This is a genomic window from Bradyrhizobium sp. UFLA06-24, from assembly GCF_054967145.1.
This window is the reverse complement of record NZ_JADFUE010000020.1, coordinates 1-110,998: the sequence shown is the minus strand read 5'-3', so window position 1 is coordinate 110,998 and position 110,998 is coordinate 1. Positions and strand designations below refer to the sequence as shown.

Genomic DNA, 110,998 nt, shown 5'->3' with positions numbered 1-110,998 from the left:
TCGGGAAAGCGGCTCCTGCACCAAGGGCACGCGCTACTACATCGAGAAAATCGAGGCACTTGTTCTGACGCGGCTGAAAGCCCAAATCGACAACCCCAAGCAAACGGGCAAGTTCGTTGAAGCTTATCTAGCCGAGAGGCGGGCACTATCAGCGAACGCGCGCCGCGACAAGGCGAAGATCGAGGCACAGATTGCAGGCTGTCAGAAGGCAATCGACAACCTCATTCTAGCGGTCGAGAGAGGACAATTCGAACCCGAAGAGATAGCTTCCCGGCTGCAGCACCAACGCGCGGAGAAGGCGCGGCTCCGAAGGGAATTGGCAAGCGCAAACGAGACCGTTGTGTCTGTCGACCTTCACCCGACTGCGGTGAGCCGTCTTGGGCTGAACTTGGAGCAAATCGCCGGTGCCGGGGATCGCGTAGACCCTCAGATCGCAGTCAGCTTTCGCGAACTGGCCGAAAGCGTCGTGGTGCTGCCTAGAAAGCCCGGTGAGCCGTACTCGGTGGAGACTCGTGGCCGGCTTGCAGCATTGATCGGGGTGCCCATTGGGCGCCCCGAGGCCTTTCAAGCGGCCTTATCTATGGGGGCGAATTCTGCCTGCATAATTAAGGCCGCATCGTCGGCTAAACTAATGGTGCCGGCTGAGGGGATTGAACCCCCGACCTTCGGTTTACAAAACCGCTGCTCTACCGCTGAGCTAAGCCGGCGATGCCCAAGGGAAACGGGGCAGGGGCCGGCACGCACAGGGCTGCCCGCCCGCGCGTCGCAATACCAGACTTGGTTGGAAAGTGCCAGAACCTGCGTGGGCAGAACAGGCGGCCCTGATGGCCGCCTGTTGCCGCGTACGCCACCTGAATCGGTTTACTGGCAGATATGCCGGCGGCCGTCCTCGCCCTTGAACCAGGTACCGGGCGTACAAACGAAGCCGTTGCGCTGGGCGTAGCTGCGGGTGTCCCAACCGCGATTGTCCCAGCCACGGTTATCGTAGGCGTAGCTGTTGTCCATGGCGCGGAACGGCGCGGTTGCGATCGCACCCGCCGTCCCGATCGCAGCGCCTGCGACGCCCGCGGCAACATCGGTCGGCCAGAAGCCGGTGCGGCTATTGTTCCAATCGCCATCGGCATGTCGATAGGCGATGCGGCGGTGGCGATAGCCACTATCTGTGTACGGGTTGCCCGGTCCGACATTCGTGCAGTTTGCGTTCGGGAATTGCGCCGCGCACCGGCCGGGATTGGTGACGACAGCCTGCGCCATGGCGGAGCCTGCCAACATGGTTGCTGCGATCGCCGTGGCTCCAAGGAGTTTGACGTTCATGGTGTTTGTCTCCCGTCTTTTGCTTTGACCGGGGCTTAAATGCTGACGGCGTTGGACGTTCCGGCGAAACCGTTTCTTTTTCGCGCGTCGAAGGTCACACGGATGTGAGCTGGTGGACTGGGCTCAGGCAGCGAGTCTCTGCGCTGTTAACGTTTCGCTAGTGAGCGTTGCAGCATTTGAGCGAGGCGCGATCCTTACGCGTTAGGCTTACCGGAATTTGGTGAGCTGTCCTTAACCCTCTCTGCGTCGGTATCGGTTAGGTTGTGTTCCGGATAACCGGAACCCTTCCATGCGCGCATCCGCGCTTGCCGCATTTCTGATCGGACTGCCCGCGACGGCCTTTGCCGGCGGCGGCTTCGACATCGTCGTGCCCGGCCGTCCCGGCGTGCCCATCATCATCAACAATATCGATGCGTCCTACAGCGTGGTCGAAAGTGTCTGGGGCCTCGGCAAGAACGTCCAGGTGCAGCCCACCATCTACGGCGGACGCTACGTGGTCGAACGGCAGCCCAGCGAGGTCGGCCATTATTACCCCAGCATGGGCCTGCAGCCCGGCTATGGCCGCCTCGAGGTCGAGCCGCCGGCGCACCGCAAATTGCCGCAGCCGGCCGAGAGCTATCAGCGGAGCTGGGGCGCATCGTCCGCGCCGCTGCCGCCGCAAATGGATGTGCCGGTCAATCCGCCGCCGGTGATCCTTGCGCCCGAGATCAACGACTATCCGCGGCGCCCGCGACCGCACACGGAAACGCCCGGCAGGCCGCCGGGATAAGAAACGTCAAAACTCAACAAGACGGAAATCAACAGGAGAGAGTAATGCGTCAGATGATTTCGGGACTGGTCGCGGCGGCTGCCGTGATGTTCGTGGGTAGCGCCCCGGCCATAGCCTGCGGCTTCAATCCGTGCCAGCCGGTTGCGCCGGTCTTCTCCGGCTGCGACACCGGCTGCGGCGGTTATGGCTACGGCGCCGGCTATGGTTATGGCTATGAGCGCCTGGCCGAGCCGACCACGCAGTACTACTACGTCAACCAGGGGCCGACCTACACCGGTCCCGGCGCTTTCGCGCCGTATCCGACCTACCAGGAGGACGCGGTCGTCGCGCCCGCGAATTACGGCTACGGCTACGGTTATCGCGCGGCTGCGCCGTACGCCTATCATCACCGCCCTTACTACCGTCCGTATCGCTATGGCTACGGCCCGCGCTACGGCTATCTGCCGCGCACGCATTACGGCTATGGCCCGCGCTACGGCTACAGCCATCGCTATCAGCCGTATTATGGCGGCCATCGCGTGCTGCGCCGCTATTACTGATCTCTGCTCGGTTGAGCTGACGAAGCGCCCGTCCGCGTGCTGCGGGCGGGCGCTTCACTTTTCTTCGAAACAACCCCATGCACAGTAGCCGGGGACAGCGAAATCAAGGACTTGAAGCGCAATGACATCGAGATGAGGAATCATCGCGCATGGCATCATGGTTCGAGCTTGGCCACTTCTGAAAATCCGCAATAGCCTTGACCCGTCGGGCAAAACAGGTGCATGATGGCATCGTCGGGAATGCGTGGCGCGCTCAGCGCTTCATCAGCCCCAGCCTGACAGCACCGACATAGAGCGACAGCACGGCGGCATTCGATACGTTGAGGCTCTTGATCTCGCCGGGCATGTCGAGCCGCGCCACCACGCTGCAGGTCTCGCGGGTCAATTGCCGCAGACCCTTGCCTTCGGCTCCGAGCACCAGCGCGAGCGGTTCGCGCAGCGCGACGTCGGAGAGATCCTCGCTGCCCTCGCTGTCGAGGCCGACGGTCTGGAAGCCGCGCTCATTCAAGGCCGTCAGGGCACGCGCGAGGTTTTGCACCGATACCATCGGCACCAGCTCCAGCGCGCCGGAGGCGGCCTTGGCGAGCACGCCCGTTGCCTCGGGGCTGTGACGCGCGGTGGTGACGATCGCCTTGACCGCGAAGGCGGCGGCGGAGCGCAGGATCGCGCCGACATTGTGCGGGTCGGTGATCTGGTCGAGCACCAGCACCATGCCCTCCTGCTTCAAGGTCTCGATGTCGGGCGAGGGCAGGGGATCGGCCTCGGCCAGCAGGCCCTGATGCACGGCGTCCGGCGAGAGCAGGCGGTCGATCTCCTGGGGCCGGACGATCTCGGGCGCAATCCGGGTCGCGATGTTCTCGTCCGCCAGCCGCCGTGCGGCGTTCTCGGTCAGCGTCAGCTTGCGGATCCGGCGCTGCGGGTTGGCGAGCGCCATGGTGACCGTGTGCCAGCCATAGAGGATGACGGGTCCGTCGGGGTGCGAATCGCGGTCGCGCCAGGCCGGCCGGCCGGCCGATTTCCCGGGCTTCTTAAAGGGCTTAGACCCGCCGCGGGGCCCCTTGGGGACAAATTTTCGATCCTTCATGGGCTCGCTTGTGTCACGGGTCCCGGAATATGGCAATTTGGGCGGGGTCGGGGGCGATTTTAGCTGTCAGCCTCGGTTGACTTTGCCCCACCGCTTCGCCCATAAACGCGCCCGGTCGCGCCCCCATCCGGGCTGTCGCGGCCTTCACGTTCCATGGCCGACTTCGGTCCGCCGGCAAGGTCCGGCCCGATTGTGCTGCCGTCGAGCGGGGGAGTGTCCCGAGTGGCAAAGGGAGCTGACTGTAAATCAGCCGCCTCATGGCTTCGCAGGTTCGAGTCCTGCCTCCCCCACCATCCTCATTTTGCAGCACAATCTTGGTCGTCAAGTTGACTGAAAGTCGGCCGAGACCCCGGATTCGTCTTGTGGGTCACTGCCGAGGGGGGCCTGCGTGATCACTCTTGGACGGCTCCGGCCAGAGTGCATGAACAGCCCGCGAAGAAATCGACCAGCCTTAAGTCGGGGACAGGTAGCGGAACAGGATGTAAACGGCGACCGCGAATATCAGTCCCGCGAAGACGAAGGTCAAAGCACCCCGATAGGAGTCGAGCGACTTCGCCAACCGCGCCCCGATCAACCCGCCAAAGATTCCGCCTGCGATGAAGAGGACGGCGATCTGCCAGTCGATCAGCCCGGAAAGGGCGTAGTTCGTGGCAGTGGTCAGTCCGAATGCCGTCACCGAGACCAGCGACGACCCGACGGCATTGAGCATAGGCATGCCGGTCGCAAGCATGAGCGCAGGGACGATGAGAAAGCCCCCGCCGATCCCGAAGAATCCGGACAGCACACCGACCGCAACGCCCGATACGATCAGTTTCGGGAGGTTCTCCTTGGACAAGCTGACGGTCGAGTTGCCGACGTGAGCGCGATTGCGCAGCATCAGTCCGCCCACGACGATCATCAACACGGCGAAAAGGGCGAGCAGTCGTTGTCCGTCCATGATCTTGCCGAGAGTGGACCCGATGTAGGCCCCGGCAACGCCGGCGACGGCAAAAGTCGTGGCGCAGCGCCATTTCACATTGCCGCCGCGCGCATGTGTTCCGAGGTTGGCGCCGGCATTGATCGCCACGGCGATCGCGCTCGTCCCGATGGCCACGTGCGGATCGCTTACACCGACGACGTACACCAGAAGTGGAACAGCGAGGATCGAGCCGCCTCCGCCCACAAGACCGAGCGAGAAGCCAACAACAGAGCCGGAAGCCGCCGAGAGGGCGGCTTGCGTCAACAGTGATTGCATTGCGGAACTCCAAGGTCGGTCCTTGCGGGACGGCGGCCTGGCGTCGAGTACGTGCTGCAGACCCAACGAGCGTGCGGACTTCTACGGAGTCAGCAGCCTGTCAGCCGGCCGATCGCTTCCAGGCGTCCAGCCCACCGTCGACAATGTAGGCTTCGCAAGCGCCGTTCACTTTCGCGGCGAGACGGGCGGCGTTCATCGAAGTCCTCGCGCCGCTCTTGCAATGGAAGATCACGGGTTTTCCGGCTTTCACATCCAGATCCGCTTCGTCCAGTCTCGACAGCGGAAGATGGTGAGCGCCGGAAATGTTCTCGCGAGCGAACTCCTCTGCTTCGCGGATATCGACGACGATCGCGCCCTGCTTGACGAGGCGGCGCGCGGTCGCGGGATCGATTTTTGGAAGTGACATGGTCTGCTCCTGTTCAACGTCGTTTGGTCGGTTTGCAGTAGAGTTCATGCAGGGTTGCCAAGAGCCGCTCGATGCGCGCGTCGGCGATCCGGTACCAAGAGGTCTGGCTTTCTCGGCGGTAGGTCACCAGGCCTTCGTCACGCATCTTCCCCAGGTGCTGCGACAGCGCCGACTGGGACAGGCCGACGGCGTCGGCAAGGGAGTTCACGCTCACCTCTCCCAGTTCCACGAGCCTGCAAAGGATCAGCAGCCGCCGCTCGTTTGCCACGGCTCGCAACAGAGTTGCGATTTCCTGGGCGGCGTTTTCGATGCCTTGCGAGTTGAAGACGACCGCTGACACATCAGCCTCACGGGTTATTTAGATATTGCTAAATTAGGAAGCGCTAATATATCTGTCAAGAACCGAGGCATCGAAACGAGATAGGAGTGAGGCGATGGCGAAGCCGATCATCAAGGCCTTTTTCGACGAGCCGACGAATACGATCAGCTATCTGGTTGCCGATCCGGCGACCCAGGCAGCCGCCGTCATCGATCCCGTGCTCGACTACGACCACAATGCGGGCGCGGTCGATACGGGTTCCGTCAGGGCCATTCTTCACACGGCGGAAGAGGCGGGCTACCGCGTCATCTGGGTATTGGAGACACACGCTCACGCCGATCATCTGTCCGGGGCGCCGTACATCAAGGCGAAGACCGGCGCCCGGATCGGCATCGGCGAGCACATCAAGGACGTACAGCGAATCTTTCGGCCGGTCTTCAACGCAACCGATTTGGCGACCGACGGCAGTGACTTCGACCACCTCTTCAAGGACGGCGAGCATTTCCAGGTCGGCGCCCTCGATGTAGAGGTCCTGCACACGCCAGGTCATACCCCGGCGGACGTGTCCTACAAGATTGGTGATGCGGTGTTCGTCGGCGATACGATTTTCATGCCCGACTACGGAACGGCGCGGGCGGATTTCCCCGGCGGCGACGCGCAGCGCTTGTACCGTTCGATCAGGCGCCTGCTCGCGCTGGCTCCCGAGACCCGGTTGTTCATGTGCCACGACTACAAGGCCCCGGGTCGTGACGAATACGCGTGGGAGACCACGGTCGCGGAGCAGCGGAACAAAAACGTACACGTGAAGGAAGGCGTCACCGAGGACGAGTTCGTGGGCATGCGCACCAAACGCGATGCCGCGCTCGCCGCGCCGCGTCTTCTTCTGCCCTCCATCCAGGTCAACATCCGGGCGGGGAAATTTCCGCCCAAGCAGTCCAACGGTGTGCGGTATCTGGAGATTCCCGTGAAAATGAAGGGAGACGCCGAACTCGGTCTCTAAGCCCCCGCCAGCCGGATCCCCCGTGCGTGCTGCGCAGCGAACCGGTTTCGCGGCCTCAACTTGCCCGCTTCGTGCGACCTCGAGCTTCGGGGGGCTTGGTGAACTCGGGAAGGGAGTTGACGGTTCCGGAGCAGCGGCTCACTTCCTGGCTGCGCGTGCGCGCGCGTCGGCGGCCACGCGCTTGAAGCCTTCGTAGTTCAGGGCCTGTGTCACCCGGTACTCGCCGACGATATAGGCGGGCGTACCCTGCAGTCCGAGCGAATCCGCTTGGGCGAGATTACGTCGGAGGAGCTTGGTAATGTCATCTCCGTGGGCCTGTAGATCGGCGTCCAGACGGTCCATGTCGACGCCCGAGCTGATGATCGCTTCGCGCATGCGCGCTGCAGGAATCTTCGGCCCGGGAATCGCCATCATCGCGCGGTGCGCGTCGTCGTAGCGCCCCTGATACTTCGCGGCGAGCGCCCACTGCGCGCCCTTGATCGAGTCCGGCGTGAGGATCGGCCAGTCCTTGTAGACGAGGCGTATCTTGCCATCCGTCCTCACCAGCCGGGAAAGTTCCGGCTCGGATTGCTTGCAGTAGGGGCAGTTGTAGTCGAAGAACACCACGATCGTCAGATCTCCCTTCGGGTTTCCCCCGGTAGGGGCCGCGGGATCGAAGAGGATGGCCTCACGCGACACATCAGCTTCGGTGGGACCGTCATCGGCGCGCGCGGGGCCGACGAGATAGCCGACGCCAACGGCTGCGAAAATCTGGGCGAGCGTGCGTCGGGAGATATTGGGTGACATGATCGAATTCCTTCTTCGATGATTGGTGAGGGATCACTCGACCGATGGGACGGCCGACAGTTTCGCAAGCAGGGCGTTGGCATCGATCGCACCAACGATCTTGGTCATGGGATCCGTGTTCTCCGCGGCGAATAGGAGGATCGTCGGGGGGCCGACGATCTCGAAGCGCTGCATCAAGGCGCGGCTCGCATCGTCCACCGAGGTCACGTCGGCGCGGACCATGCGGAAGTCCTGCAGCCGCTCGCGCACGTCAGGCCGGCGAAGGATCGCGTCCATCGCCCTGCATTCGACACACCATTCGGCGGAGAAGTCGACCATGACCGGCTTACCATCTGTGCGTGCCGCTGCGAGTTCGTGCTCCAGAGCCGTGACAGATCGGATCGTTCGAACGGGAACTCCGGATCCGGGCTCCAGCGTCACGAACTGGTCGAGAATGCGAGTCGCGCCGAGATTGTCGTCGCCCGCCGGGCCGATCAGAAGAACCAAGCCGATCAGCAAAGCGAGGCTCGCCAAGCCCATCGATGCGATCCTCCAGGCGCTATGCGCCATCAGGAACTCGGTTCCGAAGTAGACCGACACGCCCGTCGCGAGTGCCCCCCAGAGCTGCAGCGTGATCTGCTGCGACAGCACACGTGAGAAGATGGTGATTGCTACGCCCAGGAGGATGAATCCGAAAGCGTGCCGGACGCGGACGAGCCAGCGCCCGGGCTTCGGCAGGAAACGGGGCCCGAGTGCACCGAAGACGAGAAGCGGGACGCCCATGCCGACGCCGAACAGGAAGAGCGCGGCCACGCCGCGCGCGACCTCGCCGGTGCGCACGACGTAGAGCAGGGCGGTCGCAAGCGGCGGCGTGACGCAAGGGCCGGCGATAAGAGCCGATCCGAAGCCGAGCACGGCGGCGGTCGCCAGCGGCCCGGGACGACTTCCAGAGGCGGCACCCGAAATCCTGTCGACCAATGCTGCCGGCAACTGGATCTCGAACAGACCGAACATCGAGAGCGAGAGCAAAACGAGGACCGCGCTCATGATGCCCAGCGCGATCGGCGTCTGCAGCAGGATCTGCAGATTTTCTCCAGATCCGGACCATGCGGCGAAAGCGCCTAGCATCGCGTAGGCGGACGCCGAGGCGCCCGCAAATATCGCCGCGAGAGCGAGACCGCGGCCGAACGAGAGAGGCTCCTGAGATCGTGCCATCAGGCCGAAGAAGATGGGCACCAGGGGGAAGGTGCACGGCGAGAACGACAGCAGGAGCCCGAAACCGAAAAACGACGCCAACATGCCGCCGAGCGTCACCCAGTAGGAAATGTCCAATTGCGAGGCTTGTGCGGCCGTCGTCGATCCGCCGCGGACTGGTCCGCCCGCGGCGTCTTGCGGAGGATCCACGAAGGACGATGAAAGCAAAGCGGAGCCCGCGGCGTCACGGTCCTTGACCGCCAGCGTCTGCAGGTCGATGACTTTCGAGACGGGCGGATAGCAGATCTGGTACGTCTCGGCGCAGCCTTGGTAGGTCACCGAGATCTCGCGCAGCCCTTGCAGGTCGGCCGATGCGATCTCTGCCTTCGCCGAGCCGCGGTAGACCTCCTGCGGGCCGAAGTCCGGATCGTCTTTGGAATCTCCCTGGGTCGTGCGAACCGCGATCGGCGCGCCGGGCGGCGTGGCGCTCTTGGCGCCGATCATCGCCCGGTAGAGGTAGCTCCCGGGCCCAATGGTCCAAAGCAGCGACAGCCCGGCGTCGTCGCGCGAAACCTTCAGCCGGAGGGCTTGATCGGCCGAAGGCGGCGTTCCCGCCCGGGCCGTCGCCAGCGACGACAGGAGAACGAGCATGATGATCGAGAGTCGTTGGAAGCCCGGCATCTTCTGCGGCAACCTTTCCGTCTTGTGAGCGGTTGCCGCGACTTGGATGGGCTAGCTTAAGCCAGCCTTAAGGTGGGCGAGCGAAGGGGCCCTGGAGGTAGAAATGCGTATACTCGTGGTCGAAGACGATCCGATCCTGTCCGACGGTCTGCGAGCGGGCCTGTCATTGATGGGCGCCACCGTCGACGCGGTCGAGACCTGCGAGGACGCCGATGCCGCGCTTGCGACCTCGCGGTACTCGGCTGTGGTGCTCGACATCATGCTCCCGGACGGCAGCGGCCTGGACCTGTTGCGGAAGCTGCGGGGCCGGGGCGATATCACTCCCGTTCTTCTTCTCACCGCGCGCGACAGCGTGGGCGACAAGGTGTCGGGATTGGATTCCGGAGCCGACGACTATCTGGCCAAGCCGTTCGATCTCGACGAGCTCGCGGCTCGGCTGCGCGCCATCATCCGGCGAGAGAGCGGTCGCGCGGCGCCGACGTTGACGCATGGCGCCATCGTGCTCTCGCCAGCGGATCTCTCGGCAACTCTTGCCGGCGAGCCGATCAACCTTTCGCGGCGCGAGTTCGCGATTCTTTCCGCATTGATGGAGCATCCGGAGCAAGTGCGCTCGCGCTCCGAACTGGAGGAGCGTCTCTACGGCTGGCAAGAGGACGTCGAGAGCAATGCGGTCGAGGTCCATATCCACAATCTCCGCAACAAGATCGGCAAGGATGCGATCCAGACCTTGCGAGGCATCGGCTATCGCATGGGAGCGATCCGATGAGATCTCTGAGATTAAGATTGTTCGCGACACTGATCGCGGCGACCGGCATCGTCTGGTTGGCCGCGGTGGTCTGGATCTACGCGGGAAGCCGCGACGAGGTGGAGCATGTGCTGGACACCCGTCTGCAGGAAGCGGCACGAATGGTCGCTTCGCTTGCCTCCGGCTTCGACACCCTTCCGGCCCATTCGGCATCGGCCACTGTCCCGCTGCTCGGAAGCTACGAACGTCAACTGTCGTGCCAGATATGGTCGCTCGATGGGAGGATGGTCGCGAAGTCGAGCGGCGCTCCCGATCAGCAGCTATCGACCGCTTCATCCGGATTTTCGGATCGGACGATCGATGGCGAGCCGTGGCGCGTCTTCACGGTGGAAGACGCCGACCGCAATCTGCGGGTCATGGTGGGCGACCGGGTCGGATTGCGCGAGCGCCTGGTGACCGATCTCATCAAGGGACTGATGCTGCCCGCACTCCTGATCGCGCCGCTGCTCGGCGCGGCGATCTGGGCGAGCGTCGGGCAGGGTTTGAGGCCACTGCGGCGGATGGCACAGGACCTCGGCGCGCGGGAGCCGAATGACATGCGACACGTCGAAGTCGAGCAGGCGCCGACCGAGGTGAGGCCCCTGGCGATCGCCCTCAATGGGCTCCTCACAAAGGTCGAAGCAGCCCGGCGGCACGAACGAGAGGTGACGGCGTTTGCGGCGCATGAATTGCGCACGCCGCTGGCCGGCCTGAAGACGCAGGCCCAGGTGGCTTTGGCAGCTGACGATCCGAAGGTGGTGCGCGGTGCGCTCGAGCAGATTGTCGCTGCGGTCGACAGGAGCGCGCGCCTGGTGCGTCAACTGCTGACGGTCGCGAGACTGGACTCCGAAACCGTCGACGCTCCGCTGGCGCGGGTCGCGGTGGGGCCACTCCTGGAGGAGATCGTCGCCGAGACTCCGAAACACCAGGGAACGACTGTCACGATCGATGATAGTGTTCGCGCGATGGTGCTCACCACCAACGCCGAATGCCTTCAGCTCGCATTGCGCAACCTGCATGAAAACGCGGTCCAGCACACCCGAAACGGGCGCATTCTTTGGTCGGCGGGATCGTGCGCCATCTCGGTGGAGGACGAGGGGCCCGGCATTCCCAGCGACGAGCTCGACAAACTTGGCAACCGCTTTTTCCGCGGAAGGTTGAGAAGCCCGATCGGAAGCGGACTCGGGCTGGCCATCGTGAAGCTCGCGGTGGCGAAGATCGGCGCTCAGGTCACGATCTCCAATCGGGAGGGCCGCAGCGGTACAAGGTCGGAATTGACCTTCCCTGCCTGAAGCGCAAATCCGGGAGGGCTGCCGCGCCGCAGCCCGATAGGGCGTAAGCGGGCTTGTCGCCAAACTACCTCACATCTCCCGCACCATCGGCACTACCTTCCGCCCGTAGAGCTCGATGCTCTTCATCAGCTTTTCGTGCGGCAACGGTCCTGCCGAATACTTCAACTGAAACCGCGCAATCCCGAGCGCCTTCGCGGTCTTGGCGATCTTGCGTGCGACCGTCTCCGGCGAGCCGACATAGAGCGAGCCGTGCTCGGCCTCGCTGACGAATTCATCGCGGCCCATCGGAGGCCAGCCGCGCTCGCGGCCGATGCGGTCGCGCATCGCCTTGTAGTCGGGCCATAGCTCCTCGCGCGCCTGCTCGTCGGTTTCGGCGACATAGCCGGGCGAGTGCACGCCGATCGGCTGGGCGGGGCGGCCGAACTCCTTGAAGGCGCGGTGATAGAGATCGACGTAAGGGGCAAACCGCGTCGGGTCGCCGCCGATGATCGCGAGCATCAGGGGCAGATCATAATGCGCGGCGCGCACCACCGATTGCGGGCTGCCGCCGACGCCGATCCAGGTCTTCAGCGTGCCGTGCTCGACGGGCGGATAGACCAGCTGATCCTTCAGCGCCGGACGCAGCTTGCCCTGCCACGTCACGGGCTTCTGGGACAGCAACGCGGCGAACAGGTCGAGCTTCTCCTCGAACAGCTCCTCGTATTTGCGCAGGTCGAAGCCGAACAGCGGAAAGGATTCCGTGAACGAGCCGCGGCCGAGGATCACCTCGGCGCGGCCGCCCGAGAGCGCATCCAGGGTCGCAAACCGCTGGAACACGCGAATGGGATCGTCCGAGCTCAGCACCGTCACGGCCGAGCCGAGATGGATGCGTTTGGTGCGTGCCGCGATCGCGGCCAGCACCGTCTCGGGCGAGGAGATCGCAAAATCAGAACGGTGATGTTCGCCGAGCCCGATGAAGTCGAGGCCGATCTCGTCGGCCAGCACCGCCTCGTCGACGACATTGCGGATCACCTGCGCATGCGGAAGCATGCTGCCTGAGGCGTCCTTCGTGACGTCGCCAAAAGTATCCAGTCCGAATTCGAGCGGTGCGATCATCGATCAGATCTCTGTGGGGAGGATCGACCAGATTTAATGGACCGCGCCCAAGCGACAAGGCGGCATTCGGAAATGCTCGGTTTCCGTTTGTGAGGCCTACGGCGCGATCCGCACGACCATCTTGCCGAGCGCAGAGCGCGTCTGCATCGTCCTGAACGCCTCGCGGAAATCCTCGAGCGCGAAGACGTGGCCGACCACGGGCTTCAGCCGGCCGTCGGCGAGCCAGCCCGTCAACTGCGCCATCAAGCGCTTCTGCAAATCGGGCTCGCGTGTGGGGATTTGAGCGAGATCGACGCCGAGCAGGGCGCCGCCTTTCAGCAACGGCAGATTGAACGGCAGCGCGGGGATCGCACCGCCGGCAAAGCCGACCACGAGATGGCGTCCGCGCCAGGCGATGGAGCGAAACGCCTGCAGCGAGATGTCGCCGCCGACGGGGTCGAAGATGACGTCGGCCCCGTGTCCGTCCGTCAACTGCTTGAACGTGTCGCGCCAGTCCGCTTGCGTATAATCGATCAGAGCGTCGGCGCCATGCGCCCGCGCGAATTCGCGCTTCTCCGGCGTCGATGCGGCTGCGATGACCCGAGCGCCGAGCAGCTTGCCGATCTGCACGGCCGCGGTGCCGGTGCCGCCGGCTGCTCCCAGCACGAGCAACTGCTCGCCCTCGCACAACATGGCGCGGGCGCTCAGCGCGTAGAGCGCCGTCAGATAATTGGCGCGAAACGAGGCGGCGACCTCGGCTGCGACACCGTCCGGCAAGGGATAGACCACCTCAGGATGAACGACGATTTCCTCGGCGAGCGCACCCGACCGCGTCATGCCCATCACGCGCATCCCGGCTTCATAGCCGCCCGGCCTGCCTGGCGCTTCGGCCACGATGCCTGCGAATTCGGTGCCGGGAATGAAGGGCAGGGGATCCCTGGTCTGATACCGCCCCTCGACTTTCAAACCGTCGACAAAGCCGATCCCCGCCGCCTCCACCCGGATGCGCAACTGGCCGGGCTCCAAAAGCGGAGACGGAACGTCCTTCAGCTCGATCTGATCGATAGGCGCATATTGCTCGACGACGACGGCTTTCATCTCGGACCTCTGGTGTTGCAGGCATCGTGGCAGATCCCGAGACCGGTTTCTTGCGTCTACCGCCACATCCCCCGCATCCGTGCGCCGATGTCGATCTTCGGACCCTGTGACGGAGCGCGCGGCGCGCCGGCCGCGACCTTCGGCCAGGCGGCGCGCTCGAACAGATAGACGAGCTGCTCCGGGATGAAGCGCGTGCGCGAGGCATAGACGTGGCGGTCGCCCTTGGCGGCCTGGCCGTGGACGAAGAAGCGCTGGGGAACGACGAGATGCAGGTCGTCCTTGGCACGCGTCATCGCGACATAGAGCAGGCGGCGCTCCTCCTCGATTTCGGCGCTGGTGCCGGCACCGAGATCGGAGGGCATGCAGCCGTCGACGACGTTGAGCAAGAATACCGATTTCCACTCCTGGCCCTTGGCCGAGTGGATCGTGGAGAGGATGAGATAATCCTCGTCGCGCAGCGGTGGTCCGGATTTGTCGCTGGTTGCATCCGGCGGGTCGAGCGTGAGCTCGGTCAGGAATTTCTCGCGCGAGGCATAGCCGCTCGCGATCTGCTCGAGCTGCATCAGATCGGCGCGGCGCGTCTCGGAATCCTCGTGGATGCGGTCGAGATGCGGCTCGTACCAGACCCGCACGCGCTCGAGATCCGCAGGCCATTCCGAGTAGCGCAGGTTCTCGACGGTGCGGACGAACTCCGTCCAATCGGTGCCGGTGCGCGGCGGCACGGGAAGTTGGCTCAGCGCACGGAGCGGGTTGGGACTTTCGGCCATCTGGTCGAGCACGCGCTGCGCGGTGGCGGGGCCGATGCCCGGCAACAGATGCAGGATGCGGAAGCCGGCGACGCGGTCGCGCGGGTTCTCGGCGAAACGCAGCAGCGCCAGCACGTCCTTGACGTGCGCGGCGTCGAGGAATTTCAGGCCGCCGAACTTGACGAAAGGAATGTTGCGGCGGGTCAGCTCGATTTCGAGCGGGCCGGAGTGCGAGGAGGTCCGGAACAGCACCGCCTGGTGCTTGAGCAGCGCGCCTTGCTCCCGGTTCGCCAGCACGGCCTCGACGATGTAGCGCGCCTGGTCGGCCTCGTCGTGCACGGTGACGAGCTGCGGCTTCTGTCCGGAGGTGCGATCGGTCCACAGGTTCTTGGTGAAGCGCTCGCGCGCGAGGCCGATGACGCCGTTGGCCGCTGCCAGCACCGCCTGCGTCGAGCGGTAATTGCGGTCGAGCGTGATCATCTCCGCGCGCGGCGAAAAGCTTTGCGGAAAATCCAGGATGTTGCGGACGGTGGCCGCGCGAAACGAATAGATCGACTGCGCATCGTCGCCGACGACGGTGAGCCCGCGCCCGTCGGGCTTCAGCGCTAGGAGGATCGAGGATTGCAGGCGGTTGGTGTCCTGATATTCGTCGACCAGCACGTGGTCGAAGCGGCCGCCGATCTCCTCGGCGATCAGCGGGTCGCTCATCATCTGCGACCAGTAGAGCAGCAGGTCGTCGTAATCGAGCACGTGCTGGGCCTGCTTGGCCTCGACGTAAGCGGCGAACAGCCCTTTCAGCTCGGCGGCCCAGCCGGTGCACCAGGGATAATGCGCCCCTAACACCTTCTCGATCTCCATCTCGGCGTTGACGCAGCGGGAATAGATCGACAGGCAGGTGCCCTTGGCCGGAAAGCGGCTCTCGGTCTTCGACAGGCCGCGCTCGTGCCGCACCAGGTTCATCAGGTCGGCGGAATCCTCGCGGTCGTGGATGGTGAAGGCGGGATCGACGCCGATCCGCTCGGCATATTCGCGCAGCAGCCGGGCGCCGATGCCGTGGAACGTGCCGGCCCAGGTCAGCGCATCGCGCATGATCGCGGCATTGTTCTCGCCCAGCACCTTGCGGGCGATGCGCTCGACGCGTCCGGCCATCTCGGCGGCCGCGCGGCGCGAAAAGGTCATCAGCAGGATGCGACGGGGATCCGCGCCCGCGACGATCAGGTGCGCGACGCGATGCGCGAGCGTGTTGGTCTTGCCGGAGCCCGCGCCGGCGATGACGAGCAGGGGGGCGCCCACGGTCGTGCCTTCGGCCACGCCATGCTCCACGGCGCGGCGCTGCTCCGCATTGAGCGTGTCCAGATAGGTTGCCACGAATCGCCCCGGTGAAAGACCGAGAATCGGCGATCCGCTCACGAATCGCAATGCGGCTGGACGAAACCGCTGAGAACACCTAGGGAAAAGGCGGCCCAAAGTTCCAGCCCTGGAGCACACCGGCATGACCGAGCGCAAGCCCGGGTCCAGGCCCGAACAGTTCGAAATGCGGCGGTTGGAGTCGCTCAGCAATACCATCTTTGGTGTTGCCATGACGCTTCTGGCCTACGACCTGCCCAAGGCTGCGGTGTTCGCCAGCGCGCCCGACTGGAGCGACCTTGCCAAAGTCTATTCCGGCAAGCTCGCGGGCTTTGCGCTCAGCTTCATCATCGCCGGTCTGTTCTGGATCAGCCATCACCGGCGGCTGGCGCGTCAACCCGTGGGGAGCCGCGGGGTCGTGATCCTCAATCTGCTATTCCTGCTCTCGATCGTGCTGCTGCCGGTCACAAACGGCCTGTACATCAATTATACCATGAGCAGCGCCGTTGCCGTGCTCTACGGTCTGCACCTCACTGCCATTGCCGGCCTCAATGGCTGGCTGTGGTGGACGATCCTGGGCGGCTGGGGGCGTGAGACCATTGCCTCCCTGTTTCCGCTGCTCGTGTTCATTCCGGGCACGATCGTCGCGAGCTTTGCGCCTGGGGTCGCGCCCTTCCTGTGGTTCATTGCCTTCGGCGGGCTGCTGATCCGGCGCTTCTATGGACCGTTGGGCGAACCGAATGCATAGGTTTCGTCCTACTTGTCAGCTGCTGTCGCACCGAACCCATCGGCAGGCACGTAAAGCTTGACCGGGCGGATCTCATAGACCGCACTCGGATTGACCGCACGCAGCTTCCGCGCCGCCGCGATCGCCTCTTCATCGCTGTCGTATTCGACGAGATGGAAGCCGAGAAGCTGCTCTTTGGTCTCCGCAAACGGGCCGTCCAGCACGATGCCGGCACCGGGGCCGCGTAAGGTGCGGGCCTTTCTCGTGCCATCCAGGCGGGCGGCCGGTCCGAGGTGTCCGCTGGCCCTCAGGGGCGCCTGAACCTCGATGACTTTGGCCACGACAGCGGCGTCCTCCTGCGGCGTCCACGACAACAGCTCGTCTTCCACGTGGTAGGCCAGGATCGCGTAGAGCATCTTCACCTCGCTTGTTTTGGGCGCGCAGCCCGAAGGACGTATGATCGCGGCCGATGCCGACAATCCCGAAGGACCAAAATATTGCATCGCGCCTGCGCGACGAAACCATCCTGAAACCCGATTGCCGCCTTCGCCGGTGAACGCCGTCCGGAGACGCGGCGACTGATGGCCACAACAACGGTCGAATCTCATCGGAGGCGGCAATGTCGGGTCATACCATCAAGATCATTTGCGATGCACGGCGGGCAGGGAAGTCGGAGCCAGCCGATCTGCAGGATCAGGCGGGCCATCACCGCTATTACGGCAGCTCCGCCGAGAGCGGCGGCGAGCGCATCGTCGAAAGCCGCCGCGGCAAGCGCCCGTCGGTTCTCGCCATATTCGGGTTCTGAACCGGCGTTGTCACCGCGTGCTCAGGACCTGCTTGACGAGCGCCTCGCGTAGTGCCGCGAGCTCGCCGCTGGCTTCCATCTGCGCGATCACCCGCCCAACCTTCGGCACGAGGTCGCGGTGGCGCTCGTGCAAATAATGGTAGATGCTGATGCGCTCCAGCGGCGGGGAGAGCGGATATATCCTGGTCTGAAGATTGAGCTTGCGGACCGCGGCCAGCCCGCTGAAGAGGTCGGTGACCATCACGTCGAAACGATCGGCATCGAGCATCTTGATCATGCTCTCGAGGCTCGTGGTTGCCGTGACGCGGTCCATGCCGCGCGTGCCGGCTTCCGACGAGCCGACACCGCGGACGATGCCGATGCTGTAGTTCCTGATCGAATTCCAGCCATCCACGTCGAAATGGAGCCTGGTGGTGAACACCGCGGGTTCGATGTAGTTGATGGCCGGCGTGACCTGCAGCAGCGTCGGATAGTCGCGAGACAGCGTTCCGATCCGCTGGATTTCGCCGTCGACCTCGCCGGCGCTCGACAGCGCCAGCGCCCGCTTGCCGGGAACGTCCTCGAATTCGAGCTTGATGTTCAGCTTGGCGTAGACGGCCCGCAGCATCTCGCCGCCGACATACTGATCCGGGATGTCGGCGATCCGCGCCAGGCGGATCACCGACTGCGCGGAAGACGAGCCTGCTATGCACAGCGACAGGCAGATGACGAGTATCCGCCACATGGCGCCTCTCTGGTCGGTGCGCGCTACCACTGGCTTCGGGTGTTCGCACGATCTACCGAAGATGGCAGCCGCGCGGAGTCACAAAGGCCACCGAGTCGCCCGCATGCGGGCGACTCCGGATTTTCACCGATGTCATTCTAGCACGCGAGATGGTAGTTTGCGCTGATATCCTGCTGCTGGGCGCAAGATATGACCCCGCCGACCTCAGAGCGCCCAAGGGCCGACAGGATTGCAGCGCGCATCACGCGCTGAGGGAGTATCAAACCGCCGAATTGCGCGTGGTTGACCGGCTGGCCGGAGAGGGTGTCGCCGTATTCGGGGATGGGATGCATGGGCAACGCAGGTGAGAAGAAACCCGATCGCGGCCGTGCTGTTGCGCCGGCGGCTGCGAAGCATCTGACCGGCATCGGAGCCAACTTCACGCCCACGATGCTCGCGCCGCTGCTGTCGCGGATTTTCAACTGGTCGCGCAGCGGCATCGGGCCGCGCCTGCTTGCCGCCGTACTGCTGTTCTCCTCGATCGTGACCCTGACGCTGACCGCGCTCCAGCTCTATCTGGACTACGATCGCGAAGTCGGTCTGATCGAGACGCGGCTCGAGGAGGTCGGCCGCAGCACCACCGCGAGCCTCGGCGAGAGTCTGTGGAATCTCGACCAGAACCAGCTCAAGCTCCAGCTCGACGGCATCCTGCGGTTGCCCGATATCCGCGCCGCCGAGGTCCGCGAGATTGCCGATCGCCCCAATCCCATCCGTGTCGCCGTTGGTGAGCGAAGGAGCCGCTCGGTCGTGACGCGCGACTATCCGCTGACCTATACCGTGCAAGGGAGCGCGCGTACCATCGGCGTGCTCCATGTCGAGGCGACGCTGAGCGATGTCTACCAGCAATTGCTGCACCGGGCGCTGGTCATCCTGGCAACCCAGGCGGCAAAAACGTTCGTCGTCTCGCTGTTCATCATCTACATGTTCCATTTTCTGGTGACGCGGCATCTGGTCGCCATCGCCGAGTTCGTCAGCAAATACAGCCTGGCGAGGCCGCCGCCGCCGTTGCATCTGGAGCGACGGCCGCCCCACCATCCCGACGAACTGGACAAGGTGATCGAGGCTTTCAACGCCATGTGCACGAACCTCGAGCAGGCCTATGGCGAGTTGCGCGAGGCCAATGCCAATCTCGAGCGCGACCTGACCATCCGCCGGCGCGCCGAAGCGGACGCGCGCGCGAGCGAGGAGCGTTTCCGCGATTATGCGGAGACCGCATCCGATTGGTTCTGGGAGACCGGGCCGGACCACTGCTTCACCTACCTCTCCGACCGGGTGATCGCCTTCGGCATGGATCCCCAGGTACGGATCGGCACGCGCCGCATCGATACCGCGCTCGACCGCGAGACCGAGTCCGAGAAGTGGCGCGCGCACATGGCGACCCTCGACCGTCATGAGCCGTTCCGGAAGTTCGAGTATCGTGGGCGCGACACCACCGGGCGGATGCATCATTTTAGCGTCAACGGCAAGCCTGTCTTCGACGCCGACGGCCGCTTCCTGGGCTATCGCGGCTCGGCCACCGATCTCACCGCGCAGCACGAGACCGAGGAGCGGCTTCGCCAGTCCCAGAAGATGGACGCGATCGGCCAGCTCACCGGCGGCGTCGCGCACGACTTCAACAACGTGCTGACCGTCATCACCGGGACCATCGAGATCATCAAGGAGGAGCTTGCGGACAAGCCCCAGCTCGCAGCGATCGCCCAGCTGATCGACGATGCGGCCTCGCGCGGCGCCGAGATCACCTCGCAGCTCCTGACCTTCGCGCGGCGCCAGCCGCTGGAGCCGCGCGAGATCGACGTCAATGCCCTCGTGGTCGAGACGGCGAAGCTGTTGCGGCCGATCCTCGGCGAGCACGTCGAGATCGTGACCCGGCTTGCCGACGATGCGTGGCCGGCGATGGCCGACCCGTCGCAGCTTTCGTCGGCGATCGTCAATCTCGCCGTCAATGCGCGCGATGCGATGCCGGATGGCGGCAGGCTCACGCTCGAGACCGCAAACCGGGAGCTCGGCGGCAGCGGCGACGGCGATTCCGGCTCCTACGTCATGCTGGCCATCTCCGATACCGGCCACGGCATTCCGGCCGACATTCGCGATCGCGTATTCGAGCCGTTCTTCACCACCAAGGGGGTCGGCCGCGGCACCGGGCTCGGCCTCAGCATGGTCTACGGTTTCGCCAAGCAGACCGGCGGCACCGTCGCGATCGAGAGCGAGGAGGGGCACGGCACAGTGGTGCGGTTGTTCCTGCCGCAATCGGCGGGCGGGGCGGCGGCGAGGTCCGGGCCGGTTCAGGCGCCGGCGCCGGCGCGCGGGCACGAGACCATCCTGGTGGTGGAGGACGATCCGCTGGTGCAGGGCTACGTCATCGCCCAGCTCGGCAGCCTCGGCTATCGCACGCTCACCGCCGGCGACGGCGCAGCCGCGCTTGCGCTGGTCGATCAGGGTGCGACTTTCGATCTCCTGTTCACCGACATCATCATGCCCGGCGGCATGAACGGGCGGGAATTGGCCGAGGCTGTCAGGCTCCGCCGGCCGGACGTGCGGGTGCTCTACACGTCAGGTTATACCGACAACACCATTGTCCACGAGGGACATCTCGATCCCGGCGTGGCGCTGCTTCGCAAGCCCTACAGGAAGGCGGACCTGTCGCAGAAGATCCGGGAGATGCTCGCGGGCGAGGGGCCCGCCTGAGCGGCGCGCGATACCCCGGGAGAGGCGATCGGAGCAAAGAAAAGGCGCGGCGGGAGAACCCCGTCGCGCCCGATTTCTTGCTCGCTGGTCCAGGGCTGGAACCGCCCCGATGCCAAGCCTCGATAGTGCTTAGCGGGCGATCCCAGCGAGGTGACAGCGCTTGAGATAAGACACTGGATCACCTCCTTTCGTTGGTTTCGGGACACCCAATATAGGGCCAGAGCGCCTCGCCGTTAAGGGGGGCGTGCCCGAAAGCGGGAATAAGCCCATCCGCGAGGCGGGAAAGACCGGTCCGCAGCAGTTGAGACCGCCGCCCGGCCGTGTTAGGGAGCCCCTGTCGCGGGTGTAGCTCAATGGTAGAGCAGCAGCCTTCCAAGCTGAATACGAGGGTTCGATTCCCTTCACCCGCTCCAGCCGCCTCAGTGCCTTCGCATCCCGTTGCTTGCGGCAGGGTTTTCATCACGCAATATCTGCGGTCAGCTTGCTTCACCCGGGGGGCGACTCACGGGATGAAGATGAGTGCATCGCGTCGCCGGTGCCGCTGAACCTCGGAGACTTCCGCCATGTATCTCGGCATCGATCTCGGCACCTCCGCGGTCAAGACGGTTCTCGTCGACGGCGTCCAGCGCGTGATTGCAAGCGAGAGCCGGGCATTGACGATCGACTCGCCGCGATCGGGCTATTTCGAGCAGGATCCTGCGCAGTGGATCGCGGCGACCTTTGCGACGCTCGATGCCTTGAGGGCGTCGCACGGACAAGAGCTGGCGGCGGTCGAAGGCATCGGGTTGTCCGGCCAGATGCATGGTGCGACGCTGCTCGATGCGAGCGACACGCCGCTCCGGCCTTGCATTCTCTGGAATGACGGGCGCTCCGCCGCGGAGTGCCGCCTTCTGGAGCAGCGCTGGCCTGCCTTGCGTGCGACGACCGGCAACAAGGCGATGCCCGGTTTCACGGCGCCCAAGCTGCTCTGGATCGCCACGCACGAGCCCGAGATCTTTGCGGCAACGCGACGCGTCCTGATGCCCAAGGCGTATCTCCGCCTGGTGCTGTCAGGCGAGGCGATCGAGGACGTCTCGGACGCTTCCGGATCGCTGTGGCTCGACGCTGCGCGCCGAGATTGGTCGGATGCGGCGTTGGCCGCGACCGGCCTGTCGCGCGCGCACATGCCGCGCCTGGTCGAAGGGTGCGCGCCTGCGGCCAGACTGCGCGGCGAGCTAGCGCAGCGCTGGGGCATGGTTCGGCGGCCGATGATCGCGGGCGGCGCCGGCGACAATCCCGCAGGTGCCATCGGTATCGGCGCGATCAAGCCGGGCACGGCGTTCATCTCGCTGGGGACATCTGGCGCGTTGCTGGCGCCGAGCGACCACATCGCCGCCAATCCCGACCGTGTGGTCCATACGTTCTGCCATTCCATCCCCGGCATGTGGATTGAGGCCGGTGCGATCCTCTCGGCGGCCTCCTGTCTGGCCTGGGCCGCGCGCCTGTTCGGCGTCTCTGAAGCCGAGCTGCTGGGGCCACTTGGGGCCTGCCCGCAGGCGCCGTCTCCGGTAAACTTTTTGCCTTATCTCGCGGGCGAGCGAACGCCGCACGACGATCCCATCGTGCGCGGCATGCTCGACGGCTTGAGCCACGGCACCGATCGCACGGCGATCGTGCAGGCCGTGCTGGAAGGCGTTGGCTTTGCGCTCGCGGATTGCCGGGACGCGCTTGGTGATGCCGGCATCGCGGTGACGGAAGCTGACGTCATCGGCGGCGGGTCGCGATCGCGGTTCTGGCTGGCAGTGCTTGCCAGCATCCTGAATATTCCGATCCATCGTTTCGCCGACGGGGAAACCGGCGCCGCGTTCGGTGCGGCAAGATTGGGGCGGCTTGCTGTCACCGGTGAGGCAATCGAAGCCGTCTGCACGCCACCGCGCCGCGTCGAAACTCTCGAGCCTGATCGCGCGCTGGTTAACGCGTATGCGGCGCGGCGTCCCGCCTGGCGCGAACTGTATCGGCCGCGCCACTAGCATCGCTTTGCGTCTGCATTTCTGTCTGTTCGCTGTTGCCCTGTGCTGCGGCCTTTTGTTTAATGTGCGGACCGCAAACGAACGGCGGACATGGAAATGCATTGTGCGGGGGAGGCACGATGAACGATCCGATCCTCGAGATGCGGGGAGTTTCAAAATCCTTTTTCGGCATCAAGGCGCTGCGCGCGGTCGACCTGACGGTCTATGCCGGCGAGGTTCACGCCTTAATGGGCGAGAACGGAGCCGGCAAATCGACCCTCATGAAGATCCTGTCGGGTGCCTACCGGCCGGATCCGGGTGGAGAAATCCGCATCGAGGGCAAGCCGGTGCGGATCGAAGGTCCGCTCGGCGGCCGTGCCGCCGGCATCTCGATCATCTATCAGGAACTGTCATTGGCCCCCAATCTGAGCGTTGCGGAGAATATTTATCTCGGCCGCGAGATTTCGCGTTCAGGTTTGCTGGCACGGGGCGCCATGCGCGAGGGCGTTGGTCCGATCTTGGAGCGGCTGGGGGCGGACTTCCTGCCGTCGACCTTGGTGGCCCATCTCTCGATGGGCCAGCGTCAGCTTGTCGAGATCGCGCGCGCGCTGCACGCGCGATCGAAAATCCTGATCATGGACGAGCCGACCACCGCGCTGTCAGCCGGCGAGAGCGAGCGGTTGTTTGCGCTGATCCGTCAGCTCCGCGCCGAGGGACTCGCCATCATCTACATCTCGCACCGCATGGACGAGGTCTATGCGCTCGGCGACCGCGTGACCGTGCTGCGCGACGGCCGTCTGGTCGGCTCGCTCGACAAGCAGGACATCCGCGCCGACGCCATCGTCCGCATGATGGTCGGGCGCGACGTCTCGTCTTTTTACAAGAAGGACCATGATCCCAACGCCGGGAAGGGACATCCCGTGCTCACCGCGATCGACATGGCCGACGGGCGACGCGTCAAGGGCTGCTCGCTCACGGTGCACGCGGGCGAGGTGGTGGGGCTTGCCGGCCTGATCGGGGCCGGCCGCACCGAGCTTGCGCAACTGATCATCGGCGCCGCCCCGAAGATCTCGGGCCGTCTGGAACTCGAGGGCCAGCCAATCGACATCCGCACGCCCGGCGAAGCGCTCGAGGCGGGCATTGCCTATCTGACCGAGGACCGGAAGGCGCTCGGTCTGTTTCTCGACATGTCGTGCCTGGACAACATCAATCTCGCGGTGCTGGGGCGCGATGCCAAGCTCGGCTGGTTCCTGGACCGCGACAAGGCGCGCGAGCGCGCAGACAGGGCTTTCGTAGGGCTCAGCATCCGCGCCGCCAATGTCGGCGCGCCCGCAGGTGGTCTCTCCGGCGGCAACCAGCAGAAGCTTCTGCTGTCGCGGCTTCTCGCCATTGCGCCAAAGGTCCTGATCCTGGATGAGCCGACGCGCGGCGTCGACGTCGGCGCCAAATCGGAGATCTATTCGATCATCGACAATCTCGCCAAGGTCGGCACCGCGATCCTCGTCATCTCGTCCGATCTGCCTGAAATCATCGGCATCTGCGACCGCGTCCTGGTGATGCGGTCAGGACTCATCGCGGGTGAGGTCGTACGCGGCCCGGCTTCGCCATTGACACAGGAAGACATCATGGCGCTTGCCACTGGGATGGAGCATCTCGATGCCTGACAATGCTGCCTCGAAGGCTCAGCCCGCACCTACGGCAACCAATGGTGCTGCCGCGGAGACCAAACGCCAGCGGGTGAGGGTCCTGATCAGCGCACTCGGCATGCTGCCGGTGCTGTTGATCCTCTGCATCGGTTTCCATTTTCTGTCCGAAGGCCGTTTCTTCACCGGTCAGAATCTCGGCATCGTCCTCCAGCAGGCGGCCGTCAATACCGTGCTCGCTGCCGGTATGACCTTTGTCATTCTCACCGGCGGCATCGACCTGTCGGTCGGCTCGATCCTGGCGGCCTCGGCGATGGCGGGCCTGACAATTTCGAAACTGCCGGAACTGGGCGCGCTGTGGCTGCCGGTCGCCGTCCTCACCGGCCTCGGATTCGGCGTCGTCAACGGCGCGCTGATCGCGCTCTTGCGCCTGCCACCCTTTATCGTCACGCTGGGCTCGCTCACCGCCGTGCGCGGCCTGGCGCGGCTGCTCGGCGCCGACACCACGGTTTTCAATCCGTCCATTCCCTACGCTTTCATCGGCAACGGTTCGCTGACGCTCGTGCCCGGCGTCGCATCGATCCCGTGGCTCTCGGTGATCGCTCTGCTCGTCATCTTTGTCTCGTGGCTCGTGCTGCGCCGGACCGTGCTCGGCGTGCACATCTATGCGGTCGGCGGCAATGAAAGCGCGGCGCGGCTTGCCGGCATCAAGGTCTGGGCCGTCCTGATTTTCGTCTATGGCGTGTCGGGCTTGCTGGCGGGATTAGGCGGCGCCATGCAGGCGGCGCGGCTCTATGCGGCCAACGGCTTGCAGCTCGGCCAAAGCTACGAACTCGACGCCATCACCGCAGTCATCCTCGGCGGCACGTCTTTCGTCGGCGGCATCGGTTCGATCTGGGGGACGCTGATCGGCGCGCTGATCATCGCCGTGCTCTCGAACGGCCTGATCCTCGTCGGCGTCTCCGACATCTGGCAATATGTGATCAAGGGCCTGGTGATCATCGGCGCGGTGGCGCTCGACCGCTATCGGCTGCAAGGCTCCGCCAGAACCTAAAAAAGGCTCCGCCAGAACTTGAGAGGGCTCCGCCGGAACCTGAAGGAATCAGGACGTCATGCGAAATTCCGTTGCGGCAACTGGTCTGCCGTGCCGGGTTTGAAGACAGACCAGGGAGGAAGCAAATGTTGAAGACGATCTCGCTCGCCGGCGCCGCGATGGCGCTCGCCCTGACCACCACGCCATCCTCTGCCAAGGAGCTCAAATCGATCGGCGTCTCGTTGGGGTCGATGGGCAATCCGTTCTTCGTGGCGCTATCGAAGGGCGCCGAGTTCGAGGCCAAGAAGACCAATCCCAACGTGAAGATCACCACCGTCGGCTTCGAATACGACCTCGGCAAGCAGGTGACGCAAATCGACAATTTCATCGCCGCCGGCGTCGACCTGATCCTGCTCAACCCCGGCGATCCCAAGGCGATCGGGCCTGCGATCAAGAAGGCCCAGGCGGCGGGCATCGTCGTCGTCGCGGTCGACACCGCGGCCGAGGGCGCCGATGCCACCGTGACCACCAACAACGTCCAGGCCGGCGAGATCTCCTGTCAGTACATCGTCGACAAGCTCGGCGGCAAAGGCGACGTCATCATCGAGAACGGACCGCAGGTCTCCGCGGTGATCGACCGCGTCACCGGCTGCAAGAACGTCTTTGGGAAGAATCCGGGCATCAAGGTTCTGTCCAGTGATCAGGACGGCAAGGGCTCGCGCGAAGGCGGTCTTACCGTTGCGCAAGGCTATCTGACGCGCTTTGCCAAGATCGACGCCATCTTCGCCATCAACGATCCGCAGGCGATCGGCACCGATCTTGCGGCGAAACAGCAAAACCGCAGCGGCATCATCATCACCTCGGTCGACGGCGCACCCGACATCGAGGCCTCGCTCAAGGATCCGGCATCGCCGCAGATCCAGGCGTCAGCCTCGCAGGATCCGTTCTTCATGGCGCGGCGCGCCGTGCAGATCGGCGTCGGCATCCTCAACGGGCAGAAGCCGGCCTCGACCGTCGAACTGCTGCCGTCGAAGCTCGTGACCCGCGACAATATCAAGGACTACAAAGGCTGGACCTCGGATCGTTCGCAGTAGGGCAGACTGCGAAGGGCGGCGATCCCTCTGATGGGTCGCCGCCCCCTTTGCCTGACGCTTGTTGGATCGCTCGCTTCAACGCGGGAATGCTCGGAAAGAGAATAGAGTCGTAGTGGGTTGACCCCGCCGGACGATATGTCAGAGAGGGGACAGGTTTTGCCTGGAGCTTGACACAAGCCCGCTGGGGCACTTTGGGAGCATTTGTGGATATGGCTGAGCGCGTCGCTCTCATCACCGGTGTGACCGGGCAGGACGGGGCTTATCTCGCCGAGCATTTGCTGTCGCTCGGCTATGTCGTGCACGGCATCAAGCGGCGCTCGTCCTCGTTCAACACCGCGCGCGTCGATCACCTCTACCAGGACCCGCATGTCGGCAACGTGCCGTTCCTGATGCATTACGGCGACATGACGGATTCGACCAACCTGATCCGCCTGGTGCAGCAGATCCGCCCGACAGAGATCTACAATCTCGCCGCGCAGAGCCACGTCGCCGTCAGCTTCGAGAGCCCGGAATACACCGCCAACGCCGATGCCATCGGCGTGCTGCGCCTGTTGGAGGCGATCCGCATCCTCGGCATGGAGAAGGAGACGCGGTTCTACCAGGCCTCGACCTCCGAGCTCTACGGCCTGGTGCAGGAGATCCCGCAGAAGGAGACCACGCCGTTCTATCCGCGCTCGCCTTATGGCGTCGCCAAGCTCTATGGCTACTGGATCACGGTGAACTACCGCGAAGCCTACGGCATGTTTGCGAGCAACGGCATCCTGTTCAACCATGAGAGCCCGATCCGCGGCGAGACCTTCGTCACCCGCAAGATCACCCGCGGTGTGGCCCGGATCGAGCTTGGGCTGGAGCAGACGCTCTATCTCGGCAATCTCGAGGCCAAGCGCGACTGGGGCCATGCCAAGGACTATGTCGAGGGCATGCACATGATCCTGCAGGCCGACAAGCCCGACGATTTCGTGCTCGCCACCGGCGAGACGCGCTCGGTCCGCGAGCTGGTCGAGCTGTCCTTTGCCCAGGTCGGCCGCCGCATCGAATGGCGCGGCAAGGGTGTGGACGAGACCGGCGTCGATGCCAAGAGCGGCAAGATCGTGGTGAGGATCGACCCGACCTATTTCCGCCCGACCGAGGTCGACCTCCTCGTCGGCGACGCCAGCAAGGCGCAAAAGGTGCTCGGCTGGAAACCGAAGCGGAGCTTTGCGCAGCTCGTCGAAGAGATGATGGCGGGCGACTTGGCCGAGGCCAAACGAGATATTGCGAATGGCAAGCGTACCGTTTGAGCTCGAAGGCAAGAGCGTCTACGTCGCCGGCCATCGCGGCATGGTCGGCAGCGCCATTGTGCGCCGGCTGGCGCGGGAGAACGTGAAGCTCGTCACCGTCGAGCGGCGCGAGGTCGATCTCTGCAACCAGGCGGCCGTGTTCGACTGGTTCGCAAAGATGCGGCCGCAGGTGATCTTCCTCGCCGCCGCCAAGGTCGGCGGCATCGTCGCCAACAACACGCTGCGCGCCGAGTTCATCTACGACAACATCGCGATCGCCGCCAACGTGATCCACGCCGCGCATCTGAACCGGGCCGAGAAGCTGATGTTCCTCGGCTCATCCTGCATCTATCCGAAGCTGGCGCCGCAGCCGCTGCGCGAGGATGCCGTGCTCACAGGCCCGCTGGAGCCGACCAACGAGCCTTATGCCATCGCCAAGATCGCCGGGATCAAAATGGCGGAGGCCTATCGCAGCCAATATGGCAGCGACTTCATCAGCGTGATGCCGACCAATCTCTACGGCCCCGGCGACAATTATCACCCTGAATTGAGCCATGTGGTCGCGGCGCTGATCCGGCGCTTTCATGAGGCGAAGCTATCGGGCGCCAGGACCGTCGCGGTCTGGGGCACCGGCACGCCGCGGCGCGAGTTCCTCTATGTTGACGACATGGCCGATGCCTGCGTGCACCTGATGAAGACCTACTCCGGCAGCGAGCTGATCAACATCGGCACCGGCGAGGACATCGCCATTGCCGAGTTCGCGCGCGTGGTCGCCGAGATCGTCGGCTATCGCGGCGAGATCTTCTTCGACACCTCGCGTCCCGACGGCACACCGCGCAAGCTGCTCGACATCAGCCGCCTCGACAAGCTCGGCTGGCGGGCGACGACATCGCTTCACGACGGATTAAGGCTCGCTTATGAAGCCTATCTTGCGGCCACACCGCTCCCTGCCTGATATTGAGGCCTTCAGGAAGCGGCTATCTGCTCGATCTATTCCCTGTGGTCTTCGATTTCGGCGGCGACCTGTCCGTAGTTCAACAGGGCGACGAGGGTCGTTCCGCCCAGGATGTTGCCGAGCAGGGTCGGCAGGAAGAAATCCAGAGCATATTGGGCCAGTGACGCCCGGCCGCTTTGCACCAGGAAGGCGCATTCGACCGAGCCCGCGATGATGTGCGCAAACTGGCCGAGCGCGACCACATAGGTCATCACCACGATGATGTGCGCGCGCGAGCCCTTGGTGGCTGGAAGCAGCCACGCCATCAGGGCGATCAGCCAACCGGCAAAGATCCCGCGGACCAAAGTCGTGGTGAACGTCCCCTCGATGGTGTGGCGGCTGAGATCGACGAAGGCGTCCGCGATGCGCGGCTCGAAGATGCTGGTATGGGCGAGCACGGATCCGACCGCCCAAGTGCCAGCGATGTTGGAAGCCAGAACGAGAGCCCACAGCTTGAGCACGCTGCCCAGGGTGGCGAGATCCCTGTTGTGCAGCAGCGGTAGGATCGGCGTCAATGTGTTCTCGGTGAAGAGCTGCTGCCGTCCCAGCACCACCACAAGGAAACCGACGGTGTATCCGAGCGGGGCCACCAGGCGGCGCGTCGCCTCGTCCGAGATCAGCGCGTGAAACTCGCCCTGCACGATCAGCGACAAGCCCATCGAAAGGCCAGCAGCGAGGCCGGACAACAGGATCGCCCACCATCGCCGCTCCAGCTCCTGCTCACCCTCGGCGCGGATCGTCTCATGGATCAGGGCGGCGTTCGGCCGGCTCTGGGATTCGATCTGCTCGGTCTGGCGTTGCGAGACCCCGTCGAGCTTGGAGGCTGGATTGAAAGAGGCGCCGTCGCCGGGTTGGTCCACTCTCTTGTCTCCGGAAATGGTGGCCGATCTCAAGGCGGCGAAGCTCGCTGGGTTCCTGTGTGTATCTAGTCTGTTCATGCGTTTTGCAGCGCAGGGAGGCTAGGAACCTTCGTTGCAAGCAGGAGTTGGCCGCACGGGCAGGACGAAAAGTCACACGAGGCCGTCAGTGCAAGACATCGTGCGCGTGCGCTCGACCGCGCAAATCGCGGGTCATCCCATTCATCCGATGCTGGTGCCGATCCCGATCGCGTGCTTCATCGGCGCCCTCTTGACCGACATCACCTATGTCGTGTCCGCCGAGATCATGTGGGCGGATTTCTCCGCCTGGCTCCTCCTCGTCGGAGTCATCTTCGGCGTGCTGGCTGCGATCGCCGGCCTGACCGACTTCCTTGGCAATCGCCTCGTGCGCGCGCAGGCGCCGGCTTGGCCGCATCTGATCGGCAACGTGGTGGCGATGATCCTTGCGATCATCAATGCGCTGGTTCACACGCGCGACGCCTGGACTTCGGTATGGCCATGGGGGCTCGTACTTTCGGTGCTCACCGTGCTTGTCCTGCCGGTCACCGGCTGGCTCGGCTGGGCCATGGTGTACCGGCACGGCGTGGGGGTTGCGCGATGATAACCTTTGCTACACGCGCGCTGTTGTCCGTTTCGCTCCTGGGCCTGCTCGCCGGCTGCAATGACGGCAGCGGCGATCCCAATGCCCAGATCGGCGCCAATCCGGTCCTCCCCGATATCCAGCAATATCTGTTGCCGCCGATGCACATCGCCCGCATCGTTGGCTGGAAGAAGGACGAGACGCCTGATGTCGCGCAAGGTTTGCAGGCCAAGGCGTTCGCGACCGGCCTGCAGCATCCGCGCTCGCTCTACGTGTTGCCCAACGGCGACGTGCTGGTGGTCGAGTCCAAGGCGCCGAAAGCCGCCGCGATCAAGCGGCCCAAGGAGATCGTGATGGGCTTCATCGAATCCTGGGCGACCTCCGGCGGCGACACCGGCGACAGCAATCGCATCACATTGTTGCGCGATACCAATGGCGACGGTGTGCCTGATACGCAGAGCGTATTCCTCGACCACCTCAACTCGCCGTTCGGCGTGGCGCTGGTCGGCAACGATCTCTATGTCGCCAATACCGATGCCATCGTCAAATATCCCTACACCGAAGGCGACACCAAGATCACTGCGCCGGGCACGGTGCTGACCCCGCTGCCGGGCGGGCCGATCGACCACCACTGGACCAAGAGCCTCGTGGCGAGCCCCGATGGTTCGAAGCTCTATGCGGGCGTCGGCTCCAACAGCAACATCACCGAGAACGGCATGGAGGCCGAGCACAATCGCGCCGATATCCTCGAGGTCGATCGCGCCAGCGGCCGCTGGCGAATCTTTGCCGGTGGCCTGCGCAATCCGAACGGTCTCAGCTTCGAGCCGCAGACCGGCGCGCTGTGGACCGTGGTGAACGAGCGCGACGAGCTCGGGCCCGATCTCGTGCCTGACTACATGACCTCGGTGAAGGACGGCGGCTTCTATGGCTGGCCCTACAGCTATTACGGCCAGCACGTCGATCCCCGCGTCAAGCCGCAGCGGCCGGATCTGGTCGCCAAGGCGATCGTCCCCGATTATGCGCTGAGCTCGCACGTCGCCCCGCTCGGACTTGCGTTCTCCAGCGGCAGCACTCTGCCTGATGCCTATCGGCACGGCGCCTTTGTCGGCGAGCATGGCAGCTGGAACCGGCAGGTTCTGAACGGCTACAAGGTCGTGTATGTGCCGTTCACCGACGGCAAGCCGAGCGGTCCCGCACAGGACGTCGTCACCGGTTTCCTCAACAAGGACAACCATGCGCGCGGCCGGCCTGTCGGCGTTGCCATCGACAAATCAGGCGCGCTGCTGGTGGCCGATGACAGCGGCAATACGGTGTGGCGGGTGACGGCCGCGCATCCGCAGGTCACGCAACGATAGGAGAGGGATGATGGGCCTTGCCCAATACGCGATCGTACCGGTCCAGGACGAGTGGGGCGTGCTGCACGACGGTGACGTCAAAAGCAAGTACGCCACCAAGGAAGCGGCATTTGAATCCGCGGTGGCCGCTGCCTCGCTGGCACTACGCCAGGGGCACGAGATTCATCTCAGCGTGCCCGGGCGTGAGGCCGGCGAGAACGCGCTCGGAATCTAGCCGCGTCACACGATCAGCCGGCCGCGCCGCCGGGCGATTCCAATCGTCACCTCGGCGCCGGCATTGAAGTCGAGACGGTCGGCTTCAACGCCGTCACTGAAGATCACGCCGTTCTCCGCCATCAATGAGCGGATGCGCAGCCGCTCCTCCGAGATGAGGCGGCCGCAGACGAGATTGGTCTGCGAGTAGCGGCTCGGGAAGGGCTCACGCACGGCGAAACGCAGCTCCGCGGCGTCCCAGGGCAGGGCGTCGTAGTCGCCCGGCGAGGAGGGCTGACCAAAGCTTCCGGCGATGGCCAGGGACCCGGTGACGATGCTCTTGAACCAGGCGGTCGATCCGAGCCCGGTCGAGACGATCAGCCCGCTCGAGGATTGCCGCTCCGTGGTTCCACCGGCCGCGATCTCGTAGATCGCCGAGACGTGCGTGCGGGTGCCGATGAAGAGGTCGTTGACGGCATGAAGTGCCTGCCCATCGCCAAGCCTGGCCTCCGCCATCGTCACGGCCTGGCTGTTGCGCTTGTCGGCGGCGACCTCCGGCAAAAGTTTTGCGAGATCGCGCGGCGCGAAGGGCAGCAGGATTCCGTCGTAGCGCGCTGGATCGGGATTGAGTCCGATCAACGGATGGCCATCGAGATATTTCATCGTGTTGGCCACGACGCCGTCCTGGCCGAGCGCGACGACGATGTCATCGGGCGCAAAGATGAAGTTGGGCAGGAAGCCGCGCTCGATCACCTGATAGCGCCCCCATTGCTCCAGCACTTGCAGCGTCGCGTGCCGCTGCGCCTGATAGACCTCGTGCTCGCGCTCATAGTCGGAGAAGTCGGCGCCGAGATGCTCGACGTAGAAGCGCGCCTGTGCCGCTGTCAGGTAACGCGCGACCAGGTCCTCCAGCCTGGTCTTGCGCGTCACCAGCACGATCTTGCGGTCATTGGCGGCGGACATTGGCGACCTCCGGCTTCGGCTTCTCGATCAGCTGGCTCAGCAGGTCGGGCGAGACGTTGAGCTGGCCGATCTTCTCGGCCTTCTCGGCGATGCCGGAGAAGGCTTGCGCGATCAGCTGACCCGGCTGCATGCCGGCGGCGGCGAGCGCCTGGATCACGCGGGTGTCGACGCCCTCGAAGATCTTCATCAGCGCGCCGACGCGATAGGCCTCGGCATCGGCCAGCGTGCGGGTATTCTCGGCGTTCAGGCCGACGAAGTCCTTGCGCTTGCCTTCCAGCACGATATCCGCAGCCATGCCGGCCTGGCGCAGCTCGTTGCGCTTGGCGGCAACGCTCGCCTCGGCGTCCATCTGCGTCTCGCGGATCGAGCGCTTCTTCTGCTCGACCGCAATCTCGGTGTCGAGCTCGCTTTCGCGGATGGCGCGCTCCTGTTCGACGGCGAAGTTGCGCCGCGCGAAGATCGCCTCGTCCGCGTTCTTCAGGATTGCCTCGCGCGCCTGCGCCTCCAGCGCCTTGGCGGTATCGGGCGTCGGCTTGATGCCGCGGATCGATACGCCCAGGATTTCGAGGCCGAGGGCTTCGATGTCGGCGCGTCCCTGCAAACCTCCCGCGATGATCTCGGCGATGCGGTCGGACTCCTGGAGCGCGTCCTTCAGCGTCAGCTCCTTGATCGCCTGCTGGGCGAGCACCTCGACCGTGCCGAGGATGCGTTCGGGGAGCTTCTCGGGATCGTCGGTCTCGTAGGTCTTGCCGTCGGGCTTCAGGGTGAAGTTGAGCATCGAGGCCGCCTTCCTGGGCTCGCTGACGCGATAGGTGACGTGACCCTGGACAGTCAGCGTCTGAAAGTCGCGCGCGATCTGCTGGAAGATGAAAGACGCGTCGCGGCTGCCCACGGGCACGGCGACGAGCGTGGTCACCGGGGCGTAGTACAGCGCGGAGAGGCCGGTGCCCTCGGCAACGACGGCGCCGGCGCGATACTTCATCAGATAGGTGGTGGGCTGGGCCTTGATGAATCGGATGCCCAACATGGCTGCCTCCAAATGGCTGTAAGTTGGTCTGAGCAACTAAGTAAGTTGGACTGTACAACTAACTATGCTACTGTCAAGGCCGAACAGGGGAGGCTGCCGATGGCGGGCAAGGATCTGGCCGAAGGGCCTGGAAGATCAACACAATTGGATTTCCCGCGGCCCCTGACCACGGTCGACGTCGTGATCTTTGCGATTCTCGACGACCAGCTTCAGGTGCTGTTGGTGCAACGTCCGGCGGGAGAAGGCGAACCGTTTCCACTGGGCCTGGCGCTGCCGGGTGGTTTCGTCGACGTCGCCAAAGACCGCGATCTGGCGGCCTGTGCGGTGCGCAAGCTGAAGGAGAAGACCGGGGTCACCAGCCCTTATCTCGAGCAGCTCGGCAGCTGGGGAAGCGCGACGCGCGATCCGCGCGGCTGGTCGGCGACACACGCCTATTTCGCGCTAATCCCGGCCGACGCAAGTGAGCTCACCAGCGATGCGCGCTGGTGTCCGATTCAAGGCGGAAGGCTGAAGGAGAAGCTCGCCTTCGACCACGGCGAGATCCTGGCCACCGCGATCCGGCGCCTGCGCAACAAGGTGGAGTACACCTCGCTGCCCGCTTACCTGATGCCGGTGGAATTCACGCTGCCCGATCTGCAGCGCGTCTACGAGATCGTGCTTGACCGTCCGCTGGAGAAGAGCGCCTTCCGCACCAGGATCCTGTCCGCCGACATGATCGAGCCGGTCGCGAAGATGCGGCGTGGCCCGAACCGGCCGGCGCAGCTCTATCGCCTGAAGAAGGGCAGGGAGCCCGTCTATTTCGTGCGGACGTTCAATCCACCGGAATAAGATCGCGCGGCGCCGTGACCGCCGCGGGTTTGCGGCCATGGTCGCTACACGCCCCTCCATAACATCATGTTAGGTTTATCGCATAACTGGGTAATTGTGTTAGCCCGGCGAAAGCCTATTGTCGTCTCGCTCAAGACACCGACCGGCAGTGCCAAGCGCGCGCGGAGCTCCGCGGAAGCGTCCGGGGATTGCTGTCCAATTGTTCAACGAAGCCCGCCAACGGGACGTCAACAAACAACAGATCGGGAGGAAGTTTTCTGTGGCTACGACGCGCGCGACCCATGACATGAGTCAGTCCAGGAAGGCTGCCGCAAGCGGCTGGATCGGGTCGGCTCTCGAATATTATGATTTCTTCATCTACGCGACTGCGGCATCGCTGATCTTCCCGCAGATCTTCTTCCCGTCGGACAATCCAACTGTCGCGATCGTCGCATCGCTTGCGACCTATGGCGTCGGCTATGTGGCGCGCCCGATCGGTGCCTTCGTGCTCGGACATTGGGGCGACACCCATGGCCGCAAGACCATTCTCCTCGTCTGCATGTTCCTGATGGGGCTCTCGACCATGGCCGTCGGCGTCCTGCCGACTTATCAGCAGGTCGGCATTCTTGCGCCGATCCTGCTCGTGATCCTGCGCCTGGTGCAGGGCTTTGCCGTCGCCGGCGAAATCTCCGGCGCGAGCTCGATGATCCTGGAGCATGCGCCGTTCGGTCGCCGCGGCTTCTTTGCAAGCTTTGCCCTGCAGGGCGTGCAAGCCGGGCAGATTTTGGCGGCCGCCGTGTTTCTGCCGCTGGCGGCCTATATGCCGACGGAAGCTTTCAACAGCTGGGGCTGGCGCATTCCCTTCCTGCTCAGCTTCTTCGTCATTGTCGCAGGCTACATCATTCGCCGCGAGGTCGACGAGACGCCTGCGTTTGCGCGAGAGGAGAGCCGGGGAGAAACGCCGCGGGCTCCGGTCGTCCAGGCGATCAAGCTGAGCTGGCCCGACATGCTCAGGGTCATCTGTATGGCGCTGATGAACGTCATCCCGGTGGTTGCGACCATCTTCGGTGCGGCCTACGCGGTCCAGCCGGCCTACGGCATCGGCTTTGCCAAGGACGTTTATCTGTGGATCCCGGTCCTCGGAAACATGGTGGCCGTGTTCGTCATTCCCTTCGTCGGCCATCTCTCCGACAGGATCGGTCGCAAGCCTCCGATCATCGTCGGCGCGCTGCTGTCCGGCTTGCTCGCCTTCCTCTATCTCTATGCCATCAGCGTCAGGAACGTGCCGCTGGCGATCCTGGTCTCGCTGTTGATGTGGGGCGTCGTTTATCAGGGCTATAACGCGATCTTCCCGAGCTTTTATCCGGAGCTGTTCCCGACGCGCACCCGCGTATCGGCAATGGCGATCTCGCAGAACATCGGGACGACCATCACGGCCCTGCTGCCGGCTCTGTTTGCGACCGTGGCGCCTCCCGGCTCGGCCAACATTCCAATGACGGTGGGGGCGATCGCCTTCGGCATCACTGTTATCGCGGCGCTTGCGGCGGTCACGGCCCGGGAAACCTATCGGGTCCACATCGACGATCTCGGCAATCCCGCGGCAGTTCCTATGGCACGAGCCGACTACGAGCGGCAGCGCGCAGACACGGCGAATAGTGCTGCTGCGGTTCAGACCTGACCTGTACAGGAGGAGCAGTGCCGCTGCGATGATGTTCGCAGCGGCAGCGGTTCGCTGTATAGTTTGTCTCCGGGTAGAAGTTTCGTGCGCGTCAGCGCGATCATGATGAGGTTGCAGGATGAACCCCGCTGTAGTTGCCGTCGCCATCACCGGCTCCGTGCCGCGCAAGAAGGACAATCCGGCGGTGCCGATCTCGCCGGCCGAACAGATCGAATCGACGCACCAGGCCTTCGAGGCCGGCGCCACACTCGCGCATATCCATGTGCGAAACGACGACGAGTCGCCTTCGTCCGACCCCGAGCGTTTCGCCCTGGTGCAGCAGGGGATCGTGAAGCATTGTCCTGGGATGATCGTGCAGTTCTCGACGGGGGGGCGCGGCCGTGATCCCTCGGCGCGCGGATCGTCGCTCTATCTGAAGCCCGACATGGCCTCGCTCTCCACCGGGTCGGTGAACTTTCCGACTATCGTCTACGAGAACAGCGCCGCTCTGGTCGAGACGCTCGCCACAGGCATGAAGGCAAATGGCATCCGTCCGGAGATCGAGATCTTCGATTTGTCGCATCTGCACGGCGCCCGCCGCCTGATCGAGGCGGGGCTGATCGATGCGCGTCCGCACGTGCAGTTCGTCATGGGCGTCAAGAACGCGATGCCTGCCGACGAGCATGTGCTCGACATCCTCTTGGCCGAGCTCAGGCGGTTGATCCCGAAGGCGACGTGGACCGCGGCCGGAATCGGCCCCTATCAAGCCGAGGTCATGGACTGGGCCCTGGCGCGCGGCGCCGATGCGGTTCGCACCGGGCTCGAGGACAATATCAGGATCGACAAGACGCGCCTTGCCGCGAGCAATGCCGAGCTCGTGACCATCGCCGCTGAAGCCGTCACGCGCCACGGCCGCCGCGTCGCTGCCGCGGCCGAAGCACGATCCCTGCTCGGGGTCGCCGGGTAGGGCGAACCGTCCTGCGCCTGACATCCGCCTGACATGCTCCTGGCTGCCTTCTGCCATTCGGCGCTCGGAGTTCCCGCCTGTTGAGTCCAAGGGTAAGACAGCGGCTCACAGGCGTGATCGGCGCCTGCCGGGCAGGCGACGGCTGGAATGCGGTTTTTGAAATCTGACAGCAGGCTCATCGGGGTCCTGCTGGTGCTTGCGATCACCCAACTGATTGGATGGGGTACGATCGGCCTTCCGGCCGTGATCGGCCGCGACCTCGGGGCCGATCTCGGCATGAGCCTGCCGGCGGTGTTCGCGGGCAGCTCGGTGCTCTACGTCACCATGGGCCTGTGCGCGCCCTGGCTTGCCAAGGCCTTTGCGCGGCACGGTGCGCGCAGGGTGATGATGGTGGGCACTGTCGTTTCTGCGCCGGGGTTTGTCGTCCTGTTTTTCGCACGCGAGCCGGTTCTCTATTTCGCCGGCTGGATGATTCTCGGCATGGGCGGCAGCGCCACCTTGTCGACCGGCGCCTATATCTTGCTGAACGAAGTGGTCGGACGCGGCGCCAAGAATGCCATTGGCGCCTTGATGCTGGTGACCGGCCTCTCCAGCAGCATCTTCTGGCCGACCACCTCGTTCCTCAGCGGCCTGCTCGGCTGGCGCGGCACCTGTCTGGTCTATGCGGCGATGATGCTCGCCATCAACCTTCCGCTCTATGGGTTGATAGCGCCGCGCCGGAAGATCGCGACGGACGATCATGTCGAGGCCGTCAAGGCTGCGCCGCCGCCTGCAATTCCGAGAAGCACCTTCGGTCTTGTCGTCTGCGTGATCACGATGAATGCTTTCGTGAATTTTGGCATCAGCGCCATCCTGATCGAGCTGTTGCGGGCGGAGGGCCTTGCGCCGGCGCAGGCGCTTGCATTCGGCTCGATGCTGGGCGTGATCCAGGTCAGCGCGCGCGGCCTCGACTTCCTCGGAGGCGGCCGGTGGGACGGCATCACCACAGGCCTCGTCGCCGGCGCGGCGCTTCCCATGGCCATGGTGCTGCTGATGCTGAGCGAGGGCGCGACCTGGGCGGTTGCGGCCTTCATCCTGCTCTATGGCGCCGGCAGCGGCGCGATGGCGGTGGCGCGGGCCACGATCCCGCTCGTGTTCTACGATCAGGCTGAATTCGCCAAGGCGATGTCGATGATCGCATTGCCGCTCAACCTGGCCTCGGCGATCTCGCCGCCGCTGCTCGCCGGCCTGCTCACCCAGTTCGGCAGCCGCGGCGCGCTTGGCCTCACCCTGGTGTTTTCTTGCGCGACGGTGCTGATCCTGGTCCTGCTCGGGCGGCGTCGGCCGGGAGCTGTCGCGGTGGGCGCGACGTAGGGTCATTCGCGGGGCGGAGATAGCAGCCTGGCGGCTGCTGAGATATGGCCGTATGCCCAGAGCGCAGGGCTCGGGATGCGAAAATAGTGTATCCGCAGGAAGCGCGGTCCGCGATCTCGCCGCCGCGCCAAGATCCAGTTCCCCGGAGGAAATCGATATGTCGGCCCTGCCGCTCTCAGGCATCAAGATCCTTGACCTCACGCGTGTGCTCGCGGGGCCCTTGTCGGCCCAAATGCTGGGCGATCTCGGCGCCGAGGTGATCAAGATCGAGCGGCCCGGCACCGGCGACGACGCCCGCGCCTTCGGCCCGCCTTATCTGACCGACCCCGAAGGCAAGGCGAACAACAATAATTCGTTCTATCTCTGCGCCAACCGCAACAAGAAGTCGGTCACGGTCAACATCGCCAAACCGGAGGGGCAGGCGATCATCCGCGAGCTCGCTAAGGACGTCGACGTCTTCATGGAGAACTACAAGGTCGGCGATCTCAAGCGCTACGGCCTCGACTACGAGACCATCAAGGCGATCAATCCCAAGATCATTTATTGCTCGGTGACCGGCTTCGGCCAGACCGGCCCTTACGCGCCGCGTGCCGGCTATGACGCGATCCTGCAGGCGATGGGCGGCCTGATGAGCGTCACCGGCCACATGGACGGCGAGCCGGGCGAGGGCCCGATGAAGGTCGGTCCCTCCATCGTGGACTACATGACCGGCATGAACACCTCAATCGGCATTCTGTCGGCGCTCTATCATCGCGACGCCAACGGCGGCGTAGGACAACACCTCGACGTCTGCCTGTTCGACACCGTCATCGCCTCGCTGTCGCACTGGCTGCAGATCTATCTCGTCAACGGCAAGACACCGCCGCGCCGCGGGACCTGGGGCAATGGCGGCATGCCGGCCGGCGTGTTCCGCTGCACCGACGGCGAGCTGATGCTGGTGGTCGGCAATGACGGCCAGTTCCAGCGCACCTGCGCCGTGCTCGGCGAGCCGGAGCTTGCGAGCGATCCACGTTTCATCAAGAACAACGACCGCGTCGTGCACGGCAAGGAGATCATGGCGATCTTCGCCGGCCTGTTTCTGAAGAAGCCGGTGGCCTACTGGCTGGAGAAGTTGGAGGAGGCCGGCGTGCCCTCAGGCCCGATCAACAATTTCGAGCAGGTTTTTTCCGACCCGCACGTCCAGTCGCGCGGCATGCGGGTGAAGGTGAACCATCCTTTCCAGCCCGATCTGTCGTTGATCCGCAACGCGCTGACCTTCTCGGAGACGCCGATCGAGACCTACCGCGCGCCGCCGCTGCTCGGCGAGCACACCCGGGAAGTGCTTGGCAGCAAGCTCGGCTATGACGCCGGGAAGATCGAGGAGCTGAAGCAGCAGGGGATCATCTAGCCCCCTTTGCTTCGCGCCTGCCGCCCGGCTCGCGTCGGTGAGCGGTCCAGTAGCGATGATGATTGGCGGAAGCATGACGACGGTGCGGCCTTGTGCGGGGCTTGCGCGCAATCCCCAAATAATCCCGGTCCGTAGTCGCACAGGCTTTCGCTTTGCTCGAGACTCTGATTCGATCCCTCCACTGAGTTCGGGAGGGAAATGGATGTCCTACACGATCGGGTTCCAGGCGAAAGACCAGAAGGCAATTCTGGCGACCGAGGCGGCAACGGCCAACCAGGCTGTCGCCATCATTGCCGCGCTGCGGCAAAGTGCCGAGGAGATAAAATTCATCCGCTCGCCGCAGGAAGGCGACATGGGCATCGAAATGCTGCTGCTGCTCGCCAAGGAAGAGGCCGAGGAGATGCCGCAGCGGGGCTGATCCCGCAGCCACGTTTCGAGCTCTAGCGAAGCATGCCGCCTGCGCCATCGGCTAGTCAGGCAGTTGTCTCGCTTGAACCCGAAGGTGGCCCATGAAACGCGAAGCGCTTCGCGTCGAGCCGATCTCGACCTATCTCGACCGCTGGAACGCGCCGGCCTCGCCCGTGACGCGCGCCGGCAACATGATCTTCGTCTCCGGCCTGCCGCCGTTCGACCCGAACACGGGCGAGATCGCGGCGGTTCCGATCGAACGGCAGAGCGAATTGGTCATGGAGCAGTTGAAGCTGTGCCTGCACACGGCCGGCGCCACGCTCGACAATGTCATGAAGTGCAACGTCTACTGCACCTCGGCCAAACACTTCCCCGTCTTCAACGTGATCTATGCGCGCTACTTCCCGGAGCAGCCGCCGGCGCGGATCTTCGTCTGCATCCCCGAATGGACCGGGCCCTTCGACATCGAGATCGACTGCATCGCGATGATGTAACGTGGCCGGCGGTCGCTGCACTTCGCCCCGCTCGCGGGGAGGGGGCGCACCTACCGCGCGGCGGCCTTTGCCGGCGCCTTGGCCCCGAACCTGCCTGCCGTCAGTGCCATGGTGGCGACGTTGACGACACGCGCGACCACGTCCTCGACGTCGTCGAGATCGCATTGGCCGTCCGACAGTTTCGTCAGCCGCTCGCTCTCGCGAATGGTGTGGTGCGCCATGGCGAGCGCAAAATTCAGGCCCCAATAAATATCGACGTCGCTGCGGTCGGGCAGGGCCCTTCGCATCGCGCCCGCGAATTTCCGCAAATGGTCGATCTCGCGGTTCTTGATGCGGCGGATCGGCGGCACGGATTCGATCGAGGCGCGGATCATGAAGCGCGCCGCGGTCGACCGCTGATTTTCCGGCCCGAGACAACCGCGCAGGGTCGGCCCCACCAGCGCGCGCAGGATCACCTCGATCGGCGCGCGGCCGCCGCCTTGCTCTTCCGCCGCCTTCAACTCGCGCAAACGCTCGCGGTTGGTCGCAATCGAGCGGGTGACAAATAATTCCGCGATCAGCTCGTCCTTTGAGCCGAAATGATAGTTCACCGCGGCCAGATTGACATTCGCCTCGGCGACGATGTCGCGCAGCGTGACGTCGCCGAAGCCGCGATCGGCATAGAGCCGTTCGGCGGCGGCGAGAATGGCAGACCTCGTATGATCGCTGGCCATGGATGTCTTCAGGGAGGGAGTTGCAATTCAAACAGTTGTATGAAACTATCGTTTGAAGGCCGGAGAATGTCAATCTGCAATCGCAACTGGTTCGCAATGCGAGCCGGTTCCGAGGGTTCGCAAGACGCACATGTTTGCGCTTGCGGGCCGTGCAAGGCGGGAGGACAGTCCGGCGCAAAACGAGATCGCAAAGAGAGAGACGAGGAGCGTCCCATGGACTTCGATATGTCGCCCAAGCAGAAGGAATGGCTCGACCGCGTGCGGTCGTTCATGGCCAAGCACGTGCGTCCGGCGGTGCCTGTCTATAACGAGCAGGATCAGAGCGGCGGCCGCTGGAAGGTGATCCCCATCCTCGAAGACCTCAAGAAGAAGGCGAAGGCGGAAGGCCTCTGGAACATGTTCATGCCGCCGAGCGAGCATGAGGACGACGAATTCCGCGGCGCGGGACTGACCAATCTCGAATACGCCCTGCTGTCGGAAGAGATGGGCCGCATCACCTGGGCCTCCGAAGTGTTCAACTGCTCCGCGCCGGACACCGGCAACATGGAAGTGTTCATCCGCTACGGCACCAAGGAACAGAAGCGCAAATGGCTGCGCCCGCTGATGGACGGCGAGATCCGCTCCGCCTTCCTGATGACGGAACCGGCGGTGGCCTCATCCGACGCCACCAACATCGAGACGCGGATCGAGAAGGACGGCGATCACTACGTCATCAACGGCCGCAAATGGTGGTCGTCGGGCGTCGGCGATCCCCGCTGCAAGATCGCGATCCTGATGGGCAAGACCGATTTCAATGCGGCCAAGCACCAGCAGCAGTCGCAGATCCTGGTTCCGCTCGACACCCCCGGCATCAAGGTCGAGAAGATGCTCCCTGTGTTCGGCTTCGACGACGCGCCGCACGGTCATGCCCAGGTGCTGCTCGAGAACGTCCGCGTCCCGAAGGAGAACATCCTGCTCGGCGAAGGCCGCGGCTTCGAGATCGCGCAGGGCCGCCTGGGACCTGGCCGCATCCATCACTGCATGCGTACCATCGGCAAGGCCGAGGAAGCGCTGGAGAAGATGGTGAAGCGGCTCACCTCGCGCACCGCCTTCGGCAAGAAGATCGTCGAGCATTCGGTGTGGGAGCAGCGCATCGGCGAGGCCCGCACCAACATCGAGATGACGCGGCTGCTCTGCCTCAAGGCCGCCGACATGATGGACAAGGTCGGCAACAAGACCGCGCAGGCCGAGATCGCCATGATCAAGGTCGCAGCCCCCAACATGGCGCTGAAGATCATCGACGAGGCGATCCAGGCCTTTGGCGGCGCGGGCGTCTCTGACGATGCCGGTCTTGCCAAGGACTACGCCCACATCCGTACGCTGCGTCTCGCCGACGGTCCGGACGAGGTGCACAATCGCGCCATTGCAAGGCTCGAAGTTCGGAAGTATGCCAACTCTCCCAAGCACTAAGCGAGAGAGCCGGGCTGATCGCCCGCTCTGAAGAAACGAGAAGAACATGATCCGCGCTCGGTGACCGCTTGACGCAAGTGCGTCGGCGGTTACCGAATAGGATCAGGTTCGGACTGAAGAGGGAGCGTCACCGTGGCTGACGGCGTCAGGAAAGACGAAGAGTTCTCGGGCACCAAGCCGGTCGAGGAGCGTCATCGCTTCGACGAACTGAGGCTCGAAGCGTGGATGCGCGAGCACGTCGAAGGCTTCGAGGGCCCGCTGGTCGTGCTCCAGTTCAAGGGCGGTCAGTCCAATCCAACCTACCGGCTCAACACGCCGAAGCGCTCCTATGTGATGCGCCGCAAGCCGTTCGGCAAATTGCTGCCGTCCGCGCACGCGGTCGATCGCGAATACCGCGTCATCGCAGCGCTTGGAAAGCAGGGTTTTCCGGTCGCGCACGCTTATGCGCTGTGCCAGGACGACAGCATCATCGGCGCGGCCTTCTACATCATGTCGATGGAGGAGGGCCGCGTGTTCTGGGATCCGACGCTGCCGAGCCAGGACAACGATTCCCGCCGAAAGATATTCACCAGCAAGATCGAGACGCTGGCGAAACTCCACATGTACGATCCAGTCGCGATCGGCCTTGGCGATTTCGGCAAGCCTGGCAATTATTTCGCGCGCCAGATCGACCGCTGGACCAAGCAGTATCGCGCGTCCGAAACGCAGCATATTCCCGAGTTCGAGAAGGTCGCCGAATGGCTGCCCAGGACCGTGCCGGAGCAGGCGCGCGTCTCCATCGTCCATGGCGACTATCGCCTCGACAACATGATTTTCCACGCCACGGAACCGCGCGTGCAGGCTGTGCTGGACTGGGAGCTGTCGACGCTCGGCGATCCCATGGCCGACTTCACCTATCTGTTGATGCAATGGATCATGCCGGGCCTCGAGGGCGCCGACCTCAAGGCGCTCAACATCCCGAGCCTGGAGGAGGCCGCGCAGATCTATTGCAATGTCACCAAGATGACGGTGCCTGATCTCAACTGGTATTTTGCCTACAATCTGTTTCGTCTTGCCGGCATCACCCAGGGAATCGCCGGCCGCGTTCGCGACGGCACCGCTGCGAACGCCAAGGCGCTCGAGTCCGCCAAGCGCACCGTGCCGCTGTCAAAGGCGTCCTGGGAATACGCGCAGAAGGCAGGTGCGGTGTAGGAGGAGAGGTGGGCGTGGCTGGTAGCCGCGCCTTTTGTCTGGTGCGTCGCTGTCCCAGCACACTCCGTCATTGCGAGCGTAGCGAAGCAATCCAGAATCTCGCCGCGGCGGCAGCCTGGATTGCTTCGTCGCAAGAGCTCCTCGCAATGACGAGGAGGCCACTCGCGCGCGCTCTCATCGGCGGCTCTCGCAGGAAGGGCCAAAGCGCGCAGGACGGTGCCCACCATCTTTCCGCTTCCGGTTTGACAACGCACCATTCGACCCCATCTCCCCCTCAAGGAGACGGTCATGATCCAGCAACTGCGCATCTACGAGATTTTCGAAAAGAACAAGACTGCCTTTCACGCCCGCTTCCGCGACCATGCCGCGCGTATCATGCGAACCAAATATGGTTTCAAGATCGTCGCGATGTGGGAGACGAAGTTCGGCGATCGTACCGAGTTTGCCTACCTGCTGGAGTGGCCGGACGAGGGGACGAAGACGTCGGCATGGGCTGCCTTCATGGCCGATGCTGAGTGGACCGAGATCAAGCGTGTGACCCATGCGGAGCACGGCCTTATGGTCGGCCAGATCGAGGACCGTCTGCTTGTGCCGGTGGATTATTCACCGTCGTCCAGCCTGTTACGTTGATCTCCGCTCGGGACCGCGCCCATGATCGATCACACGACTCTCATCACTTACATCCTTATCGTGCTCGGTTTCGTTTTCATTCCGGGCCCCGCAACGCTGCTCACGATGGCGCGGGCGGCAAGTTCGGGGACGCGCGTCGGCATCGCGACAGGCGCGGGGATTGCGGCCGGTGATTTGATCCACACCTCGATGGCGATTGCTGGCCTGTCGGCGATCATCGCGACCTCGGCGCTGCTCTTCAGCATCGTCAAATATGCCGGCGCTGCGTTCCTGATCTACCTCGGGATCCGCGCCATGCTCGACAGGGCGCCGATCGAGTTGAATGGCGCGCCCGCGATCGGCGCAGGCCGCGCCTTCCGGCAGGCTGTGCTGACCGAGGTGCTCAATCCCAAGACCGCGCTGTTCTTCCTCGCGTTCCTGCCGCAGTTCGTCCGGCCGGAGCACGGCTCGACCGCACTTCAGCTCGCCACTCTCGGTGCCGTCTTCGTGCTGCTCGGCCTTCTGAGTACGATCGTGTTCGCTGTCGGCGCCGGCCGCCTCGGCAATCTGTTGCGCCGCCATCCCGCTGTGGTGAAATGGCAGGGCAAGGTGGTCGGGACAATCTACTGTTCCGTCGGGGCGCGGCTCGCGTTGCAGGAGCGATGAAGCGAGCAGTTCGTGCGACGGAGCGCGGACTTCTAGGGTGGGCAAAGGCGCGTAGCGCCGTGCCCACCATCTGTCGATGATTGTCGCGAAACGGTGGGCACGCTTCCGCTTTGCCCACCCTACGGCACCTACGATGCCGCCTTCGCGCAATGCGCGATCAGCTTCTCCACGAAGCCTGCGCACTTTTCCAGCTCGGCCATTGCGATGAACTCGTCAGGCGTATGCGCCTGCGCGATTGCGCCGGGCCCGATCACCACTGAGGGGATCTCGGCCATGCTGGCAAACAGGCTCGCTTCGGTGCCGAAGGCGACCTTGGCGTGGTCGTTGCGGCCCGCAAGGCTCTTGGCCAGCGTGACGATGGCGGCATCGGCGGCGATATCGAGCGCGGGATAGTCGAGGATCTCCTCGAAATCGATGCCACACTCAGGGTTCCGGGCTTTCATCGCGGGCTCCAGCTCGGCCTTGGCCCAGGCGACGATCGCATCCGTCACTTCCCTGGACTCGGTGATGCCGATGCCGCGGCATTCGAAATCCACGGTACAGGTGTCGGGCACGATGTTCAGCGCCGCGCCGCCATGGACGATGCTGGTCAGCAACGTCGAGTGCGGCACGTCGTAGAGACTGTTGCGCTCGGCTTCGCTGGCGAGCTTCACGGCGCGACGGCGGATTTCGGTGATCATTTCGGCGGCGTATTCGATGGCGTTGACCCCGTCGGGCGCAATCGAGGAGTGGCGGGCGAGGCCGCGGAACGTCGCGCGCACGCCGTGCTTGCCCTTGTGGCCGATGATGACCTTCATCTCGGTCGGCTCGCCGATGAACGCGCCGAGCGGCCGCACCTTCTTCTTCGCGACCTCGCCAAGCATCGGGCGGACGCCGACGCAACCGATCTCCTCGTCATAGGAGATCGCAAGATGGATCGGCGTATTCAGCTTCGCTTCGAGCATCTCCGGCACCATCGCAAGGCACACCGCGACGAAGCCCTTCATGTCGGTGGTGCCGCGGCCGTAGAGCTTGCCGTCACGCTCGACCAGCTTGAAGGGATCGTGGCTCCAGTCCTGGCCCACGACCGGCACCACGTCGGTGTGGCCGGACAGCACGAAACCGGGTTTGTCCTCCGGCCCGATCGTGACCCAGAGCGAAGCCTTCTGACCGGTCTCATCGACGAAACGCTCGCTTTTGACGCCCAGAGAGGCGAGATAACTCTCGATATGGGCGATCAGGGGCAGGTTGGTGCGGTCGCTGATCGTGTCGAAAGCGACGAGGTTCGCGAGGATTTGTCGAATACGATCGGGTCTTGAGCTTGGCATTGTCACGGTCTTGTCAGGGGATTGCGAAAGCTGAGATTGCTTGCATGAACCATACCAAGGCGACGGCTGGTCAGGCAAATCAACACGGGCCCGCAGCCCGGATGGAGCGCAGCGAAATCCGGGACCGCCGTGTCCGCGCGGACAGATTCCCGGATTGCGCTACGCTCCATCCGGGCTACGAGATCTTGCGTTGCTTGACGGGCAAAACACGCCAGCAAAGCTCGGGCGAGATGAGCCGCGATAATGCGAAGGTGTGTCTGCGATGAAGATGCCAGTTGAATGAGCGGCGCCGCTACTGCGTACTCCGTCGTTGCGAGCGCAGGGAAGCAATCCATGTGGCTTTCTTGGTCCCGGCTCTGCGCAGCAGCGTAAAAACGCTGCAGCGCGTCCGGGACACGAGACTGCCTCAGACCGGTTTGCCCGTATACGGCATCGACGCCGTGAGACCGCCATCCACCGGGAAGGCCTGGCCATTCACATAAGATGCCTCGTCGCTCGCCAGGAACAATCCCATCGCGGCGAGTTCGTGCGGTTGGCCGGGGCGCTTGAGCGGATTGAGCTGGCCGATCTTGTCCTGGGTGCCGCGCTCCTTGGCGCGATCGAAAATCGGCTTGGTCATGCCTGTTTCGATCAGACCGGGACAGACCGCGTTGATGCGCACGCCGGTGCCGGTGAGCGAATAGGCGGTGGTCTGCACCAGCGAGATCACGCCGGCCTTGCTCGCGGCATAGGGATGTCCGCTGGCGCCGGCCTTGAGGCCCGCGACCGACGCTGTCAGGACGATCGCGCCGGACTGCTGCTTCACCATGTGCGGCATCGCGTGCTTCACCGCAAGGAATGGTCCGATCAGATTGACACGCAGCACTTCCTGCCAGTGTTCCACGGTCTGCTCGCCGAGTGGAACGAGGCCGCCGGAGATGCCGGCATTGGCCCAGATCACGTCGAGCCGTCCGTGCGTCTTCACCGCCTTGTCGATCATCGCCATGACGTCCTTCTCGGAGCCGGCGTCGGCGATCATCGCCTCGGCAATGCCGCCGGCCTTCTTCACCTCGTCGACGGTCTCGTTCACCGCCTCGGTGCGATCGACCGCGATCAGCTTGGCGCCTTCCCGGGTGAACAAGAGCGCTGCCGCGCGGCCGATGCCGCTGCCGGCGCCGGTGATGATGACGGATTTGCCTTGCAGGCGGCCCATGCGTTTCTCCCTTTGGTACGCGCGCGACGCTTGCCGCGCGACGGAATTTCAAACAGAATTTCAAACGGCAAAGTGTCTTGAGACACGTTCACACCTGACGTACAGCGACATCACACGGGATGGAAGAGCTTCATGGCAACCGCAGACAAGCCGAACGTGATCACGACACGCTGGTGGTGGGTTCGTCATGCGCCGGTGCGCAATGACGGCGGCAACATCTACGGGCAAAGCGATATCGCCTGCGACACCAGCGACACCTATGTGTTCAACGCCGTTGCGAAGGTGTTGCCGCGCAAGGCGGTCTGGTATTCGAGCAATCTGATGCGCACGCACCAGACCGCGGAAGCGATCTGGGAAGCGGGCTATCCACGGCCCGCATCGATGAAGCGGGAAGCGGACCTCGCCGAACAGAATCTCGGCCGTTGGCAGGGCATGAACCGCGCCGAGTTCATCGCCAGCCGCCCGGTGGGCGCGAGCTGGTTTGCTGATATCAACGAGCCCGCGCCCGGTGGCGAGAGTTTCATGGACCTCTATGTCCGCACGCGCCGCACCGTCGAGCGGATCAACAATGAGGCGGCCGGGCAGGACATCATCGCCGTGGCGCATGGTGGCACCATCAAGGCGGCGATCGGCCTCGCCCTCGACGGCCAGCTGGAGCGGGCGTTGTCGTTCGACATCGACAATGTGTCGATCACGCGGCTCGATCATTTTGCGAGTCCCGAGCGTACGGTGTGGCGGTTGCCGATGGTGAACCAGCAGCCATGGATCGCCGACGATGCGCATGCGGCGATGCACCAGCCGGCGGGACCGGAAGTGAAGAAGCTCGCGTGAGCGAGCTGACATCCAATACGAACATCAATCTGGGAGAGAAACATGACCTTGTTCGACATGAAGGGCAAAGTTGCCGTCATCACGGGATCGACGCGCGGCATCGGGCTTGCGATCGCCGAGCGCATGGCCGAGCACGGCGCCAAGGTCGTGATCTCCTCGCGCAAGGCCGACGTCTGCGAGCAGGTGGCGCAGGGCATCAACGAGAAGTTCGGCAAGGGCACCGCGGTCGCGATTGCCGCCAACATTTCCTCGAAGGAGAATCTGCAGAACCTCGTCGACGAGAGCAACCGCGCCTTCGGCAAGATCGACGTGCTGGTCTGCAATGCCGCGTCGAATCCGTATTACGGTCCGCTCGCCGGCATCTCCGACGATCAGTTCAGGAAGATCCTCGACAACAACATCGTCGCCAACAACTGGCTGATCTCGATGGTGGTGCCGCAGATGATCGAGCGCAAGGACGGCTCGGTCATCATCGTCTCCTCGATCGGCGGCCTGAAGGGCTCGACCATCCTCGGTGCCTACGCGATCTCGAAGGCCGCCGACATGCAGCTCGCACGCAATCTCGCCTGCGAATACGGCAAGCACAATATCCGCGTGAACTGCATCGCGCCCGGCCTGATCAAGACCGACTTCGCCAAGGCGCTGTGGGACAATCCCGAGAACCTGAAGGCCTCGACCGCGCGCTCGCCGCTGCTCCGCATCGGCATCCCCGACGAGATCGCGGGCGCGGCGGTGTTCCTGGGCTCGAAGGCCGGCGACTTCATGACCGGCCAGACCATGGTGATCGACGGCGGCGCAACGATCAGTTGAGACTCTTGTGTCCCGGACGCGGTGCGGCACGCAACTGACGGTGCGCTCCCTCTCCCGCTTGCGGGGGAGGGTTGGGGAGGGGGTCTCTCCACAGCGAGAACCCCCAAGAGGAAGAGCCCCCACCCGGCACTTCGTGCTGACCTCCCCCGCAAGCGGGAGAGGTTGCACCGAGTTTGCCGCTCCATCCTTCAATTCAGGAGGCGCCGCCTCACTCCACCGCCGCGTAAACCAGATCCCGCACCAGGGTCCGCGTGTAGTCACGTTGTCCCGGGCCCTGGCTCATGAACACCGCGAACAGATCTTCCTTCGGATCGATCCAGAAGAACGTGCCGGCAATGCCGCTCCAGAAGTAATTGCCGACGCTGCCGGGGAAGGGCGCGATGCCGGCCTCGCGGCGGACGGCGAAGCCGAGGCCGAAACCGTGGCCGGGCGACAGCAGGGTGCCGTTGGTCACGACGTGAGGTCCGAGATGATCGGACGCCATCAGCTCCAGCGTCTTGCGGCCGATGATCCTGACGCCCTCGAGCGTGCCGCCGTTGCGCAGCATCAGACAGAAGCGGGCGTAGTCCATCGTGGTCGAGACCAGACCGCCGCCGCCTGACTCCATCACCGGCTGCTCGAGCATGTTGAACAGCGCGACCTTGTCGCCGGTCCAGGGATCGGCGGCGAACGGTTCGGCGAGCCTGCCAGCATTGGCCGCGCTGGTCGAGAACGCGGTCTCGGTCATCTGAAGCGGGGCGAGCACGCGCTCGGTCAGGAAGGCGCCGAGCGACTTGCCGCTGACGACCTCGATGATGCGGCCGAGGATGTCTGTGGAGCGGCTGTAGTTGAACTCGTCGCCGGGATGGCAGACCAGCGGAAAGCTCGCCACCAGCGCGGCATGCTCCGCATTGGTGATCTTGCGGCTGCGGACGCGCGACTCCTGGTAGAGCTTGTGCACGGGGCCGTCGCCCTGGTGCTCATAGGTGAGCCCCGAGGTGTGGCGGAGCAGGTCCTGCACCGTCATCGGCCGCTTGGGTGCAACCAGTTCCAGCTTGCCGCCGCTGACCACGCCGACCTTCTGATTGGCGAACTCCGGGATGAATTTGGCCACGGGATCGCCGAGAAGCAGGTGGCCGTCCTCGACCAGCGCCATGATGCCGACCGAGACGATCGGCTTGGTCATCGAGAAGATCCGGAAGATCGAATCAAGCGCCATCGGCGCCGACCCCGCCGGGCTCTGCTTGCCGAGCGCCTCGAACCAGCCGACCTGGCCGCGTCGAGCCACCAGCATGGTCACGCCGGGCACGGTTCCCTTATCGATCTCGCGCCTGAAGGCGTCCGACATCGCCTGGAGGCGGGGGCGCGACAGGCCCAGCGTTTCCGGCTTCGCCTCGGGCAGAGGCGGGGTTTTCGGCGCGGTCGAGACGTGAGGGGCGGCTGTAGCGGTCATATGTTTCACTCCCGGGGGGCACATTATTGTCGGAGTTAGACTGTGACCCAGAAGCCGCGGCACTCACAAGCGAAGCCAGCGCGCCTCACCCTTGCAATCCGGCCTTGCAATCCGGCCGTCCCCTGTGCTTGAAAGCGCGCCTGATCCTGGAGCGGCGACGCGAGGGTCCGTAGGAGTGTAGCTCAATTGGTAGAGCACCGGTCTCCAAAACCGGGGGTCGCAGGTTCGAGCCCTGCCACTCCTGCCAGCGCATCTGCTGGCTAACCCCTTGATCCCGAACTAGTCCGATCTGTCTGCCGAGGACACAGGGCCGACTGACCATACCCGGTGATCCTTGACCTTTGGCCCCATCCGCAGTAGATAGCCGGCACTCGCAGCCGGCCCGTTAGACGCGGATATCCGGCGCGGCTTTGAAATCTCCCGAACATCAGAGCCCGGTTTTCCGGCTCATCCTTCGAGACAGAGGGCTGGGCCACATCAGGCTGTTCGGATCCCCGAAATCCTTATTGGCGTCTCAAACGATGGCAGTCAGCCCGTTCAAGTTCTTGCAGGAAGTGCGCTCGGAGACCGCCAAGGTCACCTGGCCGACCCGTCGCGAGACCACGATCACCACCATCATGGTGTTCGTGATGGTCGCCCTGGCCTCGATTTTCTTCTTCGCTGCCGACCAGATCATCCGTTACCTCATCACCTTCCTTCTGGGCATTCACTGATGGCAACAGCCGCCGCAACCCAATCGTCCGACAAGCGCTGGTACATCGTCCACGCCTATTCGAACTTCGAGAAGAAGGTCGCCGAATCGATCCGCGAGCAGGCCAAGCAGCGCGGGCTCGAGGACCTGTTCGAGCTGGTACTGGTTCCGACCGAGAAGGTCACGGAAGTGCGCCGCGGCCGCAAGATCGATGCCGAGCGCAAGTTCTTCCCGGGTTACGTGCTGGTGAAGATGAAGCTGACCGACGAGGCGTTTCATCTGATCAAGAACACGCCGAAGGTCACGGGCTTCCTCGGCGCCGAGAACAAGCCGATGCCGATCTCGGAGAACGAGGCCATGCGCATCCTGCACCAGGTGCAGGAGGGCGTGGAGCGTCCGAAGGCGTCGGTCTCGTTCGAGATCGGCGAGAACGTGCGCGTGGCCGACGGCCCGTTCGCCTCTTTCTCGGGTGTGGTCGAGGAAATCGACGAGGCACGCTCGCGCGTAAAGGTCGCGGTGTCGATCTTCGGCCGCGCAACGCCGGTCGAACTGGAATTCGGTCAGGTCGAGAAGGTCTGACCGGGTAGCGCGGGACGCCGGCAGGCATCCCGCAAAGAGAGGCCGTGGGAGGGAGAGGGCGGTTGCCAGCCGCATCCGACCCAGACCACGAACCTGAAACCGCCGGCGATTGCCGGCACAACAGGAGTGCTACATGGCAAAGAAAGTGACCGGATACCTGAAGCTTCAGGTCCCGGCCGGTGCGGCGAATCCTTCGCCCCCGATCGGTCCCGCGCTCGGTCAGCGCGGTCTCAACATCATGGAGTTCTGCAAGGCGTTCAACGCCCAGACCCAGAAGGAAGAGAAGAACACCCCGATCCCGGTGATCATCACCATCTATGCGGACCGTTCTTTCACCTTCGAGATGAAGACGCCTCCGATGTCCTACTTCCTCAAGCAGGCTGCCAAGATCCAGTCCGGCTCGAAGGCGCCGGGCCGTGACAAGGCCGGCAAGGTGACCCGCGCGCAGGTGCGCGAAATCGCCGAGAAGAAGATGAAGGACCTGAATTGCGACACCATCGAATCGGCCATGAAGATGGTCGAGGGCTCCGCCCGTTCGATGGGTCTGGAAGTTGCGGGGTAAGCGGTCATGGCAATCGGAAAGCGTTTGAACAAAGCCCGCGAAGGTGTTGACCGCGAAAAGCTTTACCCGCTCGCGGAAGCCATCAAGATGGTCAAGGAACGCGCGAAAGCGAAGTTCGACGAGACCATCGAGGTCGCCATCAATCTCGGCGTCGATCCGCGTCACGCCGACCAGATGGTCCGCGGTGTCGTGACCCTGCCGAACGGCACCGGCCGCACGCTCCGCGTCGGCGTGTTCGCCCGCGGCGCCAAGGCTGACGAAGCCAAGGCCGCGGGTGCCGACGTCGTCGGCGCCGAGGATCTGGTTCAGAAGGTGCAGGAAGGCACGATCGACTTCGATCGTTGTATTGCGACCCCCGACATGATGCCGCTGGTCGGCCGTCTCGGTAAGGTGCTCGGCCCGCGCGGCCTGATGCCGAACCCGAAGATTGGTACCGTGACCATGGACGTCACCGGTGCGGTGAAGGGCGCCAAGGGCGGCTCGGTCGAGTTCCGCGTCGAGAAGGCCGGCATCCTGCAGGCCGGCGTCGGCAAGGCCTCGTTCTCCGAGGAGAAGCTGGTCGAGAACATCAAGGCGCTCGCCGATGCGGTCTCGAAGGCGAAGCCGGCCGGCTCCAAGGGCACCTACATCCAGCGGGTTGCGGTGTCCTCGACGATGGGCCCGGGCGTGAAGGTCGAGCCGGGTACCATCCTCGGCTAAGTCCGGAAATTGCAAGAGGCGAGGGGCGGAATTGGGCAACCGATTCCGCCCCTCGTCGTTTGTGGGCGGCACTCACCGGAAACAAGAACAATGGCTGACAAGGTCCTGATCTACTCGCGTTTTCCGAAAACGATGATGGCGCGTTTCGCCGAGCGGTTCGAACTGCTCGACACCGGCGGCAAGCCCGCAGGCGAGGTGTTTTCGGCGAACGAGCTCGGCGGCATCCGGGCGCTGCTGACCGCCGGCGGTTCGCCGCTGGGGGCGGAGGCGATGGACCTGATGCCAAAGCTCGGCGCAATCGTCTGCTACGGCACCGGCTATGACGGCGTCGATCTGAAGGCGGCAGCTAGCCGCAATATTGCGGTCGGCCACAGCCCCGGCGCCAACGCGGCCTCGGTCGCCGACATCGCGATGACCCTGATGCTGGCGACGACGCGGCGAATGCTGGTCGCCGACCAATATGTCCGCAGCGGCGATTGGGCGGCGTCAAAGCCGTCGCCGATGATGCGGCCGCAGACCGGCATGCCTGGCCGCCGTATCGGCGTCTACGGGATGGGCGAGATCGGCCGCAAGATCGCTGCTCGCTGCGCCGCCTTCGAGAGCGAGGTCGGCTATTTCAGCCGCACCCGATACGATCTGCCGTATCAATATTTCCCGTCGCTGGAAGCACTTGCCGATTGGTGCAGCGTGCTGATGATCGCAGTGCGGGCAGGGGCCGAGACCCAGCACGTCGTCAATGCCGATATCCTGAGGCGCCTCGGCGCGGACGGCTATGTCGTCAACATCTCGCGCGGCTCGGTCATCGACCAGAAGGCCCTTGTCACCGCCTTGGCCGACAAGACCATTGCCGGCGCCGGCCTCGACGTGTTCGAGAAGGAACCGCACGCCCCCGACGCCCTCACGGCGCTGCCGAATGTGGTGTTCGCCCCCCATATCGGCGGCCACACCCTCGAATCGCATGTCGCCATGCAGAACTGCGTGCTGGCCAACCTGACCGCGTTCTTCGAGGGCAGGCCGCTGCCTCACCAGGTCAAATCGGTCTGAATCGGCCCTTGTCGGGCCGTATTAGGCCCGACCGGCAACGGATTGGAACTGGTGTGAATTTTGCTCTTGGCAATCAGGCAGAGAGCGGTTAAAGAACCGCCTCCGGACGTGCCGGCCCTGGCTGGCGCGTCCGTGCACGCATTCCGAAAACCCGACACGCAGGAGATCATTCCTTTTCAGGACGTCCGCAAGGATTTGCCCGAAAAGGAGAGAAAATCCATCGGCCGGTGGGATGCGGGCAGAGGTCGGGCGGTTCGCCGACTGGCCTTGTCCTGTCCAAGACTGCAGGCGCTCGCGGGAAATTCCGATTTCTCAACGGCTTAATCACACGGCCTGCATAGACGGGTGAAGACCGGATTTCACTTCGCGCCTACCTTAGGGGTAGCCGCGGAAGGAGTTTGGTTCGGACCTCGACACGCCGTGGGCTCTTAGGGGCTCCCGGAGGGCAGGCTTTGAATTGTCGTCTTGCCCGGCGTGTCCGATGGGTTTTGGCCCTGAGGTTCAGGTTTAGGCGGGACGATGGGTGCAACCCGGCGGTCCCGCTTTCGCGTTGACCGCCAACCGGAAAGAGCTTGCTGTGGAACGAGCGGCAAAAAAAGACGCGGTCGAACAGCTCAATGGGGTCTTCAAGACCACGAGCGTCGCGATCGTTGCTCAATATTCCGGCCTCACCGTCGCCCAGATGCAGAAGCTGCGCCAGCAGATGAAGCAGGCGGGTGCCTCGGTGAAGGTCTCGAAGAACCGTCTCGCCAAAATTGCTCTTGAAGGCACTGACGTCGTTGCCATCGGCCCCATGCTGAAGGGACCGACCGTGATCGCCACTTCGAACGATCCGGTAGCGGCGCCGAAGGTCGCCATCGAATTCGCCAAGGCGAACGAAAAGTTCGTCATCATCGGCGGCTCGATGGGAAAGACCGTCCTGAATGTCGACGGCGTGAAGGCGCTTGCCTCGCTGCCGTCGCTTGACGAACTGCGCGGCAAGATCGTCGGCCTCATCGTGGCCCCGGCGACCAAGCTTGCTCAGCTCGCCAACGCGCCCGCGGGCAAGCTCGCGCGCGTCATCCAGGCTCATGCCTCAAAGGGCGAAGCGGCCTGACGCCCTTCGCAAAACTCAAACCCGAACCAGACTTACACTCAAGGAAACTGAACAATGGCTGACTTGCAGAAGATCGTTGACGACCTCTCGAGCCTCACTGTGCTCGAGGCTGCCGAACTCGCGAAGCTCCTCGAAGAGAAGTGGGGCGTTTCGGCTGCCGCGGCTGTCGCCGTGGCCGGCCCGGCTGGTGGTGGCGCCGCTGCCGCTCCGGCGGAAGAGAAGACCGAGTTCACGGTCGTTCTCGCCAGCGCCGGCGACAAGAAGATCGAGGTCATCAAGGAAGTCCGCGCCATCACCGGTCTCGGCCTGAAGGAAGCAAAGGACCTCGTCGAGGGTGCTCCGAAGCCGCTGAAGGAAAGCGTGAACAAGGACGAAGCCGACAAGATCAAGGCCCAGCTCGAGAAGGCTGGCGCGAAGGTCGAGCTCAAGTAAGCAACGCTTACGGGCAAGGTCCCGGGTCGAGGCCCGGGACCTTGGTTCGCCCTCAGAAGGGTGGGCCGGATGCAAAAGGCGTGCGACGGATCGTCCCGACGCAGGCCAAACACGAAAATGTGTGGGGATTTGAGGGTTTGTCCCTCGAATCTGCACTATTGTCGCCCCATATCGGGTCGGCAGCACGAAAGCGCGGTGGGCAGGGCGTCGGATTTCCCTGTAAGCCGTTGGGAGAGCAGGCTATTTCGGGCTTTTGCAGTCCGTGAAGACGATCGTTGAGACGGGCGGGCGCGCACCAGCGCCCCGCGCGTCGTTTTGCGTTTTGAAGGTCTGAAGAACAGATTCAGGACATTCCCGCCTGAAACTGAGTCTCCGGCCCCCAAAGCGGGTTCGACAAATTCAACCCGGGGAGCGGTGGCAGCCGCGTTCCGGACGGTTCGCCCGGAGCGGGCGACGAAAATGAGAGGCCACGATGGCGCAGCAGACATTCACCGGTCGCAAACGCGTTCGCAAGTTCTTCGGACACATCAAGGAAGTTGCCGAGATGCCGAACCTCATCGAGGTTCAGAAGGCGTCCTATGACCAGTTCCTGATGGTCGACGAACCCCAGGGCGGGCGCCTCGACGAGGGCCTGCAGGCTGTGTTCCGGTCCGTGTTCCCGATCTCCGACTTCTCGGGCACCTCGATGCTGGAATTCGTCCGCTACGAGTTCGAGCAGCCGAAATACGACGTCGACGAGTGCCGTCAGCGCGGCATGACCTTCGCGGCCCCGCTCAAGGTGACGCTGCGCCTCATCGTGTTCGATATCGACGAGGAAACCGGCGCGAAGTCGGTCAAGGACATCAAGGAGCAGGACGTCTACATGGGCGACATCCCGCTCATGACGATGAACGGCACCTTCATCGTAAACGGCACCGAGCGCGTCATCGTCTCGCAGATGCACCGTTCGCCGGGCGTGTTCTTCGACCACGACAAGGGCAAGACCCATTCCTCGGGCAAGCTGCTGTTCGCCGCCCGCGTGATCCCGTATCGCGGCTCCTGGCTCGACATCGAGTTCGACGCCAAGGACATCGTCTATGCGCGTATCGACCGTCGCCGCAAGATTCCGGTGACGTCGCTGATGTTCGCCCTCGGCCTCGACGGCGAGGCGATCCTGTCCACGTTCTACAAGAAGATCCTCTACAAGCGGACCAAGGAAGGCTGGCGCGTTCCGTTCGACGCCAACCGCTTCCGCGGCTACTCGACCATCAACGATCTGATCGATGCCGACACCGGCAAGGTCGTGCTCGAGGCCGGCAAGAAGCTCACCGTCCGTGCCGCCCGCCAGCTCCAGGAGAAGGGGCTCAAGGCGCTGCGCCTGTCGGACGAGGAGCTCGTCGGCAACTACCTCGCCGAGGACCTCGTCAACCCGAAGACCGGTGAGATCCACGCCGAAGCCGGTGAGGAAATCACCGACAAGTCGCTCAAGGTGCTCAACGAGCACGGTTACAAGGAACTGCCGCTGCTCGACATCGACCATGTCAATGTCGGCGCCTATATCCGCAACACGCTCGCGGCCGACAAGAACATGACGCGTGAGGACGCGCTGTTCGACATCTACCGCGTGATGCGTCCGGGCGAGCCGCCGACGCTGGATTCGGCGCAGGCGATGTTCCAGTCGCTGTTCTTCGATGCCGAGCGTTACGACCTCTCCGCGGTCGGCCGCGTCAAGATGAACATGCGCCTCGACCTCGATGCGCCCGACACCCAGCGTACGCTGCGCAAGGAAGACATCCTTTGCGTCATCAAGACGCTGGTGGATCTGCGCGACGGCAAGGGCGAGATCGACGACATCGACCATCTCGGCAACCGCCGCGTGCGCTCGGTCGGCGAGCTCATGGAGAACCAATACCGCATCGGCCTCCTGCGCATGGAGCGCGCGATCAAGGAGCGCATGTCCTCGGTCGACATCGACACGGTCATGCCGCAGGACCTGATCAACGCCAAGCCGGCGGCGGCTGCCGTGCGCGAGTTCTTCGGCTCCTCGCAGCTCTCGCAGTTCATGGACCAGACCAATCCTCTGTCGGAGATCACCCACAAGCGCCGTCTCTCGGCACTTGGACCGGGCGGTCTGACCCGCGAGCGCGCCGGCTTCGAAGTGCGCGACGTGCATCCGACGCATTACGGCCGCATCTGCCCGATCGAGACGCCGGAAGGTCCGAACATCGGCCTGATCAACTCGCTCGCCACCTTCGCGCGCGTGAACAAGTACGGCTTCGTCGAGACGCCGTATCGCAAGGTCAAGGACGGTCGCGTTACCGACGAGGTCGTGTACCTCTCGGCGATGGAAGAGGGCCGCTACTCGGTCGCGCAGGCCAACGTGCCTGTCGACGCCAAGGGCCGCTTCACCGAAGACCTCGTGGTCTGCCGCGCCAGCGGCACCCGCGACGTCGTGCCGCTGACGCCCGACAAGGTCGACTACATGGACGTATCGCCGAAGCAGCTCGTTTCGGTCGCCGCAGCCCTGATCCCGTTCCTCGAGAACGACGACGCCAACCGCGCGCTGATGGGCTCGAACATGCAGCGCCAGGCGGTGCCGCTGGTTCGCGCCGAAGCGCCGTTCGTCGGCACCGGCATGGAAGGTGTAGTTGCGCGTGACTCGGGTGCTGCGATCGCGGCACGCCGTTCGGGCGTGATCGACCAGATCGACGCGACCCGCGTCGTCATCCGCGCCACCGAGGATCTCGATCCGACCAAGTCGGGCGTCGATATCTATCGGTTGATGAAGTACCAGCGCTCCAACCAGTCGACCTGCATCAACCAGCGTCCGCTGGTGAAGGTCGGCGACATCGTCAAGAAGGGCGACATCATCGCCGACGGTCCGTCGACCGATCTCGGCGAGCTCGCGCTTGGCCGCAACGTGCTCGTCGCGTTCATGCCGTGGAACGGCTACAACTTCGAAGACTCGATCCTGCTCTCCGAGCGGATCGTGAAGGAGGACGTCTTCACCTCGATCCACATCGAGGAGTTCGAGGTGATGGCCCGCGACACCAAGCTCGGCCCTGAGGAAATCACCCGCGACATCCCGAACGTTTCGGAAGAAGCGCTGAAGAACCTCGACGAAGCCGGTATCGTCTACATCGGCGCTGAAGTGCGGGCCGGCGACATCCTGGTCGGCAAGATCACGCCGAAGGGCGAAAGCCCGATGACGCCGGAAGAGAAGCTTCTGCGCGCCATCTTCGGCGAGAAGGCCTCCGACGTTCGCGACACCTCGCTGCGCGTTCCCCCGGGCGTGCAGGGCACGATCGTGGAAGTCCGCGTGTTCAACCGCCACGGCGTCGACAAGGACGAGCGTGCGCTGGCGATCGAGCGGGAAGAGATCGAGCGTCTGGCCAAGGACCGAGACGACGAACAGGCGATCCTGGACCGCAACGTCTACAACCGTCTTGCCGAGCTCCTCGAGGGGCGGCAGGGCATTGCAGGTCCCAAGGGCTTCAAGAAGGACACCAAGATCACCCGTGCGGTGCTCGAGGAGTACCCGAAGTCGCAGTGGTGGCTGTTCGCTTCGCCCAACGACAAGCTGATGGCCGAGATCGAGGCCATGCGGAAGCAGTACGACGAGTCGAAGAAGGGGCTCGAGCAGCGCTTCCTCGACAAGGTCGAGAAGCTCCAGCGTGGTGACGAGCTTCCGCCCGGCGTGATGAAGATGGTCAAGGTCTTCGTCGCGGTGAAGCGCAAGATCCAGCCCGGCGACAAGATGGCCGGCCGTCACGGCAACAAGGGCGTGGTGTCGAAGATCGTGCCGATCGAGGACATGCCGTTCCTCGAGGACGGCACGCACGCCGACATCGTGCTCAATCCGCTGGGCGTGCCCTCGCGCATGAACGTCGGACAGATCCTCGAGACCCATCTCGGCTGGGCCTGCGCCGGCCTCGGCAAGCGCATCGGCCAGACGGTCGATGCCTATTTGTCGAAGCAGGACATCAAGCCGCTGAAGGAAACCTTGAAGAAGGTCTATGGCGAGGACGAGACGATCAAGACGCTCAACGACAACGAGCTGCTTGAACTCGGCCACAACTTAAGCCGCGGCGTGCCGATCGCGACGCCGGTGTTCGATGGTGCCAAGGAGACCGACATCGAGGAGATGCTGAAGCTCGCGGGTCTCGACGCGTCCGGCCAGTCGACCGTCTATGACGGCCGCACCGGCGATGCCTTCGATCGCAAGGTGACGGTGGGCTACATCTACATGCTCAAGCTGCACCATCTGGTCGACGACAAGATCCACGCGCGTTCGATCGGTCCGTACTCGCTCGTCACCCAGCAGCCGCTGGGCGGCAAGGCGCAGTTCGGCGGCCAGCGTTTCGGCGAAATGGAGGTGTGGGCGCTCGAAGCTTACGGCGCGGCCTACACGCTCCAGGAAATGCTGACCGTGAAGTCGGACGACGTCGCCGGCCGTACCAAGGTGTACGAGGCGATCGTGCGCGGCGACGACACCTTCGAGGCCGGCATTCCGGAATCGTTCAACGTGCTGGTCAAGGAAATGCGCTCGCTCGGCCTCAACGTCGATCTGCACAATTCCAAGATGGGACCGGCGCCGACGTCGGAAGCGGCCGAGTAACACGACCTTTCATGCCCGGCCTTCGCGGCCGGGCATTGGCGCCCCTCCCGATGCCTTGAGGGCAGGGCGCCCCGCTCGAGTGATTTTCGAATTTGCGGCCGGAGGCGACCGGTACGCGAGGAGAAGACGATGAACCAAGAAATTATGAATCTCTTTAACCCGACGACGCCGGCTCAGGTCTTCGACCAGATCCGGATCTCGATCGCGTCCCCGGAGAAGATTCTGTCCTGGTCCTACGGCGAGATCAAGAAGCCGGAGACCATCAACTACCGTACCTTCAAGCCCGAGCGCGACGGCCTGTTCTGCGCCCGCATCTTCGGGCCGATCAAGGACTACGAGTGCTTGTGCGGCAAGTACAAGCGCATGAAGTACAAGGGCATCATCTGCGAGAAGTGTTCGGTCGAGGTCACGCTGTCGCGCGTCCGGCGCGAGCGCATGGGCCATATCGAGCTCGCGGCTCCCGTCGCCCACATCTGGTTCCTGAAGTCGCTGCCGTCGCGCATCGGCCTTCTGCTCGACATGACGCTGAAGGATCTCGAGCGGATCCTCTACTTCGAATACTACGTCGTGCTGGAGCCGGGCCTCACCGCGCTGAAGGACCGTCAGCTGCTGTCGGAAGACGAGTATCTGAAGGCGCAGGACGAATACGGCCAGGACAGCTTCACCGCCATGATCGGCGCGGAAGCGATCCGCGAGCTGCTCAAGGGCATGGACCTCGAGAAGCTCGAAGTGTCGCTTCGCGCCGAGATGCAGGAGACCGACTCCGACATCAAGCATAAGAAGCTCGCCAAGCGTCTGAAGATCGTCGAGGCCTTCCGCCACTCCGGCAACAAGCCGGAATGGATGATCCTGACTGTGGTTCCCGTGATCCCGCCGGACCTGCGTCCGCTGGTGCCGCTGGACGGCGGCCGCTTCGCAACCTCCGACCTCAACGACCTGTACCGCCGCGTCATCAACCGCAACAACCGCTTGAAGCGGCTGATGGAGCTGCGCGCGCCCGACATCATCATCCGCAACGAGAAGCGCATGCTTCAGGAAGCGGTCGATGCGCTGTTCGACAACGGCCGCCGCGGCCGCGTCATCACCGGTGCCAACAAGCGCCCGCTGAAGTCGCTCGCCGATATGCTCAAGGGCAAGCAGGGTCGTTTCCGTCAGAACCTGCTCGGCAAGCGCGTCGACTATTCCGGCCGTTCGGTGATCGTGGTCGGTCCCGAGCTGCGCCTGCATCAGTGCGGCCTGCCGAAGAAAATGGCTCTCGAGCTGTTCAAGCCGTTCATCTACTCGCGGCTTGACGCCAAGGGCCTGTCCACCACCGTGAAGCAGGCGAAGAAGCTGGTCGAGAAGGAGCGGCCCGAGGTCTGGGACATCCTGGACGAGGTGATCCGCGAGCATCCCGTGCTGCTCAACCGCGCGCCGACGCTGCATCGCCTGGGCATCCAGGCGTTCGAGCCGGTGCTGATCGAGGGCAAGGCGATCCAGCTTCACCCGCTGGTCTGCTCGGCGTTCAACGCCGACTTCGACGGCGACCAGATGGCCGTGCACGTTCCGCTGTCGCTCGAAGCGCAGCTGGAAGCGCGCGTGCTGATGATGTCGACCAATAACATCCTGCATCCGGCGAACGGCCAGCCGATCATCGTGCCCTCGCAGGACATCGTGCTCGGTCTCTACTACGTCTCGATCATGCGCGAAGGCCTGCCCGGCGAGGGCAAGCTGTTCGGCGACATGGCCGAGCTCGAGCACGCCCTGCACGCGAAGGTCATCCACCTCCACACCAAGATCAAGTACCGGTGGGAAGGCATGGACGAGACCGGCAAGGTCTCCAAGCGCTGGATCGAAACCACTGCGGGCCGCGTCATGCTCGGCAATCTGCTGCCGAAGAACCCGCGCATCTCGTACGAGATCATCAACAAGCTGATGACCAAGCGCGAGATCTCGGGCGTCATCGACCAGGTCTATCGTCACTGCGGCCAGAAGGAGACCGTGATCTTCTGCGACCGCATCATGGCGCTCGGCTTCTACAACGCGTTCAAGGCCGGCATCTCATTCGGCAAGGACGACATGGTCGTGCCGCACGGCAAGTGGAAGATCGTCGACACCACCCGTACGCTGGCGAAGGATTTCGAGCAGCAGTACAACGACGGTCTGATCACCCATGGCGAGAAGTACAACAAGGTCGTCGACGCCTGGTCGAAGGCCACGGAAGAAATCGCCAAGGCGATGATGAAGGAGATCTCCGCCACCAAGAAGACGGCGAGCGGAGCCGATGCCGACATCAACTCGATCTACATGATGGCTCACTCCGGTGCCCGCGGTTCGCCGGCCCAGATGCGCCAGCTCGCCGGCATGCGCGGCCTGATGGCCAAGCCGTCGGGTGAGATCATCGAGACGCCGATCATCTCGAACTTCAAGGAAGGCCTCTCGGTTCTCGAGTACTTCAACTCGACCCACGGCGCCCGTAAGGGCCTCGCGGACACCGCGTTGAAGACCGCGAACTCTGGCTACCTGACCCGTCGTCTGGTCGACGTCGCGCAGGACTGCATCATCACGCAGTCCGATTGCGGCACCAAGCTCGGCATCAAGATGCGCGCCATCGTCGATGCCGGCACCGTGGTCGCTTCGCTCGGTTCGCGCATCCTCGGACGCACGGCCTGCGAAGACGTGCGTGACAGCTCGGGCAAGGTGATCATCAAGCGCGACACGCTGATGGAAGAGAGCCATCTGGAGGCCATCCAGCAGGGTGGCGTTCAGGAGGTGAAGATCCGCTCGGCGCTGACCTGCGAACTCGTCAACGGCATCTGCGGCAAGTGCTACGGCCGCGACCTCGCCCGCGGCACGCCGGTCAACCACGGCGAAGCGGTCGGCGTCATCGCGGCGCAGTCGATCGGCGAGCCGGGCACCCAGCTCACCATGCGCACCTTCCACATCGGTGGTGCGGCGCAGCTCAACGAGCAGTCTTTTGTCGAAGCCAATTTCGACGGCAAGATCGTGATCCGGAACAAGGCCATCGCCCGCAACAGCGAAGGTCATCTGATCGCAATGGTGCGCAACATGGTGGTGGCTGTCGTCGATGCCGACGGCACCGAACGTGCGACGCACCGTGTCCAGTATGGCTCGCGCCTCCACGTCGACGAGGGCGATATGGTCAAGCGTGGCCAGCGCATCGTCGAGTGGGACCCGTACACCCGTCCGCTTCTCACCGAAGTGGAAGGCACCATCGGCTTCGAGGATCTGGTCGAAGGCCAGTCGATCTCGGAAACGCTGGACGAGGCCACCGGTATCGCCAAGCGCGTGGTCATCGACTGGCGCTCGACCCGCGGCGGCTCGGACCTGCGTCCGGCCATCGTGGTGAAGGGCAAGGACGGCAAGGTGCTCAAGCTCGCCCGTGGCGGCGACGCTCGCTACATGCTGTCGGTCGACGCCATTCTCTCGGTCGACGTCGGAGCCAAGGTCAATCCGGGCGACATCCTCGCTCGTGTCTCGACCGAAAGCGCCAAGACGCGTGACATCACCGGCGGTCTGCCGCGGGTGGCGGAACTGTTCGAGGCACGGCGTCCGAAGGATGCGGCGATCATCGCCGAGATCGCGGGCACCATCCGGTTCGGACGCGACTACAAGAACAAGCGTCGCATCTCGATCGAGCCGATGGACAAGACCGACGAGCCGCGCGAGTACCTGATCCCGAAGGGCAAGCACATCCACCTTCAGGACGGCGACGTCGTCGAAAAGGGCGACTTCATCGTGGAAGGCAACCCGGCGCCGCACGACATCCTCGCGGTCAAGGGTATCGAAGAGCTCGCAGCCTATCTGGTCAACGAAATCCAGGAGGTCTACCGGCTCCAGGGCGTGCTCATCAACGACAAGCACATCGAGGTGATTGTCCGTCAGATGCTCCAGAAGGTGGAAATCACCGACCAGGGCGACACGGACATGATCTCCGGCGAGCAGGTCGACAAGATCGAGTTCGACGCGCTGAACGAGAAGGCCAAGGAAGAGGGCAAGAAGCCCGCCACGGGTACGCCGGTTCTGCTCGGCATCACCAAGGCGAGCCTGCAGACCCGCTCCTTCTTCTCGGCGGCCTCGTTCCAGGAGACCACCCGCGTCCTCACGGAAGCGGCGGTCAACGGAAAGATCGATCCGCTCGAAGGCCTCAAGGAGAACGTCATCGTCGGCCGGCTGATCCCGGCGGGCACCGGCGCCTCCATGGCCAAGATCCGCGAGGTCGCCATGAAGCGCGACAAGCTGATTCTCGACGAGCGCGAGAAGCAGGCGACCGTCGCGCCGCCGGCGCCGGAGGCGGAGCTTCCCGCACTGCCGCCTGCGGAATAATAGCTCCTCCGTACGATTACTGAGGATAACGGAAAGGCCGGCTTTTGCCGGCCTTTTTGTTGCTTTCTGCGCTTGCTGCAATGCAGGATCAGTCTTTGTTCATCTTTCCTTCAGGCTGAAAAGAGCTTTTGCTAAGGCAACTTAGACCGGTGGTCCCGTGACGGGGGCAGGGCCGGAGACCACGGAACTCACATGCTTGATCTTGCAATTGTAGGCGGCGGCCCCGGCGGGCTGATGAGCGCCTGGTATCTGAAGCGTAAGCTCGGCGACCTCTGCCGCATCACCATCTACGAAGCGTCCTACCGGCTCGGCGGCAAGATCGTCACGCGCAAATTCGATTCCGCACCGGCGATGTACGAGGCCGGCGTTGCCGAGATCTACGACTATTCGATGACGGGTCCCGATCCGCTACGCGAGCTGATCCAGCATTTCGGACTGCAGACCATTCCGATGGACGCCGAGCAGGTGCACCTCGACGGCGAACTCTTGAACGACGTACCGGGCATGCGCCGCAAATACGGCGTCAAGACCGCGGCCGCGATCGAGGCCTTCCGCAAGCGCTGCGCTGAAGCGATGTCGCCGATCGAATATTACGAGGGCGTCGGCGCCCACGACAACGAGAACCCCTGGGCCTACAAGACCGCCGAGCAGGTGCTCGACGAGGAGGTCGAGGACGAGACCGCAAAGCGTTTCTTCAAGGTGATGGCGCGTTCGGACATCGCCACCGAAAGCCACAACACCAATGGCCTCAACGCGCTCAAGAACTATCTGATGGATGTCGACGGCTATATCGGCCTCTACTCCATCCAGAACGGCAACGAGCAGCTGATCGAATGCCTCCAGTCGGAGGTCAACGCCGACATCCAGCTCAATCATCGCGTGCTTACCGTCGGCAAGGCGCCGACCGGCCGCTATCAGCTCAAGATGATGAACGGGAAGGGGCCGGAGACGCGCGACTTCGACCTCGTGCTGGTCTGCCTTCCGCACTCCTGGCTCTCCACTGTGGGCTGGGAAGGCGAGCAGCTGCGCAAGTCGATGGTCAAGCACGTCGCCTATTTCGATCGTCCCGCGCATTATCTGCGCGTCTCGATCCTGTTCGACACCCCGTTCTGGGGCGAAAAGATTCCCGGCGCCTGGTTCATGTCGGAAGCCTTCGGCGGCTGCTGCGTCTACAACGAGGGCGCGCGCCACGACGTCGGCCGGCACGGGGTCCTGAACTGGCTGATCCCCGGCTCCGATGCGCTGGCCTTCGCCAATCTGTCGGATCAGGAGCTGATCGATGCCGCGCTGAAATCGCTGCCGGCCTCGCTCGGCGACGCCCGTGCGCATTTCATGGAAGGCAAGATCCATCGCTGGCTGTCGTCGGTGAACGCGATTCCAGGCGGTCTGCCGGTGCGTGACGTCATGACCAATCATCGGCCGGAGCCGAAGGAACATCCAGGGATCGTCGTGGTCGGCGACTATCTGTTCGACTCCACCCTGAACGGCCTGCTCGACTCCTCGGACGCGGCGACCGACATCATCCTGACCGAGATGATGCGGCTGCGGCGCGAGCGTGCGCAGGAGAATGGCGAGCCGGTCTCGGACAAGATCGACCGCGATTATTTTGAGAACTATCGCGGCCTTGGCCCCTACAGCGAGGTTTGGAGCCATTTCACGGACCCCGATTATCTGACCAGGCTGGTCGGTATCGTCTGGGGCAAGACGAAGGGCGCCAAGCTCCTGGTCGCGGGTTCCGCCAGTGGCGAGCTGGTCGGTGCGCTACGCGAGCGCGGCATCGATGCCTGGGGCATCGAGAACAATCGCGCCATCCACGCCAGGACGCCAAAGGCGCTGAAGAAGTATAACAAGCTCGGCTCGATCACCGACATGCCGTTCAAAGACGGCAGCTTCGACTACGTGTTCGAAACCAGCCTCTGCCATGTGGCTCCGAAGCAGGTGGTTCGCGCGATCCGCGAATTGAATCGCGTGGTCAAGACCGGCCTCGTGTTCGGTTCGGTGACTTCGGACATGGCGGCGGTCGTGATCGATCGCTACGACCTGCTGCGCGGGGTCAAGAAGCTGGGCACCTGGTGGGAATGGTCCGAGCTGTTCTTCGGCAACGGCTTCGATCTGTCGATGCACCGCAAGGACTGCACCGACGCGCTCTGGGAAGCGACGCTCGCCGCCAACAAGGGTCCGGGCGAGTGGTATGCCGACGCCGATTCCCTGCGCTATTCCTTCTTCGATAAGGTCGAGGACGAAGACGACGATTAGCACCACAGGATGGATGAATTTCGCCAATTGCTTTGCCGAATTGATCCTGATCGCATAGAATCGGCGACATAGCGGCCCCGCCGCTATGTCCTGCTTTCTCTGCGGTCATGCCGGCCGTCAGCATCGGTTGGTTTCATGGCGTCCAGGCCTCTCTCTCCCGACAAACAGAAGCTCGCCGCGCAAGAGGCGGCCGAGCTCGAGACCAAGCTCGCTGCCGCTGCCGCTGCCGAGCCCGAACTCGAAGACGACGAGGGCGACGAAGACGCCGACGACGAGCTTGAGCTCGACGACGATGATGACGAGGATCTCGTCGTCTTTACCGCCCGTGAGGCCGCCGGCGCGCTCGCGACCATCCTGGGCTTCGTCAAACCCTTCCTGTCCAATTACAAGCGCATCCTTGGCTATGTGGCGTTCGGCGTTCTGGTCGAGACGCTGTTCAACGTCATCATGCCGCTCAGCCTGAAATTCCTGATCGACGACGCGCTCGGCGAGGAGGACTTTCAGGCGCTGTACAAGATCCTCGGCGTGCTCGCGGCCGCCGGAATCTTCACCTCCATCGTCGCGGTCTGGTATGAGCGCTGGGACGCGCGGCTGGCCGCTTGCGTCATCTCCGACGTCCGCAAGCGCCTGTTCGAGCACGTTCAGGACCTGCCGGCGGCCTATTTCGGCCGCACCAAGCGCGGCGAGATCCTGTCGCGCTTCTCGGTCGACCTGTCGGCCTTCGAAGGCTCGGTCAAGACCTTCACCAATAGCGCCGCGCTGCCCTTCCTGGAGCTGATCGCCGGCATCATCCTGATGCTGTTCCTGAACTGGCAGCTCGCGGTGGTCGCGCTGCTGGTGTTTCCGATCACCCTGATCGGCCCGCGCATCCTGACCCCGAAGGCGGTGCAGGCCAATTACGAGCAGAAGCTCAACGAAAGCGCGCTGCTCGGCATGGTGCAGGAGAACGTGGCGGCGCAGGCCGTGATCAAGGCGTTCAGCCTGCAGCGCAAGATGTTCGGCTTCTTCACCTTCCGGAACGACGCGACCCGCGACCGGATTGCCGCCGCCGGATTCCTGTCGACGATGGTGGAACGAACGGTCACCATCTCGGTGCTGCTGTTGCACCTCGTCGTGCTCGCGATCGGCGCTTACCTTGCGACCAAGGGCCAGATCACCATCGGCACCTTCGTGACCTTCGAGAGCGCGTTCTGGGAGGTCTCCTACAACATCGCCCACGTGATGCACTTCATCCCGGTGTCGATCTCCTCGGCCGCCGCGATCCGTCATATCCAGGAGCTGCTCGACGAGCCCACGCGCGGCGCCGATCGTCCAGGTGCGCCCGACCTGCCGCGCATCACCAACGACATCACCTTCGATCACGTGACGTTCCAGTACGAGGGCACCCAGATGCCGGTGCTGGACAATCTCAGCCTCAAGCTCAATGTCGGCAAGCGCATCGCCATCGTCGGTCCGTCGGGCTCCGGCAAGAGCACGTTGCTCAACCTGATCCTGCGCCTCTACGTGCCGGACGAGGGCCGCGTCACCATCGACGGCGTCGATGTGCGCAAGGTGACCCTGGATTCGCTGCGCCGGAGCATGGCGGTGGTGTTCCAGGAGAACATGCTGTTCAACATGTCGATCCGCGAGAACATCCGGCTCGGCAAGGAGGGCGCGACCGACGAGGAGGTCGAGGAGGCCGCCAAGAAGGCCGAGATTCACCGTTACATCATGAGCCTGCCGCAGCGCTACGACACGCCGGTCGGCGAGCGCGGCGATACGCTGTCGGGCGGCCAGCGCCAGCGTATCGCGATCGCGCGCGCGATCATCCGCAATCCCTCGGTGCTGCTGCTGGACGAGGCCACTTCGGCGCTCGACCAGACCACGGAGGCGGCGATCAATCGCACGCTGCTGAAGGTCGCCAAGGGTCGCACCATGATCTGGTCGACCCACCGGCTGACGTCGGTGGTCGAGATGGACGAGATCATCGTGATTTCAGGGGGCAGGGCGATCGAACGCGGCTCGCATGCCGAGCTGCTGGCCAGGAACGGCACCTATCGCAAGCTGTGGAACGATCAGATCCATCAGCCCCACGGCGCGGCCGCTCAGGCCGACGTCGACAGCGATGACGACGAAGACGACGAGGACGACCTCGACGAGGATGATGAGGACGAGGACGACGAGGAGGAGTGACCGAGGAAGTTCGGCTCCAGATGGATCGCTCCTCCAAGCCGTCGCAACAATCCTTGGGCCGACCACGCCATGAAACGCGCCCAGCGCTGCGCAGTCCAGTAGGGGCTCGTGGCAATTGATACGGAACGGAGAAGGCTTTCGCCGTCGACCATTGGTCGCAGGTCTGCTTGAGCGGATCGGCGTAGAAGGCGGCCATCTTGGTCGCGTCCATCCCGTCGGATGCCAGCCATTGCGGGATATGGACGTTGCAGAGCCGCTCGACGTCGGTGAACACCTTGTCGCAGCCGGTGCCGGCGACCGGACACGAGGTCGCGAAAGCATCGCCCGCCAGCACCACACCCGGCTGGTGACGGGCGTCATTCACATAGAGATCGACCGGGCGGATCTTGATCTCGCCGACAATGTCGAACGGGCCGGCGACCCGCTTGAGCCGCGGCAAGGCGGCGTTCAATGTCTCGGCCGGCGCACGGCGAAATTGGGCCAACCAGGGGTCGTCGAAGCCGCAGTAGACGAACAGATTGGCCCGCATCCGTGTGCCGATCGGAAACAGCGAGATGTAGGGGATGCGGTCGCTCGGCCGCTCCGAGAAATAGGTCAGGGCCGGGAAGTCGAAGCAATTCCGCCCCGCCGGCTCCACGTCGAACCCGATCGAGATCGAATGGCAGGCGCTGATAATAGTTCGCTTGATGCCAAGCTGGTGGCGAAGGCCGACGTTGAGGCCGTTGGCGAGCACGACCAGACGGGCCGAGATCGTCTCGTCATTGGCGAGCACAATTCTCTGCCGCTCCGGACTGGTCTCGACCGATACCGCCTTGGTCCAGCTTCGTCCGACCGTTGCAGGGATCTCGTCGCGGACCGCGTTGACCAGGGAATCATAGCGGATGTTGAACTGCCGGGTCGGCGCCTTGTCGAGCAGATGGCCGAAACGCGCGATCCAGTTCTCGCCGGAGAACGTCGCGCGGCGCAGGACTGAGTCGGCGATTCCGCTCCGCTGGAATCGCTCGATCTGCCCGTGACCGCTGAGCTTTTCGACGCGAAAATCGGCCGGATAGGTCTGGTGCGGGTCGATCAGCACCGCCGAAATGCCGGCGCGTCCGAGCATCGCGGCGGCGGTTGAGCCGGCAAGTCCCCCGCCAATGATGGCAATATCAGTATACCGCATGGCGCCTGTCTCTGCCGGAGCGAGGCAGATTGACGCATCAACAGGAAAAATAGCCTTAGCATTGGTTATAAAAGTATATTTCACCCGGGTGTAATTTGCGTAGGTCTTGAGACGCAGAGCCTTCCCTCCCATATCGGGAGCCTGCGGCGAGGGCGTCGGGCGGGCAATTTCCGAAGGCGCGAGAAGCGCTTTGTCGCTGTCGTTTCGCCTTGACTTGACCGATTCTCACTTATAGAAAGCGCCTCACTTAACGACAGGCGGTGAGCATCGCCAGCGTCGGAACGGGCCACCCGTTGATCCCCAGGGATCGCTCAACGGGCACCAACCTCGACGAATGCCGCTCAAACGCTGTCGATAATAGCTAGGCAATGCCAGTGCGATTTTAGGTCTCTCGAGCCAGTTCTCTTGAGGTCGAATTCGGATGCATGACCTCAGTGCGCGGGCCGCGGCTTTGAGCTGACCGGCCTAAATACTGCGGTCCTCTGTGGCGTCGAAGCGCTTTCCGCTCGGTGATGGAGCGGTTGGCGCAATTTCGCTTTGCGCGGATTGTTCCGTGCGGAGCGGGCCTCGTCGGCGGGAAGCTCGACAAGAATTTGCGGTCCCGGCAACGGGCCGCGGCAAGACAGCGGGCCCGGAAGGGGTCGCGATAACAAAGGGTAAGGCCAGGATGCCGACGATCAACCAGCTGATCGCTCAACCGCGTGAAGTGCAGAAGTCGCGCAAGAAGGTGCCGGCGCTGCAGCAGTCGCCGCAGAAGCGTGGTGTTTGCACCCGCGTCTACACCACGACCCCGAAGAAGCCGAACTCGGCGCTTCGTAAGGTCGCCAAGGTGCGTCTGACCAACGGTTTCGAGGTGATCGGCTACATCCCGGGCGAGGGCCATAACCTTCAGGAGCACTCGGTGGTCATGATCCGCGGCGGCCGCGTCAAGGACTTGCCCGGCGTGCGCTATCACATCCTCCGCGGCGTTCTGGATACCCAGGGCGTCAAGAACCGTAAGCAGCGTCGTTCGAAGTACGGCGCGAAGCGTCCGAAGTAAGCGGGAACCAGCTCAATGTCTCGTCGCCACTCAGCGGAAAAGCGCGAAGTTCTTCCCGATCCGAAGTTCGGGAACATCATCGTCACGAAGTTCATGAACTCGGTGATGTACGCCGGCAAGAAGTCGGTCGCCGAAGGTATCGTCTACGGCGCGTTTGGTATCATCGAATCCAAGACCAAGCAGAACCCGCTCGGCGTGTTCGAGCAGGCACTTGAGAACGTCATGCCGACGATCGAAGTGCGCTCCCGCCGCGTCGGCGGCGCGACCTATCAGGTTCCGGTCGAAGTTCGCTCGACCCGTCGTCAGGCTCTCGGCATCCGCTGGCTGATCGCAGCTGCGCGCGAGCGCAACGAGAAGACGATGACGGAGCGGCTCTCGGCTGAGCTCCTCGACGCATCGAACAACCGTGGGAACGCCGTCAAGAAGCGTGAAGACGTGCATCGGATGGCGGAAGCCAACCGCGCCTTCTCGCATTATCGCTGGTAACGGCGAAACAAACGGACTCGCAAGGAACACCCCATGCCCCGCCAACATGCCATCGAGGACTACCGTAACTTCGGTATCATGGCGCATATCGACGCCGGTAAGACGACGACGACCGAGCGCATCCTCTATTACACCGGCAAGAGCCACAAGATCGGCGAAGTGCACGAAGGTGCCGCGACGATGGACTGGATGGAGCAGGAGCAGGAGCGTGGCATCACGATCACCTCGGCTGCGACCACCGCGTTCTGGGCCGGCAAGCGCCTGAACATCATCGACACTCCCGGCCACGTCGACTTCACCATTGAAGTCGAGCGCAGCTTGCGCGTGCTCGACGGCGCCGTCTGCGTGCTCGACTCGAACCAGGGCGTTGAGCCCCAGACCGAGACCGTCTGGCGCCAAGGCGACAAGTACAAGGTTCCGCGCATCGTCTTCGCCAACAAGATGGACAAGATCGGCGCCGATTTCTTCAAGTGTCTGGCCGACATCGTTGACCGTCTGGGTGCGAAGCCCGTCGCGATTCAGCTTCCGATCGGTGCCGAGAACAACTTCAAGGGTCTCGTCGACCTCGTGAAGATGAAGGGCGTCGTCTGGAACGACGAGTCGCTCGGCGCGAAGTTCGACTATGTCGACATTCCGGAAGATCTCGTCGACCAAGCCAAGGAATACCGCGAGAAGATGGTGGAAGCCGCCGTCGAGCTCGACGACGATGCCATGGCCGCCTATCTCGACGGCAAGGAGCCCGATGAGGCGACCCTGAAGCGCCTGATCCGCAAGGCGGTGCTCACCGGCGCGTTCTATCCCGTGCTGTGCGGCTCGGCCTTCAAGAACAAGGGCGTGCAGCCGCTGCTCGACGCCGTCGTCGACTATCTGCCTTCGCCGCTCGACGTGCCCGCGATCAAGGGTACCGACGACAAGGGCAACGAAGTCGTGCGCAAGGCGGACGACAAGGAGCCGCTGGCTCTGCTCGCGTTCAAGATCATGGACGACCCGTTCGTCGGCACCATCACCTTCTGTCGCATCTACTCCGGCGTTCTGCAGAGCGGCACCGGCGTCGTGAACTCGACCCGTGAGAAGAAGGAGCGCATCGGGCGCATGCTCTTGATGCATGCGAACAATCGCGAAGATATCAAGGAAGCCTATGCCGGCGATATCGTCGCGCTGGCCGGCCTGAAGGAAGCGCGCACTGGTGATACGCTGTGCGATCCCGACAAGCAGGTGATCCTCGAAAAGATGGAATTCCCCGAGCCGGTCATCGAGATCGCCATCGAGCCGAAGTCCAAGGCCGACCAGGAGAAGCTGGGCGTGGCGCTGGCCAAGCTCGCCGCGGAGGATCCGTCCTTCCGCGTGTCGACAGATCACGAGTCCGGTCAGACCATCCTCAAGGGCATGGGCGAACTCCATCTCGACATCAAGGTCGACATCCTCAAGCGCACCTACAAGGTCGACGCCAACATCGGCGCGCCGCAGGTGGCGTTCCGTGAGCGTGTCACCAAGCGCGTCGAGCACAGCTACACCCACAAGAAGCAGACGGGTGGTACGGGCCAGTTCGCCGCCGTCTCGTTCATCGTCGAGCCGAACGAGCCCGGCAAGGGCTACGAGTTCGAGTCGAAGATCGTCGGCGGCGCGGTGCCGAAGGAATACATCCCCGGCGTCGAGAAGGGCCTCGAGAGCGTGCTGTCGTCCGGCGTGGTCGCGGGCTTCCCCGTGGTCGACGTCAAGGTGCAGCTCGTCGACGGCAAGTATCACGACGTCGACTCGTCGGCGCTCGCCTTCGAAATCGCTTCGCGCGCCTGCTTCCGCGAAGCGCTGCAGATGGGCAAGTCCGTCCTGCTCGAGCCGATCATGAAGGTCGAAGTGGTGACCCCGGAAGACTACACCGGCTCGGTCATCGGCGACCTGAATTCCCGGCGCGGTCAGATCCAGGGTCAGGACATGCGCGGCAACGCCAACGTCATCAACGCGATGGTGCCGCTCATGAACATGTTCGGTTACGTGAATAACCTGCGCTCGATGAGCCAGGGTCGCGCGACCTTCACCATGCAGTTCGATCACTACGCAGAAGCGCCGGCTAACGTGTCGGCGGAAGTCCAAAAGAAGTTTGCCTGATTATCGTCGGTCTAAAGCTGACGATTGAACGGAGAGTCAAATGGCCAAAGCAAAGTTTGAACGTACCAAGCCGCACTGCAACATCGGCACCATCGGTCACGTCGACCATGGCAAGACGTCGCTGACCGCGGCGATCACCAAGGTTCTCGCCGAAGCCGGCGGTGCGACGTTCACCGCGTACGACCAGATCGACAAGGCGCCGGAAGAGAAGGCGCGCGGCATCACGATATCGACCGCGCACGTCGAGTACGAGACGCCGAACCGCCACTACGCCCACGTCGACTGCCCCGGCCACGCCGACTACGTGAAGAACATGATCACCGGCGCCGCCCAGATGGACGGTGCGATCCTGGTCGTGTCGGCCGCTGACGGCCCGATGCCGCAGACCCGCGAGCACATCCTGCTCGCCCGCCAGGTCGGCGTGCCCGCGCTCGTCGTGTTCCTCAACAAGTGCGACATGGTCGACGATCCGGAGCTGCTCGAGCTCGTCGAGCTCGAAGTCCGCGAGCTGCTCTCCAAGTACGACTTCCCGGGCGACAAGATTCCGATCATCAAGGGTTCGGCGCTCGCCGCTCTCGAAGATTCCGACAAGAAGCTCGGCCACGACGCCATCATCGAGCTGATGAAGAACGTCGACAGCTACATCCCGCAGCCGGAGCGTCCGATCGACCAGCCGTTCCTGATGCCGGTTGAAGACGTGTTCTCGATCTCGGGCCGCGGCACCGTCGTGACCGGCCGCGTCGAGCGCGGCATCGTCAAGGTTGGCGAGGAAATCGAGATCGTCGGTCTCCGTGCCACCCAGAAGACCACCGTCACCGGCGTCGAAATGTTCCGCAAGCTGCTCGATCAGGGCCAGGCCGGCGACAACATCGGTGCGCTGCTCCGCGGCACCAAGCGCGAAGACGTCGAGCGCGGCCAGGTGCTGTGCAAGCCGGGCTCGGTCAAGCCGCACACCAAGTTCAAGGCTGAGGCTTACATCCTCACCAAGGAAGAGGGCGGCCGCCACACCCCGTTCTTCACCAACTACCGTCCGCAGTTCTACTTCCGCACCACCGACGTGACCGGTGTGGTGCACCTGCCGGAAGGCACCGAGATGGTGATGCCGGGCGACAACATCGCGATGGAAGTGCACCTGATTGTGCCGATCGCGATGGAAGAGAAGCTCCGTTTCGCGATCCGCGAAGGTGGCCGCACCGTCGGCGCCGGCGTCGTCGCTTCGATCATCGAGTAATTACGAGAATAGGGATCGGCGAGTAGCGAATGGTGACATTCGCTATTCGCTATTCGCCACCCAACGAAGAGAGACACGGCAATGAACGGCCAAAATATTCGCATCCGTCTCAAAGCGTTCGACCATCGTATCCTCGATACGTCGACCCGCGAGATCGTGAACACGGCGAAGCGCACCGGTGCGCAGGTCCGCGGACCCATTCCGCTGCCCACCCGCATCGAGAAGTTCACCGTCAACCGTTCGCCCCACGTCGACAAGAAGAGCCGCGAACAGTTCGAGATGCGCACTCACAAGCGTCTGCTCGACATCGTCGATCCGACCCCGCAGACCGTCGATGCTTTGATGAAGCTCGACCTGGCCGCCGGTGTCGACGTCGAGATCAAGCTCTAAGATTTTTGGATCACGTTCGCGGTTAGCGGACAGAAAGAACAGGAAGCACGCCGATGCGCTCCGGAGTGATCGCACAAAAGGTCGGGATGACGCGGGTCTTTACAGAGGCCGGCGAACATATCCCCGTGACCGTGCTGAAGCTCGGCAATTGCCAGGTCGTAGGCCACCGCACTGAAGAGAAGAACGGCTATGTCGCGCTCCAGCTTGGTTCTGGCAGCCGCAAGACCGTGTACATGCCCAAGGCGGAGCGCGGCCAGTTCGCGGTCGCCAAGGTCGAGCCGAAGCGGCAGGTCGAGGAGTTCCGCGTGTCCGCGGATGCCATGATCCCCGTCGGCGCCGAGATTCTCGCCGATCACTTCGTCGTCGGCCAGTTCGTCGACGTCACTGGCACCTCGGTCGGTAAGGGCTTCGCCGGCGGTATGAAGCGCTGGAACTTCGGCGGTCTGCGCGCCACGCACGGTGTGTCGATCTCGCACCGTTCGATCGGTTCGACCGGCGGTCGTCAGGATCCCGGCAAGACCTGGAAGAACAAGAAGATGCCCGGCCACATGGGTGTCGATCGCATCACCACGCTCAACCTTCGCGTCGTCCAGACCGATGTCGAGCGCGGCCTGATCCTCGTCGAAGGCGCCGTTCCCGGTTCCAAGGGCGGCTGGATCCGCGTGCGCGACGCCGTCAAGAAGCCGCTGCCGAAGGAAGCTCCGAAGCCCGGCAAGTTCAAGGTTGCGGGCGGCGAAGCCGAGGCTGCGGCCCAGCAAGAGGGTGCGTGAGATGGAATTGAAGGTCACCACCCTCGAGGGTAAGGAAGCCGGCTCGGTCCAGCTGTCCGACGCCATTTTCGGGCTCGAGCCGCGCCAGGACATCATTGCACGCTGCGTGCAGTGGCAGCTCAACAAGCGTCAGGCCGGCACTCACAAGGCCAAGGGCCGCGCCGAGATCTGGCGCACCGGCAAGAAGATGTACAAGCAGAAGGGCACCGGCGGTGCTCGTCACGGCTCGGCCCGCGTGCCGCAGTTCCGCGGCGGCGGCCGTGCCTTCGGTCCGGTGGTGCGCTCGCACGCCACCGACCTGCCGAAGAAGGTCCGTGCGCTCGCTCTGAAGCATGCGCTCTCGGCCAAGGCCAAGGACGGCGACCTGCTCGTGATCGACAAGGCCGCGCTGGAAGCCGCCAAGACCAAGGCGCTGCTCGGTCACTTCTCGGGCCTCGGCTTGACCAACGCGCTGATCATCGACGGCGCCGAGCTCAACAACGGCTTTGCCGCTGCGGCCCGCAACATCCCGAACATGGACGTGCTGCCGATCCAGGGCATCAACGTCTATGACATCCTGCGCCGTCAGAAGCTCGTTCTGACCAAGGCCGCCATCGATGCGCTGGAGGCGCGCTTCAAATGACGAAGAACATCGAGGCCCGCCATTACGACGTGATCGTCGCGCCTGTCGTCACCGAAAAGGCGACGCTGGCGTCCGAGCACAACAAGGTCCTGTTCAAGGTGGCCGCCAAGGCGACCAAGCCGCAGATCAAGGAAGCGATCGAGAAGCTCTTCGACGTCAAGGTCAAGAGCGTCAACACGCTGGTCCGCAAGGGCAAGGTCAAGGTCTTCCGCGGCAATCTCGGCTCGCAGTCGAACACCAAGCGCGCGATCGTGACCCTCGAAGAGGGCCACCGGATCGACGTCACCACCGGTCTGTAAGGTCGCACGACGATGGCACTGAAGACATTCAATCCCACGACGCCCGGCCAGCGCCAGCTGGTCATGGTCGATCGTTCGGCGCTCTACAAGGGCAAGCCGGTCAAGGCGCTTACCGAAGGCAAGAAGTCCTCGGGCGGCCGCAACAACACCGGCCGCATCACCGTGCGCTTCCGCGGCGGCGGCCACAAGCAGACGCTGCGCACCGTCGACTTCAAGCGTGAGAAGATCGACGTTCCCGCGACCGTCGAGCGGCTGGAATACGATCCGAACCGCACCGGCTTCATCGCCCTGATCAAGTATCAGGACGGCGAGCAGGCTTACATCCTGGCGCCGCAGCGCCTGGCCGTGGGTGACACCATCGTTGCCGGCAACTACGTCGACGTGAAGCCGGGCAACGTCATGCCGCTCGGCAACATGCCGGTCGGCACGATCATCCACAACATCGAGGTCAAGATCGGGAAGGGCGGCCAGCTCGCTCGTTCCGCCGGCACCTACGCCCAGCTGGTCGGTCGCGACCAGGACTACGTCATCATCCGTCTGAACTCGGGTGAGCAGCGCCTGGTGCACGGCCGTTGCCGCGGCACGATCGGCGCGGTGTCGAACCCGGACCACATGAACACCTCGATCGGCAAGGCCGGTCGCAAGCGTTGGATGGGCCGTCGTCCGCACAACCGCGGTGTCGCCATGAACCCGATCGACCATCCGCACGGCGGTGGTGAAGGTCGTACCTCGGGCGGTCGCCACCCGGTCACCCCGTGGGGCAAGCCGACCAAGGGCAAGAAGACCCGCACCAACAAGTCGACCAACAAATTCATTCTCCTAAGCCGCCACAAGCGGAAGAAGTAAGGAACGACGGACATGGTTCGTTCAGTCTGGAAAGGCCCGTTCGTCGAGGGTTCTCTGCTCAAGAAGGCAGATGCCGCGCGCGCGTCCGGCCGTCACGACGTCATCAAGATCTGGAGCCGTCGCTCGACGATCCTGCCGCAATTCGTCGGCCTGACCTTCGGCGTCTACAACGGTCAGAAGCACGTGCCGGTGGCCGTCAACGAGGAAATGGTCGGTCACAAGTTCGGCGAGTTCTCGCCGACCCGGACCTTCCATGGCCACTCCGGCGACAAGAAAGCCAAGAAGGCTTGAGGATTAAACGATGAGCAAACCTAAGCGCGAACGGAGCCTCGCCGAGAACGAGGCCAAGGCGGTCGCCCGGATGCTGCGGGTGAGCCCGCAGAAGCTCAACCTGGTCGCCCAGCTCATTCGCGGCCGGAAGGCTTCCGCTGCGCTCGCCGACCTGCAGTTTTCGCGCAAGCGGATCGCGGTGGACGTGAAGAAGTGCCTGGAATCGGCTATCGCCAACGCCGAAAACAACCACGACCTGGACGTCGATGATCTCGTCGTGGCGCAGGCTTTCGTCGGCAACGGTCTGGTGATGAAGCGCTTTGCCGCCCGTGGCCGTGGTCGCTCGGGCCGTGTCTACAAACCATTTTCGCAGCTGACGATCATCGTTCGTCAGGTCGAAGCCGAAGCAGCGGCTTAAGGGACGCAGGAGAACACGATGGGTCAAAAGATCAATCCGATCGGTCTGCGCCTCGGCATCAACCGGACCTGGGATTCCCGCTGGTTCGCCGGCAAGCAGGAATACGGCAAGCTTCTGCACGAGGACGTCAAGATCCGTGAGATCCTGCACAAGGAGCTCAAGCAGGCGGCCGTCGCCCGCATCGTGATCGAGCGTCCGCACAAGAAGTGCCGCGTCACCATCCACTCGGCCCGTCCGGGCGTGGTGATCGGCAAGAAGGGCGCCGACATCGACAAGCTTCGCAAGAAGGTCGCGGACATCACCTCGTCCGACGTCGTCATCAACATCGTCGAAATCCGCAAGCCGGAGCTCGATGCGACGCTGGTGGCCGAGTCGATCGCGCAGCAGCTCGAGCGCCGCGTGGCGTTCCGCCGCGCCATGAAGCGCGCCGTTCAGTCGGCGATGCGTCTCGGCGCGGAAGGCATCCGTATCAACTGCTCGGGTCGCCTGGGCGGTGCGGAAATCGCGCGCATGGAGTGGTACCGCGAAGGTCGCGTGCCGCTGCACACGCTGCGCGCCGACATCGACTACGGCGTTGCGACCGCGTTCACGACCTTCGGCACCTGCGGCGTCAAGGTCTGGATCTTCAAGGGCGAGATCCTCGAGCACGATCCGATGGCCCAGGACAAGAGAATGGCCGAAGGCGAGACGGGTGGCAGCAGCGATCGTGGTGGCCGTCAGCGCCGCGACAATGCTGCAGCCTGAGCTGCACTGCGAATTTGAGGGCTTGAAGCCATGATGCAACCTAAGAAAACGAAGTTCCGGAAGGCGCATAAGGGCCGCATCCACGGCGTTGCGTCTTCGGGCGCGACGTTGGCGTTCGGCCAGTTCGGCCTGAAGGCGACCGAGCCTGAACGCGTCACCGCGCGCCAGATCGAAGCCGCCCGCCGCGCGCTGACCCGCCACATGAAGCGCGCCGGCCGCGTCTGGATCCGCGTGTTCCCCGACGTTCCGGTGTCGAAGAAGCCGGCCGAAGTCCGCATGGGCTCCGGCAAGGGTTCGCCGGAACTGTGGGTGGCCCGCGTCAAGCCGGGCCGGGTGCTGTTCGAGATCGACGGCGTCAACACCCAGACGGCGCGCGAGGCGCTGACGCTGGCGGCCGCCAAGCTGCCGATCAAGACGCGCTTCGTCGAGCGCATTGCGGAGTAATGGCCATGGCCCAGATGAAGATCGAAGACATCCGCGCGATGAGCCCCGACCAGCAGGACGATGCCGTCCTGAACCTGAAGAAGGAGCGCTTCAACCTGCGCTTCCAGCGTGCCACCGGGCAGCTCGAGAACACCTCGCGCCTGCGCGAGGCTCGCCGCGACATCGCCCGGATCAAGACTGTCGCTGCGCAGCAGCGCGCGAAGAAGAAGTAAGGGGCTAACGGATATGCCGAAACGTACTTTGCAAGGCGTGGTCGTCAGCGACAAGACTGCCAAGACCGTCGTGGTGCGCGTCGATCGCCGCTTCACGCATCCGATCTACAAGAAGACGATCCGCCGTTCGAAGAACTACCACGCGCACGACGAGAACAACGAGTTCAAGCCGGGCGACATGGTCTGGATCGAAGAGACCAAGCCGATTTCGAAGTTGAAGTGCTGGATCGTGATCCGGGGCGAACACAAGAAAAGCGCCTGATCTGTTGGCCTTGGCCGACTGACTTCAGGGAAATGTTGAGCGCCGGCTAGGCTGGCGCAAAGAGAAAGAGGACGAGGTGCATCAATGATTCAGATGCAGACCAACCTCGACGTGGCCGACAATTCTGGCGCACGCCGTGTCATGTGTATCAAGGTGCTCGGAGGCTCCAAGCGCCGCTACGCCACGATCGGCGACATCATTGTCGTCTCGATCAAGGAAGCCATTCCGCGTGGCAAGGTGAAGAAGGGCGATGTGATGAAGGCCGTCGTGGTGCGTGTCCGCAAGGACATCCGCCGTGCCGATGGTTCGGTCATCCGCTTCGACCGCAACGCCGCCGTTCTGATCAACAACCAGTCGGAGCCGGTCGGCACCCGTATCTTCGGGCCCGTGCCGCGCGAGCTGCGTGCGAAGAACCACATGAAGATCATCTCGCTCGCGCCGGAGGTGCTGTGATGGCTGCGAAGATCCGCAAGGGCGACAAGGTCGTCGTGCTGACCGGCCGCGACAAGGGCCGCACCGGCGAAGTGTTCGAGGTTCGCCCCGACGCCGGCACGGCGCTGGTGCGCGGCGTCAACATGGTCAAGCGTCACCAGAAGCAGACGCAGGCCCAGGAGGGCGGCATCATCTCGAAAGAGGCGCCGATCCAACTGTCCAACATCGCGTATGTCGGCAAGGACGGAAAGCCGACCCGCATCGGATTCAAGATTCTGGCGGACGGCAAGAAGGTTCGCATCGCCAAGAGCTCGGGAGCTGAGATCGATGGCTGAGGCCGCTTACACCCCGCGCCTGCGCGCGGAATACGACGCGAAGATCCGCACGGCGATGACCGAGAAGTTCGGTTATCAGAACGTGATGCAGGTTCCTCGCCTGGACAAGGTCGTGCTGAACATGGGCGTTGGCGATTCCGTCAACGACCGCAAGAAGGCCGAGACCGCCGCTGCCGAGCTGACCCAGATCGCCGGCCAGAAGGCGATCGTGACCTATTCGCGCATCGCTATCGCGACCTTCAAGCTGCGTGAGAACCAGCCGATCGGCTGCAAGGTCACGCTGCGCAAGGCTCGCATGTACGAGTTCATCGATCGCCTGGTGACGGTCGCGCTGCCGCGCGTCCGCGACTTCCGCGGTCTTAACCCGAAGAGCTTTGACGGCCGCGGCAACTATTCGCTCGGCATCAAGGAACACATCATTTTCCCCGAGATCGACTTCGACAAGGTCACGGAAGCCCGCGGTATGGACATCACCGTCTGCACCACGGCCAAGACCGACGAAGAGGCGAGGGCCTTGTTGACCGCTTTCAATTTCCCGTTCCGGCAGTGAGACGCTGACCTAAAGCCTCTCAAACGCGGATACCCAGGAGCCAAGCATGGCAAAGAAGAGTTCAGTCGAGAAGAACAACCGGCGCAAGCGGATGGTGAAGAACGCCGCCCCGAAGCGCGAGCGGTTGAAGGCGATCATCGCCGACAAGACGCTGCCGATGGAGGAGCGGTTCGCCGCCACCCTGAAGCTTGCGGAAATGCCCCGCAATTCGTCGGCCACCCGCATCCGTCTGCGTTGCGAGCTGTCGGGCCGTCCGCGCTCGAACTACCGCAAGAACAAGCTGTCCCGTATCGCGCTCCGCGACCTTGGCTCCAAGGGCATGGTCCCGGGCCTCGTGAAGTCGAGCTGGTAAGGAGGGTCGTTTAGATGTCTACGCACGATCCAATCAGCGATCTGATCACCCGCATCCGTAACGCGCAGATGCGTTCCAAGAGCAAGGTCTCCACGCCGGGCTCGAAGATGCGCGAGAACGTCCTCGAAGTGCTCAAGAGCGAGGGCTACATCCGCGGTTACGCGACGCTCGAGCATTCCTCGGGCCGCAGCGAGATCGAGATCGAGCTGAAGTATTTCGACGGCGAGCCCGTCATCCGCGAGATCGAACGTGTCTCCAAGCCCGGGCGCCGCGTTTACGCCTCGGTGAAGAACCTGCCGCGGGTCAATAACGGACTCGGTATTTCGGTGTTGTCGACGCCGAAGGGGATCATGGCCGACCACAGTGCGCGCGAAGCGAACGTGGGCGGTGAAGTCCTCTTCACGGTGTTCTGAGAAGGATTTTTCATCCATGTCACGAGTTGGCAAAAGGCCTGTGGCGGTGCCGTCCGGTGTGACCGCGACCGTCGATGGGCAGACCGTCAAGATGAAGGGGCCAAAGGGCCAGCTTCAGTTCGTCGTCCATGACGACGTCGAGGTGAAGCTCGAGAGCGGCCAGATCAAGGTCAAGCCGCGGGCCGAGACCAATCGCGCGCGCGCCCTTTACGGCACCGCTCGCGCCCAGGTCGCGAATCTGGTCGAAGGCGTCACCAAGGGCTTCGAGAAGAAGCTCGAAATCACCGGCGTCGGTTACCGCGCCGCGATGCAGGGCAAGAACCTGCAGCTCGCGCTCGGTTACAGCCACGACGTGATCTACCCGATCCCGGAAGGGATCACGATCACCGTGCCGAAGCCCACCGAGATCACGGTCACCGGCAGCGACGTCCAGCGCGTCGGCCAGGTTGCTGCCGAGATCCGCGCCTACCGTCCGCCGGAGCCCTACAAAGGCAAGGGCGTGAAGTATGTGGGCGAATTCATCTTCCGCAAGGAAGGCAAGAAGAAGTAACGGAGCCGGTCATGTCCAAAGCCAAGGTTACGAATGCCCGGCGCAAGCGGAGTGTGCGGCTGAAGCTGCGCCGCTCCGGTGGTGGTCGTCCGCGTCTGTCGGTGTTCCGCTCGTCCAAGCACATCTATGCCCAGGTCATCGACGACCTGAAGGGCGAGACGCTGGCCTCCGCCTCGTCGCTCGAGAAGGTGATGCGCGACGGCGGCAAGACCGGCGCCGACATCGATGCGGCGAAGGCGGTCGGCAAGCTGCTGGCCGAGCGCGCCGCCGAGAAGGGCGTCAAGGAAGTCGTGTTCGATCGCGGCAGCTACCTCTACCACGGGCGCGTCAAGGCTCTCGCCGACGCAGCGCGTGAGAGCGGGCTGAGCTTCTAACAGAATTTGAGGATTGAGGCGCAAGCCTCTGAAGGATTGGAAAAATGGCAGAACGCGAACAACGTGGTGGACGCGATCAACGCGGCGGCGGCGGACGTGAACGCAGGGAGCGCGAGGAGCGCGACAGCGAGTTCGTCGACAAGCTCGTGCACATCAACCGCGTCGCCAAGGTCGTCAAGGGCGGCAAGCGCTTCGGTTTCGCAGCGCTGGTCGTGATCGGCGATCAGAAGGGCCGCGCCGGCTTCGGTCACGGCAAGGCGCGCGAAGTTCCTGAGGCGATCCGCAAGGCCACCGAGTCCGCCAAGCGCAACCTGACCCGCGTGTCGCTGCGCGAGGGCCGCACCTTGCATCACGACATCGCCGGCCGTCACGGTGCGGGTCGTGTCTACCTGCGTGCAGCTCCGGCCGGTACGGGCATCATCGCCGGTGGTCCGATGCGCGCCGTGTTCGAGACGCTCGGCGTCCAGGACGTGGTGGCGAAGTCGATCGGCTCATCGAACCCGTACAACATGGTTCGCGCGACCTTCGATGCGCTCAAGCATCAGGACAGCCCGCGTTCGGTCGCGGCGCGCCGCAACATCAAGGTGTCCACCCTCCAGGGTCGTCGCGTCGGCGGCGATGCCGAGGCGGCTGCGGACTAACCAACGCTTTTCGGAGTAGACCACGATGGCCAAGGCCGTAAAGACGATCAAGCTCGAGCAGACCGGCAGCGCGATCCGCCGCCATCACTCGCAGCGTTCGACGCTGATCGGGCTCAAGCTCAACAAGATCGGCCGCACCAGCGAGCTGCCGGATACTCCGGCTGTCCGCGGCATGATCGAGAAGGTTCACCATCTCGTCCGTATCGTCGGCGAGAAGTAAGAAGCGGCGCATGATCCCGAAGACCGGATCCGGCTTTCGGTGAAGATCATGCGCAAGAAACAAGGAGCAGGGCGATGAAGCTCAGCGATATCGCCGATAACGCCGGCTCGCGCAAGAAGCGTATGCGCGTCGGCCGTGGCATCGGTTCGGGCAAGGGCAAGCAGTCCGGCCGCGGCGGCAAGGGCCAGACCGCGCGTTCGGGCGTGCGCATCAAGGGTTTTGAAGGCGGCCAGATGCCGATGCATCGCCGTCTGCCCAAGCGCGGCTTCAACAACATCTTCCGCGTCGAGTATGCCGAGATCAATCTCGACCGTCTCCAGGACGCCGTCGATGCCAAGAAGCTCGACACCGGCAGTGTCGTGAACGTCGAGGCGCTGGTGAAGGCCGGCGTGCTGCGCCGCGCCAAGGCCGGCCTGCGGCTGCTTGGCCGCGGCGAACTCAAGGCTAAGCTGAACATCGAAGTGCACGGCGCCACCAAGTCCGCGATCGAAGCGGTCGAGAAGGCCGGCGGTTCGGTGAAGATCCTCGCCCCTGCCAAGGAAGAAGGCGAGGCGGCGTAACAACTGCGTCATTGGCCCGCGCCTCGCGGGCCTTTACGCATGCGGGACGATGGACTTATCGAAGCCGAGCACCAGATAATGTCCGGCGTCCGCCCAATAGCCCGGCCGCGGGTATGACGGCGCAAAAGGCGGCGGGAGAAAGTCCAATATGGCCTCAGCAGCGGAACAACTGGCAGCCAACCTCAATTTCGGCGCGTTTGCCAAGGCCGACGAACTCAAGAAGCGCATCTGGTTCACGCTGGGTGCGCTGCTCGTCTATCGGCTCGGGACCTACATCCCGCTGCCCGGCATCGATCCCAACATCTGGGAGCAGGTGTTCAGGTCGCAGGCGGGCGGCATTCTCGGCATGTTCAACATGTTCGCCGGCGGCGGCATCCACCGCATGGCGATCTTCGCGCTGAACATCATGCCGTACATCTCGGCCTCGATCATCATCCAGCTGCTCACCACCGTCTCGCCGCAACTCGAGGCGCTGAAGAAGGAAGGTGAGGCGGGTCGCAAGACGCTGAACCAGTACACCCGCTACCTCACGGTGATCCTGGCCGCGTTCCAGTCCTACGGCATCGCCGTTGGCCTCGAAGGCGCCGGCAACGTCGTCAGCGATCCCGGCATGTTCTTCCGTCTCTCCACCGCGATCACGCTGACCGGCGGCACCATGTTCCTGATGTGGCTGGGCGAGCAGATCACCTCGCGCGGCATCGGCAACGGCATCTCGCTGATCATTCTGTCCGGCATCGTCGCTGAACTCCCCGCAGCGCTCGCCAACATGCTCGAGCTCGGCCGCCAGGGTGCGATGTCGACCGGCCTGATCTTGATCGTGATTGTGATGGCGGTCGCCGTGATCGCCTTCATCGTGTTCATGGAACGCGCCCAGCGCCGGCTGCTGATCCAGTATCCGAAGCGTCAGGTCGGCAACAAGATGTTCGAGGGCCAGTCCTCGCATCTGCCGCTCAAGCTCAACACTTCGGGCGTGATCCCGCCGATCTTCGCGTCCTCGCTCTTGCTGCTGCCGACGACGGTCGCGAACTTCAACGCCGGCAAGGGGCCGGAGTGGTTCCAGTGGATCACCACCCAGCTCGGCCATGGCCGGCCGCTGTTCCTGATCCTCTATCTCGCGCTGATCGTGTTCTTCGCCTTCTTCTACACCGCGATCGTGTTCAACCCGACCGAGACGGCGGACAATCTGAAGAAGCATGGCGGCTTCATCCCGGGCATCCGTCCAGGCGAGCGCACCGCGGAATATATCGACTACGTGCTGTCGCGGATCACCGTGCTCGGCGCAATTTACCTGGCGATCGTCTGCTTGATCCCGGAAATTCTGATTTCCTACGCCTCGGTGCCGTTCTACTTTGGCGGGACGTCGCTCCTGATCGTGGTCAGCGTGACCATGGATACGGTGGCGCAGGTTCAGGGCTATCTGCTGGCTCATCAGTACGAAGGCCTGATCCGGAAGTCGAAGCTGAGGGGCCGCCGTAGATGAATGGGGAGCTTGCGCGCCGGATCGGTTTCACGATTGGCGCGCTGCTCCTTTTCAGGCTAGGCACGCATGTTCCCGTGCCGGGCGTGCTGACCTCGACCCTGCCACTCACCGCCGGGGTCGTTGCTCGTCTCTCGCTGTTTGCGCTCGGTCTCGTTCCCTATCTCAGCGCTGCCATCTTGATCCGGCTGTTGTCGGTGGTCTGGCGCGGCTTGAACGCGCTGGAGCGATCGGGCGAGGCAGGCCGGCGAAGCATTGCCCGCCTTACGCTCGCCCTGACCTTGGTCCTCGCCGCGTTCCAAGCCTACGGCATCGCCTCGGCCCTCAAGGACGTGCCGAATCTGGTTAGCGACCCCGAGGGCTGGTTCGTGGTCACGGCGACGGCGACCATGGTCGGCGGCGTGTTCGCCCTGATCTTCCTCAGCGAGCAGATCACCCGCCACGGCATCGGTAACGGGCTGGCGCTGATGCTGAGCATCGGCTTCCTCGTGGCGCTGCCGTCTGATGTGTCAAACGTGCGGGAGCTGATTCGAAGCGGTTCGGTCTCCAGCGATCTCGTGCTGTTCCACATCGTGTTCTGGGTCGCTGCGGTCGTCCTGATCGTCGTTGTCGAAAGCGCGCGGCGAAACATCGGAATCGCCTTTGCCGAGCGTAGCGTGGGGGCAAGGATCCTGCCGGCGCGGACGGCGCTGCTCCCGGTCAAGTTGAACAACGCCGGCTTCCTGATACCGACCACGGTGGCGCCCTGGTTCATCTTCCTGCCGCTGTCGGCTGCAGGCTTCCTGCTTGGGGGCGTCCCCTGGATCGAAGCGCTCTACCAATCCCTCCAGGTCGGGCGTCCTGCCCATCTGATCGTGATCTCGGTCGCGGTGTTCGTGCTGGCGTTCGTCTACACATCCTTTGTGGTTGATCCCGAACGGGTCGCCGAACAGCTTGCCGGGCAGGGCGGCGCGATTCCCGGCATCGCGCCGGGGGAGGCCACCGCGGATCATCTCGATCGCGTCGTGTCATTGACGACCCTCGTCGGAGCCGTCTACCTGACGATGGTGCAGATGATTCCGGAAGCACTCTTGGTTTACGGAAACGGGCTGCCCTATAGTATGAATGGTGGTGCGGCGCTGATTGTGGTCTGCACCATTCTCGATCTTCAAACACAGGTGCGCGACGTATCGCTCACCAATCCGGGGGGCGTACGCCGATGAGAATTATACTTCTGGGACCGCCGGGGTCGGGCAAGGGGACCCAGGCGCAGCTGCTGGTGCAGCGCTATGGTATCGTTCAGCTCTCGACCGGCGAGATGTTGCGCGCGGCGGTCGCTGCCGGAACGCCGGTCGGGTTGAAGGCCAAGGAGATCATGGCCAGCGGCGGTCTCGTCCCTGACGACGTCGTGGTCGGAATCATCTCGGACCGGATCGACCAGCCCGACGCCAAGCACGGCTTCATCCTGGACGGCTTCCCCCGTACCGTGCCGCAGGCCGAGGCGCTCGATGAGCTGCTGAAGCACAAGCACATGAAGCTCGATGCGGTGATCGAGCTGCGTGTCAACGAGAGCGCGCTGCTGAGTCGCGTGGAGACTCGCGTCGCCCAGATGCGGGAGCGCGGGGAGGAAGTCCGGCTTGACGACACCCCGGAGGTCCTGACCAAGCGGCTTGCCAGCTACCGCAGCCAGACGGAACCGCTGATTCACTACTATTCCGAGCGGCGGAAGCTCTCGACCATCGACGGCATGATGGCGATCGACGAGGTCACCCGTGCCATCCACCGCCAGCTCCTGGCGCTGGGCGCGGTCGAGCCAAAGACCCATGGTAAGACCCACGCCCGCAGCGCGGCCAAGGCGGCGCCAGCCAAGAAGGCGGCCAAAAAGGTCAAGGCAGCCAAAAAGCCGGCAAAAGTGGCCAAAAAGGCTGCAAAACCGGCAAAATCAGCCAAAAAGGCCGTGAAGGGCCCCAAAAAGGCTGCCAAGAAAGCCGTCAAGAAGGGTGCCAAAAAGACCGCTAAGAAGGCCGTCAAGAAAGGTGCCAAGAAGGCAGCAAAAAAGGTCACGAAAAAGCGAGCTAAGCGCTAGCAGCGGTTGACGAAAGCCCCCTGAATCCCCTAATAAGCCCCGCATCCAAGTCGGATAGTTTCAAACGATGCCGGGCCCCAGGAAGACCAGGGGTGGGCGTCGTGTTCGCGTTTGTGAACACCTGCCCGAGAAACATAAGCACTTAAAGCCCGATTCCTGACGAGGGATCGGCAACAGGAGAGAAGGCCGTGGCCCGTATTGCCGGCGTGAACATTCCGACCAACAAGCGCGTGCTGATCGCGCTCCAGTACATCCATGGCATCGGCCAGAAGATTGCTGGTGAGATCCTCGAAAAGGTGAAGATCCCCGAGGATCGTCGCGTCAATCAGCTCAGCGACGCTGAAGTGCTCCAGATCCGCGAAGTCATCGACCGCGACTATCTCGTCGAGGGCGATCTGCGTCGCGAAGTCGGCATCAACATCAAGCGTCTGATGGACCTCGGCTGCTATCGTGGCCTGCGTCATCGTCGCGGTCTGCCGGTGCGCGGCCAGCGCACCCACACCAATGCGCGTACGCGCAAGGGCCCGGCCAAGGCCATCGCCGGCAAGAAGAAGTAAGTTTTCTATTCCAGTCGCGGCGTGTGGCGAAGAGGGGCAACCCGTTCGCCACGCGCTTTTCGTTCCACAGGTGTAGCCGCTGGCATTACGGCGGCGTTTGAGATCTCTAGGAAAGGTAGTCTATGGGCAAGGAAGCCACCCGCGTTCGTCGTCGTGAGCGCAAGAACATCGCCTCGGGCGTCGCGCATGTGAACTCGTCGTTCAACAACACGACCATCACCATCACCGACGCGCAGGGCAACACGATTGCCTGGTCCTCCGCCGGCACGATGGGCTTCAAGGGCTCGCGTAAGTCGACCCCGTACGCCGCGCAGGTCGCCGCCGAAGACGTTTCGAAGAAGGCGCAGGAACACGGCATGCGCACGCTGGAAGTTGAGGTCGCTGGTCCCGGTTCGGGCCGTGAGTCGGCGCTCCGCGCGCTCCAGGCCGCTGGCTTCACCGTCACCTCGATCCGCGACGTGACCACGATCCCGCACAACGGTTGCCGTCCGCGCAAGCGTCGGCGCGTCTGATACGAAGTTGCGGGCGCTGTGGTGCCCGCGATGCTTTTTTTAAGAAGCCGCGGGTTTGATCTGCGGCCTTTCTCCAACGCCAGTGTTTGAATTTTCAAATCGACTGGCCTGTATGGGTGAAACAGTGACGATCCAGAAAAATTGGCAAGAACTGATTCGGCCGAACAAGCTCCAGGTCACGCCCGGCAGCGACCCCAGCCGCTTCGCGACCATCGTTGCCGAGCCGCTCGAGCGCGGTTTCGGCCAGACCCTCGGCAATGCGCTGCGCCGCATTCTGCTCTCCTCGCTGCAGGGCGCGGCGGTGCAGTCGGTGCACATCGACGGCGTGCTGCACGAGTTCTCCTCGATCGCGGGCGTCCGTGAGGACGTCACCGACATCGTGCTGAACATCAAGGACATCTCGATCAAGATGCAGGGCGAAGGCCCCAAGCGCATGGTCGTGAAGAAGTCCGGCCCGGGCGTCGTCACCGCCGGCGACATCCAGACCGTGGGCGACGTCGTCGTGCTCAACCCTGACCTCCAGATCTGCACCCTCGACGAGGGCGCCGAGATCCGCATGGAGTTCACGGTCTCCACCGGCAAGGGCTACGTGCCCGCCGAGCGCAACCGTCCCGAGGACGCGCCGATCGGCCTTATCCCGGTCGACAGCCTGTACTCGCCGGTCCGCAAGGTCTCCTACAAGGTCGAGAACACCCGCGAGGGCCAGATCCTCGACTACGACAAGCTGACCATGACGATCGAGACCAACGGCGCGATCTCGCCGGATGACTCGGTGGCTTACGCCGCCCGCATCCTGCAGGATCAGCTCAACGTGTTCGTCAACTTCGAAGAGCCGCGCAAGGAAGTCGCCCAGGAGATCATCCCGGACCTCGCCTTCAACCCGGCCTTCCTCAAGAAGGTGGACGAGCTCGAGCTGTCGGTGCGTTCGGCCAACTGCTTGAAGAACGACAACATCGTGTACATCGGCGACCTCGTGCAGAAGAGCGAAGCGGAAATGCTCCGCACCCCGAACTTCGGCCGCAAGTCGCTGAACGAGATCAAGGAAGTGCTGGCCCAGATGGGTCTGCATCTCGGCATGGAAGTGCCGGGCTGGCCGCCGGAGAACATCGACGAGCTCGCCAAGCGCTTCGAAGATCACTACTGAGCATTTCGACCGTCGTGGCCGGAGTCATCCGGCCACGATTTTTATTGGGCGAACGCAGGCAGCCCACCTGAGCAACATGTCCGACGAACGGTCGCGGCAGTTCTAGAACAAGGAATAGTTACATGCGTCACGGCAAGGTTCATCGGAAGCTCAACCGCACGGCCGAGCACCGCCGCGCGATGTTCGCCAACATGGCGGCCGCGCTGATCAAGCACGAGCAGATCGTCACCACGCTGCCCAAGGCCAAGGAGCTTCGTCCGATCGTCGAGAAGCTCGTCACTCTCGGCAAGAAGGGCGGCCTGTCCATGCGTCGCCAGGCCATCTCCGAGATGCGCGACAAGGACCAGGTCAAGAAGCTGTTCGACGTGCTGGCGCCCCGCTACAAGGACCGTCAGGGCGGCTACACCCGCATCATCAAGGCAGGCTTCCGCTACGGCGACAACGCCGCAATGGCCGTAATCGAATTCGTCGATCGCGACGTCGATGCCAAGGGCCAGGACTCCGGCCCGGTGCAGGCGAAGGAAGCCGAGGCGGCGTAAGCCAACTCGACATCAGTATTCCGAAAGCGGCGCCTCCGGGCGCCGCTTTTTTGTTGCCGCGTGCTCGTTCGCCCCTCACGCATGAGTGAGGGCCGATTGCGGCCGTCGGTGCTGCGCCCGATATCTCCATCAGCATCAATGGAGACATCGCATGAAGATCGACCTTTCCGGAAAGACCGCGCTCGTGACCGGCTCGACCGCCGGCATCGGCCACGCCATCGCCAAGGGCCTTGCCGGCTCGGGCGCCAGCGTGGTGATCAACGGGCGCGGCCAGGACAAGGTCGATGCGGCCCTGCGCAAGCTCGAGGGAGCCGGGGCCAAGGTGCGCGGCATCGCCGCCGACGTTTCGACCGTCGCGGGCTGCAAGGCGCTGGTGGCTGATCTGCCGGAGGTCGACATCCTCATCAACAACGCCGGCATTTTCGAGCCGAAGGACTTCTTCGAGATTCCGGACGAGGACTGGAGCCGTTTCTTCGAGGTCAACGTCATGAGCGGCGTTCGGCTGTCGCGCGCCTACATGAAGGGCATGCTCAAGCGCCATTGGGGCCGCATCGTCTTCATCTCCTCGGAGTCCGGGCTCAACATTCCCGTCGAGATGATCCACTACGGCATGAGCAAGACGGCCCAGCTTGCGGTCGCGCGCGGCCTCGCGCAGCTCACCCGGGGCAGCGGCGTCACCGTCAACTCGGTGCTTCCTGGCCCGACCATGTCCGAGGGCGTCGAGACCTTCGTGAAGGATCTCGCCAGGCAGAACGGGCAATCGGTCGACGAGGCCGCGGCCAACTTCGTCAAGCAGCACCGCCCGAGCTCGCTGATCCAGCGTTTTGCCAGTGTCGACGAGATCGCCAACATGGTGGTTTACGTCGCCTCGAAAGAAGCCTCCGCAACCAACGGCGCGGCGCTGCGCGCCGAAGGCGGCATCGTCAACACGATCGCGTAGGAGCGAAGCATGACGGCCTATGTGATTTCCGAAGTCGAGATGCGCGATCCCGAGGGATTTGAAGCCTATCGCACGCTCGCCGCGCAGACGATCGCACAGTACGGCGGGCGCTATCTCGTGCGCGGCGGCAAGGCGGAAATGGCGGAGGGCAACCTCCCGCCGAAGGCCATCGTGATCGTCGAATTCCCCTCGATGGCGCGGCTGAAGGAATGGTATGCCTCGCCGGACTACGCCGAGGCGCTCAAGCTGCGGCGGACGGCGCTGGAGCGGCGGCTGCTGTTTGTCGAGGGGACGGCTCCCATCTAGCTGATCTGCCGGTTTGCCCCTTCTTTTCGGAGCGCAACCGGGTACAACAGGGCTCCATGCTCTGGCCCCTCTCCACCCGCCACAAACGTCTGTTCAGGCTCACATCCGCGCGATGGCAGCGGCGCACGATCTTCGTGCTCGGCGGCATTGGGGTCGGCGCCGCGGCGGTGGCGCTGGCACAGCTCGCCGATCTCGCGCAGCACGCCTTTGCGCTCCTGCTGACCAAGTCGCGCTATGCCGTGCTGGCGGTGACGCCGCTCGGCTTCATGCTGTCGGCCTATCTGACCATCCGCCTGTTCCCGAATGCGCAGGGCAGTGGCATTCCGCAGGCCATCGCCGCCCGGCATCTGACCGACCAGACGGCGCGCGCTAATCTGGTCTCGATCCGGATCGCGATCGGCAAGATCATCCTCACTTTGTTCGGGCTGCTGTGCGGCGGCTCGGTCGGGCGGGAAGGGCCGACCGTTCAGGTCGGTGCCTCCATCATGTTTGCGCTCGGCCGTGTCTCGCCGCGCCGCCAGCCGGGGTTGATCCTGGCCGGTGCCGCCGCGGGCGTCGCTGCGGCCTTCAATACGCCGCTGGCGGGAATCGTCTTCGGCATCGAGGAGATGAGCCGCGCGTTCGAGACCCGCACGTCGAGCCTCATCATTGCCGCCGTTATCGCGGCCGGTCTGACCTCGCTCGCACTGGCTGGCAATTACGCCTATTTCGGCAGCAGCGCGATGACGCTGGCGCGCGGTGCCGACTGGCTGGCCATTCCGCTTTGCGGCGTGGCGGGGGGACTCGCGGGTGGCCTGTTCAGCCGCGTCGTCATCGCCATGGCGCGCGGCTTCAACAATCCGCTCGGAAGGGCGATCAAGGGCCATCCGCTCTGGTTCGCCTTCGCCTGCGGCCTTGCCGTCGCGATCTGTGGCCTGGTGTCCGGCGACACGATCTACGGCACGGGTTATGCGCAGGTGAAGACCGCACTCGACCACAGCGCGCCATTGCCTCAAGACTTCGGAATCCTCAAGCTCCTCGCGACGACCTTTGCCGCGATCAGCGGTGTCCCGGGCGGCATCTTCTCGCCGTCGCTCGCCGTCGGTGCCGGCATCGGCAGCAACATCGCCTCGTTCTTCCACGATGCGCCGCTCGGCGCGATCATGCTGCTCGGCATGGTCTCCTATTTCGCCGGCGTGGTGCAGGCGCCGATCACTGCCTTCGTGATCGTGACCGAGATGACCGACAATCACGGCATGGTCGTGCCGTTGATGGCGTCTGCGTTGATTGCGCATGCAACCTCGCGAATGATCTGCGAGGAAGGCATTTATCACGCGCTCGCCAAAGGCTTCATTGAGCGGGCGAGCCGTCCGCCGGAGGATAAGACGCCGTAGGTTGGGCAAAGCGCAAGCGTGCCCCCGATCTCTTGCCGCCGTCGCGAGGTGGCGGGCACGGCGCAAGCGCGCCTTTGCCCACCGTACGAGGTCTCAGCTTACCATCCTTCCAGCACGATCTTGCCGCGCGACTTGCCGCTTTCCAGCAGCGCATGCGCGCGCTTGAGGTTGGCGGCGTTGATCGTGCCGAAAGTCTGGTCGAGCGTGGTGCGCAAAACGCCCTTGTCGATGAGGTCGGCGACGTCATTGAGCAGGTGATGTTGCGCGATCATGTCCGGCGTCTGGAACGAGGAGCGCGTGAACATGGATTCCCAATGCACGGAGATCGCCTTGCCCTTGAACGTGCCCATGTTGAATTCCGGGGGATCGTCGATCAGGCCGAAACGGCCCTGCGGTGCCATGAACTCGGCGATCGATTTGTAGTGCTGATCGGTGAAGGTGAGGCTCGCCACCAGCGCGACCGGCGGCAGCCTCAAGCTCTCGATCTGCTCCTTCATCGGCTTGCCGTGATCGATCACCGCATGGGCGCCGAGATCGAGGCACCACTTCTGCGATTCCGGCCGCGTCGCAGTCGCAACCAGTGTGAGGCCGGTGAGGCGGCGCGCGAGCTGGATCAGGATCGAACCGACACCGCCGGCGCCGCCGGTGATCAGGAGCGTGCGCGGATCGACGCTCTTGCCGGGGACTGCGCCGAGCCGGTCGAACAGCAGTTCCCACGCGGTGATGGAGGTGAGGGGCAGGGCCGCGGCCTGCGCGAACGACAGCGACTTCGGCTTGTTGCCGACGATGCGTTCGTCGACCAGGTGGAATTCGGCATTGGTGCCCTGGCGCAGGATCGAGCCGGCGTAAAACACCTCGTCGCCCGGCTTGAACAGCGTGACCTCGGGGCCGACGGCGTCGACCACGCCGGCGGCGTCATAGCCGAGAATCTTGGTCTCGCCTTCGGGCGGGGCGGCGCGCTTGCGCACCTTGTAATCGACGGGATTGGCCGAGATCGCCTTCACGGCGACGCGGATGTCGCGTCCCTTCGGCTCGGGCTTAGCGGTTTCGAAATCGATCAGCGCATCCTGATCCTCGATCGGAAGCGACTGCTTGTAGCCGACGGCCTTCATGGCTTGTCTCCATCAGATGGCGTTTCGCCTACCGCTCTAACTGTCGCCCTGGCTCCGATTTGGCAAGTACTGTAAATTCGGGGATATAGTCCCTGTTTGGATACTATTGGGAAAACACGCATGAAACGGCGCAATTTTGCCCGGCGCCCGGGCTGCTCGGTCGAGGCGACGCTGGACCTGATCGACGGCAAATGGAAGGGCGTGATCCTCTACCATCTCCAGAGCGGCACCCAGCGCTTCGGCGAATTGCGCCGCCGGATGCCCGGCATCACCCAGCGCATGCTGACGAAGCAGCTTCGCGCGCTGGAAGAGGACAAGCTCGTCATCCGCAAGGTCTACGCCGAAGTGCCGCCGCGGGTGGAGTATTGCCTTTCCGAACTCGGCGAGAGTCTCAAGCCGGTGATCGATATTCTGAAGGCCTGGGGCGAGAGCCACCAACAGCGGCTGTCCTGCGCACCGCCGCCGGTCGTCGTGAGAAAGCCGAAGCGCGCGGCGTGAGGAGCGGGAGCGGTTGCATTCCTCACCTCTCCCCAGCGGGGAGAGGTGTAGCGTCTTCGGAAAGCCACCTGCGCGCGCAGGGCAACCGCATTCAACTACGTGCTGGCGTTCACCGAAGACGGGGCCCCATTATTACCGCCGGGCGCCCTTCTATTGGGGGGCGAACACGCCTATATTCCGGCGTCTTTTCCAAGAGGTAGGAATGTTTCGATCGATCTCGACCGCCGCCGTCGTCACGGCATTGTGCATAGGCTTTTCGGCCCACTTCAATCCGGCTGCCGCGCAGGACCGTCGCGTCCCGTCCTCGCCGGCCGAACTGCGGCTGTCCTATGCGCCGATCGTGCAGCGGGTGCAGCCGGCGGTCGTCAACGTCTATGCCGCCAAGGTGGTGCAGAACCGAAATCCGCTGCTGGACGATCCGATCTTCCGTCGTTTCTTCGGCGGCGGCGGGCAGCAGGAGCAGGTGCAGCGCTCGCTGGGTTCGGGCGTGATCGTCGATTCCTCCGGGCTCGTCGTCACCAACGTCCATGTCATCGAGGGCGCCGACCAGGTGAAGGTGTCGCTGTCGGACAAGCGGGAATTTGAGGCCGAGATCGTGCTGAAGGATTCCCGCAGCGACCTCGCCGTGCTGCGTCTCAAGGACAGCCACGAGAAGTTCCCGGCGCTCGAGTTCACCAACTCCGATGAACTGATGGTCGGCGACGTCGTGCTGGCGATCGGCAATCCGTTCGGTGTCGGCCAGACCGTGACCCACGGCATCATCTCGGCGTTGGCCCGCACGCAGGTCGGCATCACCGACTATCAGTTCTTCATCCAGACGGACGCGCCGATCAACCCCGGCAATTCCGGTGGCGCGCTGGTGGACATGAATGGCCGGCTCGCCGGCATCAACACCGCGATCTATTCGCGCTCCGGCGGCTCGCAAGGCATCGGTTTTGCGATTCCGGCCAACATGGTCCGCGTGGTCGTGGCCTCCGCCAAGAGCGGCGGCAAGGCCGTGAAGCGTCCGTGGCTCGGCGCGAAGTTGCAGGCGGTGACGCCGGAGATCGCCGAAAGCCTCGGCCTCAAGACGCCGAGCGGCGCCCTGGTCGCAAGCGTCGTGCCGAACGGTCCCGCGGCGAAGGCCGGCCTGAAATCCTCCGACCTGATCACCGCGATCGATGGCCAGACCGTGGACGATCCCAACGCATTCGACTATCGCTTTGCCACCCGTCCACTCGGCGGCACCGCGCAGATCGACGTGCAGCGCGGCAGCAAGCCGCTCAAGCTGACGATCGCGCTCGAGACCGCGCCTGACACCGGCCGCAACGAACTCGTCATCACCACGCGTTCGCCGTTCCAGGGCGCCAGGATTTCCACCATCACGCCAGCGGTGGCGGACGAGCTGCATCTGGATGCCGATACCGAGGGCGTCGTCGTCACCGACATCGGCGACGGCACGGCGGCGCAGAACGTTGGCTTCCAGAAGGGCGACATCATCCTGTCCGTCAATAACCAGAAGATCGCCAAGACCAGCGACCTGGAGAAGGCCGCCAAGGAGCAGCCTCGGCTCTGGCGCATCGCGGTGGTGCGCGGCGGTCAGCAGATCAACGTCACGCTGGGCGGATGAGTCCGAAGCGACCACACGACACGCCAACTCTCTTCGCCGCGGCGGGGCTCGATCACGAGGCTCCGCATCCGCTGCCGGACCGGCTGCGGCCGCGTGCATTGTCGGAAGTCGTCGGTCAGGATCACATCCTCGGCCCCGACGGTGCGCTGACGCGCATGCTGGAGACGCGCACGCTGGGCTCGCTGGTGTTCTGGGGTCCGCCCGGCACCGGCAAGACCACGGTGGCGCGGCTGCTCGCGGACGCGACGGATCTGCATTTCGAGCAGATCTCTGCGGTGTTCTCCGGCGTTGCGGACTTGAAGAAAGCATTCGACGCCGCGCGTGCCCGCCGCGAGATGGGCAAGGGCACGCTGTTGTTCGTCGACGAGGTGCATCGCTTCAACCGTGCCCAGCAGGATTCCTTTCTGCCGGTCATGGAGGACGGCACCGTCGTGATGGTCGGCGCCACCACGGAAAATCCGTCGTTCGAGCTCAATGCGGCGTTGCTCTCCCGCGCACGCGTGCTGGTGTTTCGCTCGCTCGATGCCGCCGCCATCGAAAAACTGTTCGCGCATGCCGAGGAGGTCGAGGGCAAGAAGCTGCCGCTCGATGCGGAGGCGAGGGCGGTGCTGGTGCGGATGGCCGACGGCGATGGCCGCGCGTCACTGACGCTCGCCGAAGAGGTCTGGCGTTCGGCACGAGCGGACGAGATATTCAATGCCGCGCAGTTGCAGGACATCCTGCAACGCCGCGCGCCGATCTACGACAAATCCGCCGACGGCCATTACAACCTGATCTCGGCGCTGCATAAATCGGTGCGCGGCTCCGATCCGGACGCCGCGCTCTATTATCTCGCGCGCATGCTGGACGCCGGCGAGGACCCGCTGTTCCTGGCCCGCCGCGTCGTGCGCATGGCTGTCGAGGATATTGGGCTTGCCGATCCGCAGGCGCTCGTCATCGCCAATGCGGCGAAAGACGCCTTCGACTTCCTGGGTCATCCCGAGGGTGAGCTCGCGATCGCGCAGGCGGTGGTCTATCTCGCCACCGCACCGAAATCGAATGCGGTCTACACCGCCTTCGGCACGGCGATGCAGGTGGCAAAGCAGGCTGGCTCGCTGCTGCCGCCCAAGCACATCCTGAACTCGCCGACCAAGCTGATGAAGTCGGAGGGCTACGGCGCAGCTTACGAATACGATCACGACGCCCCCGACGCCTTCTCCGGCCAGGACTACTTTCCGGAAGCCCTGGGCCGCCAGACCTTCTACGACCCGCCCGAGCGCGGCTTCGAGCGCGAGATCAGGAAGCGACTGGATTACTGGGCCAAGCTGCGCAAGGAGCGGGGCGGCTCGCGCTAGAGTCGGCCATTTCGTCGTGACGAAAGGCCGCTTTTAGGGTAGGCAGGCAAGCATGAGCCGCCGCATCAAAAGAACCAACCAACAGCCCCGTTCGCGCGACGAGCGCAAGGAATCGCGCCCGCATCAGGCGCGGAGCGCGAAAAAGGCCGGGCCGCGGCCGGGTGGTAAACCCGGAGGCAAGCCGCCGCGCTTTGCCGGCGAGCGCGCCGAGCGGCGCCCGCCCAAAGCAAAGCTGGAGAGGGCTGAGCTGGAAAGGGCCGCGCCGGCCAAGCCGGTCGAGGCACTGCTGCCGACCAAGGTGCAGACGGTCAAGGTGACGGCGGACGAGAACAACATGCGCGTCGATCGCTTCCTCGAAGCGCGCTTTCCCGGGCTGTCGTTCTCCCACATCCAGCGCGTGGTCCGCAAAGGCGAGCTGCGCGTCGACGGCAAGCGGGTCGACAGCAAGGACCGCCTGGAGGAGGGCCAGAGCGTCCGCATTCCGCCGCTGAAGCTCGATACGCCGAAGGTCGGCGGCGAGCTCTCGGAAGCTGAGCAGAAGACGCTCAAGGCGCTGAAGGAGATGACGATCTACGAGGACGACGACGTCCTCGTCTTGAACAAGCCCGCCGGCCTTGCCGTGCAAGGCGGCTCGGGCATGACGCGGCACATCGATCAGATGCTGGAGGTGATGCGCGATGCCAAAGGTCAGAAGCCGCGGCTCGTGCACCGCATCGATCGCGAGACCTCGGGGTGCCTGCTGATCGCCAAGACGCGCTTTGCCGCCTCGCATCTGACCGGCGCCTTCCGCTCGCGCTCGGCGCGCAAGGTCTATTGGGCACTGGTGCCGGGCCTGCCGAAGCCCAAGCAGGGCCGCATCTCGACCTTTCTTGCGAAGGAAGAGAGCGAGGACGACACCATCATGCGCATCGCCCAGCACGGCGACGAGGGCGCCAGCCACGCGGTGACCTATTACGCAGTGGTCGAAACCGCCGGCAACAAGCTGACCTGGGTGTCGCTGAAGCCCGTGACCGGCCGCACCCACCAGCTTCGCGCCCACATGGCCCATATCGGCCATCCCATCGTCGGCGATCCCAAATATTTCAACATCGAGAACTGGCAGCTGCCGGGGGGCCTGCAAAACCGGCTGCATCTGCTGGCGCGCCGCATCGTCATTCCGCATCCCCGCGGCGGTGTGATCGACGCCACCGCGCCACTGCCGCCGCATATGCAGCAGTCGTGGAATCTGCTCGGGCTGGACGCCAGCCGGTTCGACCCGATCGAGAACGCGCCGGAGGAGTAGGGGCGGAGCCCCCGTTCCTAGCGTGGAGGCAGCTGTGGCTCCCTCAATTCCGGAACTGCTCCAGAAACATCCGCAGACTGTCATGCGGGCTCTCGACATCCGTGATCAGCCAGCCCTTGGGACCGTTGACCAAGACGAAGTTCAGCGTCGCCGGTCGGCCGCGATTGTCGAAGTTCACCGCGACATAGGTCTTGTCGTACTGCTTGCGGATGATGGCAATGGTGATCGGGCCGAGCTTCCAACTCGGGCTCTGCACCAGGAAGTCATAGGGCTCGCTGCGTGGCGCAGACCACGCCTTGCGCAGGGTGGGATCGAAGAATTGCCGGGCCGTGGCCTCATCCCGCGGCAGGCCCTTGGAGAGTTCCGGCGCGCCATCGCCGTAATGGGCATAGACGTTGCGGACCAGCGATTCCGGACTGCGAAAACCGGCTTCGCCGGCGGCGGGCCACAGCCCGGTCAACAGGGCCGCAATGGCCGCAAGTTCCCTCATGCCCGCCGCTCGCTTTATCGGCCACAGGTCTTATCTTAAAAGCCTAGCATCGAGCGACCGGGACCGAAAACTCACATGCGCGAATTGTTCGAAGAGGCAGCTGGCCAGCCCCCGCCGGATCCCAGGGAGTCGGCGCGGGCCTCCGCGCGCACGCCGCTGCGCAAGCGTTTCTACAAGGAAGCCGGCGTCGCGGAAGCCGAGGGCGGCTTTGCCATCACGCTCGATGGGAGGCCGATCCGCACACCGTCCAGCCGACAAGTGGTAATCCCCGCGCGGGCGCTCGCCGATGCCGTGGCTGCGGAATGGGCCGCTCAGGGCGAGGCGATCGATCCAGTCACTATGCCGCTGACGCGGATCGCCAACAGCGTGGTTGAGGGGGTGATCGACCGCGTCCAGCTTGTCACTGACGACCTCGCAAAATATTTCGAGACCGACCTGCTGTTCTATCGCGCCGGCCACCCCGAGGGGCTGGTCGCCCGCGAGGCCGCACATTGGGATCCTGTGCTGTTCTGGGCCGCGGAGAGACTGGGAGCGCATTTCATCCTGTCCGAGGGTGTCATGCATGTGAAGCAGCCGGACGAGGCGCTCAGGGCCGCCCGCGCGGCGCTGCCTGATGATCCCTGGTCGGTCGCGGCCCTCCACATGGTGACGACCCTGACCGGTTCGGCGCTGCTGGCGCTGGCGCTGGCCCACGGCATGCGCGACGCCGATCAGGTCTGGGCCGCCGCCCATGTCGACGAGGACTGGAACATCGACCAGTGGGGCGTGGACGAGGAGGCAGCCGCCCGCCGCGCCACCCGCTTGCGGGATTTCGAGGCTGCCGTGGCGGTGCTGGCGGCCGTCACTGCCGAGACGGCCAAAGGTCCTTAACGAGAGGTTTACGACGGCGGCCTTAGGGTGAAGACCAGCGTTCCCTGGGCCCTGAAAATGCCGACGCCTGTCACTTCGATCCTTCCCGTCAGTGCTCCCAGCCCCGCGGCTGATGCGGCGAGCCCGGATATCGTGCTGCAGGCCGGCAGCGTGGTCGATGCCAGGGTCGTCAGCGTGCTTGCCGATAATCTGGTGCGGATCGCGATCGCCAATCTCTCGATGGACGTGATGTCCGAGGTGTCGCTGACCCTAGGGCAAAATCTCCAGCTCGCGGTGTCGCAGAACGCCGGTACGATCCGGCTTGCCGTCGTCAACGGCGCAGGCGAGGCGAGCGCTGATCAGATCACGCTGACGCCGACGGCGGCCTCGCTGGTCGAAAGCCCGTCGCTCGCGCCATCGGCAACCGCGGCCCGCAACACCCTGACGCCTTCAGAGCAGGTCGCCGTCACCGCAGCTTCGGCCGAGGCGGTCACAATACAGGGCAGTCAGGCGCCGCTATTCGCCAATCTGGCGTCGATCGTATCAGGCAGCGATCTGCCCGAAAGCCTCAAGCAGGCCGTGCAGGCCGTGCTGGCGCAACAGACGCCGCTCAACACCGCGCTCGACGGCGGCGACATCGAATCCGCTTTCCAGAAGTCCGGCCTGTTTCTTGAGGCCTCGCTCGCGTCAGGTACGACGCCGCCGTCGGACACCGTGCCGGACCTGAAGGCGGCGCTGTTGGTGCTGCGCCAGACGCTGGCGGCAACATCGGGCGCGATCGAGCCGGCCGCGCCACAGGTCGCCGCGCCAAATAGCACGCCTACCCCAAGTGTTGTTGCGGCTCCGCAGACCGCTGCATCGGTGCCGCAAGTGGCAGGCGAGACCGCGCAAACGGCTTTGCCAACGCCTGACGCTGGAGGTGCCCAAGCCGAGCAATTGCCGCGCAACGCTGCGCTCGCGGCTGCCGTGCTGGCGGACGTGGCTGGCGCAACACCGCCGGCGGCGCTGCCGCGCATGTCGGCGAGTCTCGCCGCAACCCTGCTGCAAGAGGTCACGCAAAGCCTGCCGCGCATGACCGGCAACGTGCCGGGCTCGAATAAGCCCGTGCCTGACGGTCACGTCTTCGAAGCCGCCACGCGTACGACGACGCCACCGCCGTTCCGCGGTGCTTTGCCGTCACCGCAAGCGGTCGCCTTGCCCTCGCTCGCACCCAACGCACCGCTCGCTGCAGCCGTGCATCGCCTGCTTGGCGACACCGACGCCGCGATCGCGCGGCAGACGCTGCTGCAGGTCGCTTCACTCCCTGATCGCACCGATGCCAGCGGCCATCGCGTCGATCCGACCGTGCCGCAGTGGAATTTCGAGATTCCGTTCGCAACCCCGCAGGGCACCGCGATGGCTCAATTCGAGATTTCGCGAGATGGCGACAACGAAACACCAGATCCCGCCAAGCGTGCCTGGCGCGCGCGCTTCACCCTCAACGTCGAGCCGAGCGGTCCCGTGCATGCGTTGATCACGCTGAATGGCGACAAGACTTTTGTGCGGATGTGGGCCGAACGGCCGGCGACGGCGCAGCAGCTCCGCGCCGGCATCGGTGAGCTCAATCAGGCGCTCACCAAGGCCGAGCTTAAGCCCGGTGAGATCATCGTGCGCGAGGGCACGCCGCCGCAACCTGCGCCGGCGCGTGCCGGGCATTTCCTGGATCGCGCCACATGAGCGAGGACTCCAAGCTCGCAATTGCGCTGCATTACGAGAAGGGCAGCGGCGCGCCCGTGGTCGTCGCCAAAGGCAAAGGCACGATCGGCGCCAAGATTGTCGAGATCGCCAGAGCCCACGATATCCCGATCGAGGAGAATGAAGTGCTGGCCGGCGCACTCTCCAAGGTCGAACTCGGCGAAGAGATTCCGCCAGATCTCTACAAGGCCGTCGCTGAAGTGCTGGTGTTCGTGCTGCGGCTGTCGGGCCGGGGGCGGTAGCGCTGACGCGTCTCTCTCGCTCGCAGTGACGGAGAAGCACCTAGCCCAACTTGAACAACGCCTGCAAGAACTCCACCACCGCTTTGCGCGACTCCGCGGCCGTGGTGGGATTGCCGCCGACATGCGGGTTGAGCTCGACGCAGGAATCCTTGTAGGTGAACGGCGCGTTAGTGTCGCCGTTCATCAGCACGCCGCCGTCACCTTCCTTGATATGACAATTGCGCACGGTCTGCGCGTTGGCCGACACCGCGACCGAGGCGACGCCGAGCAGGCCGCTGTCGAAGCCGTGGGCGCTATCGGGGTATTCGGTCAGCACCACGTCGCGTCCCGCGATCTTGAGCCGTTCGACGAAGGCCTTGCAGCTCTTCACGGGATTATAATTATCAGGCGCGCCGTGGAAGATGCGGATCGGGCGCGCGGCGACGTCGGTGTCGGCCTGATAGGTCGTCGAGCAGTCCGGATAAAACGGGATGTAGGCCGCAAACTGCAAACCGGACCTGTTCCAGAGCTTGTGGAAGCGCTCGAGGCTCGCATAGAGCGTCGCCTGGCCGCCGCGAGAAAAGCCCATCAGCACGATGCGCTCAGGATCGACGCGGGGATGCTTTGCCAAAATCTCAAGCGAACGATAGACGTCGATGATGAGATTGAGCCGTCCGAGCAGCGCCTGGTTCGGTCCGACCACGGTGAGCCCGCGGCCGGTGAAGCCGTCGATGACGAAGGTCGAGATGCCCATGGCGTTGAAGGCGTGCACCCAGGCGTCCGTGGTAGGGCCGACGCCGCTCGATCCGTGCATCAGCACGACGACCGGCATCTTGCCTGACCCTTGCGCGACGCGGAATTCGCCGGCCACCGTGACCGGCTTGCCGGCTGCGGCATCGCCGCTCAGGAATTGCTGGTCGGAAAGGGTGAGTGACGGGATCGGGAATATCTCGGTCCGGGCAGGCGCGTCCTTGGGAAGCGATTGCGCGCCGGCGAGCCCGGTGGACATGCAGAGCGCGATGAGAGCCGCAGCGGCGCGGAATGGCCTCGGCATCGGATCCTCCCTCGATTTTCGGGAAGTAGATCAACGCCCGTACGCGCTGTCAATTTGCGCTGGCGCGTCTCACGCCTTGTCGACCGGCTTCTTTGCCGTCAGTGCCTGGTCGATGGCGAAGCCGCCGATCTCGCTCATCGCCTGCGAGATCACGTCGCCCTTGCGCGCAAAACCGCTGGAGAGATAGTCGAACTGCGTGCGCGCCAGCCGCAGCACCTCGATCGGCACGGAGACCGCGGTCTCGTTGAAAGCATCGACAGAGGCGCGCAGGCCATCGAGCTCGGCGGTGAGCTTGCCGATATGGCGTTCCGCATCCTGCATCAGCGTGAGCAGCTTGCTGCGCTCGCTATCGAAGCCGGCCCGTTCGGCAGCCGCAGCCGCGGTGACCTCCGCAAGCTGCGTTCGCAGCGCGGCGATCTGGTTGACCATGGCGTCGGAGGCGAGCTCGGCGGCTTCATGCCGCTCGGCGAGCCGCTTGTTCTCCTCCTGCTGCTCGTGGAACAGCCGCTCGGCCGACATCGCGCGCTGTGCCAGCGACTCGATCAGGCTGGCCGCGCGCAGCAGCATCTCGCCGTTCCGACCCGACACCATGCTGGCCATCCGCCGCAGGAAATCGGTGGTCTCGGACGCGCTGTTCGGAAGCAGGGGAACGACCGTGGCGGACATGGAAAAATATTTGCAGCCGGACGTGGTGACCGCCGCCGTACCGACTGAGCTCACGCAACGTTCGGCGCCTGATCGCAGGCGGTGAGCAAGCCTGAATCGGCTGATCAGGTCAACCGGCGACGCGCGACAAAATGACGGCGATCCTGCCGCCCAGGCACGCCGAGCTCAGGCGTCTTTCTGCCGGCCGATCCGCCCCAGATGGGTGAAGCCGAACCCGGCGGAATATTTCAGGCCGTAGCCCAGCGCACGGTCGATGCCGATATGGGCGAGCCAGATCAAGGCGATGGACAAAGTGAGCGGCGAGGCGAGGCCGAAGCCCAGCGTCAGCAGCGCCACCGGGGCCATGTAGCTGTGGGCGGCGTTATAGACCAGCGCGCCGAATCTGGCATCGACGAGGTAGGCCAGGAAACTCAGATCGGGGACGAAGAACAGCAGGGCAAAGACCCACCAGGAACCGTCCCAGGCCCAGTAGAGCACCACCATCCCCGCAAACAAGGTCAGGCCCTCCAGCCGCAGCAGGATGTTGACACCGCCCGTTGCCGCGCCGGTCTCGGCCGTTGCTTCGCTCATGCTCGTCTCCCGGGCAAAACTTTGAAATTCCTTGCGCTTTCACGCTGATTCAAGGCTGCCCTGCAAGGCCGAAAGCGGCTTCCCGCCCCGCAAAATGCCGTGTTAGAACCCCGCATCACTTAAGAACTGGCGGGAGCAAATGAAACACATCCTGGACGCCCTTGAAGACCGTCGTGCCGGCGCCAAGCTCGGCGGCGGGGAGAAGCGCATCGAGGCGCAGCACGCCCGCGGCAAGCTGACCGCGCGCGAGCGCATCGAGCTGCTGCTCGACAAGGGATCGTTCGAGGAGTTCGACATGTTCGTCGAGCACCGTTCTACCGAGTTCGGCATGGAGAAGACCAAGGTGCCGGGCGACGGCGTCGTCACCGGCTGGGGCACCGTCAACGGCCGCAAGACGTTCGTCTTCGCCAAGGACTTCACGGTGTTCGGCGGCTCGCTCTCCGAGACCCACGCGCTGAAGATCACCAAGCTCCAGGACATGGCGATGAAGGCGCGGGCGCCCATCATCGGACTCTATGACGCGGGCGGCGCGCGCATCCAGGAGGGCGTCGCCGCGCTCGCAGGTTATTCCTACGTGTTCCGCCGCAACGTGCTCGCCTCGGGCGTGATCCCGCAGATCTCGGTCATCATGGGTCCCTGCGCTGGCGGCGACGTCTATTCGCCTGCGATGACCGACTTCATCTTCATGGTGAAGAACACCAGCTACATGTTCGTCACCGGCCCCGACGTGGTGAAGACCGTGACCAACGAGGTCGTCACGGCGGAAGAGCTCGGCGGCGCCTCGGTGCACGCGACGCGCTCCTCGATTGCCGACGGCGCCTTCGAGAACGATGTCGAGACGCTGCTGCAGATGCGGCGCCTGATCGACTTCCTGCCATCCAATAACACCGACGGCGTGCCGGAATGGCCGAGCTTCGACGACACCGCCCGGATCGACATGTCGCTCGACACCCTGATCCCCGACAATCCGAACAAGCCCTACGACATGAAGGAGCTGATCCTGAAGGTCGTGGACGAGGGCGACTTCTTCGAGATCGCGGAAGCCTTCGCCAAGAACATCGTCACCGGCTTCGGCCGCATCGCGGGCCGCACCGTCGGCTTCGTCGCCAACCAGCCGATGGTGCTGGCCGGCGTGCTCGACTCTGACGCTTCGCGCAAGGCCGCGCGCTTTGTTCGCTTCTGCGACGCCTTCAACATCTCGATCGTCACCTTCGTCGACGTGCCGGGCTTCCTGCCGGGCACTGCGCAGGAATATGGCGGCCTGATCAAGCACGGCGCCAAGCTGCTGTTCGCCTATTCGCAGTGCACCGTGCCCCTGGTCACCATCATCACCCGCAAGGCCTATGGCGGCGCCTTCGACGTCATGGCCTCCAAGGAGATCGGCGCCGACATGAACTACGCCTGGCCGACCGCGCAGATCGCCGTGATGGGCGCCAAGGGCGCGGTCGAGATCATCTTCCGCAGCGACATCGGCGACCCCGACAAGATCGCCGCGCGCACCAAGGAATACGAAGACCGCTTCCTGTCACCCTTCATCGCCGCCGAGCGGGGCTACATCGACGACGTCATCATGCCGCACTCGACGCGGAAGCGGATCGCCCGGGCGCTGGCGATGCTGAAGGACAAGAAGGTGGAAGCGCCGGCGAAGAAGCACGACAATTTGCCGTTGTGATCGCGTAGCCCGGATGGAGCGCAGGCGAAATCCGGGTCACCCATCGACCGTTGCTGGTTGATACCGCATGACCTCAGACGATCCGACCGACGAAATCTCCGATATCGAGGATCGGATCGAGCGGCTCGCCGGGATCGCGGAGCGATGCCGGAAGTGCATCCTGGCGTCCAAGATCGCGATCGGCAGCGGTGCAGCGCTGCTTCTGGTCACCATCCTCGGGCTGTTCGGATTGGGTCAGACCGCCGCGCTCGGCTCGATTGCGCTGGTGCTCGGCGGCATCGTTTCGCTCGGCTCGAACGTCTCAACGTTGCGGCAGACGGACGGTGCGATCAGCGCGGCCGAGGCGCGCCGTGCTGCATTGATCGGCAGGATCGACCTGCGCGTCGTCACCGATACGCCGATGAAGCTGGTGTAATGCGCTGCCTTATGCGGCGGTCTTGAGGCTCAGCACCTGCAGCTCCGCGCGACATTCGGCGGCAAACGCCTGCAGCCGTTCCGAGGTCTGTTGGTCGAGGATCGCTTTCGCCAGACGCTCGGCACGGGCGACTTGCTCTTTGAGATAATCGATGCGGGCCATGTGTCACCTTCCGCGGAAAGAACTTAAGCCGATAATTTGAAGCAAATTGCTTCGTTCCGGCGGCCATCAGCCTATGGCTAACCCGGGGTTAACGATGTGCGGTGGGTCACATCCCGCGCGCCTTATCCGCCGCAGCGAAATGCGCCATCTGGTCCGCATGGGCCTTGGCGAAGGCCGGGCGGCCAGTCGCGCGCGCGACATAGGCGCGGCAGGCAGGGCTGTCCGCCAGCCCGTCGAAGCCATCGACGACGCGCAGCACGTCGGCCATCAAAATGTCGGCGACGGAGAAGGAGCCCGCGAGCCATTCGCGGCTCGCAAGCACCGGCTCGAGATGCTTGAGACGGAGCTTGAGGAAGTCGTCGACGAACTTCCACGCCGCGGTGTCGCTCGGATGTTTCATGAATTTCGACATTCCCCAGGGCAGGCTCGCCATCTCCACCGAATTGAGCGCGGCGAACAGCCATTCGGTCGCTTCATTCCGACCGCGGCGATCCGGGGGCATCAGCTTTGCGCTGAGCCCGCCGAGATGGAGCAGGATCGCCCCGGTCTCGAAGATCGAGAGGTCGCCGTCGGTCAGCCACGGCACCTGGCCGAACGGCTGGTGCGCCAGATGTTCGGCGCCGCGATTATCGAATGGCACGCTGGCGACGCGATAGGGCAAGGCGGCTTCCTCCAGCGCCCAGCGCACCCTGAGATCGCGTACGAAACCGCGCGGCGGCGGGGGAACCCAGTCGAAGGTGGCGAGGGTGAGGTCGGGCATGCTGTGTCTCCGTGCTGTCTGGGCCTAGGACGGACGAGGGCCGTGCGTTCCGACAGCGAGGAAACGATTTTTTCTACGTCGCGCTGCGCCGGCTTACCGGCAAGCCGGAGCGCCTGACGATCTCGCGTCCTGAGATCGAATGAAAGGCGAAGGCGTGGTTAAGACGAATGCCTTGGAGGGGTGACAATTCCCTCTCCGTTCCGAGCTCGATCTTCCGCCGCCGGCGTTATAACCGTCTATGCTCCGGCTAAACAACAGGAGGAAATCCGATGCCCGCCGCCTACTTCGTCGTCCGCGCCATCATCACTGACGCCAGCAAGCGCGCCGCCTTCGACACCTGGTACGAGACCGAGCACCTTCCCGATGCGGTCAAGACGTTCGGAGTCAGCAAGGCGTGGCGATTCTGGAGTCTGGACGATCCCTCGCTGCATCAGGCGATGTATCAATTCGACGACGAGGCCAAGCTTCAGGCGATACTGAAGGGTGATGCGCTGAAGCGGCTCGTCGCCGATTTCAACCGAGACTGGCCAGAGGTGAAACGTGCGCGCGAGACGCTGGTGCTGGCGCAGGAATTTGCGGAGTAGCGGGCTTACGCCTGCAGCCTATCTGAATTGCATTCAGCCTCAGTTCATGTCATCGCCGCGACACTTCTGGCGCATCACTCGATCGATTGGATAGAGGATATCTTCATGGAGCGCCGGAACTTTTTGAAACTTGCCTTTGGTGTCGCGGCGGGCGCCGCGGCATTGACTGCTGCCGTTCAGGCCGTGCCGTTGGCGCCGCAGCCGCTCGGTGATGTCGGCCTGCCGCAAGGCCATCCGGAAGTCCACCCTGCGGTGACCACCAGCGAGGAAGCCGCGCAGCTCAAGCCCGAGCAGGTGCATTGGCACGGCCGTCACTGGGGTTGGCACCACCGTCACTGGGGCTGGCGCCATCGCCATTGGGGCTGGCGCCATCGCTGGCATCGCCACCACTGGCGTCATTGGTAACAGCGCCTGGAATGAAAAAGGGGATCGCGATCACGATCCCCTTCTTGTTGATGGTGCTTCAGCAAAAACGGCCGCGCAGTTCTGCGCGGCCATGTCGCAAGTACGGGAGATCAGAACGGACGGCAGCGGCCGGCATACCAGCGGAAGCCATAGGGGCACACGCGCGGACGCACGACGACAACAGGGGGCGCGACCACGACGGGGCCGGGGGCCACGACGACAGGACCGCGCATCGGACGGCAGCCGCCATAGGGCCCGCGGTACCAGCCGGGTCCGCAACCACCGGCAGCGCTGGCTGCCTCGCTGAAACCGACGACCGCGCTGGCGAGCATCACGGCGGCGAAGAGATATTTCATAGGGTCTTCCTCTCGTCCTTGGGGCAAATCTTTAAGGTCGCGCGCTTGCGGCGCACAATGAATCAAGAGACACGATTCGACACGTTAAATTTGAAAGCCGTGTCGGCACGTCGCGATCCAAGCCTGCCAATCATGACCTGAATGCGGCATGAACATTTCTCGCGCACGGCCTTGCGCGACATGAATGGCGCTAGCGGCCGAGGAAGCCCAGCACCATCTCCTTGTACGTCGCCGGCGCCTCGAGGAAGACGAGGTGCCCGGTTTCCGGGATCACCTCCGCCCGCGCGTTCGGCATCTTTGCCGCAAATGCTTTTGCGAGTGCGGCGTTCTGTCCCATCTTCGCGCGCAATGCTTCCGGCGCATTCGGTCGGCCCGGTGCGTTGTGATCGTCGGCGCCCATGACGAACAGCACTGGTTCTGTGACGAGAGCAATCTCGTGCGCGACCGGCTCGCGATAGATCATCTGACCGGAAGAGACGAAGGCGCGCAACCAGCGGGGATAATCCGGGCTGCCCTTGATGTTGAAGCGGGCGTCGATGAACGGCGTGATGGAGTCGGGCGGCAGCTTGATCGCGTAGTTGGTCTGGAGCTGCTTGCGATAGCCGTCGGCGGTGAGCTTGTCTTCGGTCTCGATCATCTTCTCGGTCGGCGTCGGCGGCACGTAGAGGCGGTAGTCTTCGAGGCCGATCGGCGCTGTCAGCACCAGATGGGTGACGCGGTCCGGATAGGCGCGCGCGATACGCACGCCCAGCATGCCGCCCATTGAATGTGCGATGATGTCCGTTTTGTCGATCTTGAGATGGTCGAGCAGCGCGATGGTGTTGCGCGCCAGGGTGTCGAAATGCAATTCGCCGATGGGCTTGGACGATTTGCCGAAGCCGATCTGGTCGGGCACTACGACGCGATAGCCGGCATCGTTCAACATCTTGATGACATCAGCCCAGTAGCTCGACGGAAAATTGCGCCCGTGCAGCAGCACCACGGTGCGCCCGTTCGGTTGCGCCGGCGCGACATCCATATAGGCCATGCTGAGCTGTTCGCCGTCGTTGGTTACCGGCAGCAGGTGCACGGGATAGGGATAGGCAAAGCCTTCGAGCGCGATGCCATAGGGCTCGCGTTGCGGCGTGTCGGTGGCACGTGCTGCAAACGGGATAGTCATAAGGGCGATACCGAGCGTTGCCGGGAAGATGCGGTTCATTGCGGTCTCCGTCATGCCCGGCAAAAG

General features: G+C 63.9%; 115 protein-coding genes, 4 tRNA genes and 2 pseudogenes (1 of these 121 cut by a window edge). 91 read left to right on the top strand and 30 right to left on the bottom strand.

Going from position 1 to position 110,998, the window contains the following annotated elements:
• Positions 1–67: pseudogene (locus IF809_RS18305) on the top strand (recombinase zinc ribbon domain-containing protein); its annotated part reaches 71 nt to the left of the window's first position; the annotation flags it as partial.
• A gap of 565 nt (positions 68–632) precedes the next feature.
• On the opposite strand, the gene IF809_RS18300 reads toward IF809_RS18305, so the two are convergent.
• Positions 633–707 (bottom strand) — tRNA-Thr (locus IF809_RS18300).
• Between the two features lie 154 nt (positions 708–861).
• Positions 862–1,314 carry a hypothetical protein gene (locus IF809_RS18295; RefSeq protein WP_453997128.1) on the bottom strand — a complete coding sequence of 151 codons (453 nt, stop codon included), beginning with the start codon at positions 1,312–1,314 and terminating at the stop codon, positions 862–864.
• Positions 1,315–1,603: 289 nt separating this feature from the next.
• Here IF809_RS18295 and IF809_RS18290 point away from each other — a divergent pair, with 289 nt between their 5' ends.
• Positions 1,604–2,083, top strand: coding sequence for a hypothetical protein (locus IF809_RS18290; RefSeq protein WP_453983289.1), 480 nt, complete (start codon positions 1,604–1,606; stop codon positions 2,081–2,083).
• Between the two features lie 44 nt (positions 2,084–2,127).
• The gene (locus IF809_RS18285; RefSeq protein WP_462838123.1) at positions 2,128–2,622 is read left to right on the top strand and encodes a hypothetical protein; all 495 of its coding nucleotides are present in this window, start codon (positions 2,128–2,130) and stop codon (positions 2,620–2,622) included.
• Positions 2,623–2,875: 253 nt separating this feature from the next.
• On the opposite strand, the gene rlmB is transcribed toward IF809_RS18285, so the two are convergent.
• On the bottom strand, positions 2,876–3,706 hold the full coding sequence (gene rlmB, locus IF809_RS18280; RefSeq protein WP_453983291.1) for a 23S rRNA (guanosine(2251)-2'-O)-methyltransferase RlmB: 831 nt from the start codon (positions 3,704–3,706) through the stop codon (positions 2,876–2,878).
• 207 nt (positions 3,707–3,913) lie between these two features.
• Here rlmB and IF809_RS18275 point away from each other — a divergent pair.
• Positions 3,914–3,999: transfer RNA gene (locus tag IF809_RS18275), tRNA-Tyr, on the top strand.
• A 158-nt stretch (positions 4,000–4,157) separates the two neighbouring features.
• Here IF809_RS18275 and IF809_RS18270 read toward each other — a convergent pair.
• The 3 genes from IF809_RS18270 to IF809_RS18260 all read right to left on the bottom strand — a co-directional run bounded on the left by IF809_RS18270 (position 4,158) and on the right by IF809_RS18260 (position 5,686).
• Complete coding sequence (locus tag IF809_RS18270) at positions 4,158–4,940, bottom strand: sulfite exporter TauE/SafE family protein (protein ID WP_462838131.1); 783 nt, start codon at positions 4,938–4,940, stop codon at positions 4,158–4,160.
• 100 nt (positions 4,941–5,040) lie between these two features.
• Positions 5,041–5,346: a rhodanese-like domain-containing protein gene (locus tag IF809_RS18265; RefSeq protein ID WP_453983293.1), complete on the bottom strand. Its 306-nt coding sequence runs from the start codon at positions 5,344–5,346 to the stop codon at positions 5,041–5,043.
• A gap of 13 nt (positions 5,347–5,359) precedes the next feature.
• Positions 5,360–5,686: an ArsR/SmtB family transcription factor gene (locus IF809_RS18260; RefSeq protein WP_453983294.1), complete on the bottom strand. Its 327-nt coding sequence runs from the start codon at positions 5,684–5,686 to the stop codon at positions 5,360–5,362.
• A gap of 94 nt (positions 5,687–5,780) precedes the next feature.
• On the opposite strand from IF809_RS18260, the gene IF809_RS18255 reads away from it, so the two are divergent.
• Positions 5,781–6,665 (top strand): MBL fold metallo-hydrolase, encoded by an 885-nt coding sequence (locus IF809_RS18255; RefSeq protein WP_462838122.1) that lies wholly within the window; start codon positions 5,781–5,783, stop codon positions 6,663–6,665.
• Between the two features lie 138 nt (positions 6,666–6,803).
• On the opposite strand, the gene IF809_RS18250 is transcribed toward IF809_RS18255, so the two are convergent.
• Together IF809_RS18250 and dsbD are read right to left on the bottom strand one after the other, a co-directional pair.
• Positions 6,804–7,439, bottom strand: coding sequence for a DsbA family protein (locus tag IF809_RS18250; RefSeq protein WP_462838130.1), 636 nt, complete (start codon positions 7,437–7,439; stop codon positions 6,804–6,806).
• A 45-nt stretch (positions 7,440–7,484) separates the two neighbouring features.
• Positions 7,485–9,317 carry a protein-disulfide reductase DsbD gene (gene dsbD / locus IF809_RS18245; RefSeq protein WP_462838121.1) on the bottom strand — a complete coding sequence of 611 codons (1,833 nt, stop codon included), beginning with the start codon at positions 9,315–9,317 and terminating at the stop codon, positions 7,485–7,487.
• 91 nt (positions 9,318–9,408) lie between these two features.
• Here dsbD and IF809_RS18240 point away from each other — a divergent pair, with 91 nt between their 5' ends.
• Positions 9,409–10,071, top strand: a complete 663-nt coding sequence (locus IF809_RS18240) for a response regulator (RefSeq protein ID WP_453983297.1) — start codon at positions 9,409–9,411, stop codon at positions 10,069–10,071.
• Positions 10,068–11,381, top strand: a complete 1,314-nt coding sequence (locus tag IF809_RS18235) for an ATP-binding protein (protein ID WP_453997142.1) — start codon at positions 10,068–10,070, stop codon at positions 11,379–11,381. Before IF809_RS18240 ends, IF809_RS18235 begins: the two co-directional genes overlap by 4 nt.
• A gap of 69 nt (positions 11,382–11,450) precedes the next feature.
• Here IF809_RS18235 and IF809_RS18230 read toward each other — a convergent pair whose 3' ends face one another.
• From IF809_RS18230 to IF809_RS18220, 3 genes are all read right to left on the bottom strand, one after another.
• Entirely contained in the window at positions 11,451–12,476 is a 1,026-nt protein-coding gene (locus IF809_RS18230; protein WP_462838120.1) for an LLM class flavin-dependent oxidoreductase, read from the bottom strand.
• A 96-nt stretch (positions 12,477–12,572) separates the two neighbouring features.
• Complete coding sequence (locus IF809_RS18225) at positions 12,573–13,553, bottom strand: NADPH:quinone oxidoreductase family protein (RefSeq protein WP_453997145.1); 981 nt, start codon at positions 13,551–13,553, stop codon at positions 12,573–12,575.
• Between the two features lie 56 nt (positions 13,554–13,609).
• The gene (locus tag IF809_RS18220; protein WP_462838119.1) at positions 13,610–15,667 is read right to left on the bottom strand and encodes an ATP-dependent helicase; all 2,058 of its coding nucleotides are present in this window, start codon (positions 15,665–15,667) and stop codon (positions 13,610–13,612) included.
• A 124-nt stretch (positions 15,668–15,791) separates the two neighbouring features.
• Here IF809_RS18220 and IF809_RS18215 point away from each other — a divergent pair, with 124 nt between their 5' ends.
• Positions 15,792–16,394 (top strand): TMEM175 family protein, encoded by a 603-nt coding sequence (locus IF809_RS18215; RefSeq protein WP_453997149.1) that lies wholly within the window; start codon positions 15,792–15,794, stop codon positions 16,392–16,394.
• 8 nt (positions 16,395–16,402) lie between these two features.
• Here IF809_RS18215 and IF809_RS18210 read toward each other — a convergent pair whose 3' ends face one another.
• A complete protein-coding gene (locus tag IF809_RS18210) occupies positions 16,403–16,789 on the bottom strand; it encodes a YciI family protein (RefSeq protein ID WP_453997151.1) in 387 nt (128 codons plus the stop codon).
• 203 nt (positions 16,790–16,992) lie between these two features.
• On the opposite strand from IF809_RS18210, the gene IF809_RS18205 reads away from it, so the two are divergent.
• The gene (locus IF809_RS18205; protein ID WP_453997153.1) at positions 16,993–17,178 is read left to right on the top strand and encodes a hypothetical protein; all 186 of its coding nucleotides are present in this window, start codon (positions 16,993–16,995) and stop codon (positions 17,176–17,178) included.
• A gap of 10 nt (positions 17,179–17,188) precedes the next feature.
• Here the strand turns inward: IF809_RS18205 and IF809_RS18200 are convergent, their stop codons facing one another.
• Positions 17,189–17,902: a substrate-binding periplasmic protein gene (locus IF809_RS18200; protein WP_462838118.1), complete on the bottom strand. Its 714-nt coding sequence runs from the start codon at positions 17,900–17,902 to the stop codon at positions 17,189–17,191.
• Between the two features lie 330 nt (positions 17,903–18,232).
• Here IF809_RS18200 and IF809_RS18195 point away from each other — a divergent pair, with 330 nt between their 5' ends.
• From IF809_RS18195 to fcl, 8 genes are all read left to right on the top strand, one after another.
• Positions 18,233–20,626, top strand: a complete 2,394-nt coding sequence (locus tag IF809_RS18195) for an ATP-binding protein (RefSeq protein ID WP_462838117.1) — start codon at positions 18,233–18,235, stop codon at positions 20,624–20,626.
• A gap of 339 nt (positions 20,627–20,965) precedes the next feature.
• Positions 20,966–21,039 (top strand) — tRNA-Gly (locus IF809_RS18190).
• Between the two features lie 150 nt (positions 21,040–21,189).
• Entirely contained in the window at positions 21,190–22,635 is a 1,446-nt protein-coding gene (xylB, locus tag IF809_RS18185; protein WP_462838116.1) for a xylulokinase, read from the top strand.
• 119 nt (positions 22,636–22,754) lie between these two features.
• Positions 22,755–24,278 (top strand): sugar ABC transporter ATP-binding protein, encoded by a 1,524-nt coding sequence (locus IF809_RS18180; protein ID WP_453983357.1) that lies wholly within the window; start codon positions 22,755–22,757, stop codon positions 24,276–24,278.
• Positions 24,271–25,311, top strand: a complete 1,041-nt coding sequence (locus tag IF809_RS18175; RefSeq protein ID WP_453983359.1) for an ABC transporter permease subunit — start codon at positions 24,271–24,273, stop codon at positions 25,309–25,311. Before IF809_RS18180 ends, IF809_RS18175 begins: the two co-directional genes overlap by 8 nt.
• Before the next feature lie 125 nt (positions 25,312–25,436).
• The gene (locus IF809_RS18170; protein WP_453983360.1) at positions 25,437–26,384 is read left to right on the top strand and encodes an ABC transporter substrate-binding protein; all 948 of its coding nucleotides are present in this window, start codon (positions 25,437–25,439) and stop codon (positions 26,382–26,384) included.
• 209 nt (positions 26,385–26,593) lie between these two features.
• Complete coding sequence (gene gmd, locus IF809_RS18165; protein WP_128966864.1) at positions 26,594–27,664, top strand: GDP-mannose 4,6-dehydratase; 1,071 nt, start codon at positions 26,594–26,596, stop codon at positions 27,662–27,664.
• Positions 27,645–28,598: a GDP-L-fucose synthase gene (gene fcl / locus IF809_RS18160; protein ID WP_453983361.1), complete on the top strand. Its 954-nt coding sequence runs from the start codon at positions 27,645–27,647 to the stop codon at positions 28,596–28,598. Before gmd ends, fcl begins: the two co-directional genes overlap by 20 nt.
• A gap of 35 nt (positions 28,599–28,633) precedes the next feature.
• On the opposite strand, the gene IF809_RS18155 is transcribed toward fcl, so the two are convergent.
• Positions 28,634–29,497, bottom strand: coding sequence for a formate/nitrite transporter family protein (locus IF809_RS18155; RefSeq protein ID WP_453983362.1), 864 nt, complete (start codon positions 29,495–29,497; stop codon positions 28,634–28,636).
• Between the two features lie 166 nt (positions 29,498–29,663).
• Here IF809_RS18155 and IF809_RS18150 point away from each other — a divergent pair, with 166 nt between their 5' ends.
• From IF809_RS18150 to IF809_RS18140, 3 genes are read left to right on the top strand one after another with little or no spacing between them, the layout of a single operon-like run.
• Positions 29,664–30,116 (top strand): DUF2231 domain-containing protein, encoded by a 453-nt coding sequence (locus tag IF809_RS18150; RefSeq protein WP_128966861.1) that lies wholly within the window; start codon positions 29,664–29,666, stop codon positions 30,114–30,116.
• Complete coding sequence (locus IF809_RS18145; RefSeq protein ID WP_453983363.1) at positions 30,113–31,450, top strand: PQQ-dependent sugar dehydrogenase; 1,338 nt, start codon at positions 30,113–30,115, stop codon at positions 31,448–31,450. Before IF809_RS18150 ends, IF809_RS18145 begins: the two co-directional genes overlap by 4 nt.
• Before the next feature lie 10 nt (positions 31,451–31,460).
• On the top strand, positions 31,461–31,664 hold the full coding sequence (locus IF809_RS18140) for a hypothetical protein (RefSeq protein WP_128969370.1): 204 nt from the start codon (positions 31,461–31,463) through the stop codon (positions 31,662–31,664).
• Between the two features lie 5 nt (positions 31,665–31,669).
• Here the strand turns inward: IF809_RS18140 and IF809_RS18135 are convergent, their stop codons facing one another.
• Together IF809_RS18135 and IF809_RS18130 are read right to left on the bottom strand one after the other, a co-directional pair.
• The gene (locus IF809_RS18135; RefSeq protein WP_462838115.1) at positions 31,670–32,605 is read right to left on the bottom strand and encodes a diacylglycerol kinase catalytic domain-containing protein; all 936 of its coding nucleotides are present in this window, start codon (positions 32,603–32,605) and stop codon (positions 31,670–31,672) included.
• Positions 32,589–33,632 (bottom strand): SPFH domain-containing protein, encoded by a 1,044-nt coding sequence (locus IF809_RS18130; RefSeq protein WP_462838114.1) that lies wholly within the window; start codon positions 33,630–33,632, stop codon positions 32,589–32,591. Before IF809_RS18130 ends, IF809_RS18135 begins: the two co-directional genes overlap by 17 nt.
• Before the next feature lie 99 nt (positions 33,633–33,731).
• Here IF809_RS18130 and IF809_RS18125 point away from each other — a divergent pair, with 99 nt between their 5' ends.
• From IF809_RS18125 to IF809_RS18095, 7 genes are all read left to right on the top strand, one after another.
• Positions 33,732–34,460: an NUDIX hydrolase gene (locus IF809_RS18125; RefSeq protein ID WP_453983366.1), complete on the top strand. Its 729-nt coding sequence runs from the start codon at positions 33,732–33,734 to the stop codon at positions 34,458–34,460.
• A gap of 286 nt (positions 34,461–34,746) precedes the next feature.
• Entirely contained in the window at positions 34,747–36,117 is a 1,371-nt protein-coding gene (locus IF809_RS18120; protein ID WP_453983367.1) for an MFS transporter, read from the top strand.
• A gap of 118 nt (positions 36,118–36,235) precedes the next feature.
• Positions 36,236–37,063 carry a 3-oxoadipate:acetyl-CoA acetyltransferase gene (locus IF809_RS18115; RefSeq protein ID WP_462838113.1) on the top strand — a complete coding sequence of 276 codons (828 nt, stop codon included), beginning with the start codon at positions 36,236–36,238 and terminating at the stop codon, positions 37,061–37,063.
• Between the two features lie 147 nt (positions 37,064–37,210).
• Positions 37,211–38,416, top strand: a complete 1,206-nt coding sequence (locus IF809_RS18110) for an MFS transporter (protein ID WP_453983369.1) — start codon at positions 37,211–37,213, stop codon at positions 38,414–38,416.
• A 157-nt stretch (positions 38,417–38,573) separates the two neighbouring features.
• Complete coding sequence (locus tag IF809_RS18105) at positions 38,574–39,803, top strand: CaiB/BaiF CoA transferase family protein (RefSeq protein ID WP_128966854.1); 1,230 nt, start codon at positions 38,574–38,576, stop codon at positions 39,801–39,803.
• A gap of 202 nt (positions 39,804–40,005) precedes the next feature.
• Entirely contained in the window at positions 40,006–40,221 is a 216-nt protein-coding gene (locus IF809_RS18100) for a hypothetical protein (RefSeq protein ID WP_128966853.1), read from the top strand.
• 91 nt (positions 40,222–40,312) lie between these two features.
• Positions 40,313–40,705: a RidA family protein gene (locus IF809_RS18095; RefSeq protein ID WP_128966852.1), complete on the top strand. Its 393-nt coding sequence runs from the start codon at positions 40,313–40,315 to the stop codon at positions 40,703–40,705.
• Positions 40,706–40,755: 50 nt separating this feature from the next.
• On the opposite strand, the gene IF809_RS18090 is transcribed toward IF809_RS18095, so the two are convergent.
• Positions 40,756–41,418: a TetR/AcrR family transcriptional regulator gene (locus IF809_RS18090; protein WP_128966851.1), complete on the bottom strand. Its 663-nt coding sequence runs from the start codon at positions 41,416–41,418 to the stop codon at positions 40,756–40,758.
• A 213-nt stretch (positions 41,419–41,631) separates the two neighbouring features.
• On the opposite strand from IF809_RS18090, the gene IF809_RS18085 reads away from it, so the two are divergent.
• The 4 genes from IF809_RS18085 (at position 41,632) to IF809_RS18070 (ending at position 45,333) form a co-directional block, all read left to right on the top strand.
• Positions 41,632–42,867, top strand: coding sequence for an acyl-CoA dehydrogenase family protein (locus IF809_RS18085; RefSeq protein WP_128966850.1), 1,236 nt, complete (start codon positions 41,632–41,634; stop codon positions 42,865–42,867).
• A 132-nt stretch (positions 42,868–42,999) separates the two neighbouring features.
• Complete coding sequence (locus IF809_RS18080) at positions 43,000–44,058, top strand: phosphotransferase family protein (protein ID WP_128966849.1); 1,059 nt, start codon at positions 43,000–43,002, stop codon at positions 44,056–44,058.
• A gap of 288 nt (positions 44,059–44,346) precedes the next feature.
• Positions 44,347–44,688: an NIPSNAP family protein gene (locus IF809_RS18075; protein ID WP_453983371.1), complete on the top strand. Its 342-nt coding sequence runs from the start codon at positions 44,347–44,349 to the stop codon at positions 44,686–44,688.
• Between the two features lie 21 nt (positions 44,689–44,709).
• A complete protein-coding gene (locus tag IF809_RS18070; RefSeq protein WP_453983372.1) occupies positions 44,710–45,333 on the top strand; it encodes a LysE family translocator in 624 nt (207 codons plus the stop codon).
• Positions 45,334–45,461: 128 nt separating this feature from the next.
• On the opposite strand, the gene argE is transcribed toward IF809_RS18070, so the two are convergent.
• Both argE and IF809_RS18060 read right to left on the bottom strand, forming a co-directional pair.
• A complete protein-coding gene (gene argE, locus IF809_RS18065) occupies positions 45,462–46,640 on the bottom strand; it encodes an acetylornithine deacetylase (RefSeq protein WP_453983373.1) in 1,179 nt (392 codons plus the stop codon).
• 406 nt (positions 46,641–47,046) lie between these two features.
• The gene (locus IF809_RS18060; protein WP_128966845.1) at positions 47,047–47,832 is read right to left on the bottom strand and encodes an SDR family NAD(P)-dependent oxidoreductase; all 786 of its coding nucleotides are present in this window, start codon (positions 47,830–47,832) and stop codon (positions 47,047–47,049) included.
• Between the two features lie 132 nt (positions 47,833–47,964).
• Between IF809_RS18060 and IF809_RS18055 the strand changes: the two genes are divergently transcribed.
• Both IF809_RS18055 and IF809_RS18050 read left to right on the top strand, forming a co-directional pair.
• The gene (locus IF809_RS18055) at positions 47,965–48,663 is read left to right on the top strand and encodes a histidine phosphatase family protein (RefSeq protein WP_128966844.1); all 699 of its coding nucleotides are present in this window, start codon (positions 47,965–47,967) and stop codon (positions 48,661–48,663) included.
• 42 nt (positions 48,664–48,705) lie between these two features.
• A complete protein-coding gene (locus IF809_RS18050) occupies positions 48,706–49,473 on the top strand; it encodes an SDR family NAD(P)-dependent oxidoreductase (RefSeq protein ID WP_453983374.1) in 768 nt (255 codons plus the stop codon).
• A 208-nt stretch (positions 49,474–49,681) separates the two neighbouring features.
• On the opposite strand, the gene IF809_RS18045 is transcribed toward IF809_RS18050, so the two are convergent.
• Positions 49,682–50,905: a serine hydrolase domain-containing protein gene (locus tag IF809_RS18045; RefSeq protein ID WP_453997179.1), complete on the bottom strand. Its 1,224-nt coding sequence runs from the start codon at positions 50,903–50,905 to the stop codon at positions 49,682–49,684.
• Positions 50,906–51,076: 171 nt separating this feature from the next.
• Here IF809_RS18045 and IF809_RS18040 point away from each other — a divergent pair.
• The 12 genes from IF809_RS18040 (at position 51,077) to IF809_RS17985 (ending at position 69,359) form a co-directional block, all read left to right on the top strand.
• Positions 51,077–51,152, top strand: a tRNA-Trp gene (locus tag IF809_RS18040).
• Between the two features lie 274 nt (positions 51,153–51,426).
• Positions 51,427–51,618: a preprotein translocase subunit SecE gene (secE, locus tag IF809_RS18035; protein WP_092294122.1), complete on the top strand. Its 192-nt coding sequence runs from the start codon at positions 51,427–51,429 to the stop codon at positions 51,616–51,618.
• On the top strand, positions 51,618–52,175 hold the full coding sequence (gene nusG / locus IF809_RS18030) for a transcription termination/antitermination protein NusG (protein ID WP_128966840.1): 558 nt from the start codon (positions 51,618–51,620) through the stop codon (positions 52,173–52,175). The genes secE and nusG overlap by 1 nt, the downstream gene beginning before the upstream one ends.
• Positions 52,176–52,308: 133 nt before the next feature.
• A complete protein-coding gene (rplK, locus tag IF809_RS18025) occupies positions 52,309–52,737 on the top strand; it encodes a 50S ribosomal protein L11 (protein ID WP_057745528.1) in 429 nt (142 codons plus the stop codon).
• Positions 52,738–52,743: 6 nt separating this feature from the next.
• Positions 52,744–53,436 (top strand): 50S ribosomal protein L1, encoded by a 693-nt coding sequence (gene rplA, locus IF809_RS18020; protein ID WP_128966839.1) that lies wholly within the window; start codon positions 52,744–52,746, stop codon positions 53,434–53,436.
• A 90-nt stretch (positions 53,437–53,526) separates the two neighbouring features.
• Positions 53,527–54,480: a 2-hydroxyacid dehydrogenase gene (locus IF809_RS18015; RefSeq protein ID WP_453997181.1), complete on the top strand. Its 954-nt coding sequence runs from the start codon at positions 53,527–53,529 to the stop codon at positions 54,478–54,480.
• A 577-nt stretch (positions 54,481–55,057) separates the two neighbouring features.
• Positions 55,058–55,576 carry a 50S ribosomal protein L10 gene (gene rplJ, locus IF809_RS18010; protein WP_092294972.1) on the top strand — a complete coding sequence of 173 codons (519 nt, stop codon included), beginning with the start codon at positions 55,058–55,060 and terminating at the stop codon, positions 55,574–55,576.
• A 54-nt stretch (positions 55,577–55,630) separates the two neighbouring features.
• Complete coding sequence (rplL, locus tag IF809_RS18005) at positions 55,631–56,008, top strand: 50S ribosomal protein L7/L12 (RefSeq protein ID WP_462838112.1); 378 nt, start codon at positions 55,631–55,633, stop codon at positions 56,006–56,008.
• 472 nt (positions 56,009–56,480) lie between these two features.
• Complete coding sequence (rpoB, locus tag IF809_RS18000; protein ID WP_128966837.1) at positions 56,481–60,605, top strand: DNA-directed RNA polymerase subunit beta; 4,125 nt, start codon at positions 56,481–56,483, stop codon at positions 60,603–60,605.
• A gap of 129 nt (positions 60,606–60,734) precedes the next feature.
• Positions 60,735–64,931, top strand: coding sequence for a DNA-directed RNA polymerase subunit beta' (gene rpoC / locus IF809_RS17995; RefSeq protein WP_128966836.1), 4,197 nt, complete (start codon positions 60,735–60,737; stop codon positions 64,929–64,931).
• Positions 64,932–65,123: 192 nt separating this feature from the next.
• Entirely contained in the window at positions 65,124–67,187 is a 2,064-nt protein-coding gene (locus IF809_RS17990) for an FAD-dependent oxidoreductase (protein ID WP_462838111.1), read from the top strand.
• 135 nt (positions 67,188–67,322) lie between these two features.
• Positions 67,323–69,359, top strand: coding sequence for an ABC transporter ATP-binding protein (locus IF809_RS17985; protein WP_453997185.1), 2,037 nt, complete (start codon positions 67,323–67,325; stop codon positions 69,357–69,359).
• On the opposite strand, the pseudogene IF809_RS17980 reads toward IF809_RS17985, so the two are convergent.
• Positions 69,272–70,521 (bottom strand): annotated as a pseudogene (locus tag IF809_RS17980) (FAD-dependent oxidoreductase). The gene IF809_RS17985 and the pseudogene IF809_RS17980 sit on opposite strands and share 88 nt — an antisense overlap.
• A gap of 667 nt (positions 70,522–71,188) precedes the next feature.
• On the opposite strand from IF809_RS17980, the gene rpsL reads away from it, so the two are divergent.
• From rpsL to IF809_RS17805, 35 genes are all read left to right on the top strand, one after another.
• Positions 71,189–71,560 (top strand): 30S ribosomal protein S12, encoded by a 372-nt coding sequence (gene rpsL / locus IF809_RS17975; protein WP_007603006.1) that lies wholly within the window; start codon positions 71,189–71,191, stop codon positions 71,558–71,560.
• A 15-nt stretch (positions 71,561–71,575) separates the two neighbouring features.
• On the top strand, positions 71,576–72,046 hold the full coding sequence (gene rpsG, locus IF809_RS17970; protein ID WP_018647239.1) for a 30S ribosomal protein S7: 471 nt from the start codon (positions 71,576–71,578) through the stop codon (positions 72,044–72,046).
• Positions 72,047–72,079: 33 nt separating this feature from the next.
• A complete protein-coding gene (fusA, locus tag IF809_RS17965; protein WP_128966832.1) occupies positions 72,080–74,152 on the top strand; it encodes an elongation factor G in 2,073 nt (690 codons plus the stop codon).
• 40 nt (positions 74,153–74,192) lie between these two features.
• Positions 74,193–75,383 carry an elongation factor Tu gene (gene tuf / locus IF809_RS17960; RefSeq protein WP_128966831.1) on the top strand — a complete coding sequence of 397 codons (1,191 nt, stop codon included), beginning with the start codon at positions 74,193–74,195 and terminating at the stop codon, positions 75,381–75,383.
• An 81-nt stretch (positions 75,384–75,464) separates the two neighbouring features.
• Entirely contained in the window at positions 75,465–75,773 is a 309-nt protein-coding gene (rpsJ, locus tag IF809_RS17955; RefSeq protein WP_002712302.1) for a 30S ribosomal protein S10, read from the top strand.
• A 53-nt stretch (positions 75,774–75,826) separates the two neighbouring features.
• On the top strand, positions 75,827–76,543 hold the full coding sequence (gene rplC, locus IF809_RS17950) for a 50S ribosomal protein L3 (protein ID WP_128966830.1): 717 nt from the start codon (positions 75,827–75,829) through the stop codon (positions 76,541–76,543).
• A gap of 1 nt (position 76,544) precedes the next feature.
• Positions 76,545–77,165 carry a 50S ribosomal protein L4 gene (gene rplD, locus IF809_RS17945; RefSeq protein WP_011088150.1) on the top strand — a complete coding sequence of 207 codons (621 nt, stop codon included), beginning with the start codon at positions 76,545–76,547 and terminating at the stop codon, positions 77,163–77,165.
• Positions 77,162–77,464, top strand: a complete 303-nt coding sequence (locus tag IF809_RS17940) for a 50S ribosomal protein L23 (RefSeq protein WP_092294145.1) — start codon at positions 77,162–77,164, stop codon at positions 77,462–77,464. Before rplD ends, IF809_RS17940 begins: the two co-directional genes overlap by 4 nt.
• A 12-nt stretch (positions 77,465–77,476) precedes the next feature.
• The gene (rplB, locus tag IF809_RS17935) at positions 77,477–78,310 is read left to right on the top strand and encodes a 50S ribosomal protein L2 (RefSeq protein ID WP_092294147.1); all 834 of its coding nucleotides are present in this window, start codon (positions 77,477–77,479) and stop codon (positions 78,308–78,310) included.
• Between the two features lie 12 nt (positions 78,311–78,322).
• A complete protein-coding gene (rpsS, locus tag IF809_RS17930) occupies positions 78,323–78,601 on the top strand; it encodes a 30S ribosomal protein S19 (RefSeq protein WP_008136357.1) in 279 nt (92 codons plus the stop codon).
• A gap of 10 nt (positions 78,602–78,611) precedes the next feature.
• On the top strand, positions 78,612–78,998 hold the full coding sequence (gene rplV, locus IF809_RS17925) for a 50S ribosomal protein L22 (protein WP_024342451.1): 387 nt from the start codon (positions 78,612–78,614) through the stop codon (positions 78,996–78,998).
• Between the two features lie 18 nt (positions 78,999–79,016).
• Positions 79,017–79,742, top strand: coding sequence for a 30S ribosomal protein S3 (gene rpsC, locus IF809_RS17920; protein WP_128966829.1), 726 nt, complete (start codon positions 79,017–79,019; stop codon positions 79,740–79,742).
• Positions 79,743–79,772: 30 nt separating this feature from the next.
• Positions 79,773–80,186 carry a 50S ribosomal protein L16 gene (rplP, locus tag IF809_RS17915; RefSeq protein WP_008136349.1) on the top strand — a complete coding sequence of 138 codons (414 nt, stop codon included), beginning with the start codon at positions 79,773–79,775 and terminating at the stop codon, positions 80,184–80,186.
• A 5-nt stretch (positions 80,187–80,191) separates the two neighbouring features.
• On the top strand, positions 80,192–80,398 hold the full coding sequence (gene rpmC, locus IF809_RS17910) for a 50S ribosomal protein L29 (RefSeq protein WP_027520957.1): 207 nt from the start codon (positions 80,192–80,194) through the stop codon (positions 80,396–80,398).
• Between the two features lie 13 nt (positions 80,399–80,411).
• Positions 80,412–80,660, top strand: a complete 249-nt coding sequence (gene rpsQ, locus IF809_RS17905) for a 30S ribosomal protein S17 (protein WP_057745481.1) — start codon at positions 80,412–80,414, stop codon at positions 80,658–80,660.
• 84 nt (positions 80,661–80,744) lie between these two features.
• Positions 80,745–81,113 carry a 50S ribosomal protein L14 gene (rplN, locus tag IF809_RS17900; RefSeq protein WP_007603030.1) on the top strand — a complete coding sequence of 123 codons (369 nt, stop codon included), beginning with the start codon at positions 80,745–80,747 and terminating at the stop codon, positions 81,111–81,113.
• Positions 81,113–81,427 carry a 50S ribosomal protein L24 gene (gene rplX, locus IF809_RS17895; protein ID WP_027564400.1) on the top strand — a complete coding sequence of 105 codons (315 nt, stop codon included), beginning with the start codon at positions 81,113–81,115 and terminating at the stop codon, positions 81,425–81,427. Before rplN ends, rplX begins: the two co-directional genes overlap by 1 nt.
• On the top strand, positions 81,420–81,977 hold the full coding sequence (gene rplE, locus IF809_RS17890; RefSeq protein ID WP_128966828.1) for a 50S ribosomal protein L5: 558 nt from the start codon (positions 81,420–81,422) through the stop codon (positions 81,975–81,977). Before rplX ends, rplE begins: the two co-directional genes overlap by 8 nt.
• Positions 81,978–82,023: 46 nt before the next feature.
• On the top strand, positions 82,024–82,329 hold the full coding sequence (rpsN, locus tag IF809_RS17885) for a 30S ribosomal protein S14 (RefSeq protein WP_057745473.1): 306 nt from the start codon (positions 82,024–82,026) through the stop codon (positions 82,327–82,329).
• Positions 82,330–82,343: 14 nt separating this feature from the next.
• A complete protein-coding gene (rpsH, locus tag IF809_RS17880) occupies positions 82,344–82,742 on the top strand; it encodes a 30S ribosomal protein S8 (protein WP_015685407.1) in 399 nt (132 codons plus the stop codon).
• Between the two features lie 16 nt (positions 82,743–82,758).
• Positions 82,759–83,292 (top strand): 50S ribosomal protein L6, encoded by a 534-nt coding sequence (rplF, locus tag IF809_RS17875; RefSeq protein ID WP_283086237.1) that lies wholly within the window; start codon positions 82,759–82,761, stop codon positions 83,290–83,292.
• Positions 83,293–83,303: 11 nt separating this feature from the next.
• The gene (gene rplR, locus IF809_RS17870) at positions 83,304–83,666 is read left to right on the top strand and encodes a 50S ribosomal protein L18 (protein ID WP_128966826.1); all 363 of its coding nucleotides are present in this window, start codon (positions 83,304–83,306) and stop codon (positions 83,664–83,666) included.
• Between the two features lie 44 nt (positions 83,667–83,710).
• Positions 83,711–84,307, top strand: coding sequence for a 30S ribosomal protein S5 (gene rpsE, locus IF809_RS17865; RefSeq protein ID WP_092228454.1), 597 nt, complete (start codon positions 83,711–83,713; stop codon positions 84,305–84,307).
• A 25-nt stretch (positions 84,308–84,332) separates the two neighbouring features.
• Positions 84,333–84,527, top strand: a complete 195-nt coding sequence (gene rpmD / locus IF809_RS17860; protein WP_128966825.1) for a 50S ribosomal protein L30 — start codon at positions 84,333–84,335, stop codon at positions 84,525–84,527.
• Positions 84,528–84,601: 74 nt separating this feature from the next.
• The gene (gene rplO, locus IF809_RS17855; RefSeq protein ID WP_128951226.1) at positions 84,602–85,087 is read left to right on the top strand and encodes a 50S ribosomal protein L15; all 486 of its coding nucleotides are present in this window, start codon (positions 84,602–84,604) and stop codon (positions 85,085–85,087) included.
• Positions 85,088–85,235: 148 nt separating this feature from the next.
• Positions 85,236–86,567: a preprotein translocase subunit SecY gene (gene secY / locus IF809_RS17850; protein ID WP_128966824.1), complete on the top strand. Its 1,332-nt coding sequence runs from the start codon at positions 85,236–85,238 to the stop codon at positions 86,565–86,567.
• Entirely contained in the window at positions 86,564–87,766 is a 1,203-nt protein-coding gene (locus IF809_RS17845) for a preprotein translocase subunit SecY (RefSeq protein WP_462838110.1), read from the top strand. The genes secY and IF809_RS17845 overlap by 4 nt, the downstream gene beginning before the upstream one ends.
• Positions 87,763–88,629, top strand: coding sequence for an adenylate kinase (locus tag IF809_RS17840; RefSeq protein WP_453983381.1), 867 nt, complete (start codon positions 87,763–87,765; stop codon positions 88,627–88,629). Before IF809_RS17845 ends, IF809_RS17840 begins: the two co-directional genes overlap by 4 nt.
• 188 nt (positions 88,630–88,817) lie before the next feature.
• Positions 88,818–89,186 carry a 30S ribosomal protein S13 gene (gene rpsM, locus IF809_RS17835; protein WP_014494511.1) on the top strand — a complete coding sequence of 123 codons (369 nt, stop codon included), beginning with the start codon at positions 88,818–88,820 and terminating at the stop codon, positions 89,184–89,186.
• Positions 89,187–89,308: 122 nt separating this feature from the next.
• The gene (gene rpsK, locus IF809_RS17830; protein WP_007603045.1) at positions 89,309–89,698 is read left to right on the top strand and encodes a 30S ribosomal protein S11; all 390 of its coding nucleotides are present in this window, start codon (positions 89,309–89,311) and stop codon (positions 89,696–89,698) included.
• 112 nt (positions 89,699–89,810) lie between these two features.
• Complete coding sequence (locus tag IF809_RS17825; RefSeq protein WP_057745452.1) at positions 89,811–90,842, top strand: DNA-directed RNA polymerase subunit alpha; 1,032 nt, start codon at positions 89,811–89,813, stop codon at positions 90,840–90,842.
• A 122-nt stretch (positions 90,843–90,964) separates the two neighbouring features.
• Positions 90,965–91,381: a 50S ribosomal protein L17 gene (gene rplQ / locus IF809_RS17820; protein ID WP_057745449.1), complete on the top strand. Its 417-nt coding sequence runs from the start codon at positions 90,965–90,967 to the stop codon at positions 91,379–91,381.
• Positions 91,382–91,532: 151 nt separating this feature from the next.
• Positions 91,533–92,321 carry an SDR family NAD(P)-dependent oxidoreductase gene (locus tag IF809_RS17815; RefSeq protein ID WP_462838109.1) on the top strand — a complete coding sequence of 263 codons (789 nt, stop codon included), beginning with the start codon at positions 91,533–91,535 and terminating at the stop codon, positions 92,319–92,321.
• Positions 92,322–92,330: 9 nt separating this feature from the next.
• Complete coding sequence (locus tag IF809_RS17810) at positions 92,331–92,627, top strand: DUF1330 domain-containing protein (RefSeq protein WP_128966820.1); 297 nt, start codon at positions 92,331–92,333, stop codon at positions 92,625–92,627.
• Positions 92,628–92,683: 56 nt separating this feature from the next.
• Positions 92,684–94,000 (top strand): chloride channel protein, encoded by a 1,317-nt coding sequence (locus IF809_RS17805; RefSeq protein ID WP_453983384.1) that lies wholly within the window; start codon positions 92,684–92,686, stop codon positions 93,998–94,000.
• 98 nt (positions 94,001–94,098) lie between these two features.
• Here IF809_RS17805 and IF809_RS17800 read toward each other — a convergent pair whose 3' ends face one another.
• Positions 94,099–95,112: a zinc-binding alcohol dehydrogenase family protein gene (locus tag IF809_RS17800; protein WP_453983385.1), complete on the bottom strand. Its 1,014-nt coding sequence runs from the start codon at positions 95,110–95,112 to the stop codon at positions 94,099–94,101.
• Positions 95,113–95,232: 120 nt separating this feature from the next.
• Here IF809_RS17800 and IF809_RS17795 point away from each other — a divergent pair, with 120 nt between their 5' ends.
• From IF809_RS17795 to IF809_RS17780, 4 genes are all read left to right on the top strand, one after another.
• Entirely contained in the window at positions 95,233–95,610 is a 378-nt protein-coding gene (locus tag IF809_RS17795) for a winged helix-turn-helix transcriptional regulator (RefSeq protein WP_100176988.1), read from the top strand.
• A 202-nt stretch (positions 95,611–95,812) separates the two neighbouring features.
• Positions 95,813–97,219 carry a DegQ family serine endoprotease gene (locus tag IF809_RS17790; RefSeq protein WP_164938744.1) on the top strand — a complete coding sequence of 469 codons (1,407 nt, stop codon included), beginning with the start codon at positions 95,813–95,815 and terminating at the stop codon, positions 97,217–97,219.
• Entirely contained in the window at positions 97,216–98,553 is a 1,338-nt protein-coding gene (locus tag IF809_RS17785) for a replication-associated recombination protein A (RefSeq protein ID WP_128966817.1), read from the top strand. The genes IF809_RS17790 and IF809_RS17785 overlap by 4 nt, the downstream gene beginning before the upstream one ends.
• A gap of 52 nt (positions 98,554–98,605) precedes the next feature.
• Positions 98,606–99,835 carry an RluA family pseudouridine synthase gene (locus IF809_RS17780; RefSeq protein WP_128966816.1) on the top strand — a complete coding sequence of 410 codons (1,230 nt, stop codon included), beginning with the start codon at positions 98,606–98,608 and terminating at the stop codon, positions 99,833–99,835.
• Between the two features lie 43 nt (positions 99,836–99,878).
• On the opposite strand, the gene IF809_RS17775 is transcribed toward IF809_RS17780, so the two are convergent.
• Positions 99,879–100,325: a hypothetical protein gene (locus tag IF809_RS17775; RefSeq protein ID WP_462838108.1), complete on the bottom strand. Its 447-nt coding sequence runs from the start codon at positions 100,323–100,325 to the stop codon at positions 99,879–99,881.
• A 75-nt stretch (positions 100,326–100,400) separates the two neighbouring features.
• Between IF809_RS17775 and IF809_RS17770 the strand changes: the two genes are divergently transcribed.
• The 3 genes from IF809_RS17770 to IF809_RS17760 are packed head-to-tail and all read left to right on the top strand — an operon-like array spanning position 100,401 to position 103,150.
• Positions 100,401–101,195: an ATP12 family chaperone protein gene (locus tag IF809_RS17770; RefSeq protein ID WP_128966814.1), complete on the top strand. Its 795-nt coding sequence runs from the start codon at positions 100,401–100,403 to the stop codon at positions 101,193–101,195.
• Between the two features lie 57 nt (positions 101,196–101,252).
• Positions 101,253–102,890 carry a flagellar hook-length control protein FliK gene (gene fliK / locus IF809_RS17765; protein WP_453997642.1) on the top strand — a complete coding sequence of 546 codons (1,638 nt, stop codon included), beginning with the start codon at positions 101,253–101,255 and terminating at the stop codon, positions 102,888–102,890.
• A complete protein-coding gene (locus IF809_RS17760) occupies positions 102,887–103,150 on the top strand; it encodes an EscU/YscU/HrcU family type III secretion system export apparatus switch protein (RefSeq protein WP_128966813.1) in 264 nt (87 codons plus the stop codon). Before fliK ends, IF809_RS17760 begins: the two co-directional genes overlap by 4 nt.
• 40 nt (positions 103,151–103,190) lie before the next feature.
• Here the strand turns inward: IF809_RS17760 and IF809_RS17755 are convergent, their stop codons facing one another.
• From IF809_RS17755 to IF809_RS17745, 3 genes are all read right to left on the bottom strand, one after another.
• The gene (locus tag IF809_RS17755) at positions 103,191–104,183 is read right to left on the bottom strand and encodes a dienelactone hydrolase family protein (RefSeq protein WP_462838107.1); all 993 of its coding nucleotides are present in this window, start codon (positions 104,181–104,183) and stop codon (positions 103,191–103,193) included.
• Positions 104,184–104,252: 69 nt separating this feature from the next.
• Positions 104,253–104,849, bottom strand: a complete 597-nt coding sequence (locus tag IF809_RS17750) for a hypothetical protein (protein WP_453997644.1) — start codon at positions 104,847–104,849, stop codon at positions 104,253–104,255.
• Between the two features lie 165 nt (positions 104,850–105,014).
• On the bottom strand, positions 105,015–105,419 hold the full coding sequence (locus tag IF809_RS17745) for a DUF4260 domain-containing protein (RefSeq protein WP_453983389.1): 405 nt from the start codon (positions 105,417–105,419) through the stop codon (positions 105,015–105,017).
• 139 nt (positions 105,420–105,558) lie between these two features.
• On the opposite strand from IF809_RS17745, the gene IF809_RS17740 reads away from it, so the two are divergent.
• Positions 105,559–107,091 (top strand): acyl-CoA carboxylase subunit beta, encoded by a 1,533-nt coding sequence (locus IF809_RS17740; protein WP_462838106.1) that lies wholly within the window; start codon positions 105,559–105,561, stop codon positions 107,089–107,091.
• A gap of 67 nt (positions 107,092–107,158) precedes the next feature.
• The gene (locus IF809_RS17735; protein WP_453997219.1) at positions 107,159–107,506 is read left to right on the top strand and encodes a hypothetical protein; all 348 of its coding nucleotides are present in this window, start codon (positions 107,159–107,161) and stop codon (positions 107,504–107,506) included.
• A gap of 9 nt (positions 107,507–107,515) precedes the next feature.
• On the opposite strand, the gene IF809_RS17730 is transcribed toward IF809_RS17735, so the two are convergent.
• Both IF809_RS17730 and IF809_RS17725 read right to left on the bottom strand, forming a co-directional pair.
• On the bottom strand, positions 107,516–107,668 hold the full coding sequence (locus IF809_RS17730; RefSeq protein ID WP_453983391.1) for a hypothetical protein: 153 nt from the start codon (positions 107,666–107,668) through the stop codon (positions 107,516–107,518).
• 106 nt (positions 107,669–107,774) lie between these two features.
• Positions 107,775–108,428, bottom strand: a complete 654-nt coding sequence (locus tag IF809_RS17725) for a glutathione S-transferase family protein (protein WP_453997221.1) — start codon at positions 108,426–108,428, stop codon at positions 107,775–107,777.
• 269 nt (positions 108,429–108,697) lie between these two features.
• On the opposite strand from IF809_RS17725, the gene IF809_RS17720 reads away from it, so the two are divergent.
• The gene (locus IF809_RS17720; protein ID WP_462838105.1) at positions 108,698–109,012 is read left to right on the top strand and encodes a hypothetical protein; all 315 of its coding nucleotides are present in this window, start codon (positions 108,698–108,700) and stop codon (positions 109,010–109,012) included.
• A 105-nt stretch (positions 109,013–109,117) separates the two neighbouring features.
• The gene (locus IF809_RS17715; protein WP_453997223.1) at positions 109,118–109,417 is read left to right on the top strand and encodes a twin-arginine translocation signal domain-containing protein; all 300 of its coding nucleotides are present in this window, start codon (positions 109,118–109,120) and stop codon (positions 109,415–109,417) included.
• Between the two features lie 110 nt (positions 109,418–109,527).
• On the opposite strand, the gene IF809_RS17710 is transcribed toward IF809_RS17715, so the two are convergent.
• Both IF809_RS17710 and IF809_RS17705 read right to left on the bottom strand, forming a co-directional pair.
• Positions 109,528–109,773 carry a GCG_CRPN prefix-to-repeats domain-containing protein gene (locus tag IF809_RS17710; RefSeq protein WP_128966804.1) on the bottom strand — a complete coding sequence of 82 codons (246 nt, stop codon included), beginning with the start codon at positions 109,771–109,773 and terminating at the stop codon, positions 109,528–109,530.
• Between the two features lie 190 nt (positions 109,774–109,963).
• Positions 109,964–110,971 carry an alpha/beta fold hydrolase gene (locus tag IF809_RS17705; protein ID WP_462838129.1) on the bottom strand — a complete coding sequence of 336 codons (1,008 nt, stop codon included), beginning with the start codon at positions 110,969–110,971 and terminating at the stop codon, positions 109,964–109,966.
• Between the last annotated feature and the right edge of the window lie 27 nt (positions 110,972–110,998).

Coding starts and splice junctions, on each gene's coding strand:
- IF809_RS18295 (WP_453997128.1), bottom strand. CDS start 1,314: ATGAACGTCAAACTCCTTGGAGCCACGGCGATCGCAGCAACCATGTTG.
- IF809_RS18290 (WP_453983289.1), top strand. CDS start 1,604: ATGCGCGCATCCGCGCTTGCCGCATTTCTGATCGGACTGCCCGCGACG.
- IF809_RS18285 (WP_462838123.1), top strand. CDS start 2,128: ATGCGTCAGATGATTTCGGGACTGGTCGCGGCGGCTGCCGTGATGTTC.
- rlmB (WP_453983291.1), bottom strand. CDS start 3,706: ATGAAGGATCGAAAATTTGTCCCCAAGGGGCCCCGCGGCGGGTCTAAG.
- IF809_RS18270 (WP_462838131.1), bottom strand. CDS start 4,940: ATGCAATCACTGTTGACGCAAGCCGCCCTCTCGGCGGCTTCCGGCTCT.
- IF809_RS18265 (WP_453983293.1), bottom strand. CDS start 5,346: ATGTCACTTCCAAAAATCGATCCCGCGACCGCGCGCCGCCTCGTCAAG.
- IF809_RS18255 (WP_462838122.1), top strand. CDS start 5,781: ATGGCGAAGCCGATCATCAAGGCCTTTTTCGACGAGCCGACGAATACG.
- IF809_RS18240 (WP_453983297.1), top strand. CDS start 9,409: ATGCGTATACTCGTGGTCGAAGACGATCCGATCCTGTCCGACGGTCTG.
- IF809_RS18235 (WP_453997142.1), top strand. CDS start 10,068: ATGAGATCTCTGAGATTAAGATTGTTCGCGACACTGATCGCGGCGACC.
- IF809_RS18230 (WP_462838120.1), bottom strand. CDS start 12,476: ATGATCGCACCGCTCGAATTCGGACTGGATACTTTTGGCGACGTCACG.
- IF809_RS18225 (WP_453997145.1), bottom strand. CDS start 13,553: ATGAAAGCCGTCGTCGTCGAGCAATATGCGCCTATCGATCAGATCGAG.
- IF809_RS18215 (WP_453997149.1), top strand. CDS start 15,792: ATGACCGAGCGCAAGCCCGGGTCCAGGCCCGAACAGTTCGAAATGCGG.
- IF809_RS18210 (WP_453997151.1), bottom strand. CDS start 16,789: ATGCTCTACGCGATCCTGGCCTACCACGTGGAAGACGAGCTGTTGTCG.
- IF809_RS18205 (WP_453997153.1), top strand. CDS start 16,993: ATGTCGGGTCATACCATCAAGATCATTTGCGATGCACGGCGGGCAGGG.
- IF809_RS18200 (WP_462838118.1), bottom strand. CDS start 17,902: ATGTGGCGGATACTCGTCATCTGCCTGTCGCTGTGCATAGCAGGCTCG.
- IF809_RS18195 (WP_462838117.1), top strand. CDS start 18,233: ATGGGCAACGCAGGTGAGAAGAAACCCGATCGCGGCCGTGCTGTTGCG.
- xylB (WP_462838116.1), top strand. CDS start 21,190: ATGTATCTCGGCATCGATCTCGGCACCTCCGCGGTCAAGACGGTTCTC.
- IF809_RS18180 (WP_453983357.1), top strand. CDS start 22,755: ATGAACGATCCGATCCTCGAGATGCGGGGAGTTTCAAAATCCTTTTTC.
- IF809_RS18175 (WP_453983359.1), top strand. CDS start 24,271: ATGCCTGACAATGCTGCCTCGAAGGCTCAGCCCGCACCTACGGCAACC.
- IF809_RS18170 (WP_453983360.1), top strand. CDS start 25,437: ATGTTGAAGACGATCTCGCTCGCCGGCGCCGCGATGGCGCTCGCCCTG.
- gmd (WP_128966864.1), top strand. CDS start 26,594: ATGGCTGAGCGCGTCGCTCTCATCACCGGTGTGACCGGGCAGGACGGG.
- fcl (WP_453983361.1), top strand. CDS start 27,645: ATGGCAAGCGTACCGTTTGAGCTCGAAGGCAAGAGCGTCTACGTCGCC.
- IF809_RS18145 (WP_453983363.1), top strand. CDS start 30,113: ATGATAACCTTTGCTACACGCGCGCTGTTGTCCGTTTCGCTCCTGGGC.
- IF809_RS18140 (WP_128969370.1), top strand. CDS start 31,461: ATGGGCCTTGCCCAATACGCGATCGTACCGGTCCAGGACGAGTGGGGC.
- IF809_RS18135 (WP_462838115.1), bottom strand. CDS start 32,605: ATGTCCGCCGCCAATGACCGCAAGATCGTGCTGGTGACGCGCAAGACC.
- IF809_RS18130 (WP_462838114.1), bottom strand. CDS start 33,632: ATGTTGGGCATCCGATTCATCAAGGCCCAGCCCACCACCTATCTGATG.
- IF809_RS18125 (WP_453983366.1), top strand. CDS start 33,732: ATGGCGGGCAAGGATCTGGCCGAAGGGCCTGGAAGATCAACACAATTG.
- IF809_RS18120 (WP_453983367.1), top strand. CDS start 34,747: ATGAGTCAGTCCAGGAAGGCTGCCGCAAGCGGCTGGATCGGGTCGGCT.
- IF809_RS18115 (WP_462838113.1), top strand. CDS start 36,236: ATGAACCCCGCTGTAGTTGCCGTCGCCATCACCGGCTCCGTGCCGCGC.
- IF809_RS18110 (WP_453983369.1), top strand. CDS start 37,211: ATGCGGTTTTTGAAATCTGACAGCAGGCTCATCGGGGTCCTGCTGGTG.
- IF809_RS18105 (WP_128966854.1), top strand. CDS start 38,574: ATGTCGGCCCTGCCGCTCTCAGGCATCAAGATCCTTGACCTCACGCGT.
- IF809_RS18100 (WP_128966853.1), top strand. CDS start 40,006: ATGTCCTACACGATCGGGTTCCAGGCGAAAGACCAGAAGGCAATTCTG.
- IF809_RS18095 (WP_128966852.1), top strand. CDS start 40,313: ATGAAACGCGAAGCGCTTCGCGTCGAGCCGATCTCGACCTATCTCGAC.
- IF809_RS18090 (WP_128966851.1), bottom strand. CDS start 41,418: ATGGCCAGCGATCATACGAGGTCTGCCATTCTCGCCGCCGCCGAACGG.
- IF809_RS18085 (WP_128966850.1), top strand. CDS start 41,632: ATGGACTTCGATATGTCGCCCAAGCAGAAGGAATGGCTCGACCGCGTG.
- IF809_RS18075 (WP_453983371.1), top strand. CDS start 44,347: ATGATCCAGCAACTGCGCATCTACGAGATTTTCGAAAAGAACAAGACT.
- IF809_RS18070 (WP_453983372.1), top strand. CDS start 44,710: ATGATCGATCACACGACTCTCATCACTTACATCCTTATCGTGCTCGGT.
- argE (WP_453983373.1), bottom strand. CDS start 46,640: ATGCCAAGCTCAAGACCCGATCGTATTCGACAAATCCTCGCGAACCTC.
- IF809_RS18060 (WP_128966845.1), bottom strand. CDS start 47,832: ATGGGCCGCCTGCAAGGCAAATCCGTCATCATCACCGGCGCCGGCAGC.
- IF809_RS18055 (WP_128966844.1), top strand. CDS start 47,965: ATGGCAACCGCAGACAAGCCGAACGTGATCACGACACGCTGGTGGTGG.
- IF809_RS18050 (WP_453983374.1), top strand. CDS start 48,706: ATGACCTTGTTCGACATGAAGGGCAAAGTTGCCGTCATCACGGGATCG.
- IF809_RS18045 (WP_453997179.1), bottom strand. CDS start 50,905: ATGACCGCTACAGCCGCCCCTCACGTCTCGACCGCGCCGAAAACCCCG.
- secE (WP_092294122.1), top strand. CDS start 51,427: ATGGCAGTCAGCCCGTTCAAGTTCTTGCAGGAAGTGCGCTCGGAGACC.
- nusG (WP_128966840.1), top strand. CDS start 51,618: ATGGCAACAGCCGCCGCAACCCAATCGTCCGACAAGCGCTGGTACATC.
- rplK (WP_057745528.1), top strand. CDS start 52,309: ATGGCAAAGAAAGTGACCGGATACCTGAAGCTTCAGGTCCCGGCCGGT.
- rplA (WP_128966839.1), top strand. CDS start 52,744: ATGGCAATCGGAAAGCGTTTGAACAAAGCCCGCGAAGGTGTTGACCGC.
- IF809_RS18015 (WP_453997181.1), top strand. CDS start 53,527: ATGGCTGACAAGGTCCTGATCTACTCGCGTTTTCCGAAAACGATGATG.
- rplL (WP_462838112.1), top strand. CDS start 55,631: ATGGCTGACTTGCAGAAGATCGTTGACGACCTCTCGAGCCTCACTGTG.
- rpoB (WP_128966837.1), top strand. CDS start 56,481: ATGGCGCAGCAGACATTCACCGGTCGCAAACGCGTTCGCAAGTTCTTC.
- rpoC (WP_128966836.1), top strand. CDS start 60,735: ATGAACCAAGAAATTATGAATCTCTTTAACCCGACGACGCCGGCTCAG.
- IF809_RS17990 (WP_462838111.1), top strand. CDS start 65,124: ATGCTTGATCTTGCAATTGTAGGCGGCGGCCCCGGCGGGCTGATGAGC.
- IF809_RS17985 (WP_453997185.1), top strand. CDS start 67,323: ATGGCGTCCAGGCCTCTCTCTCCCGACAAACAGAAGCTCGCCGCGCAA.
- rpsL (WP_007603006.1), top strand. CDS start 71,189: ATGCCGACGATCAACCAGCTGATCGCTCAACCGCGTGAAGTGCAGAAG.
- rpsG (WP_018647239.1), top strand. CDS start 71,576: ATGTCTCGTCGCCACTCAGCGGAAAAGCGCGAAGTTCTTCCCGATCCG.
- fusA (WP_128966832.1), top strand. CDS start 72,080: ATGCCCCGCCAACATGCCATCGAGGACTACCGTAACTTCGGTATCATG.
- tuf (WP_128966831.1), top strand. CDS start 74,193: ATGGCCAAAGCAAAGTTTGAACGTACCAAGCCGCACTGCAACATCGGC.
- rpsJ (WP_002712302.1), top strand. CDS start 75,465: ATGAACGGCCAAAATATTCGCATCCGTCTCAAAGCGTTCGACCATCGT.
- rplC (WP_128966830.1), top strand. CDS start 75,827: ATGCGCTCCGGAGTGATCGCACAAAAGGTCGGGATGACGCGGGTCTTT.
- rplD (WP_011088150.1), top strand. CDS start 76,545: ATGGAATTGAAGGTCACCACCCTCGAGGGTAAGGAAGCCGGCTCGGTC.
- IF809_RS17940 (WP_092294145.1), top strand. CDS start 77,162: ATGACGAAGAACATCGAGGCCCGCCATTACGACGTGATCGTCGCGCCT.
- rplB (WP_092294147.1), top strand. CDS start 77,477: ATGGCACTGAAGACATTCAATCCCACGACGCCCGGCCAGCGCCAGCTG.
- rpsS (WP_008136357.1), top strand. CDS start 78,323: ATGGTTCGTTCAGTCTGGAAAGGCCCGTTCGTCGAGGGTTCTCTGCTC.
- rplV (WP_024342451.1), top strand. CDS start 78,612: ATGAGCAAACCTAAGCGCGAACGGAGCCTCGCCGAGAACGAGGCCAAG.
- rpsC (WP_128966829.1), top strand. CDS start 79,017: ATGGGTCAAAAGATCAATCCGATCGGTCTGCGCCTCGGCATCAACCGG.
- rplP (WP_008136349.1), top strand. CDS start 79,773: ATGATGCAACCTAAGAAAACGAAGTTCCGGAAGGCGCATAAGGGCCGC.
- rpmC (WP_027520957.1), top strand. CDS start 80,192: ATGGCCCAGATGAAGATCGAAGACATCCGCGCGATGAGCCCCGACCAG.
- rpsQ (WP_057745481.1), top strand. CDS start 80,412: ATGCCGAAACGTACTTTGCAAGGCGTGGTCGTCAGCGACAAGACTGCC.
- rplN (WP_007603030.1), top strand. CDS start 80,745: ATGATTCAGATGCAGACCAACCTCGACGTGGCCGACAATTCTGGCGCA.
- rplX (WP_027564400.1), top strand. CDS start 81,113: ATGGCTGCGAAGATCCGCAAGGGCGACAAGGTCGTCGTGCTGACCGGC.
- rplE (WP_128966828.1), top strand. CDS start 81,420: ATGGCTGAGGCCGCTTACACCCCGCGCCTGCGCGCGGAATACGACGCG.
- rpsN (WP_057745473.1), top strand. CDS start 82,024: ATGGCAAAGAAGAGTTCAGTCGAGAAGAACAACCGGCGCAAGCGGATG.
- rpsH (WP_015685407.1), top strand. CDS start 82,344: ATGTCTACGCACGATCCAATCAGCGATCTGATCACCCGCATCCGTAAC.
- rplF (WP_283086237.1), top strand. CDS start 82,759: ATGTCACGAGTTGGCAAAAGGCCTGTGGCGGTGCCGTCCGGTGTGACC.
- rplR (WP_128966826.1), top strand. CDS start 83,304: ATGTCCAAAGCCAAGGTTACGAATGCCCGGCGCAAGCGGAGTGTGCGG.
- rpsE (WP_092228454.1), top strand. CDS start 83,711: ATGGCAGAACGCGAACAACGTGGTGGACGCGATCAACGCGGCGGCGGC.
- rpmD (WP_128966825.1), top strand. CDS start 84,333: ATGGCCAAGGCCGTAAAGACGATCAAGCTCGAGCAGACCGGCAGCGCG.
- rplO (WP_128951226.1), top strand. CDS start 84,602: ATGAAGCTCAGCGATATCGCCGATAACGCCGGCTCGCGCAAGAAGCGT.
- secY (WP_128966824.1), top strand. CDS start 85,236: ATGGCCTCAGCAGCGGAACAACTGGCAGCCAACCTCAATTTCGGCGCG.
- IF809_RS17845 (WP_462838110.1), top strand. CDS start 86,564: ATGAATGGGGAGCTTGCGCGCCGGATCGGTTTCACGATTGGCGCGCTG.
- IF809_RS17840 (WP_453983381.1), top strand. CDS start 87,763: ATGAGAATTATACTTCTGGGACCGCCGGGGTCGGGCAAGGGGACCCAG.
- rpsK (WP_007603045.1), top strand. CDS start 89,309: ATGGGCAAGGAAGCCACCCGCGTTCGTCGTCGTGAGCGCAAGAACATC.
- IF809_RS17825 (WP_057745452.1), top strand. CDS start 89,811: ATGGGTGAAACAGTGACGATCCAGAAAAATTGGCAAGAACTGATTCGG.
- rplQ (WP_057745449.1), top strand. CDS start 90,965: ATGCGTCACGGCAAGGTTCATCGGAAGCTCAACCGCACGGCCGAGCAC.
- IF809_RS17815 (WP_462838109.1), top strand. CDS start 91,533: ATGAAGATCGACCTTTCCGGAAAGACCGCGCTCGTGACCGGCTCGACC.
- IF809_RS17810 (WP_128966820.1), top strand. CDS start 92,331: ATGACGGCCTATGTGATTTCCGAAGTCGAGATGCGCGATCCCGAGGGA.
- IF809_RS17805 (WP_453983384.1), top strand. CDS start 92,684: ATGCTCTGGCCCCTCTCCACCCGCCACAAACGTCTGTTCAGGCTCACA.
- IF809_RS17800 (WP_453983385.1), bottom strand. CDS start 95,112: ATGAAGGCCGTCGGCTACAAGCAGTCGCTTCCGATCGAGGATCAGGAT.
- IF809_RS17795 (WP_100176988.1), top strand. CDS start 95,233: ATGAAACGGCGCAATTTTGCCCGGCGCCCGGGCTGCTCGGTCGAGGCG.
- IF809_RS17790 (WP_164938744.1), top strand. CDS start 95,813: ATGTTTCGATCGATCTCGACCGCCGCCGTCGTCACGGCATTGTGCATA.
- IF809_RS17785 (WP_128966817.1), top strand. CDS start 97,216: ATGAGTCCGAAGCGACCACACGACACGCCAACTCTCTTCGCCGCGGCG.
- IF809_RS17780 (WP_128966816.1), top strand. CDS start 98,606: ATGAGCCGCCGCATCAAAAGAACCAACCAACAGCCCCGTTCGCGCGAC.
- IF809_RS17775 (WP_462838108.1), bottom strand. CDS start 100,325: ATGAGGGAACTTGCGGCCATTGCGGCCCTGTTGACCGGGCTGTGGCCC.
- IF809_RS17770 (WP_128966814.1), top strand. CDS start 100,401: ATGCGCGAATTGTTCGAAGAGGCAGCTGGCCAGCCCCCGCCGGATCCC.
- fliK (WP_453997642.1), top strand. CDS start 101,253: ATGCCGACGCCTGTCACTTCGATCCTTCCCGTCAGTGCTCCCAGCCCC.
- IF809_RS17760 (WP_128966813.1), top strand. CDS start 102,887: ATGAGCGAGGACTCCAAGCTCGCAATTGCGCTGCATTACGAGAAGGGC.
- IF809_RS17755 (WP_462838107.1), bottom strand. CDS start 104,183: ATGCCGAGGCCATTCCGCGCCGCTGCGGCTCTCATCGCGCTCTGCATG.
- IF809_RS17750 (WP_453997644.1), bottom strand. CDS start 104,849: ATGTCCGCCACGGTCGTTCCCCTGCTTCCGAACAGCGCGTCCGAGACC.
- IF809_RS17745 (WP_453983389.1), bottom strand. CDS start 105,419: ATGAGCGAAGCAACGGCCGAGACCGGCGCGGCAACGGGCGGTGTCAAC.
- IF809_RS17740 (WP_462838106.1), top strand. CDS start 105,559: ATGAAACACATCCTGGACGCCCTTGAAGACCGTCGTGCCGGCGCCAAG.
- IF809_RS17735 (WP_453997219.1), top strand. CDS start 107,159: ATGACCTCAGACGATCCGACCGACGAAATCTCCGATATCGAGGATCGG.
- IF809_RS17730 (WP_453983391.1), bottom strand. CDS start 107,668: ATGGCCCGCATCGATTATCTCAAAGAGCAAGTCGCCCGTGCCGAGCGT.
- IF809_RS17725 (WP_453997221.1), bottom strand. CDS start 108,428: ATGCCCGACCTCACCCTCGCCACCTTCGACTGGGTTCCCCCGCCGCCG.
- IF809_RS17720 (WP_462838105.1), top strand. CDS start 108,698: ATGCCCGCCGCCTACTTCGTCGTCCGCGCCATCATCACTGACGCCAGC.
- IF809_RS17715 (WP_453997223.1), top strand. CDS start 109,118: ATGGAGCGCCGGAACTTTTTGAAACTTGCCTTTGGTGTCGCGGCGGGC.
- IF809_RS17710 (WP_128966804.1), bottom strand. CDS start 109,773: ATGAAATATCTCTTCGCCGCCGTGATGCTCGCCAGCGCGGTCGTCGGT.
- IF809_RS17705 (WP_462838129.1), bottom strand. CDS start 110,971: ATGAACCGCATCTTCCCGGCAACGCTCGGTATCGCCCTTATGACTATC.